Origin of the sequence: Hymenobacter nitidus (genome assembly GCF_020447315.1) — a bacterium.
Lineage (GTDB): Bacteria > Bacteroidota > Bacteroidia > Cytophagales > Hymenobacteraceae > Hymenobacter > Hymenobacter nitidus.
In genome coordinates, this window is record NZ_JAJADQ010000004.1 from 288,358 (window position 1) to 402,694 (window position 114,337).

Here is a 114,337-nt window from a genome sequence, read left to right on the forward strand (position 1 = left end):
GCTCGACATCAACCTGCAGGACGTGGCCGAAAATGCGCTGTACAAGTCGCTGGTCGACAACAGTGCCCAGTACGGCTGCGTGATTCTGATGGAAGTGCAGACCGGCGAAATCAAGGCCGTGGCCAACCTGGGCAAAGTAGCCGACGGCGTCTACCGCGAGGATTACAACTACGCCATTGCCGACCAGGGCCGCACCGAGCCGGGCTCGACCTTCAAGCTGGCCTCGATGATGGCCCTGCTGGAAGACAACAAGGACTTGTCGCTCGACGACACGGTAAACACCGGCCGCACCGGCTCGATGCGCATTGCCGGAGCCGTAAAGACCGATACCCACGCCTACGGGCGCCTGTCGGTGAAGCAGGTAATTGAGAATTCCTCCAACATCGGGGTAGCCAAGCTCATCAACGACCATTTCTCGGCCAACCCCAACAAGTACACCGACTACCTCAAGCAGTTTGGGCTTGACAAGCCGCTGGGTTTCCAGATGGCTGGGGAGGCCCGGCCCTATATCAAGGACCCCACGGACCGGTCGTGGAGCCGCACCTCGCTTAGCACCATGTGCATTGGCTACGAGCTGAAGCTGGCTCCGCTCCAGACCCTGGCCTTCTACAACGCCATTGCCAACAATGGCGTGAAGGTGCAGCCCATGATTGTAAAAGAAATCAAGCAGGCCGACAAGGTGCTGGAGCGCTTCGAAACCAAGGTGCTGATTCCCAAAATCTGCTCGGATGAAACACTTGTTAAGCTGCGTGCCATGCTGGAAGGCGTGGTGCTGAACGGTACGGCCCGCGCGATTAAGACCCCGGACTTCTCCATTGCGGGCAAAACTGGCACGGCCTGGAAGTTCAAGAACGGTCAGTATACCAAGCAGTACTCCACCAGCTTCTGCGGCTATTTCCCGGCCGATAACCCCAAGTACAGCTGCATCGTGGTGGTCGACTCCCCCAAGGGCGCCAACTGGTCGGGAGCCCAGGTAGCGGCCCCGATTTTCCGGGAAGTAGCCGACAAAGCCATGGCCCGCGACATGGCCAGCCAGCGCCCCTTACTGGCCCGGGCCCCGGCCAACAAGTCGAAAGTGCCCTACGTGCGGGCTGGCTTGCAGGACGAGCTGACGATGGTGTGCCAGAAGCTGGGCGTGAGCAACCATTCCCAGGCTTCGGGCGACGACTGGGTGCGGGCCAACCGTGCCGACTCCAACGTGAATGCCGTGGACTGGAAGCCGGTGGCCGTGCGCCCCGGCCGCGTGCCCGACGTAACCGGCCTGACGCTGCGCGACGCGCTGTTTCTGCTTGAAAACCGCGGCTTGCGGGTGAAGGCCCTGGGCACCGGCCGCGTGCGGCAGCAGTCCATAGCGCCGGGCAGCGGCATCCGGCGCGGCACCGTCGTGACGCTGGCCCTGGAGCCGATTGGCACCAAATCGTCGGATGCGCCCAAGGCCCTGCCAGCCCCGGCGCCCACCCAACTCACCGAAAACAAGCTGATTACGGCCGTTGACCTGGACGAAGCCAAGCGCATTAGGGTCCTTAAGGCCAAGCGCCTGGCCCAGCAGCGACTTACGCAGCAGGCCGCCAAACGAGCCGAGGCAGCCAAACCCAAAGCTTAGAATCCCGTACGGGTTGCCTTCTCAAGCAGCCGCGGTAAAAACCAGAGTTGAACACCCCGATAAAGACGGTTTTCCAGCCGTTCCCTGTCCTTGACTACTGCCGATAACCTTTCGCATCCGCTTTCTGCCCTGCTCACAAGCGTAGCCGTGCGCACCCAGACCGGCCCCGCCGACGTGGTCGTGCGCGGCCTTACCCTGGATTCGCGCCAGGCCCAGGCCGGCACCGTGTTCTTCGCCCTGCGCGGCGCCCTCACCGACGGCCACCAGTTTATTGCCAAAGCCGTGGAGCAAGGCGCCTCAGTAGTCGTGTGCGAAGATTTGCCCGCTGAAACTGCTGCTGCCACCACCTACGTGCAGGTGGCCGACAGTGCCGAGGCCATGGCCCACATGGCCGCCGCTTTCTACGGGCATCCGTCGCGGCAGCTGAAGCTGGTGGGCGTGACGGGCACCAACGGCAAAACCACCTGCGCCACGGCCCTGCACAACCTGTTCCGGGAGCTGGGCTACCACGTAGGGCTGCTGAGCACGGTGCAGAACCAGATTGACGAACAGGTTATTCCGGCCACGCACACCACGCCCGACGCCATTCGGCTGAACGAGCTACTGGCCCGCATGGTAGCGGCCAGCTGCACCCACGTATTCATGGAGGTCAGCTCCCACGCCGTGGTGCAGCACCGCACTACGGCCCTGGAGTTTGCCGGCGGCATCTTTACCAACCTGACTCACGACCACCTCGACTACCACGGCACCTTCGACCACTACCTGAAGGCCAAAAAGGGCTTTTTCGACGGCTTGGGCAAAAAGGCATTTGCCCTGACCAACGCCGATGACAAGCGCGGCGGCGTGATGCTGCAGAACACCGCGGCCCGGCGCGAAACCTACTCCCTGCGCGGCCCCGCCACCTTCCGGGCCCGCCTGATTGAAAACGCCGTGCACGGCCTGCACCTCGACATCGATGGGCGCGACGTGCAGTTTCGGCTGATTGGCGTTTTTAATGCCTACAACCTGCTGGCCGTGTATGGGGCGGCGGTGCTGCTGGGCGAGGAGCCGACGGAAGTGCTGACGGTACTCTCGGGCCTGACGCCGGCCGCCGGCCGCTTCGAAACCATCGTGGCCGAGAAAACGCGCATCACCGGCATCGTGGACTTTGCCCACTCGCCCGACGCGCTGGAAAACGTGCTGTCCACCATTGCCGATATTCGCCAGCCCAGCCAGCAGATTATTACGGTAGTGGGCTGCGGCGGTAACCGCGACGCGGGTAAGCGCCCGATTATGGCCAACCTGGCCTGCAAAGGCTCGACGCGGGTGGTGCTGACTTCCGACAACCCCCGCTTCGAGGACCCCAACGACATTCTGGCCCAGATGCAGGCCGGCGTGCAAGTAGCGGACCTGGGTAAAGTCCTGACCATTGCCGACCGGCGCGAAGCCATTAAAACGGCCGTGGCCCTGGCCCAGCCCGGCGACATTCTGCTGGTGGCCGGCAAGGGCCACGAAACCTACCAGGACGTGCAGGGCGTCAAGAGCGACTTCGATGACCGGAAAGTGCTGCGGGAAATGTTTGACCTGCTGGGAAAGTGAAAAAAGAAGCGCCCACCGCAAAGCCCTAATCGGCCGACTACTAGAAAATCTGCAAAAACGCAACAGTTGTCCAACCCCAAAAAAGCCAAACCTTTGCAGCTTGGAATAACTCCACCTAAGACCTGCTGACCCCCGCGCCAATGCTTTATTACCTGTTTGACTTTCTCGATAAGCACTACAACCTGCCAGGCGCGGGCGTTTTCCAGTTTATTTCGTTTCGGGCGGCCATGGCCGTCATTACCTCCCTCATCATTGCCCAGCTGTTTGGCGCCCGCCTGATTCGGGTGCTGCAGAAAAAGCAGGTCGGGGAGAGCATCCGGGATTTGGGTCTGGAAGGGCAGATGGCCAAAAAAGGCACGCCCACGATGGGTGGCCTCATCATTCTGCTGGCCATTCTGGTGCCGGTGCTGCTGTTTGCCAAGCTCGACAACATCTACATCGTGCTTATGCTGCTGAGCACCGTGTGGCTCGGGCTAATTGGCTTTCTGGACGACTATATTAAGGTGTTCCAGAAAAATAAGGAGGGCCTCAGCGGGCGTTTCAAGGTGCTGGGCCAGATTGGCCTGGGCATTACGGTGGGCTGGGTGCTGTTTTTCAGCCAGGACGTGACCGTGCGCCAGTACCTGCTGCCCAACGGCCAGCTTTCGGCCGTGGACGCCAGCACCGTGTACCAGGACGTGAAGCTGATGATTACGACCATTCCCTTCGCCAAAAACAACGAGTTGAACTACGGCAACCTGTTTGCCTACGCCGGCCCGTTCTTCAACGGCCTCTACAGCTTCCTCTACATCCCGATTGTGATTCTGATTATCACGGCGGTGAGCAATGGGGCCAACATCACCGACGGCCTCGACGGGCTGGCGGCCGGTACCTCGGCCATCATCGGTGTCACGCTGGCTATTCTGGCTTTCGTGAGCGGCAACGCCCTGCTGGCCGATTACCTGGACATTATGTTCATTCCCAACTCCGGGGAGCTGGTAATATTCTGTACCGCCTTCGTGGGGGCCTGCGTGGGTTTTCTGTGGTACAACAGCTATCCGGCCCAGGTTTTCATGGGCGACACCGGCTCGTTGGCCATTGGCGGCATCATTGCCGTGCTGGCCCTCATCATCCGCAAGGAGCTGCTGATTCCGGTGCTCTGCGGCGTGTTCCTGATTGAAAACCTGTCGGTAATGGTGCAGGTGGGCTGGTTTAAGTACACCAAGCGCAAGTACGGCGAGGGCCGCCGCCTGCTGCGCATGTCGCCCTTGCACCACCACTACCAGAAGCTGGGCTACCACGAGTCCAAAATCGTGTCGCGCTTCTGGATCATTGGCATTATGCTAGCCATTTTCACCCTGGTTACGCTCAAGCTGCGCTAATCATCCTGTTCAGAACTCAGTAGTTTTTCCTTCTACATGAAAATCGTCATTCTCGGAGCTGCGGAAAGTGGAGTAGGGGCCGCCCTGCTGGCCCAGGCCAAAGGCCACACCGTATTCGTGTCGGATAAAAGCCCCATTCAGCCTGTCTATAAGCAGAAGCTGACGGCGGCCGGCATCCGCTTTGAGGAAGGCATGCACACGCTGGAGGAGATTCTGACGGCCGATGAGGTAGTGAAAAGCCCCGGCATCCCGGAAAAAGCCCCGGTGATTCAGGCTCTGCGCGAGAAGAAGATTCCGGTTATTTCCGAAATCGAGCTGGCCGGGCGCTACACCCAGGCGAGGTGCATCTGCATCACGGGTACCAACGGCAAAACCACCACCACGCTGCTCACCTACCACCTGCTGAAGGAAGCGGGCCTCAGCGTGGGCCTGGCCGGTAACGTGGGCTACAGCCTCGCCGAACAGGTCATTGCCGACGAGCACGACTACTACGTGGTGGAGCTGAGCAGCTTTCAGCTCGACGATACCTACGACTTCCGGGCCTGGGTGGCCGTGCTGCTTAATATCACCCCCGACCACCTCGACCGCTACGACTACTCACTGGAAAAGTACGCCCATGCCAAGCTGCGCATCACCCGCAACATGGACAGCAGCGGCTTCTTCATCTATAATGCCGACGATGAAGTAATCCAGCAGGAGTTTGCCTCGGTTTTCAGTCAGACCAATCTGCTGCCCTTCAGCCTGCACCACCGCCCCGATTATCAGCTGGCGGGCTACTACACTAGCGAAACCCGGCTCTGCACGAATCTGGCGCCGGGCCTGAACGAGCAGCCCGAAGAAATCAGCACGGCCGGCTCGCCCCTTATCGGGCAGCACAACCGCCAGAACACGCTGGCTGCCGTGCTCTGCGCCCGGGTAGCCGGCCTGAACGAGCAGCAGATTGAAGCCGGCCTGGCCACATTCCGCAACGCCGACCACCGCCTGCAGCCCGTAGGCGAAATAGGCGGCGCCCGGTTTATCAACGACTCGAAAGCCACCAACGTGGAAGCCGCCTGGTTTGCCCTCGACGGCCTGCAGCAGCCCATCATCTGGATTGCGGGCGGCACCGACAAGGGCAACGACTACAGCAGCCTGTTGCCCCTGGCCCAGGCCAAGGTGAAAGCCCTGATTTGCCTGGGTGTGGATAATGAGAAGCTTAAAGCCAGCTTTGGCAGCATTGTGCCCCACCTGGAGGAAACCCAAAGTATGGCCGAGGCCGTGCGCCGCGGGGCCGAGCTGGCCGCCCCCGGCGACGTGGTGCTGCTCTCGCCCTGCTGCGCCTCGTTTGACCTGTTCAAAAACTACGAGGACCGCGGCCGGCAGTTTACGGCAGCAGTTGCCGATTTAGGTAATGGAGGAATGCGGGTGGGAGGGTAGGCGTTTGCCTTTCTCCTCACCCAATCATACCGCTATTTCCTGCCCTTGTACCCACCTACCCTCTCACCCTCAGAACCAATCTTATGGATCCGATAAAAATCTGGCTGCAGCGGAATCTGAAAGGTGACCCGATTTTGTGGGCCATTGTAATTCTGTTCTCGCTTATCAGCATTGCGGTAGTGTACTCGGCTACGGGCACGCTGGCCTACAAGAAGATGAGCGGCAACACCGAGTACTTCCTTTTCAAGCACACCAGCCTGATTGTAGTGGGCCTGGGCTTTATGTGGCTGGCTCACCGCATCGACTACCGCTACTACTCGCGCCTGTCGCTCTACGGGCTGCTGCTGTCGGTGCCGCTGATGCTATTTGCCTACCTGATGGGCGGCGAAGTAAACGGGGCTTCCCGCTGGATGACGATTCCGGTGATTAACCAGACGTTTCAGCCCTCCGACCTGGCCAAGCTGGCGCTGATTTCGCACGTGGCGTCCATGCTCAGCCGCCGCCAGCAAAACGTGCAGGACTTCAAAACCACGCTGTTGCCCGTAATGCTCTGGGTGGGTTTGATCTGCGGCATCATCATCAAAAGTAACGCCTCCACGGCCCTGCTACTGTTTGGCACCTGCCTGCTGCTGATGTTCATCGGCCGCGTGCCGCTCAAGCAGATGATTGTGATGGTAGCCATTGGCGTGGTGGTGGGCGGCATCGGCCTTTCCACCGGCCAGCGCTTCAAAACCGTGCAGTCGCGCCTGGAAAGCTTCTTTGATAAGACCAAGCCGGTGCCGTTTCAGCTCGAGCACAGCTACATAGCCATTGCCACGGGCGGCATCACGGGCAAGGGACCCGGGCAAAGCACTGAGCGCAACATTCTGCCTCACCCGTATTCCGACTTTATCTACGCCGTTATCATCGAAGAATACGGCTTCGCCGGCGGGGCCTTCGTGCTGTTTCTCTACCTGGCCTTCCTGTATCGAGGGCTGAAAACGGTGATGAACAGCTACGGGGCCTTCGGCGGCTTGCTTTCAGCCGGTTTGTCCTTCAGTCTGGTGCTGCAGGCCATGGTGAATATGGGCGTAGCCGTGGGGCTGGGCCCGATTACCGGTCTGCCGCTGCCGCTGCTGAGCATGGGCGGCACCTCCCTGATTTTTACCGGTATCAGCATCGGGATTATCCTGAGCGTGAGCCGCGGGGAGCGGGAAATCCGCCCCATGACCGGGGAGCCGGAAGACACCGTGCGTATTCCCAGCAAACGGGCCTCGTACGCCTAAAGGGCGCGAGAAGCAGTAAACAATCTAACCAACGGTCAAACGAGGGGCGCTTCCGGATATGGAGTGCCGTAAAGGGCCGCAAATACAAGCATTACACCCAGTGGCAGTTCACACTCATCCGCTTCGCATCATCATCTCCGGTGGAGGCACGGGCGGACATATATTTCCGGCGGTGGCCATTGCCAACGAGTTGCGGCAGCGTCATCCCGACGCCGAAATCCTGTTTGTGGGTGCCAATGGCCGTATGGAAATGACCCGGGTGCCCGAGGCTGGCTACCAGATTGTGGGCCTCGATATTGCCGGCCTGCAGCGCCGCCTCACGCCCCAGAATCTGCTGTTTCCGGTGAAGGTATTCCGCTCGGTGCGCAAGGCCGGCAAGCTGCTGCAGGACTTCAAGCCCGATGCCGTAGTGGGCGTGGGCGGCTACGCCTCAGCCCCGGTGCTGCTGGCGGCCACTTCCCGCAATATTCCCGCCCTGATTCAGGAGCAGAACTCCTACGCGGGCCTGGTCAACAAGCTGCTCAGCCGCCGCGTCGACCGGATTTGCGTGGCTTACGACGGAATGGAAAAGTTCTTCCCCGCCGACAAGCTCGTGCTGACCGGCAACCCCGTGCGCACCGAAATTTCCAGCGGCAGCCGCGCCGAAGCCCTGCAGTTCTTTGGCCTCTCGCCCGAGAAAAAGACCTTGCTGGTTATTGGCGGCAGCCTGGGTGCCCGCACCCTGAACGAAGCCACGGCCGCCGCCTTGGGCCGCCTGCAAGAAGCCGGAATTCAGCTGCTCTGGCAAACCGGTAAGCTGTATTACCCCACCGCCGCCGGGCAGGCCGCCCCCTTTGCCGCCGATAAGCTCCAGGCCCTGGAATTCGTGCAGCGCATGGACTTAGCCTACGCCGCGGCCGATGTGGTCGTCAGCCGGGCCGGCGCCTTGTCGGTGTCCGAACTGTGCCTGACCGGGAAGCCCAGCGTGCTGGTGCCCTCGCCCAACGTGGCCGAAGACCACCAGACCAAAAACGCTATGGCCTTGGTCAATAAGGATGCGGCCCTGCTGGTCGCCGATGCGGAGGCCGCCGCCAAGCTCTACGACACGGCCCTGAGCCTGCTCCACGACCCGGCCCGTCAGCTGCAGCTGAGCCGCAACGTGAGCCAGCTGGCTTATCCGCACGCCACCGAAACTATTGTGGATGAACTCTTAGCCCTTATTGCCCGCGCATGAATCCCGTAGCCGCATTTCCGAACGTCTATTTTCTGGGTATTGGGGGCATTGGCATGTCGGCCCTGGCGCGCTGGTTTCAGGCCAACGGCCACCGCGTGAGCGGCTACGACAAAACCGTGACGCCCCTGACCGAAGCCCTGGCCGCCGAAGGAATCCGGGTGCACTACGACGATGCCGTGGAAAGCATTCCGGCCGAAGTGCGCGAAAACCGCGCCCAGACGCTTGTTGTGCTCACGCCCGCCATTCCCAAAGACCACCGGGAATGGGCCTGGCTGCGCGAGCAGGGCTACGACATCCGTAAGCGCAGCCAGGTGCTGGGTTTGCTCACGGCGGGCCACTACACCATTGCCGTAGCCGGCACCCACGGCAAAACCACCACCAGCAGCATGGTGGCCCATCTGCTGCACCACGCCGACGTACCCTGCGCCGCCTTCCTGGGCGGTATCAGTGTGAACCTGGGCTCGAACCTACTCTTGCCGCCAACAACCAACAACCAACAACCAACAACAAGCAACCTACCAGTCGTGGTCGAGGCCGATGAGTACGACCGAAGCTTCCTGACCCTGCACCCCGATATTGCCATCGTTACCAGCACTGATGCCGACCACCTCGACATCTATGGCAATAAGGAGGCCCTGGTGGAGTCGTTCCGGCAGTTCGTGGCCCAGATCAAGCCCGGCGGCACGCTCATTCTCAATCACACCGCCGACCAGAGCATTACCGAATCGGTAGCCGAAGGCGTGCAGGTGATTCGCTACGGTCTCTCGCCCGAGCAGGGCCCTGAGCTGTACGCCGACCAGATTACGGCCCAGGGCCACCGCTTCCGCTTCGATTTGCACGGCCCGCTCGGCGACGTGCGAAACCTGGAGCTGGCCGTGCCCGGCTACCACAACGTGGAAAACATGCTGGCCGCCTGCGTGGTTGCTCAGCTACAACACGTGGGGGAGGAGCAGTTGAAAAGTGCAGTGGCAGCGTATCGGGGCGTAAAACGCCGGTTTGAGTTCATCGTCACTAAGGGTGAGAAAGTGTACGTGGACGACTACGCCCACCACCCGCGTGAAATAGATGCCTTCCTTCGTTCGTTACGGGCCCTGTACCCCGGCAAACGGCTCCGCGTGGTGTTTCAGCCCCACCTCTTTACCCGCACCCGCGACTTTGCCCCCGGCTTTGCCGAAAGCCTGAGCCTGGCCGATGAAGTAGTAATGCTCGACATTTACCCGGCCCGGGAGCTGCCACTGGCCGGCGTAACCTCCGAATTGATTTTGTCCCAAATAACGGCTCCGCAAAAGTCGTTGCAAACCAAGGAACAAGTGCTGGCTGCGGCCGAATCAGACGATACTTTCGACGTATTAGCCACCGTCGGCGCTGGAGATATTGACCAGCTTGTTCCTCGGCTAAGGAATATTTTAGATATTCGCTGGAATGGAGTTGAAGCGTAAAGCCAATAACCTGATTTTCGCCACCGGGTGCCTCGTGCTGCTCTCGGGGCTGGCCGTGTTTGCCGGAGTCCGGCAAGCCAGCCGCCCCGTGGGCGACGTCATCGTGACCATCGGCAATGAATTCAACAACTATTTCATCAGTGAGCGGGAAGTCACGGCGTTGCTGACCCGCAATGGCAACCAGCGCCTGGAAGGAGCCCACCCCGAGGATCTTGACCTTAAAGCTCTGGAAGCCCGCCTGAAAGCCCACAGCTTCGTGCGGGAAGCCCAGGTATACCGCGACCTGGCCGGCAACCTGCACGCCGACGTACGCCAAAACCGCCCGATTGCCCGCCTCGTACACGCCGATACCCGCCAGGACAGCTACCTCGACGCCGAGGGCAAGAAACTGCCCTTGTCGTCGTTGTTTACCGCCCGCGTGGTGCCCATTTCCCGACTGGGGGGCGGGGCGTTACAAGCTGGCTTTTTCCAAGATTCCACCGGGCGTCAATACCTCGAGTTTTTGCGCTATATTGATGAGCATCCCTTCTGGCGGGCGCAGGTAGCGGAGGTATTTATTGGCCCCAATGGCAAGGTTTCCTTCACGCAACAAGTAGGCGACCAACGAATAGAATTTGGCTTTCCGGAGAATATTTCGGAAAAATTTGCGAAACTGATGGTATTTTACCGTCAAATTCCTCCGGTCTTGGGCTGGGACACGTACCACCGCGTCAACGTTGAGTTCAAAGACCAAATCATTTGTGAGTAACGAAACCTTGCGTAAACGCCCAAAAACGGCGTTTTTTGCATCAGAAATTCATAGCACCAACCGCACCCCACTCGTCCTTCCTTCCTCATGCAAAACGATAAGATTGTAGTCGGCCTCGACATCGGTACCACCAAAATCTGCGCGCTGGTAGGGCGCAAAAACGAATTTGGCAAACTCGAAATCCTGGGCATGGGTAAAGCTGTGTCGGAGGGAGTCGTGCGCGGTATCGTGTCGAATATCGACAAGACGGTGGATGCTATCCGGAAAGCCATTCGGCAAGCCGAAGAACAGTCTGGAATCAATATTGGCGTCGTGAACGTGGGTATCGCCGGCCAGCACATCAAGAGCCTGCAGCACAACGGCAGCATCACCCGCAATTCCGCCGAAACTGAAATCACCGTGGACGACGTGAATCGTCTCACCAACGATATGTACCGCCTGGTGACCCCACCCGGCTCCGAAATCATCCACGTAATGCCCCAGGACTACAAGGTGGATTATGAGGAGGGCATCATGGACCCCGTGGGCATGTCGGGCGTGCGTCTGGAAGGCAACTTCCACATCATCACGGCCCAGAGCACGGCCATCAACAACATTAACAAGTGCGTCACCAAGGCCGGCCTGGAAATCGACAACCTGATTCTCGAGCCCCTGGCGTCGAGCATGTCGGTGCTGTCGGATGAGGAGAAAGAAGCCGGCGTCGCCCTGATTGACATCGGGGGCGGCACTACCGATTTGGCCATTTTCAAGGATGGTATTATTCGGCATGCCGCGGTGTTGCCCTTCGGCGGCAACATCGTGACCAGCGACATCAAGCAGGGCTGCGCTGTAATGCAGAACCAGGCCGAGCAGCTGAAGGTGAAGTTCGGCAAAGCCATTGCTGAGGAAGCTTCCGATTACGAAATCGTGAGCATCCCCGGCCTGCGCGACCGGGCCCCCAAGGAAATTTCCCTCAAGAACCTGGCTCACATCATCGAGGCCCGGATGGAGGAAATCATCGAGCTGGTGTATGCCGAGATTCAGCGCACGGGCCACGGCGACAAGCTGGCGGCCGGCATCGTGCTGACCGGCGGCGGCTCCCAGCTCCAGAACCTGGTGCAACTCACCGAGTACGTTACGGGCCTCGATACCCGCATTGGCTACCCCAACGAGCACCTGGGCAAAAGCAAGATTGAGGCGGTTAAGTCGCCGATGTATGCTACCACCGTGGGCCTGGTGCTGGCCGGCTACCGCTCAATTGACGAGCGGGTAAGCCGTCCGTATGAGGAAGAGGAGCAGACCTACCGTCCAGCGCCTGAGGTGCGCGCGGCCGCTCCGGTAGTGCCCCAACCAGCCGCTCCGGCCCAGCCGGCAGCTCCGAAAAAGACTTCCGGGGCTGGCAAATTCTTCCAGGACATTATCAGCCGCACGAAAGGACTGCTGATTGATGATTTCGACGACAAGCAGTACTAGCCGATTGATGTCTGAAAGGGCGGCGGAACTTTACAGGATACGTTCTTCCTTTTTCGAAGCCAACGCCCAAGACCCACCTACTCTGAACTCATGTATAAATTTGATATTCCAGCGCAATCCAACTCCATCATCAAGGTGATTGGTGTCGGTGGGGGCGGTTCCAACGCCGTGAACCACATGTTCAGCCAAGGCATCAAGGACGTGGAATTCGTGATTTGCAACACGGACAAGCAGGCGCTGCACAGCAGCACCGTGCCCAACAAGCTGCAGATTGGCGTGGACCTGACCGAGGGCCTCGGGGCCGGTGCCAACCCCGAGCGGGGCAAGCAGGCGGCCATCGAGAGCCGGGAGCAAATCCGGGAGTTGCTCAGCAACGGTACCAAGATGGTATTTATCACGGCCGGTATGGGCGGTGGTACGGGCACCGGCGCGGCCCCGGTTATTGCCAAAGTAGCCAAGGAGCTGGGCATTCTGACTGTGGGTATCGTAACGGCTCCATTCCTGTTTGAGGGCAAGAAAAAGCGTCAGCAAGCCGAACAGGGCATTAAGGAGCTCAGCGACAACTGCGACACGGTGCTGGTAATTCTTAACGATAAGCTGCGCGAAATCTTCGGCAACCTGCCGATTCGGGCCGCCTTCGCCAAAGCGGATAACGTGCTGAGCACGGCCGCCAAGTCTATTGCCGAAATCATCACGGTTACGAGCGAAGTCAACGTGGACTTTGAAGACGTGAAAACGGTGATGAAAGACTCGGGCGCGGCCGTAATGGGCTCGAGCATCACTGAAGGGGAAAACCGGGCCCGTCGTTCGGCGGAAGAGGCATTGTCGTCGCCGCTGCTGAACAACACCGACATTCACGGGGCGCAGAAAATTCTGCTTTCCATCATGTCGGGCGACCAGGCCGAGCTGGAAATGGACGAGCTGACCGAAATTACGGAGTACATCCAGAACAAAGCCGGTCAGGACGCTGAGGTTATCTTCGGTCACGGCATCGACTCGACGCTGGGTCAGAGCATCCGCGTGACGGTTATTGCCACTGGCTTTGCCCGCGACGCGCACAACATCAGCATGGCGTACGGCGTGGACAAGAACGAGCCCGAACCAGCGCCAGCGCCCGACCCGCAGATCAACATCTTTGATAAGGACCGGCAGGAAGCACCCGCTCCCTCTTTCGTGCCCACGTTTGCCACGCCGGCCCCGGTAGCGGCGGCTCCCGAGCCACCCAAGGTTACCTTCGATCTGGAAACGTCGCCCTACACGGGCTACGTGCCGCCGGTAGCTGCACCGTCGACGCCTGCCCCCGAGCCCGTCGTAATTCATCAGCCGGCCCCCGTACAGCAGCCGCCCCGCCCGTCGCTGGATGCCCGGGCCGAAGAGCGCCGTCGGCGGTTGGAAGGCCTCAGCAACGGGCTGACCACTGATGCCATCAAGGACCAGCTAGAAACGCCCGCCTATCTGCGGCGGCAGGTGAAGCTGGAGAATGTGGTGCCCTCCAATGAGCGCAACATCTCGCGCTTCAACCTATCGGATGACAACGAATTACTCGGCGACAACCGGTTCCTGCACGACAACGTGGATTAGTTGTAACAGAAGCACTTAATACAAAAACGCCGTTCAGATGCATCTGAACGGCGTTTTTGTTGGCGGTAGTTCAAGCCTGGGCAGTTACTCGGCTGTCGCGGTGGAGGTGGAGTCTGGAAGGGTAGCATTCAGTGGGTCGGCTGCTTCGCGGTCGGGCGACAAAGGCCGGTGAGAGGCTGTCGGCGAAGAGGTAGCAGTACAGGCCGAGCACAGGGCCAGCAAGGCAATAAGCAATTTGCTTTTCATGGGTTTAGGAGAGTGAACTGCCCGTGGGGCAGCAGATAGAGCACGGCTGCACGGTAGCGTGCGTGGTAGTGCCCGGCGGCTAATACGGCTTGAGCGTCAGGAAGTTTGTTAATCCGAAAGTTAATGTTGGCTACCCGTGGCCCATACAGGAACTGGCTGAAGCAGTAAAACCGCCGAAGCGTCCCGGGGGAAGCCAGCTAAGGCCTGCCTGCCCGGGCAAATACAGCGCTAGGGCTTGAAAGGGTCGGAGAAGCGCTTGTCCTGAATGAACGCGGAATCGGTCAGGGTGAGCAGGAAGGCGACGACCTGCTTTTGCTGACTGGCGGTCAGGCTGAGCTGGGGGCTGTTACGCTTGTTAGTGGTCGTCAGGAGGTTAATATCCAGGTTGGGGCTGTCCTTGGCGACATGGTCGCTGTAGTGGTCAAGCACTTCTTCCAGGGTCTGGAAACGGCCGTCGTGCATGTAGGGCGCCGTGAGAGCAATATTGCGCAGGGTGGGGGCCCGGAACTTGCCCCGGTCCGACTCCAAGCCGGTAACGCCGAAGCGCCCCTGGTCCTTAAGCTTAGCATCGAGGCCGTTGTTGAAGAAGCTGCTGGACGCTCCGCGGGTGTAGTCGGTGGACGTAAACAACAGGTTGCCCTCGTTGTGACAGTGCATGCAGTCGGCCCCGGTTACGGGAATTGTAGGGTCGGGGTGGGTGACGAAAAGCACTTTGCCGGCTAGTTCCTGGCTGCTGAGCTGGCCTTCCCCACGCACGTATTTGTCGTAGCGGGAGTTGGCGGAAATCAGCGTGCGCTCGAACTGCGCCAGGGCTTTCAGCACATTTTCCTCCGTTACGGCCGACGACCCAAACGCCTTACGGAACAGGGGCGGATACAGGTCGGTCTGCTGCAGCTTCGCGGCCCCGATGGCCAGGCTCTGGTGCAGCTCCGAGGGGTTTTCAATCGGCTTGCGGGCCTGGGTTTCGAGGCTAGTGGCCGCGCCGTCCCAGTTCAGAGCCGGCTCCCAGAGGATGTTGGCCAAGGACATCGTGCCGCGCGGATTAACGGCGCCATCCACCCCCAGCGCCAGCGCCCGGCCGTCGGTGAAAGCCTTGCTTTGCTGGTGGCAGCTGCCGCACGACAGGGTGTTATTGCGGGAAAGCCGGGGCTCATAAAAAAGCATGCGGCCCAGGGCCACACCTTCCTGGGTAAGCGGGTTGGAGGCCGGAATCTTGACATCCTGAGGAAAGCCCTTCGGCAGCACCAGCTGGTAGGGCGTCGCCGTAGCAGGCTCCTCCGTTGTTACGTCCGGAACCAACTTGTCAGTTGACTTACAGGATGTTAGACAGATCAGAAAGGCAACCGAGGTCAACAATCGGAAAAGCAGGCTTGTAGAAGTGTACACCCGGGGCAAGGTAGCGTTAGAGAGAAGTCCAATATATTGATTTATAGTCTAACAGCCGCGCTGCCGGTATTGGTTTCGGGGCGGAAAAATACCCCGTCCCGGCCCCCTCAAGCGTTAGGACCTGTCAGGTTTCAGTACTTTTGGCGGGTTCGTCTACCTCACCCGGCTCGTACATGCCCTTTCAGCTGTTTTCCCGCCTGTGGGCTGAATACCGAGTGCTGCTCTTCTTCACCGGCCGCTGGCTCTTGCTTAGTGGATTGGTCGGATTGTTAGCTGGCACCGCCTCGGCCGGGTTTCTGGTGGCCCTGGACTGGGTGACGGACTGGCGCGAAACGCACCGCTGGATTGTCATCGGCCTGCCCGTGGGCGGTTTGCTCATAGGCTTGCTCTACCATTACCTCGGCAAGTCGGTCGAGGCAGGTAATAACCTGTTGCTTGATGAGATTCACACGCCACGGGCGGTGCTGCCCCTGCGTATGGCCCCGCTGGTATTGCTGGGTACCCTGCTAACTCACTTCTTTGGGGGTTCGGCGGGGCGGGAAGGCACGGCAGTGCAGATGGGCGGTGCGCTGGCCGATCAGCTGACCCGCTGGTTGCGGCTGCACCGCCGCGAACGGAAGCTACTTCTCGTTGCCGGCATCAGCGCGGGCTTTGCCTCCGTTTTCGGAACGCCGCTGGCCGGAGCAGTATTCGGGCTGGAGGTGTTCCTGGTTGGGCGGCTGCGCTACGATGCCCTGTTGCCCAGCTTCCTGGCCGCTATTTGCGCCGACTGGGTGACGCAGCAGCTCTGGGGCGTAGGGCACACGGCGTACCCGGTGCTGGCCGTGCCGGTTCAGCTGTCGTGGCTGGGACTGGGCAGCGCGGCCTTGGCCGGCATTGCCTTCGGCCTGACCGGCCGTCTATTTGCTTGGGCCATCCACGTCGTCAGTGGCGAATGCAAACGGTGGGTGGCCTTCCCGCCGCTTCGGCCCGTGCTGGGCGGCGCAGTAGTAGCCTTGCTGGTGCTGCTACTGGGCACCACCGACTACATTGGTTTGGGCGTGCCGGTTATCGTGCGCTCTTTTGCGGAGCCGGTACCTACCTATGCCTTTGCCCTGAAGCTGCTGCTCACGGCCCTCACGCTGGGGGCGGGCTTCAAGGGAGGAGAGGTGACGCCGCTGTTTTTTGTGGGCGCTACTCTGGGAAATGCATTATTCCCTGCCTTAGCCCTGCCCATGCCTTTGTTGGCGGGCATGGGCTTTGTGGCCGTTTTTGCCGGCGCGGCCAATACGCCCCTGGCCTGTATTCTACTGGGTATGGAGCTGTTTGGCCACGCGTGTGGCCCGTATGTGGGGCTGGCCTGCGTGCTGAGCTATCTGTTTTCGGGCCACCGCGGAATATATGGTGCCCAGCGGATCGGGCAAAGCAAGCACGGCCTATGGGCGCGACAGCAGGGGCGGCGCCTGCGCGACTTAACGTAGGCCCACCAGCTGTTATTCTGCGCGGGAATGCGCTAAACCGACAGCCGGTAAGCTCAGGTCGGTGGTAGCTATAGCCGTGTTAGTACCCCGCAAGGCGAGCTTGGTACTGCGGGAAAGAAACATAAAGCGCGCTATCCGGCTAAGTTACTGCTTGGCCAGCTGGGGATTTTGCAGGAATGTCTCGTCGGTGAGTGTGGCCAGAAAGGCCAGCAGCTGCTGGCGCTCCTCGGCCGTTAGCGGAATGCCCAGCTTACCATCCGCCTGACGCAGCAGCCCGTCCACCGTCGCCGATTCTACCATGCCTTGGCCGTAGTGGTCGAGCACGGCCCCGAGCGTTGGAAAGCGGCCGTCGTGCATGTAGGGCGCCGTAACCGCCACGTTGCGCAGGCTGGGCACCTTGAAGCGGCCGACGTCGGTGCGGCGGCGGGAAATCTGGGCCCGGCCGGAGTCCAGCGGAAAGGAGCGGTCCAGCCCATTGTTGCGGAACGACTCATCCGTGAACAGCTCCCCGGCGTGGCAGCCCCCGCATTTCTGCCGAAATACCGCCAGGCCTCGTAGCTCGGGCGCGCTGAGCACGGCTCCGGCTTCGCGACGGGCATAGTGGTCGTAGCGCGAGTTAGCCGAGGTCAGGGAAGCGGTAAACTGCGCCAGTGCCCGTAGGAACTGGTAGGAGTCGATGGGGCTGGAGCCGCCAAAGACTTGAGCGAAGCGGCGCTGATAGTCGGCGTCGGCATTGAGCTTTAGCAGCACGTTGTCGAGCGTCTCGTCCATTTCCAGCGGATTGGTAAGCGGTGCCAGCGGCATGGTCTCAATGTTCTTGGGCCCGCCGTCCCAGAAAAAGTCGGGCTTCCAGCGCAGGTTCTGCAGCGCCGGGGCGTTGCGCATACCCACCCGGCCCGCCACGCCCTGGCTCAACCGGCGGCCAGCATCGGCAAACCCCGCAAACTGCTGGTGGCAGCTTCCACACGATACTTCACCCGTGCGCGACAGGCGCACATCGTAGAACAGGCTACGGCCCAGCTCAAAGGCCGCGCGGGTCGGCGGATTTTTGTCGGTACCGTACACGGGAGCCGGGAAGTTGCTGGGCACGGTGGCGCCGGGCACCTGCTCAGCGGGCTGTACATCCGCATCAGGCTGACAGCCAGTGGCTACCAATAGTGCTAGACTGAGCAGAACCGGTGCTGACCAGGCTTTCGGCGGGCAGTGCATCGGCTTGCGGCTAATTGCTCTGAATGTGAGCTACCGTGAACATGCCCGCCGCCTGGTTGTCGGCAATAAGCATGGCATCGGGGCCGCCCATCGTGGAACTCAGCGTGGCAAAGCGGACCGTGTTGGGCCCGGTAAACATCTTCAGTACATCTGCTTTCAGGTGTACCGTTGGGGTGCTGCCGTTCCGCACCCGGATGCTGCTACTGCCAAGAGCGGGCGACACGGTGCGAATCGTGTTATTGGGCTTCTTGAACCCGCCGATGTGGAACAGGATGCCGCCGCTCGGTGACTGGGCCGAGCGGCCTTCCAGCTTGGTGTAGATATAGCCTGAATCCCATTTCCAGAACATGTCGCTTGGTGCCAGCGCGCCGGTCTGGGCCCCGGCTACGTTGCGGGCACTGTCTACGCCGATGGTAAAAGTGAGCTTGGTATAGTCGCCAGCCGGAACGTTGGGGATGGTAAATATCTTTGAATCGGCCTTGGCTTCATCAATCAGGTAGTAGCTCTCGGGCTGCACGAACTCAGTGCCGTCAGCTTTGCCCAGCTTGATGTTTGAAATGTAGTAACGGAATGTGGTGACGGTAAAATCGTCGCCGGCCGCAGTTTTATACGGAGCCGTGCCGTTGAGCGTCAGCGGAGCGCTACCGGCGACATGCTCAAGTTGCAGGGTCATCTGCCCGGCTACCGGCGCAACGTCCTTGTCATCTGTGCAGGAAGTAAGGCTGGCAGCAGCACTCAGGATAAAGCCCAAAAAAACGGAGTGGAGAAATTTCATCAGTAAAATGGCTGGGTAAAGGAAACCAAACGCGGGCAGGGACGCCAGTGGATCTGGCAAGCGTGCCCAAGAAGGTCACGATTTTCTGAGTCGTAACCAAGCGATGATCAGGTGTTTACAGCCGGAGGATGAAATATGCCGGGGTCCGGCGCAAACCTATAGCGCACTGAAACCAGCCGCGCATAGCGCAGAGGCCGCAAGTAGTCATGCGCAGAAGCCGGTAGCCGATATGCAAGCGGCAACACTGCCTCGTACTTGATAGTAGCAAATTCACTAGCCGGTGCTTTTCTGTCGTTAGCAGAAGCGGCCCGCAGCGTTTTGGCCAAATGGCACTTGCCGTTGCACTGCAGGCGGGGCTTATCCTTGTTCACGCACAACAGCCGGGTGATACTCTCCTTCCGCAATTGATAATCGGCTACCACCAGCTCCCGACTGAACGTCTGGAGCAGGACCAAAATGGTGAGCAGATAAGCCAGAATACGATTCACAGCAGCGTAACGTCAAGGGCAGGCTGGTAAATATACATACCCCCAACCAGGAAGCGCCCCTACCGCTGGCCAAAGGCTGAATCAGGAAGCAATAAGGGCTGTGGCCTGCTCTTTCAGCAGCTGCAGGTACAGCGAATTATCCAGCTCGCCATTGCTGAGTAGGTATTGGTCGAGGCTGGGCAGGCGCACCCGGCCCGGCAGCACCGTAGTGCCCAGGTACATCAGGATATCGGTCAGGTGGGTCAGGGCCAGAATGCCACCCTGCGTACCGGCGCTCAGGCCCACCAAGGCTGCTTTCTTACCCCGGATGCCGCCCGGGTAGGGGAGGCCGTCGATAAATGCCTTGAGTACTCCGGGAATCGAACAGTTGTATTCCGGCACGATAAAGACCAGCTTATCACCGCCCTCAGCCAGCCGCACAAGCTTGTTGAAGCCCTCGTGCTTGCCCAGATTGCCATACAAGGCAGAAATAGTGAAATCGGCGGGTAAATCGGCCAGATCCAGGATTTGGTACTCTGCCTCCAACTCGTCCAGCAGAGAGGCATAAATATTGGCGACGCGGCGGGCCCGGGAAGCAGGGCGGTTGGTAGCAGCTATGATGGTAATCATGCAGAAGAGGAAAGCAAGGTAATGGCGCGGGCACAGCCGCCGGCAGCAAACTAGCAAGTAAGCCGGGAAGAGGAAAGAATGTTATGTGCTGCGGCGGAATAAGTGGAGTCGTAGAACGCAAAAAGAGCGAAACGACTCGTCGTTTCGCTCTTTTCAAGCTTCGAAACCAAGCGCTTAGGCCAGATTGTTCGACGTAGCTTTGGCCGAGAGGAATTCGCGGTTCAGGATGGCAATATTCTCCAGAGAAATGCCAACGGGGCATTCCGCGGCGCAGGAACCAATGTTGGAGCAGGCACCAAAGCCTTCCTTATCCATCTGGGCAACCATGTTCTCCACGCGGGTTTTGCGCTCTACTTTGCCCTGGGGCAGCAACGCCAGTTGCGACACCTTGGCCGAAACGAACAGCATAGCCGAAGCGTTTTTGCAGGCCGCCACGCAGGCGCCGCAACCGATGCAGGTAGCGGCTTCAAAGGCCCGGTCGGCAATGTCCTTGGGCACCGGTATTTCGTTGCCGTCGGGTACGCCACCGGTGTTTACGCTCACGTAGCCACCAGCCTGAATAATCCGGTCGAAAGCCGAGCGGTCCACGCTGAGGTCTTTGTTTACGGGGAAGGCACTGGCGCGCCAAGGCTCGATGGTGATAGTGTCGCCATCCGAGAACTTGCGCATGTGCAACTGGCAGGTAGTGGTTCCCGCCTCGGGGCCGTGGGCGCGGCCGTTGATGAACAGGTTGCACGAGCCGCAGATACCCTCGCGGCAGTCGTGGTCGAAAGCTACGGGCTCATCACCGCGGCGCAGCAGGTCTTCGTTCAGTACGTCCAGCATCTCCAGGAAAGACATTTCAGGGGAAATGTCTTTTACCTGGTAATCAACTATTTGACCTTGAGTGGTGCGGTTTTTCTGCCGCCACACCTTCAGGGTGAGATTCATTGGTTTGGCATTCGGGTTACTTCCAGCCATGGTATTTCAAGAGAATTGAGTAGTGAGGATTGGGTAGTGAGCAATGGAAAAACAATGTGCCGCGCGGCAGGATTCCCACCGCGCAGCACCCCGTCCTCACTATTTGTAGCTACGCTGGGTAAGCTTCACGTTTTCGAACTGCAGGTCCTCCTTGTTCAGGATTTCCGGCTGGTTGTCGCCCGTGTACTGCCAGGCTGCCACGTAGGCAAAGTTGTCGTCGTCGCGCTTGGCTTCGCCTTCTTCGGTGGCATACTCCTCGCGGAAGTGGCCGCCGCAGCTTTCATTGCGGGCCAGGGCGTCGTCTACCATTAATTCGCCCAGCTCCAGGAAGTCGGCCACGCGGCCGGCTTTTTCCAGGGCCTGGTTCAGTTCTTCGCTGGTACCAACGAGCTTCAGGTCGCTCCAGAACTCCTTGCGCAGCTTCTGGATTTCCTGCTTGGCGAAGGCTAGGCCTTTAGCGTTGCGAGCCATACCGCAGTATTCCCACATGATGTGCCCCAACTGCTTGTGGAAGTCATCGGGCGTACGAGTACCATTGATGCTCAGCAGCTTCTGAATCCGGGCCCGTACTTCGGCTTCGGCTTCGGCAAAAGCCGGGTGCTGAGTCGTAACGGGAGTAGGAGGCGTCTGGGCCAGGTAATCACCGATGGTGTAGGGAATTACGAAGTAGCCGTCGGCCAGGCCCTGCATCAGGGCCGAAGCTCCGAGACGGTTGGCGCCATGGTCCGAGAAGTTGCATTCACCCGTGGCATACAGGCCCGGAATCGTGGTTTGCAGGTTGTAGTCCACCCACAGGCCGCCCATCGTGTAGTGCACGGCGGGGTAGATGCGCATGGGCTGCTCGTAGGGGTTTTCGCCGGTAATCTTGGCGTACATGTCGAACAGGTTGCCATACTTCTGGGCAACGGCGTCGGCACCGGTCCGCTTGATGATGTCGGCGAAGTCCAGATACACGGCTAAGCCGCTGCTGCCGACGCCACGACCTTCGTCGCACATCTGCTTGGCGTTGCGCGAGGCTACGTCGCGGGGCACGAGGTTACCGAAAGCGGGGTATTTACGCTCCAGGAAATAGTCGCGCTCTTCCTCCGGAATGTCGCTCACGCGAATCTCGCCCTTGCGCAGGCGCTCCGCCGTGGCTACGTCCCTGGGCACCCACACGCGGCCGTCGTTGCGCAGCGACTCCGACATGAGCGTCAGCTTCGACTGGTAATCGCCCGAAACCGGGATACAGGTTGGGTGAATCTGGGTGAAGCAGGGGTTGGCGAAGTAGGCGCCCTTTTTGTGGGCCCGCCACGCGGCCGTGGCATTCGAATACTTGGCGTTAGTGCTCAAGTAGAATACGTTGCCGTAGCCACCCGTTGCCAGCACCACGGCGTGGGCCGAGTGCTGCTCAATCTTGCCGTCAATCAGGTTGCGGGTGATAATACCGCGGGCTTTGCCGTCGACCACCACCACGTCCAGCATTTCCGAGCGGGTGTAGAGCTTTACTTTGCCGTAGGCTACCTGCCGGCTCAGGGCCGAGTAGGCACCCAGCAGCAGCTGCTGCCCGGTCTGGCCGCGGGCGTAGAACGTGCGGCTTACCTGCGCGCCCCCGAAGGAGCGGTTGGCCAGCAGTCCGCCGTATTCGCGGGCAAATGGTACACCCTGGGCTACGCACTGGTCGATGATGTTGACCGATACCTGCGCCAGGCGGTACACGTTGGCTTCACGGGCCCGGTAGTCGCCACCTTTCACGGTGTCATAGAACAGACGGAACACGGAGTCGCCGTCGTTCTGGTAGTTTTTAGCGGCATTAATACCACCCTGCGCGGCAATAGAGTGGGCGCGGCGGGGGGAATCGTGGAACGTAAAGGCCTTCACGTTGTAGCCCAGCTCGGCCAGAGAGGCCGCCGCCGAAGCACCGGCCAGGCCGGTACCGACTACAATGATGTCGTACTTCCGCTTGTTGGCGGGGTTGACGAGCTTGACGTTGAACTTGTGCTTCTCCCACTTTTCGGCCAGGGGGCCTTCGGGAATTTTGGAATCCAGTATCATCGATTGAACGAGGTTAGGATTTATTTAAAAAAGTAGAAGTACAAGGGCATCGATGCGAAGCCGGCCGCCACGAGGACCGAGAAGGCATAGCCCACGAACTTAATAGCCGGCGTGTACTTGCGGTGGTTCAAGCCCAACGTCTGGAAGGCACTGCGGAAGCCGTGTACCAAGTGGTACCCCAGGGCCACCTGAGCGGCAACGTAGAGAATTACATACCAGAGCTGCTTGAAAGAAGTAGCTACCAGCGTGTAGAGGTCGTCGTTGTTGTTGATATCCGGATCCAGCTCGCCGAAACGGGCGCGGTAGAAGAAATTGTATAAATGCACCAACAGGAAGATCAGGATGATGGTGCCCAGCAGGCCCATGTTGCGCGACTGCCAGGGGCTGTTCTGCTCGGCGTGGTCCGTCACGTAGCCGTTGCCGCGGGCCGTCTTGTTGCGCCGGGTCAGCACAAACGACTCGTAGATGTGAAAGCCGAAGCCCAACACCAGCACCCATTCTACGGTGCGGATAATCGGGTTGGTACCCATGAAGTGGGAATACACGTTGAACGCCTGCCCACCATCATCTTTGAACAACTGCAGGTTGCCAATCAAATGGACAACCAAAAAGGAGCACAGAAACAGGCCCGTAATGGACATGATAATCTTGCGGCCAATGCTACTGGAAAACGTCTTACTGATCCAACTCATAGGAGCTACTGGTGGTTTTGAAACGGTCGGTTGTATCGGTCAAAGGTACATGCCGACCATGTACTAAACAATCCGAATTAGCGTTAACTGGGGTGGTGAATCAATCTTGGGTTAAACCCGTTAGAGTTTACCACCGGATGAACAACCCTGGAGCCCTGTTTTTTGTTAGGATTCCAAGAGGTTTTTCCCGACCTTCTTTTTTATCCCAGCTTACTAATCAACTTATAGTATGAACCTTTCTTTACCGCGGAGTGCCGGTAAGTGGGTATTGATGCTGATGGTCAACGTGCTAGCCCTGCTGGGAATGCACGATACGGCTGAGGCATCCCACATCCGAGCCGGTGATATTCAGGCCAAAAGCGACACGACCTATCCCTTTGGGGATAAGCGTAATAACCCGCGCCGGATCTTCTTTAAAATGGTGCTGTACACCGACTTTGGCTTGACGCCGGTGGATGAGCCCGACGTGACCATCTTCTACGGCGACGGCACCAGCAGCGGGCTGCGGGGAGTGCCGCGCGCCAGCCGCACCCAGGTGACAGATGATACCTACCGGAGTGTGTACTATTTCGAGCACACCTACGGCGCCGACCGCAGCTACACCGTGAGCTACATCGGGGAGTTTCGCAACACGGGGGTGCAGAATATGAGTGACTCACAGAACCAGTCGTTCTACATCTCCACCCTCATCACCATTGAGCCCGGAATCGGGGTTAACCGCTCGCCGGTTCTCAACGCGCCTGCCATCGACAAGGCGGCGCGCAATCAGGTGTTTCTGCACAACCCGGCCGCCTCCGATGCCGACGGCGACTCCCTGACCTATGAGCTGGTGGAAAGCAAACAGGCAGGCTCTATCGTGTCGGCCCTCAACAACAATAATACCCCGCTTTTCCGCATCACCAGCGGTTTTGTATACCCCCATCTGGTAACGCCCATCGGCACCAGGGTACCGTATCTGGGCGATTCGAGCCCAGGGCCCGCTACGTTTACCATCGACAAGTTTACGGGCCAGCTGGTGTGGAATGCGCCCAACCGGCTAGGCGATTTCAACGTTGCGCTCATTGTGCACGAGTGGCGCCGAACGCCCTTTGGTGTCAAGGAAATCGGGACTGTTATCCGGGATATGCAGATTGTAGTGCGCGGCACCAATAATCTGCGGCCCACGGTCAATATTCCGCAGGATATCTGCGTGGTGGCGGGCGTGCAGGTTCGTAAAAAGGTTACGGCCACCGACCCCGATCAGAACCAGGTTCTGCTCTCGGCTTTTGGCGGCATCTTCGGCCGCCCCGTGGCGCCGGCTACTTTCGTGCAAACCAGATTGGGCCCCAATCCCATTGCTGAGGGCATCTTCACCTGGCGCCCCGAGTGTTCCGATGTGGCTGACCAGCCTTATCTGGTGCTGTTCAAAGCGCAGGACCGTCCCAACACGGGCGAAACGGCATTGATTGACGAAAAGGTTTTCCGCATCAAGGTAGTCGGGCCCCGGCCTGACAATGTGCGGGCCATACAAAATCAGAACAACGTGCTGCTGACCTGGAGCCGCTACGCCTGTCAGAACGCCAGCCAGCTGCTGATTTACCGGAAGGAGGGGCCCAGCACTCCGTCCACCGACACCTGCCAGACGGGTATACCGGCTTCTTCGGGCTATACCCTGATCAAAACGCTGAACGACGTTTCCCTGCAGACCTTCCTGGACGATGGCGCTACCCTGCCGCTGCAGCGCGGCCGTACTTACTGCTACCGCATCTACGCCAAGTTCCCGTTGCCGGCCGGTGGCGAAAGCCTTGCCTCCATCGAAACCTGCGTCACGCTCGACGGCCGCCCAGCCGTGCTTACCAACGTGACGGTGGACCGCACGGACCGTACCAACGGCCAGGTGACGGTGCGCTGGACGCAGCCCCGGGCAACCGGCGGCTTCCTGGAGCCTTACAAGTACACCCTGTACCGGGGCAAGGGCCAGACGGCCACCAAGGCCCAGTCCAAAGTAGTGTTTACGAGCAGCAACCTGGCTAATACGGAGTTTGTTGATGCCGGGCGCAACACGACAGATAGCACTTTCACCTACTTCCTGGACTTCACTACTGCCGCCGCCCCTACTCCTGAAACGTCGGGGCCGGCCAGCACTATTCGCTTGACCGGCACGCCCAACACGGCGGGCACACAGGTAGCACTAAGCTGGAATTTCACCGTGCCGTGGAAAAACACGGAGCCTGGCTTCTACACGGCAATTTATCGGCGCAGCCCGGGCAATCCGGCTTACGTGTTGCTCGACTCGGTGCAAGGTGTAACCTCCTACGTGGATAACAGCAGTAAGCTGCCGCTGGTGCAGGGACAGACGTACTCCTACTACGTACGCGTGATTGGTACCTACAATGACCCGAACTTACCCAACCGGTTGAAAAACCTGAGCCAGGAAGTCACGGTGCTGCTCGTGCCCATTCCCTGTCCGCCCGTCGTTACCATCCGGACCGACTGCGAGGAGCTGAAAACCCGGGTGCTGGGCCGCCCCGGCTACTTCCCGGCGCCGGGCGAAACGTACACCAATGAGCTGAGCTGGACGCTGAATACCGGCGACCCGACGGGCTGTAGCACGGCCATTGCCTACTACCGCATCTTCTACCGCCGGCCTTCCGAGACGAGTTACACCCTGATCGACTCGACCAGCGGGCCGAGCCTGAACTACTCGCACACCAAGCTGACGGAGCAGGCAGCCTGTTATAAGGTGCAGGCCGTGGGAGCCGTCGGCAACCGCCGGAGCGCCCTGAGTGCGGAAGTCTGCGTTGATAACTGCGTGGTGTTTGAGCTGCCCAACATCTTTACGCCCAATGGTGACGGCATCAACGACACATTCCGGCCCCGGGTATCGTCGCCGCTGCGCAAGGTGCACTTCCAGGCCTTCAACCGCTGGGGCGTGAAGGTATTCGACGGGGATGCTGACCCGGCCATCAACTGGACCGGCAATGCCACCTCCGGTGAGCGGGGCAAGGGCATTCAGGTACCCGACGGCGTGTACTACTACCTGGCCGAAGTGGAATTCGCCGATTCCAAGTCCACCAAGATTACCTACAAAGGCTGGGTGGAAATAACCCACTAGCCGCTAAGGCAGTACTAAAAGCCCGCTTCCACGCCTGGAAGCGGGCTTTTTTTATTCCCGTATCTTGGCGCTCCAATCAGCCTAACCCTTTCTCACTCCTTCATTCCCGCCTTCACCTCTCTTCGCATGAAAGCAGTTATTTTTCCCGGCCAGGGCAGCCAATTTATGGGTATGGGCCGCGACCTGTACGAGCAGCAGCCCGCCGCCCGTCAGCTCATGGACCAAGCCAACGAAATCCTGGGCTTTAGCCTGACTGACGTCATGTTTACTGGTTCCGACGAGGACCTGCGCCAGACCAACGTGACGCAGCCGGCCATCTTCCTACACTCCGTAGCCCTGGCCGCCACCCTGCCCGACCTGCGCCCCGATATGGTAGCGGGCCATTCACTGGGTGAGTTTTCCGCCTTGGTAGCCGCCAAAGTGCTCAAGTTTGAAGATGCCCTGCAGCTGGTCGCCCAGCGCGCCCAGGCCATGCAGGCCGCCTGCCAGGAGCAGCCCGGCACCATGGCCGCCATCCTCGGCCTCGACGACGAGACGACGGTGCGCATCTGCCAGGAAATCACGCAGGCGGGCAACGTGGTGGTAGCCGCTAACTTCAACTGCCCCGGCCAGCTGGTCGTTTCGGGCTCTCAGCGCGGCATCGAGCTGGCCTGTGAGCAGCTGAAAGCCGCTGGGGCCAAGCGCGCCCTGCCGCTGCCCGTGGGTGGCGCGTTTCACTCGCCCCTGATGCAGTCAGCGGAAGCGGCGCTGGCCCAGGCCATCGAGCGGACACAGTTTTCGGCCGGACTGTGCGCCGTGTACCAGAACGTGGATGCCGCCCCCCACCGCGACCCGGACGAAATCCGCCAGAACCTAGTGCGCCAGCTCACAGCTCCCGTCCGCTGGACCCAGAGCGTGCAGCGCATGGTAGCTGACGGCGCCACGGAGTTTGTGGAGTGCGGCCCCGGTAAGGTATTGCTGGGCCTGGTGAAGAAGATTGCGCCGGAAGCTGCGGGTAGCTCGGCTACGGTGTAGCAGTATACTTGTAGAATTTAAAATAATGCAGCCCGCTAAACTAGTTTAGCGGGCTGCATTATTTTAAATAGTTTTCGGGCAACTCTTCTTAGAAACAGCAATAGTAAAGCTACTAGTAAGCCTACGGCGCCAATATCCAATGATAGATCTGCTATATTGAAGACGCCAATTCTAAAAAGGTCATAGGTGCCTTCTATATTGATAAAGTCTATTACCATAAAGGGTGAATAGAAGTGGCTACACAAATTACCTAAGCCAGCTGCTAATATAAGGAGGCAAAATATTCGTATCCATTTGTTCCTAGACAAATAAAAAAACAATCCATAGAGCGAAATGCCAGCCAATTTGCCTATTACAGAGGTTGTCCAATTTGATATAACTAACGACGGGAATAAAGGATGAATGAGGTTCGTAGCAAACGACAATAAGATTAATAAGATGATGCCTATTATATATTTATATGCTATTTTAATATTCTTGTTTCGGATGTACAGAATATAGATTGCAAGAAATACATAGTTGATGTATAATCTTAAGAGTATTAGGTTGTGGTTTGTTTGATCTTCAAGCAGATAGGCTGCCTGCCCGCCAGTTGACTGCATATTGTAAGTTAGGTATAGACTGATTTTATCCTTAATTATAAAGACAGGGTCTTCAAACGGTAAATAAAATTTTGCAAGAAGTTTAGTTAATAAGTCAATTAAAAATATGCTTGCCAAGATTTTTACTTCTGAATATCTTGGTTTAAGAATTGGCCTAGTGAGGTTATGCATGTCAAAGATTGATATGATTACGGTGTAGAAAAAGTATTTTAATGAGCGAGTCGTACCCCCAACTCATCTCCGCACTCCGCTAACAGTTCAGCTACCGTAACCCCCAACCCCGGATGCACCACCTGCGCCGCAATTTCGGCCAGCGGCACCAGCGCAAAGCGGCGCTCCGGCAGGCGCGGGTGAGGCACTTGCAGCTGCGCCGAATCCAGCACCAAGTCGTCGTAGAGCAGGATATCCACGTCCAGGGTGCGGGCGTCCCAGCGGATGTGCCTTTCGCGGCCGGCCAGTTGTTCGGCGTGCAGACAGGCAGTGAGCAAGTCGGTAGGGGAGAGATGGGTGTCCAGGTGCACGGCCTGGTTCAGAAAGGCGGGCTGCTCGGTAAGGCCCCAGGCCGCCGTTTCGTAGAGCCCCGATACGGCTTCTACTGTGCCGGCCGTAGCGGCCAACTGCTGCACGGCGGCTTGCAGAGTGGCCGCCCGGTCGCCGAGGTTGGAGCCAAGTAAAAGGTAGGCGGTTGGCATGAAGTTGAGAATGGAGGCGGATAGGTTTTGCAGCATATTTTCCAGATTCGGAATAATATGCTGCAAGATTCGATTGGCCTGCCAAAAATAGCCCAGCGGTGGGCTCAGGCAGCACCGTGCCACGCCAGGCTACTGGCTCAGTGACGCCACGCGCCCGAAAAACTCTATCGTCTTGTCGGCAATGTGCTGGGCCAGCTCCGGCAACTGATCCTCGTCCCAGGGGTGCTTGCCGCCGAACATGTGGCCCGCGCCCGGCACCACGACCAGCTCGGCATCGGGCTTCCAGCTTTTCAGGTCGTGGGCCATTTGCACGGGCAGGGTTTCGTCCTGGTCGCCGTGCAGAATCAGCAGAGGCTGGCGCAGCTTTTCGCGCACGTTGCCCGGAATATCCAGGCGCTGCTGGTTGGCTTCGAAATCCTCCACCAGCTGGTAATACAGTGGCATGCGTTGCCCGGTGCGCATATTGTCCACGTACTGTACGCCGTCCTGCTTCCACTGCTGCATCAGGGCTTCGGGCCACCTCGGGTTCACGCTGCTGATGGGCGCCCAGGCGGCCACAGCTTGCACGCGGGCATCTTCGGCGGCTTTGAGCAGCACGATGCCGCCCCCGCGGCTGTGGCCCACCAGCAACAGCTGGCGCACATCGACTTCGGCCGCTGGCAGCACCGAGGCCTCGGGGGAGAAAAGGTAGTCGAGCAGCGTGCCCACATCATCCAGCTCCAGACTGAAGTTGTTCTGCCCGAAAGCTTCCAGGTCCTCCAGGTCGCCGGTGCCGCCGGGCACGACGCCGTTGTGTGACAGGTTGAGCTTCACGAACACGAAGCCGTGGGCGGCAAAGTAGTCGGCCAGCACGTTGAAGTGGCCCCAGTCTTTGAAGCCCTTAAAGCCGTGCACGAATACTACCACCGGCTTGGGCCGGCCGCTGGGCACAAAGCGGGCATCGGCGGCGAAGGGCCGCGCGTGGCGGGGCGAAGTGAGCAGAAACTCGACGTGAATGGGAGCGGAGGTCGGCATGGGCGAAATGGTTTGGCGACAAGCGTGGAGCAAAGTAGCAGAAGGAAGCCGGCAAAGTACGCGGCTAAAACTGTTGAGCGGTCCTCTTGGTTAGGAAACCGCCGTGCGGCCCCGTATCATTGCAGCGCTTTGAGCCGCAGTGGCGGCTTGTGGCCGCTTTGAGTTGCTCAAGCCCTTGCATGAAAAGTACCCTGGACGTGATACAGGCCCCGATAGCGGCCGAAATGGAGGAATTTGAACGCAAATTCCGCGCGTCCATGCAAACCAAGGTCTTGTTGCTCGACAAGATTATGGGCTATATCGTGAAGCGCAAGGGCAAGCAGATCCGGCCTATGTTCGTCTTCTTCACGGCCAAAATCAGTGGCGGCGACCCGCTGCCCGAAGCTACTTTTCGCGGCGCGGCCCTGATTGAGCTGCTGCACACGGCCACACTGGTGCACGACGACGTGGTGGACGAATCCAACTACCGACGCGGCTTTTTTTCCATCAACGCCCTCTGGAAGAATAAGATAGCCGTGCTCGTGGGCGACTATCTGCTCTCGCGCGGCATGGCCCTGGCCCTGGAAAACGACGATTTCACGCTGCTCAAAATCGTGAACAACGCCGTGCGCGAGCTGAGCGAAGGCGAGCTGCTGCAGATCGAAAAAGCGCGCCGCCTCGACATCACCGAGGACATTTACTTCGACATCATCCGCCAGAAAACGGCTTCCCTCATTGCGTCCTGCTGCGCAGTGGGCGCCGCCTCCACCGGCGCCGACAAGGACACGATTGAGCGGGCCCGCCTGTTCGGCGAGAAAGTGGGCATGGCCTTCCAGATCAAAGACGACCTGTTCGACTTCGGCACCGACGAAATCGGCAAGCCGGTGGGCATCGACATCAAGGAGAAAAAGATGACGCTGCCCCTGATTTATGCCCTGCAGCAGGCCGACTGGCTGACTAAGCGCCGCGTGATTTTTAACGTGAAAAACAACGAGGGCCGCCGCGACCGGGTGCAGGCCGTTATCGACTTCGTGAAAACCTCCGGCGGCCTCGACTACGCCATTACCGTGATGAAGCGCTACCGCGACGAGGCCCTAAGCATCCTGCACACCTTCCCCGAGTCGCCATCCCGTACGTCATTGGAGCAGTTGATCAACTACACCATCGAGCGGGAAAAGTAATTTTCTAATGTGCTCAGGTGCTAATGTGAGGAATGCGCTAATGCATAATCCGTGTCCTTGCGAGGAATGAGTCGAAGCAATTCGTCCTCTGAAATGTGCCGAGCTTCCTTGACTGAAAAGCCCTTTACTCCGGTTGGAATAAAGGGCTTTCTGGTAACAGGTCAGTTGTCACTGCGCAGCGGACGGAGTGCTTCGTGCCTCGCAAGGACACGGGTTAGCTCATTCCCCACCTCAGCACTTGAGCACCTTACTTGGAGTTGGCGCGCAGGCGGAACTTGAAGGAGCCGGTGACGGGCTTGGCGGGGGCGGTGCTGTCGGCGCCGGTGCCTTTCATCAGCATGGCGTACTTGGCTTTGATGTCAAACAGCGCGTATTTGCCCTGATGACCGGCGTATTTCACAGCCAGGATTTCATTGTAGGCATTGTCGCTCATGCCGGGCAGGCTTTCCAGCCGGCTGTTGCTGCCTTCCGTAGGCGGGAGCTTGTGCGAAAATTCGAAAGCATTGCGGCCCATCCCGTACTTCGTGATAGGGTACTTGCGCAGGTTGGTCGAGGCTACCAGCGCCGAGCTATCGGCCGGATACGCAAAGTGAAACGTGGAATAGGTTGAGCCGGAAGTAGCCGAGGCAATAGCAATCTTAGGATTGTTGTAAAGCGGATTGAAACTCAGATTTAGGTGCGTGCAATCAATCTGCCGCTCCCAGTCGGGCGTTTTAAAGGCAAAGTGCAGACTCTCGCTCACGGCGTCGGGGGCGGGGTCTTCTTCTTTCGAGTCACTGCCGAAGCATGACACGAGGCTGAGGGAGCCGGCAGTGGCCAGGGCCAGGAGCGCCAAGCGGGAAGTGAGAAAAATTGATTTCATGTTGCAGCAGGTAAAAGCAGGTAGTTGAAAAGGTAGCGCGTTAGAAGGCAACATCCCGGGAGGTATTGCGTGCTACAAAGGTTCATTCATAACGGGGCTGTCGGCAATACCTACTTGTGGGTATTTTACTGGCTGAAACACAGAAAAAGCCCCACTGCTGGCGGCTGGGCCAGCGGTGGGGCTTTTTTATACAGGTAGCAGAACTCTGCTTCTTTACGGCATTTACTGGGCCGTCACCTGGTAGGCCACGCTCTCGGGCTTCACTTCCGACACGTCGAACATGACGCCGTCGAAGGTGCTTTTTACCGTTATTTCGTGGGTCATCTCGCAGCCGGGGCATTTAATCTCCTCGGTTTCGAACTGGCCGTCGTCTTCGGTGGAATTGGCCAGGTGGTCGGGCGCCGGCACCCCGATCAGGTCGGTGAAAACCTCGGTCTGGCAGTGGTTACACTCAAATTTGAGGCCGACGGTGCGGCCCTGCAGCTCATCAACGGGGGCAGGTGAGTTGGCTTTTTGCTGAATCCACATAAAGTGAGGGGTTTGGTTTGGAGGTTGGTCGGAACGGACGGGGCGCAGGAAAGCGCCCGAACCTGCTTACGAGGGCGTTCCGAAAAAAGATAGCCTCGACGGCGGAGCAGGCTGCGCCCAGGCAGGTTACTTTTGGCCCCTGGCTTGTGTTACGACCCTCCATGATGGCTGAACCCGTTTCCAACTTTGCGGCCCTGCCCCGGGTGCCCCGCTGGCAATCCTTGCTTCGCTCCGTGGCCCTGGCCAACGACCCGCTGCCCATTCTGGACCAGACCCTGGCGCGGTTTGGCGACACGGTGCACCTGTTCATCGGGGGCGTGCAGCCGTCTATCCTCACCCGCGACCCGGGGCTTATTCAGCATATTCTGCAGAAAAACCACCGCAACTACAGCAAGTCCAAATTCACCCAGGGCTTTGCCCGCTACATCGGCCACGGCCTGCTCACCAATGAAGGGGCCGACTGGCTGCGGCAGCGCCGCCTGATTCAGCCCGGCTTTCACCGCCAGCGCGTGGCCGTACTTACGGGCCTGATGCAGCAGATTATTGCCGAAACGCTGGCCCCACTGGTAACCCAGGCCCAGGCTGGGGGCGGGGCAGTAACCGTGGCGGTGCACGAGCTGATGACGCAGCTTACCTTCCGCATCATTGCCCGCTCGGTGTTCAGCGCCAACTTCGCCGCCGCTGAGTTGGACCGCGTGGCGGCGCTGATTACCAGGATTCAGGCCTTTTATGTGCGCACCATTCGCCAGCCCTACCTGAATCCGTGGTTCCGGCTGCGCGGCCAGTTCCGCTACCACGACCAGCTCACCCAGGAGCTGCGCGAGCTGCTGGGCGGCTACATTGCCCAGCGCCGCCGGGCCAACGAAGCCCCCAACGCCCCCACGCCGCCCGATGACCTGCTGCAAATGCTGCTCGACGTGCGCTACGAAGACACCGGCCTGCCCATGACCGACGAGCAGGTGCTCGACGAGGCCCTGATTCTGCTCATTGCCGGCCATGAAACCAGCGCCAACGCCCTGACCTGGCTGCTGTACCTGGTGGGGCAATACCCCGCCGAAGCCGAATCAATTCGCGCTGAAATGGCCGCCGTGCTGGCCGCCCGCCCTTCGGGGCAGTCGGGCGGCTTCACGTTCGAGGAGTTGCCGCGCCTAAGCCGCGCCCTCTACGCCGTGCAGGAAGCCATGCGCCTGTATCCGCCCGCCTGGATGGTAGACCGCGTAGCCTTGGCCGACGACGAATATCAAGGCCTGCGGATTCCGAAAGGCACGCTGTTTTCGCTCTACATCTACGGCCTGCACCACGCGCCCCGGCATTGGCAGCAGCCCACCGAGTTTAGGCCCCTGCGGTTTGCCCCGGGCCAGGAGCCGCTGGTGCCCGGCGCGTATCTGCCCTTCGGCGGCGGCCCGCGCCTGTGCATCGGCATGCAGTTCGCCCTCACCGAAATGCAGCTCGTGACCCTGGAGCTGCTGCGCCACTTCGCCGTCGAATTCCCTGGCGGCCGGCCGCCGGTGCTCACCCAGCCCCTGATTACCCTGCGTCCGAGAGGTGATTTCGAGGTAGGGCTGCGGCTGTTGTAATCAAAGCAAACGTGCCATGCTGAGCGAAGCACGTTCTGTCCTTGCGAGGAAGCCCGACATTTCGCGCCTTAAGCGGCGTCAATCCGTCCTCTGAAATGTAGAAAGCTTCCTTCGCTGAAAAGCCCTTTCCCACATGCGTAGGAAAGGGCTTTCTGGTAAAAGAGCAGGTCGTGCTACACAGCGGACGGAGTAGCGGCGCTGTCCCGCGGGTGCCACGGCTACGCCTCGCAAGGATGGGTTGGGCATCAGCACATTAACAATTATTCCTTCAGCAGCATGTCCACCGTTTTGTTGAAGTCGGCAATTTCCTCCTGGTAATACTTGCCGGTGCCGGGGCCAGAGAAGCCGGTGTGAATCTTGCGCACCTCGCCTTTCTTGTCCAGGAAAATAGTGGTGGGGAAGGCCAGTACGCTCTGCAGCTGCGGCAGCGACTTGGCGGCGGCATCCTTGTCGGCAATGCCGGCTACGGCTAGGTCGTAGCCCACGTTCATGCGCTCCTTCATCTTCAGCAGCTTCTTGGCGGCCAGCGTCTGGTCGGGAGTACGCTCGTAGCCCAGGCCGATGATTTCCACGCCGCGGCTCTTGTTCTTCTCGTACCAGGGGGCCAGGAAGTTGGTTTCGTCCATGCAGTTGGGGCACCACGAGCCCAGAATCTGGATGACGACCACCTTGCCCTTGTACTTGGGGTCGGAAGGGGAGATGGCACCGCCCTCGTAAATGCTGGGGAACTTGAAGTCGAGCTTTTTCTGGCCGGGTTTCATACCGGTCAGGGAATTGGCGTCGGGCAGCTTGGCGTTGGGGTCGGGCACGGCGGTCCAGGTTTCGTGGCCTTTCTTGCCCGAGTAAAAGTCGCCGCTGATGGCCGTGGCCTTGGTGTCGGTTTCGTTCGGGTTTTTGCCGGTGAACAGGAAACCGTGGCTGCCATCGAACGTCGAGAGCTTCATGACGTTGCCATCCACCTGGCCAGCCAGGTAGCGGTAGTCACCGGTGGTGGTCAGGAACGTGCCGGTGATGTTTTGGCCCTCCTGCTTGAAAACGCCCACGGCCGGGTAGGTTTCGCCGTCGTCACCCTTGAAGGTCACTTTCCAGGTGCCGTCGAACGACACGATTTTGCGGTCGGCCATGACCGGAAACAGCGGCTCCTCGCCTTTGGTGGCCCGAAACGGCATCCGGTAAGGCTCCTTGCCGTCGTACTTCACCCAGGCGCCTCTCAGCTGGCCTTCCCCATCGGCCCGCACCACCAGGGCCGCATCAAATACGCCCAGCCGGATGGTGGTCGAGTCGCCGGCCGTGCTTATTTCGTCGAGCTTGAGGCGCTCCTCCCCGTTGCGCAGCGTTACGGTGGGCTTGCCGCCGTCCTGGGCCACGTCGAACAGGAAGGGAATTTCCTGACCCTGGGCCGAGAGCACGCCGCGCCAGGTGCCGGCCGAAAGGGCATTGGCGCTGCCCACCTCCATCAAGTCGCCACCGCCGTCGGCAGCTTCGGGTTTGGAATTGGACTGGCACGAACCCAAGGCCAGCGCCAGGCCGAGGCCCGCGGCGAGGGGGCGGAAAGAAATAGGAAAGGACATAGAAGTAGAAAAGGTAATTCGGCCCAAAACTACTAATGGGCGTACTTGGTTTTAAAGATAGGCGGCTCAGATAAATTTTGGGTAGCGCAACGACTGCCGCCTATATTTGCGTACCTGCTCTTCGGAGCCTTACCTATTTCACTTTTTCCCTTCTGACTATGGCGTTTGACTTAGAAATGATTCAGGCCGTGTATGCCGGTATGGGCCAGCGGATTGAAGCTGCTCGTACCGCTGTTGGCCGCCCGCTCACGCTGACCGAGAAAATCCTGTACGCTCACTTGTATGGCGGTAACGTAACTCAGTCGTTCGAGCGGGGCGTTTCCTACGTCGATTTTGCCCCCGACCGTGTCGCAATGCAGGACGCCACCGCCCAGATGGCGCTGCTGCAGTTTATGCAAGCCGGCAAGCCCCAGGTGGCTGTTCCGAGCACCGTGCACTGCGACCACCTCATCCAGGCCCGCGACGGCGCCAATGAGGACTTGGCCGTGGCCAACGACGAAAACCGCGAAGTATATGACTTCCTGGCTTCGGTTTCCAATAAATACGGCATCGGCTTCTGGAAGCCCGGCGCCGGTATTATTCACCAGGTAGTGCTCGAAAACTACGCCTTCCCCGGCGGCATGATGATCGGCACCGACTCCCACACGCCCAACGCCGGCGGCCTGGGCATGATTGCCATCGGTGTCGGTGGCGCTGATGCCGTGGACGTAATGGCCGGCATGGCCTGGGAGCTGAAATTCCCGAAAGTAATCGGCGTTAAGCTGACCGGTAAGATGAATGGCTGGACCTCGGCCAAAGACGTAATCCTGCGCGTAGCCGGCATCCTGACCGTAAAAGGCGGTACTGGTGCCATCGTGGAATACTTCGGCGAGGGTGCCAACAGCCTCTCGGCCACCGGCAAAGGCACCATCTGCAACATGGGTGCGGAAATCGGGGCTACCACTTCGGTATTCAGCTACGATGAGAAGATGGGGGACTATCTGCGCGGCACCGAGCGCGCCGATATTGCCACGGCCGCCGCGGCCGTAGCGCACCACCTGCGCGCCGACGACGAGGTGTATGCCAACCCCGAAGCCTACTACGACCAGCTCATCGAAATTGACCTCTCCACGCTGGAGCCCTACGTGAACGGTCCGTTCACACCGGACGCCGCCTGGCCGATTTCGCAGTTCGCCGCCGCCGTGCGTGAGCATGGCTGGCCCGAGAAGCTGGAAGTAGGCCTGATCGGCTCGTGCACGAACTCGTCGTACGAGGACATCACCCGTGCCGCTTCCATTGCCAAGCAGGCCGTATCGAAAGGCCTGGCGGTAAACGCCGAATTCACCGTAACGCCCGGCTCGGAGCTGGTGCGCTACACCGTGGAGCGCGACGGTCTGCTCGACACCTTTGCCCAGATGGGCGGCGTGGTGCTGGCCAATGCCTGCGGCCCCTGCATCGGCCAGTGGGCCCGCCACACCGACGACCCCAAGCGTCGCAACTCGATTATCACCTCGTTCAACCGCAACTTTGCCAAGCGCAACGACGGCAACCCGAACACCCACGCTTTCGTGGCCTCGCCCGAAATCGTAACGGCTTTCGCCATTGCCGGTGACTTGACCTTCAACCCGCTCACCGACACGCTTACCAGCAAAGACGGCCACCAGGTGAAGCTCGACGAGCCTCAGGGTCTGGAAATGCCACCCCAGGGCTACGCCGTGGAAGATGCCGGCTACCAGGCGCCCGCCGAAGATGGCACGGGCGTGCAGGTGCTCGTTGACCCCACGTCGGATCGTCTGGAGCTGCTCGACCCCTTCAAGCCATGGGAAGGCACCGACCTGATGGGTCTGCGTCTGCTCATCAAGGCCCAGGGCAAGTGCACCACCGACCACATTTCGATGGCCGGCCCGTGGCTCAAATACCGCGGCCACCTCGACAACATCTCGAACAATATGCTCATCGGCGCTACCAACGCGTTTAACGGTGAAGCCAACAAGGTTCGGGATTTCGTGGCCCAGGGTGACACGTACAATACCGTTCCCCAGGTTGCCCGTAACTACAAGTCGATGGGTATCGGCACGGTGGTAATTGGCGACGAGAACTACGGCGAAGGCTCCTCGCGCGAGCATGCGGCCATGGAACCCCGCCACCTCGGCGTGCGGGCCGTCATTGTGAAGAGCTTCGCGCGTATTCACGAAACTAACCTGAAAAAGCAGGGGATGCTGGGTCTGACCTTTGCCAACAAGGCCGACTACGACCTGATTGAGGAAGGCGACACCATCGACATTCTCGGCCTGACCACGTTTGCCCCCGGTAAGCCGCTGCAGGCCCGCCTGCACCACACCGACGGCGACACGGACCTTATCTATCTGAACCATACCTACAACGAGGGGCAGATCGAGTGGTTCAAAGCCGGCTCGGCTCTGAACCTGATCCGCTTGAAAGAGTCGGGTTCGGCTCAGTTGTCGCAGAAGTAATTCTGGTTCTGGTACCGATAAAAAAGGCCGCCTCAGCTCCTGAGGCGGCCTTTTTGTTTGCTTCACATTATGGTTGCGACCTTTTAAGCCCCGGCAGAATCCAGCAAGAGGAAGGAGTATGTTCAATTAAGCCCTAACTAGTTTGCGGAGCCCAAGGCCTCTCCGGCAGCGGTGCCACCCGGTGCTTTCATCACTGAACCGGATAGGGAGAACCTAGCGCTTTGGAAATATACTTTGTATTACAAAGTTCTTTGATATAAGTTTGACCCATTGACGACAGGACTGAATCTGTCAGCCCAACCTGTATGCGCAATCTTCTGAATCCGAAGTGGCTTCTGCTGCTCAATACGCTACCCCTTGTGCTGCTGGCGGCGCTGTGCTACGGCGAGTTTACGGTGGTGCAGTCCCTGATACCGCCCCAGAGTTTGGAGCTGTGGCGCTGGTTTGGCCTTACGCTGGCGGTGTTGGGCGTAAGTACGCTGGGGTATGCCGTGGTCCAGATCCGGCGGGGCGAGTCCGTAGGGAAGGTCTATAGTATCGTAGCACTGCTGGCGTATTCGGCTTTCCTGCTGCTGTATCTGAAGTACGACAATCAGATCCTGCCCCGGGAAGTGCCGCGCTGGATGGTGCCCACCGAGTTACTTCTCTACGTGGCCACCTTTGTAATGCCTACGCTGGCCCACGCGCTGTTCACGCTGGTTGTCCAATTCACACCTCCCGGCCGTACCCACGGGGCCGGTATCAATTTTTTGCTGGCTTTTGTCGGGCCGCTGGCCTGGTATATTCTCCTGCTGGTGCCTTTCTCGGCCGTGCAGAGCGGGCATACTTCCTGGCTTTGGGATGCGGCCCTGACCGCTTCGTTCAGTCTGGGCGTGCTGGTGTTTCTGTTTTTCCTGGTCCGTGGAGCCTACATTCTGAGTTTGAAGCGGGCCGAAGACGCCGAGTTTAACTTCATCTGGAAGCTCCTGGTAGGGTTGCTGCTGCCGCTGATGGGCCTGCTGGTAAACAATGGTTTTTTCTGGGGCAGCTCCGGCGGTGGCGGCCAACACCGGGAGGAAGGCGTGTTTGGAAATTTTAACGACCCCTGGTTTTATATTCTGGCGGTGCTCAACGGCATGATGCTCTGCATCCCCGACCAGCCCAAGCGGTGGTGGCGCCTGACGGTATTTCTGGGGCGCAGCGTGCTGCTGAGCTACACTTTGTACTTCTTCATCGTTTTTCTGCCGTATCTGCCGCTGTCCATTTTGGGCATTATCCTCATTGGGCTTGGCTTTCTGATGCTTACTCCCCTGATCCTGCTGGTGATACATGTGCGCGAGTTGGGCGCCGACCTGGAGTATCTGGAGGGTTTTTTTTCCCGGCGCTGGCTCCGGGCCGGGCTGGTGGCCGGTGCCCTCACGCTGCCGCTCATCATTACGGGCCGCTACGTGCACAACCGCTGGGTGCTGCACGAGGCCTTGGCGTACCGCTACAACCCCGACTACGGCCGGACATATAGCCTCGACGCCCAGGCGCTGGCCAGCACCCTAAACATCATCAAGCAGCATAAAGAGCAGCAGTCTGGCTTCTCGCTGGGAAGCCACGTGCCCTTTCTATCCACGTATTTCAACTGGCTGGTGCTCGATAACCTGACCTTGTCCGACGACAAGATTGCCTCCCTGGAGCAGGTTTTTCTCGGTTCAGCACCTGTTCCAGCCGATTTCGAGCAGCGCAACTTTACGGCCAACACGGCCAGTGAGGCCCGCCCCGCACTAGCGGCCCTCACTAGCCGCAGCCACTACGACCCCCGCCAGCAAGCCTGGGTGAGCTGGCTCGACTTAAAAGTAGCTAATACCGATACCAGCCTTAGAGCCGGGGAATATACCACAACCCTGGAACTGCCGGCGGGCTGCTGGGTGGGCAGCTATTACCTCGACATCAACGGTCGGCGGGAACCGGGTATCCTGGCGGAGAAAAAGTCGGCGGCCTGGGTGTATGCTCAGATTGTGAACGAAACCCAGGTAAAAGACCCTGGCCTGCTGGCCTACGACGAGGCCGGCCGCGTTGGCCTGCGGGTGTACCCAGTCGTGCAGCAGGTGGCTCGTACCTCCGGTATCCAGCTGCTGCACAAGGAGCCCGTTGTACTCACCGTTGATGGCCGGCGCATCACGCTCGGCGACTCTACTGCCCGGCCGCTGCTAACCCCGGTAACCACGTCGGGCCAGGAAGAAGTAACGTACGTGAATGCAGCCGCCAAACAGCGGCTGCCATTGGTGCGCCGCACGCCGTATTACCATTTCCTGCTGGATGTATCCACGGCTGGGGGGAAACCAAAAGCCGCTTACGCCCGGCGTATTGACAGGGTGTTTGCGCAGGAAGCCGCCAACCCGCACGCCCGCTTTACCTTGGTTGATGCCTACGCTACGCCGGTCAAAACTCCCGCTGAGTGGCCGGGTGAGGCAGCCCGGCACCAAAGCCGGGGTGGGTTTTATCTGGATGGGGCCTTGCGCCAGTTGCTCTTTGAGGCCTGGCAGCACCCCGGGCCGGAGTATCCGATAATTGTGGTGGTAACAGACGATTTCAGCAAGGCCGAGCTTAGTAGCGCCTATCCAGAAAATGACCAGTTCTACGTGCTGGCTGCTGATGGTAGTCTGGCCGCGCATTCGCTGCGCCAGAACTCACGCGCCGCGATGCCGGTAGCCGCGTATCCGGCTCAGCCCCGGCAAGTGAGGGCCTGGCCGGGTACCGCCCGGCCCCGCGCCTACCTGCCCGACAATGGCAAGGCTGATATCGTGCTCAATCAGGCGCAGTTGGCCGTGCCGCAGCCGGGGGCAGGGGGCAGCCGGTGGCACACCGGCCTGCTGCTCCACGGCTACCAGCAGTGGCAGGCTTTTCATCCCGAAGCCACCGACGAGCAGCGCGTACCTTTCCTGCGGGCCAGCTTCCGGGCGGGCATCATGACGCCGCTCACCGCTTATCTGGCCCTGGAAAATGACGCGCAAAAAGCCGCCCTGAATCGTAAGCAGAATCAGGTGATGAATGCTAATGCTGCCCTGGATATTGATGAAAGCAGTGACGATGTGCCCACCAACGTGCCCATCGACGAGGAAGTGTGGCTACTGCTGGCCGCGGGGCTGCTACTGGCGCTCGGGCAGCTGCGGCGTACGATGCCGGGCTAAGTGGCCAGAAAAACGGGAGCCGCCGCAACTGCTTTCCTGGTCAGGGCAAGCAGTTGCGGCGGCTCCCGTTTTTCAACAGGGCTTAACGGTCTTTGCTACAGCGTAGCGGCTGCTCGCCACGAGTTTCGCGGGGCTTCTGCACGAGATAGTAATAGAGCAGAATGCCAAGGCCGGTGAGGAAGGGGATAAGGGCCAGGTGCTTGCCCGTCAGGCTGCCCCACACGCGCACGGTGTCGAAGCCCACAAACTCGCTGATCATCCAGTAGGAGTTGGCCGAAATCCAGAAAACGATGGCCAGGTTGTGGGCCAGCTCAGCCTTGATGTCGCGCGTGCGCCAGGTGATGAGTAAAGCAATAATAAGCGTGGGAAATACCATGGCGATGCCCAGCGGCTTCCAGATCATGCACCAGCCGATGTCTTTGAGTAGCCAGAACAGAATGTGCATGTTTTCCATGCGACGGTAAGGGGCCGGAATGCTGTAAAGCTGCTCGGCAGCGGTGGGCTGTGACATAAGGCAAGGCAGGAAAAGGCCCGTAAATGTAGCAGGAGTAGCCAACGTTGCCAGGCTGGCCGGCAACGGATACAGCGCGTGCATGGGGCCAGCGACGAAATATAGGGCAACAAAAAAGCCACCCCGGGGGGTGGCTGATGGAGGATATACCGCCACGTTTTAGTTGAGCCAGATATGGGCTACCGGCTCAAACCGCTGACAGTTGAAAGCGCCGTAGGGCCGCTCGGCATAAAAGCCCAGGACGTGAACCTGAAGCTGGCCGGTGCGGGCATTGGGCCGATACTGCACGGGATATACCGAACCCGTTTCGGGCCAGTCACCGATGTGGTCGGTGGGGCGGCTGGTGGCATCAATGCAGCGGGCATACTGCTGCATGGGGAGAGGAAAAGGAAGGCTGGTCTTCTTCGTTCTGCGCATATCCAAAAATACGAATATTATTTTTTAACTAAAAATATTAGGTAGAAAAAAATAAAGGAAATGTACGTGCATTGCTTCTGTTGATAGGATTAAAAACATATTAAAGTGTAGAAGAGCTTGTATTAAATTCATTTGAAAAGGAACTTTTATAGGCCGTACACTATCATGTGTACTAAATAAATTAGCAATCAGCGCTTTTTCAATACGAGTGGCTGATAGCCAAATGATTATCTATGGACTGCCAACGGGTTTTTATTTTGCTAGTGAAGGGGCAAACGAAAATATATGGCCAACTCCTACTGCCACCGTCCGGCTGCGCAGAACAACTGTTGAGTTACTGCGTAATTTTTACTTATTTCTCCGCAGATTCTCGTCATCTTACTGCATCCCTAACGGCCGCCATCCGTATCGGATACTGTCCTTCCCTCTGATAGTCTGCTCCGTTATGAACACCACCGCACCTTGCCTGTTCTCTTCCTTGCCCACGGCTTTGCAAAGCCGCTTTGTTCAGTTCCTGCGCCAGGAGCTCGGGGGTAGCCAGAATACGACCGTGGCTCCGGCCGATGAATGGCTGCAGGCTGCCCTTGTGGTTGACCCTACCGTGCAGCTACATCCGGCCCGGGGCACTTTTTGGATTCGGCGCGGGCGTAAAGCCTTGGAAAACATGGCCCGCCACTTTCTGGTGGTGCCACGCCCGGTAGCTGAACTGCTGGACCGCCACCAACTGCTACGCGCCAACCCCGCCGATTATGGCCTGACCGACGAAGAGTGGCTGGCTTTGGCTCTCTGATTCACCAATAAGCATGCGCACAAAAAACCGCTCGCCCGTAACAGGGCGAGCGGTTTTTTTGTGCGCATGCCAACAAGTAGCTATTGCTGGCTTATTCAGTGCCTATAACCACGCGGCGCGACCATACCCCCGCCGGCCCCGTAACCCGCAGCAAGTAGATGCCGGCGGGCAGGCCGCCTACATCGACCCGGCTGCGTGCGCCGGCCATGGCTTGCTGCGCAACCACCTGCCCCATAGCCGTAAGCAGCGTCAGCTGGGTAGCGTCTGGGTTCCCAGGTATCTCGACCCACACGTGAGTCCGGGCCGGGTTGGGATAAACTTGCCAGTTGGCCTGCGTCCGGGCCAGCCGGGTGGGCAGCACCAGGTTGTAGCGGGCCTGCGCGGCATCAGCAGCGGTTTGGAGAGCAGAGAGTGTCGGTGCGCCGAGCACGGCGAAGGCTACGACGGCGGAGTCGCCGGGGGCCAGGCGGCCCAGGGCCGCGCCCACTACCTGCGATACGTCGGTGCCCGTGGTGACGCCCACTGTGCTCTGGCGGGCTTTGTTGCTCAGGGTAAGAAATTTTTCGGCGCTACTGAACCCGTCACCCAACCGCACCGGCGTTCCGGCCGGGGCATTGTTGTTGATGGAATAGCAGGTAGCCGAGCCGCCCTGCAGCAGCTTCACGCCGGTATAGACCGTAGGGTTTTCCCGGTCGTACACGTAGCCCAAAGCGCGCACCGAGTCCCAGGCCGCGGCGTTGCGGCTGGCTTCGGGCAGCAGGTCCCAGTCCATGAACAGGCCCGCGTACAAAGGCTTCAGCGTGTCGGGAGTTATGTTTTTCAACTGGTATTCCACAATGGCGTAGTCCCGGTCGGCGGCCGATGACCAGGCGTAGCCGCGCTGCCGGATCTGCACGCCGACTGTGCCGGTGCGCCGGGCACTGGGCACCGAATCCTGAAACACGCCGTGGGCCTCCTGGGTGGCCCGCAGGGGCTGGCGGCTGAGCATAATCTGGTTCCGAGAATAAAAATCCTCACTGGCTGCGTTCCGCTCATTACGCACCCGGTCGGCCACGCGCGTGGGCGAGGTGGCCACCATCAGGCCTCCCTCGTAGAGCAGGGGCGCGCTGCCTTTGTAAGTCACGCTCTGGCCCAGGTCCGAGCCCAGCCCGTCGTAGCCCAGGCTGCCGCGGCTGGTCAGCGTCAGGTGCAGGTCGCCGGCGTTGAGCACCACGTAGTCGGGGTTGAGCGTGATGGTCAGAAACTGGTCGGTCTGGTAGCCATTGTCGGCCGTGAGGCGGTAGCGCAACACGGCGCGGGTATTGATGGGCACAGCGGCGGCTACCGACAAGCGAAAAGGCGCGGCCGTGTTGGTGGTGCGGGCCAGCGTAGCCAGGGTGCCGGCCGAAAAAATGCCCTGCCGCACGCTCAGGTAAGGCGACAGGGAGGTGAGCGTGACCTGCAGGCCCGCCACGGGCTGCAACAGATTCTGCACGGCCACTACCACTTGAAACGTGTCGTTGGGCTGGTAGGCCTGGCGGGCGGGCAGCAGCTGACTGCTCAGAATCCGGGCTTCGCGCTGGGTATTCTGGCTAACGGCCCGGTACACATTCAGGCGCCCGGTGCCCAGCTTGCCGCGCAGCGTCGTGTTGCCGGGCAGGCTATACACGTCGTCGGCCGTCTGGCGCAGCTGGGCCGCTACCTGATCGGCAGTGAACTGCGGAAAGCGGGTGCGCACCAGGGCGGCGGCTCCGGCTACCAGCGGGGCGGCAAACGAGGAGCCGTTCACGGGGAAATAGTCGCTGTCGTTGTTGCCCAGAATGGTCAAGACCTGCTCGCCGGGCGCCGACAGGGAAACGCGGCTGCTGTAGGTGGCCGGGCCCGATTTCTCGTCGTTGGGGGCCAGGGCGGCCACCGAAACGACGTGGTCGTAGCTGGCTGGGTAGAAATCAAGCTCAGCGTTGGTATTACCGGCGGCAGCTACCACCACGGCATTGCGGTTGACGGCGGCATAGGTAATAACGTCCTGCTCGAACTGCGACCGGCTGCCGGGGCTGCCCCACGATACGTTGATAACCTGGCAGCCATGGTCGGCGGCGTACACGATGGCCTCGAAGCCGGCAAAGCTGCCGGTAGCCGTATTGGGGTAAATCTTGAGCGGCAGGTACTTACACTTGAAGCCCACGCCGGCCAGCCCCACGCCATTGTCGGGCTGGGCCACGGCGCAGCCGGTCACCAGAATGCCGTGCACGGGCTGGAATACGGCCATGTTGATAGAGGCATCGTTGTCGTTGTCGGCCACGTCCCAGCCGCGGAAGTTGTCGACGTAGCCGTCGTTGTCGTTGTCGATGCCGTCGATGGGGTCGGCGTAGTTTTTCTTGAGCTGGTTGCGCAGGTCCTCGTGGCTGTAGCGCGTGCCCGTGTCGGTGATGCCGATGACGATGCTCGTGTCGCCCTTTGTCACGTCCCAGGCGCGGTAGGCCTGAATGTTCTTTAGGTAGAACTGTCCGGCCACGTTGGTCGAGTCGGACAGCGGGTCGTTGGGCTGATAGAGCGGGGCGCGGTAGTTCAGGGGCTCGGCGTATTCCAGCACGCCCGTTTGCAGCAGCGTCCGGTAGGCTTTGGCCAGGGCAATGTCCGATTTGAGCGTTATCTGATACACCAGCTGCAAATCGACGGAGCCGGGTACTTCGGAACTGGCAGGCAGGGTACGCGGAAATTTCTGCCGGATGCTGGAGGCTCCGATTTGCGCCAGGGCCTGCCGCAAGGCCGGGCTGGCCACGTCGTTTGCCGTGCCCAGGCCTTTGAATTCGGGCTTGAGCTTGAACACCAGCGTGCCGGGCAGCTGCGGGGCCCCCAACTGCGCCGCCCCGGGCAGGGAGCAGGTAAGTAGGCCAAAAAGCAATAGAAAACGTAGCAGTTGGGGCATAAGCAGTGAGCTGGGCAATTCCTGGTCTGGTACGTAAATTTAGCCCGGCTCAGATGTAGTTGTTGACCTGCTCCCGCCAGTTTTCGATTAACCTCGCCAATTTCCCCGCCAACTCCCGTTTTTGTCTCTTCTTTAAGTTGTTATGACGCTTCCCGCCCAACGCCATCAGGACACGATTGATACTGCCATCCGGGCCCTGCACGGCCGCACGTTTTTTGCCGCTTTCCCCGAAAACCCCTCGCCTGAAATCTACGGGGCTGATGCCGACCGGCTGGGGCGGGAAGCCTTTGAGCGCCAGCGCCACCAGCGCTTCAGTGAGCTGCTCCAGCCCGGCGCCGAGCATTGGGTGGGGCAGGAGGAGTCGCCCTACGAGCAGCAGCCGCTGGGCGTGCTCTACCCGTACTTCTCGCCCGAAACCCTGGTGCAGCGCGCCCAGGCCAGCTTTGACCAGTGGCGCAAGCTGAAGCCGGCCCAGCGCGCGGCCCTGCTCACCGAAGCGCTGGACGGCATCAAGGACCGGTTCTTTGAAATTGCCTACGCCACTATGCACACCACCGGGCAAGGGTTTATGATGGCGTTTCAGGCCAGCGGCCCCCACGCCGCTGACCGCGCCCTGGAGGCCATTGCCGCCGGCTACGAGGAGCAGACTCGCTTTCCGGAGGAAACCCGCTGGGAAAAGCCCATGGGCAAGTACAACCTGGCCCTGCTGAAAACCTGGCGGGCTGTGCCCAAGGGCGTTGGGCTGGTCATTGGCTGCTCTACTTTCCCGACCTGGAACTCGGTGCCGGGCCTGTTTGCCTCCCTCGTGACCGGCAACCCCGTGCTGGTGAAGCCCCACCCCAAAGCCGTGCTGCCCATTGCCATTGTGGTGGCCGAGGTGCAGAAAGTGCTGGCCGCCTACGACCTGGACCCCAACATCTGCCAGCTGGCCGTAGACGCTGCCGACCGGCTGATTGCCAAGGACCTGGCCGAAAGCCCCGCCGTAAAGCTGATCGACTACACCGGCGGGGCGCAGTTTGGCGAGTACCTGGAGAATCTGAAGGGCAAAACGGTGTTTACCGAGAAAACCGGCGTGAATTCCGTCATCCTCGATTCCTGCGACGACCTGGATAAGGTGGCGCAGAACCTCGCGTTTTCGGTGAGCCTGTATTCGGGCCAGATGTGCACCGCGCCCCAGAACTTCTTTATTCCGGCCCAGGGCGTGAAAGTCGGCGACGAGGTGGTGCCCTACGAGGAAGTGGTGCAAAAGCTGGCCGCCGCCGTGACGAGCCTGGCTTCCAACCCTAAGGCCGGGCCCCACGTGCTGGGCGCCATTCAGAGCCCCGATACCTACGCCCGCGTGCAGCAGCTGACCCTGGATGGGGGCCGCAGCATTCTGCCCTACGGCCCGGTGGCTCACCCCGTGTACGAGAATGCGCGCACCTGCTCGCCCAGCATTCATGAGGTGGAGGCTAGCCGCATCGAGCAGTTTAGCCAAGAGCTGTTCGGGCCCATCATGCTGGTTATCAAAACCCAGGATACGCAGGAAAGCATCCGGCTGGCGGCGCACCTGGCCCGCGAATACGGCGCCATCAGCTGCGGGGCTTATACTACCGATGAGCAGGTGAAAGAGCAGATTATGGACGAAATGAGCCTGGCGGGCACGCCCGTCAGCTTCAACCTGACCGGCGGCATCTACGTGAACCAGAATGCAGGCTTCTCGGACTTCCACGTAACCGGCGGCAACCCGGCCGGCAACGCCTCCTTCACCAATCCCGAGTTTGTCATCAAGCGCTTTACCTGGGTGGGCTTCCGGGAGCCGGCAGCTTTGTAAAGCTATTAAGTACCCACTAAAAAAGCCCCGCATGCGCTAAGCAGACGTGGCTTTTTCGGTTGAGGCCAGACAGAATTACTTGCCGGGCTTGTTGTCGAACTTGTAGTCTTTTGGGGCCGGTACCGTCCCCGATTTGTACGGGTTGCGGGCGTTCAGATCGACGCCGAAACCGGGGCTGCGCCGCTTCTTAAACCTCGACTTATCGTTGTTGCGACGGGAGGCTTCGCTGTAGGAGGTTTTGTATTTCTTCGGATTACCACCTTGTCTTACGGTGTCCTGGGAACAGGAAACGGTGGTAATGAGTAGGCCCAGGGCAAGTATGTTTAGTAGTTTTTTCATGGCAAAGGCAACTGAGAACAGCCCGTTCGGCGAAGCTGGATTATTGCCTTGTTGTATACTAATAATCAGAAAGAAAAGATGCAGCACACCCGGGTGAAGTTGGCCGCCGGCCCGAACTAACCGGCTGCCTGCCTGAACAGTAACCTCCTTCCTACAAGCTGAGTAGCTCGCGGAACAGCACCGACTGCTTGCGCGAAACTTCCACTTCCGGGCCTTCGCGCAGCTTTATTTTGAGCGTGTTGCTAAACCAGGGCTCGATGCTGTCAATCCATTTCAGGTTGATGATCTGCTGGCGGTTAGCCCGGAAAAAAACTTTGGGGTCGAGGCGGGCCTCCAGGTGCTGCAAGGTGCGCGGAATCAGGGGGCGGTGCTGCTCGAAGTAAATCTGGGTGTAGCTGCCGTTGATTTCAAACAGCTTGATGTCGGAGAGGCGCACAAACCAGCACCGCTCCCCGTCCTTGACGAACACCTGGTCCTGCATCGTGAGCGGGGCCGGGGCGGGTTCATCGGGCAGGGCGGCAGTGGCCAGAGCCGGCGCCAGGCGCTGGGCGCGGGCTTTTTCGAGAGAGGCCGCCAGCCGCGCTTCGCTGATGGGCTTGAGCAGATAGTCGAGGGCGTTGACTTCGAAAGCCCGCAGGGCATACTCGTCGTAGGCCGTGGTGAAAATGACGTGCGGGGCCGCCTCCAACGATTCGAGCAGCTCGAAGCCGGTTTCGCCGGGCATGTGAATGTCCAGAAACAACAGCTCGGGCCGCAGCTCGGCAATCCGGGTGCGGGCCTCGGCCGCGTGCCGGGCTTCGCCCACGATGGTTACTTCGGGAAACGCCTGCAGCAGGTGGCGCAGCTCGGTGCGGGCCAGGCGGGAATCGTCAACCAACAGGGCATTCATGGAAAGGGGTAGGATCAGGGGGATAAAAGAAAGAAAAACTCAGGCGGAAAGCGCAGCAGCAGTGGCTGGCACGGCCTGGGGCAGGCGCCCGGCGGGCAGGCGCAGCTCGGCTACCACTGTTTCGGCCGCATCGTCGGCGTTGGCCAGGCGGAGACTGGCAGCGGAGCCAAACAGCAGCTGCAGCCGCTCCCGGGCATTGCGCACGCCCACGCCCTCGTGCCCGGGCCGGGGCGCGTAGCGGCCGGTGTTGCGTACCGTCACGTGCAGCTGCGCCCCGTCGAGGCGGGCCAGCAGCTCGATCTGGCCGCCTTCGGGGCGGGGCGCAATGCCGTGCTTGATGGCGTTTTCGACCAGCAGCTGCAGCGTCATGGGCGGAATCAGCACGTTCAGGGTGTCGGGGGCTACTTCCAGGCGGTAGTGCAGGCGCTCTTCCAGCTGCATGGCTTCCAGGGCCAGGTAGTGCTCCACGATTTCCACCTCCCGGGCCAGGGCTACTTTCTCGGTGCTGTTGAGCTGGATGGAGTAGCGCAGCAAGTCGGAGAGATGGGTAATCATGTCGCGGGCCCGGGCCGGGTTTTCCGTCACCAGCGCCCGGATGTTGTTGAGCCCGTTGAACATAAAGTGCGGATTGATCTGGGCCTTGAGCATGCGCATCTCGGCTTCCTGCACGGCGGCGGCCAGCTTCCACTTGTCCACTTCGGCCTGCTTGTAGCTGTCGAGGTAGTGCAGGCCAAAGTAGAGCACCGACCAGAGCCAGAACACGAAGTTGCCGTAGAAAGTATAGAGCAGCAGCATGGTCCAGCTAAAATCCGCGGGCTTGAACATGTGCAGCCCAAACATCATAATACCCGAAATCACGAGCTGCGTGACCAGGGACAGCAGGAAGTTGACGACCAGCAGGCGGGGCACCACGGCCAGCACCGGCAGCCGTAGCCACCCGCCCCGCCGGATGATGGCCCGCAGCAGGTGAGAGGTGCCGATATTCAGAGCTACAATACAGACCTGCGCCAGCATATACTGCGGGGTCAGGTTGCCCATTACCTTGTAAATGGTGATACCCAGCAGGGCATATAAGCCCCAGCAGATAATCTGTAGGGTCCAGTACAGGCGCGGGCGGGAAGTAATAGTGGCCATAAGGCAAGCAATATAGCGCCGTTTGAGTGGGTGAGAACAAGAAAGCAGGGAGGAATCGAACGTCGTGCTGAGCTTGGCGAAGCCTCTCTCCCGCAGCGGTAATTCATTTACCGTGGCAGTAGAGATGCTTCGCCAAGCTCAGCATGACGATTTGCTTTGGGTTTTTACAGCGGGCAAATAGCCTACTTCTTCGCCACCGTATTCTGCTTCAAAAAGGCGTCGGTCTGGGCGAAGAACCACTGCGTATCGTCGTACATCAGGAAGTGGCGGCCGGCTTCCGACATTTCGATGCGGTGCTGGGGCAGCTTGGCAAACTGCTGGGCAAAGATGGCGCGGGTGCTTTCCTTGGTAGCGCCGTACTGCTGGTAAGCCGCCCAGGCCCCCAGCACCAGCGTGGGCTGCTGAATGCGGGCCAGATCCTGGCGCAGGTCGGTGGTCATCATATCGTACATGGCCTGGGCCACGGTGGCCGGGTCGGAAGCCTGGCCCCAGCGCGCCAGCTGCGTTACGCGGGCCGTATCGGTTACCAGGCTGCTTACCATCTGCCGCTGGGCGGGCATCGGCATTTTGCCCTGGCGCATTTGCTGGCGCATACCATCAGCCATGGGCTTGGCGGTTTCGGCCGTCAGGCTCGGGTTTTGAATGGCCGACATGAAGGGCAGCGAATCGACGATAACCAGCGGGCCCACGGCTTCGGGCTGGGTGGTGCTCAGCCAGAGGCCCATAAAGCCACCCAGGCTGTGGCCCACCACGACGGGCTTGTTGAGCTTCTGGGCTTTGATGTAGGTCAGCAGCTGGTCGCGCACGCCCAGCAGGAAGTCGTGGGTAGAAGCCGCGGCTGGCTGCCCGCCGAAGCCGGCCAACGACACGATGTGGCACTGGTACTGCTTCTGGTAGCGGGCCACGGTTTCGTCCCACACGGCGCCGGGGCAGGTCAGGCCCGGAATCAGCAGCATGGGCCGGCCTTTGCCCACGACCTTCACCGTGAAGCTGGGGTGGGCCGCGGCGTTATCGGCGGCGGAGGCGAGGCTGGCCGCGGGGCCGGCGGCGGCCTGCGTAGCGGCGAGGGGAGCAGCGGTTAGCAGCAGGGCGGCGAGGATGGGGCGGAGGGTAGCGGCGAAGTTCATTGGAGTAGCGGTTAGGTTGGTGGTGAATGATGGCTCAAACCTAGCGTCGCGCCGGCCCGCTGGAAACAACATTTGGGCGAACGGTAAATCGGGCTGCTGACCTGCTTTAAATCCGGCTGAATGGCACTGCCCAAAATGCACGCGGCCCCGACTCCAGTGCTGGAGTCGGGGCCGCGTGGCCGGGCCGGAAACCGGGCTAGTTGCCCGTGGGCCGCTCCGAGCCCGAGGCTTCGGGCGCGCAGGTAGCCGAGGTTACCTTGCCGCTGGCGTCGAACTGAATGCGGATGGGCTGGGTGTCAGTGGCGCTGCCAAAGAGGTAGGACCACGTCTTGCCGCTGCCTTCGGCGGCGTCTTCGCCCGTGGGGGCGCCCATGATGCCGCGCACCTGCTGCTCGCTCATCCCAATTTCCACCTTGACGCAGTTTTCGGCGTTCTGAAAGCTTTCCTGGGCGGTGCAGGCCGGCAGCAGCAGAGTAGCGGCCAGGGCCAGCAGCGGAACAAATAATTTCATGGGGTGGGGTTAAATGATGTTGCGCAGGTCTTCGCGCAGCGTGTCGATGCCGCGCCGAATTTCGTCCCAGGTGCTGGTGGGGCGGTCGGGGGCGGGGCGGCCGGCGGGGCCGACCAGCTCGGCCAGCTTGGCGCGCTTCACCTCCAGAGCCGCAATGTGCTCGTGGTAGGTGTTTTCGGAGTTGGCGGCCGTGGCGTGGGCGCGGTTGCGCAGGGTTTTAATCTTGGCATCGAGTTCATCCAGAGCCTGGTGCAGCTCGGCTTCGCTCAGGTGCTGGGGCACGCGCATTTTGTCGGGGTGAGGAGTACTGGACATGGTGGTGAAAGCTAGGTGGAAGCGCGAAAAAGACTCCGGGCGGTTGGTTGAAATAATGTACTGCTTTTTCGCGGCAAAGGATACTGCCAATGTTACCAACACAACGGCAACACAAGCATAACGGTAGCATTACGGCCCTGTTTAGGCCAGCGCATAGCTTTGTGCCACTGTTCGATACGCGCCCCGTCATGCCCCGACTGCTCCTCGCTCTTGCCTGTTTATTGTTGATTGCGGTACCCGCGGCTGCCCAAAGCCACCTAACGGCCGCCCTCACCGACAGCGGCTCCAGCGCCGGCACGGCCAGTTCGGCTAGCCCGGTGGTGCCGGTTATCTACCATACGGCCGAGGAAATGCCCACTTTCCCCGGGGGCGAAACGGCCTTTACCAAATTTCTGCGGGCCAAAATCAACTACCCGGCCGCCGCGCTCAGCCACGGCGCCTCCGGCAAGGTCCACGTCAGCTTCGTGGTCGATGAGCAGGGCCACATTCTCGACGCCAAAGTGGTGAAGGGCCTGGGCTACGGCCTCGACGAGGAAGCCCTGCGCCTGGTGCGCATCATGCCCTGGTGGAACCCCGGCAAGGTTGGTGGCCAGCCGGTGAAAGTGGCCTACACGCTGCCCATCGTGTTTCGGGCGCTGGAATAGGAGGTGAAATTGTGAAATGGTGTTATTGCCAAGCGCAGCCGAGGCAATCCGTCCTCTGAAATGTGCTGAGTGGCCTTTTACCAGAAAAATCCTCTTCCACAAGTCGCAGGAAAGGGCTTTACACATTGTTATAAACTGCGGTGGGATAGGTGAGCAATGTCCTTCGCAAAGTTCAGGATGACAGTGTAAACAACCAGTAGCTACACCCCAAACGACTTGGGCACGCCCAGCTCCCGGGCCAGCGGCGCCGCCCCCGACTGCCACAGCCGACTCAACACTTCCTCAATGGTGCTGCTCAGCTCCACATGGTAGTCAGCGTGGAGCTTTTCGGTTTGGCGCAGGGCGTCGTGGGTGCGCTTGGCCAGGTGCTGCAGCAAGGGCTGGGTGGGGCCGTGCAGCCGGTTTACCAACTGGGGCTGGTGCTCAAATACCCGATTCAGCAGCCGCAGGGTTAGCTCGACTTCTCCAAAGGCATCCTCCGTAATCTTGGCGTGGTAGCCGATGCGGGCCTGCAGCTGCCGCACAATGACCAGCAAATCGTTGGGCGTCTGGTGGTAGCCGCGCACCGGGTCGTCGATTTGGGTGCGAAGCTGGGCGCGACGGTCTTCCAGCGCATCGGGGCCTTCGAGCAGGCGGTAGGCCAGCTGCTCAGTTAGGACCGAATCCTGGGCCACGAGGCGGGCCAGGAGCTGGTCTTTTTCCTTTTGGGGTAAGCTGAAGAGGGCTTTGCGCAGGTCGGGGGAAAGGGCGGGCATGCAGTACGGCTATGTTAGACTAAGAAACACGCAAAAGCTACGCCGTGTGCCACCGCCGCGCCATTTTCCAGCTGCTTACGGCTATAATTCCCAGCAGGAACAGGATTGGAGGTTGCCAGGAGGAGGAAAAGGCTTCCTGCCAGGTTAGCTGCCAGCGGGTGAGCCAGTTTTGCATTTGAGCCTCGAAGGAAGCGGCTGGCTTTCTATCAATTACGTCATAATAATCAGTGCCGCACTCAAGCATTATACCGTTTGATGGCGGCTTGTACGCATCGGTGAAGGCATAAAATGTGGCCGGCTCATGATGAAGATCAAGCATCTGCCTCTCGATAGCACTTGCCAAATCCAGCACTCGAATCAGACCAGCATAAGTAGCTTGTTCGCCAAAGCGTATTCGTACGCCCTGGGCGTGTAAGGTATCAGCCTGCATGGCCCGAAGAGCCTGTTGTGCTTCTCGCGCAATAGCCGCATCCTGCTCGGATATACCGGTGAAGGCGAAGTCCTGCCAGGGGCGGTAATAAGCTAGCTGGGAGTATCGGTGCAGGTATTCGTTGGTAGTAGGAGTAAATCCATTAAGCTTTGCAAACTTCTCACCTTCCTCATATTGTGGAAGAATATAGTCGGATACCGGCTTGGGCGGCACAGTGAGCTGCAAAACATACCGCGGTTTTAACTGCCGGTACCAAGGCCGGAGTACTTGGCACCCCAGCAACAGCAGAAACCCCAGCGCCAGCAGGCCGGGCGGAAACAGTAGGGGCCGGCGGTGGCGGCGAGCAGGGTAGAGCAACATGGCTAGGCGGAGAGTTAGGCCAACAAGTAACGTCCAAAAGCGTGCTGATATTAGGTAAAAAGCACGTCATGTCGACCAACGGGAGACATCTCGCGTGCAGTAGTAACTGGATTACCATAGCACGCGAGATGTCTCCCGCTGGTCGACATGACGGTTCCCTAGCAGTTGATGCCAGCTTAGCCTTTCTTCGCTTTGGCCTTCTCCGCGGGCTTGCCGCCGGCATAGGCCACCCGGTAAATCACCCCGTTGGAGTCATCCGTAATCAGCAAAGAGCCGTCGGTGTGCTGGGCAATGCCGCAGACGCGCCCGAACTGCTCCTTGTTGTTGTTTACCAGCCAGCCGGTCACGAAGTCCTCGATGCCGGTAGCCTTGCCCTGGGCGTCGTACTTCACGCGCACGATGCGGTAGCCCGAGGGCTGGGCACGGTTCCAGGAGCCGTGCATGGTCACGAAGGCGTCGTTCTGGTACTCTTTCGGAAACTGCTGGCCCTCGTTGAACACCATGCCCAGCGGAGCGGCGTGGGCGGCGTAGAGCTGCACGGGCTTCACGCTTTTGGCCGCGTACTGCTCGGGCGTCATGTCGGCGGGCTGGGGGTGGGGCGGGATTTTGCCGTCGGCGTACACGTAGGGCCAGCCGTAGTCGGCGCCTTCCTTGATTTCGTTCAGCTCCTCGCGCTGGTCTTCGTCACCGAGCCAGTCGATGCCGTGGTCGAAGCCCCAGAGGGCCTTGGTGCTGGGGTGCCAGCCGAAGCCGATGGTGTTGCGCAGGCCCTTGGCAAACACGCGCCGGCCCGAGCCGTCGGTATTCACGACCAGTAGCGTGGCCTGTTCCTTGTTGCGCTCGTCGCAGGCGTTGCAGGTGCTGCCCACCGAGAGGTAGAGCTTGCCGTCGGGGGCGAAGTTCAGGGTGCGGTTGGGGTGCTGGCCGGCGTCGGGCAGGTCTTTATAGAGGGTTTTCAGCTCGCCCAGCGTGCCGTCGGCCTTGATGTCGGCCACGAACAGCTCCCGGATGGCGCTGATGTATAGCTTCCCATCTTTCAGAGCCAGGCCGTGCAGATCGGGGCGCTTGGCTACTTCCTTCATCACGTCCGACTTACCGTCCTTGTTCGTGTCGCGCAAGACCATTACGGTGCCTTTCGTGCGGTCCGAGACGTACACGTCGCCGTTGGGGGCCACGGCCAGCATGCGCGGGTTGCCGGTTTTCTCGGCGAATTTGGTGACCGTGAAACCGGCCGGGGCCTTGAGCTGGGCAATGTAGGCGTCGGTAGCCTCGACTTTGCCGGGCTTGAATACGTTGACCGCGAAGCCGTCTTTTACGGTCTTCTCATAATCGTTCTGGGCCTGGGCCGAGGCCACGGAAAGCAGAGCCGCTACCGTAAGGCAGCCGGGAAGCAGGATTTTCATACCAGGATAGTTGAAAGAATACAGCTCTGCTTTACCGCCGGCAGCGGGTTAGGGTTACAGAACGTCAGTAGCGCGGCAGTAGCGCGAACTGTGTAGTTCGCGTGGCCCACGCCATTAGGTCGTTCTGGCACGCGAACTACACAGTTCGCGCTACTGCTCTTCCTATTGCCGCGCTACTTGGCCAGCGTCAGGTCGTAGGAGATGCCCAGCCGGAAGCCGTGGTTGAACTCGAATACCGGCCGGCCCGAAACCGGCTCGTCTTCCGCGTGCTGGGTTATCTGATTAAGGTAGAGCAGCTCCAGGCGGAAGTTGTCCTGCACCTGGTAGCCCAAGCCGCCGGCAATACGGTTCTGATTGAAGACCTTGCTCACGTTGCGCCCAAAGCTCAGAAATACCTCGTCGAAGCCCGTCAGGTACCACTCGCGGGCATTCAGGCGCGGGCCTCGTAGCGGCAGCACGGCCGAGAGCTGGTAGCGGATGCGGTTCTGGTATTGCCAGCTTTGCACGGCCCGGCCCTGGCCCTCGGCCAGCTGCCCCTGCCAGCGCTGCTCCAGCCGCAGGCGGTGCGCCAGCGTCGTGCGGCCCAGCGTGTCGCTCAGCTGCACGTCCTGGTAGCTGCGGTGCTCGGGAAACGGCACGCCGGTGTCGGCGGTGGGGTAGTCGCCGTAGGGCCGGGTAATCAGATTGGTGTAGCCGGTCGCCACGCTCAGGCGGGGCAGCAGCTGGTAGGCCGCCCCCAGGCGAGCCAGCTGCTGCTGGGGCTTCGTCAGAAACTCGGTGCGCCGCCACTGGTATTCGGTGTGCAGCGTCCAGCGCTTGCCCAGCGTATGGTCGCCCTCATACACAAACCAGCCGATGCTGTTGCGGTCCGCAATGCGGTTGGCCTGCCCGCAAGCCGTGAATGAGCCGAGAAAAAGCAGAAATGCCGCGCCGCGCCGAAGTAAAACCATACCCGCTAGACGACGGGAGGGCGGCGCGGGTTGAGTTGATGCCAGCCGGCCTGCCGTTTTCAGGCCCGCCGCCACTGCCGGAACAGCCGCCCGCCGGAAACCAGACTCAGCAGGAGCAGCAAGTACAGGGAGTTGCGCCAAGAAGGGTGGAGCAGCGGCGCCCAGGTGCCGGGGGCAAACAGCGCCGACCAGAAGGCAAGAAACTGCTGCAGGAAAGTCGGAGCCGGAGTTACGGGAGGCATATAATCAATGAGAACTATCCCGGCACAGTCCATCATTCTTCCTGAATCCGGCAGCATGCCGCGCGGCTTCGAAGTGAAGGTGTAAAGTGTGGTGGGTTCCTGGCGCATATCCAGCCAGTACTTTTTTATGCCTACTACATTAAAGAAGTCAACAGACTGCACCAGTCTTGCATAGGTAGCCTGCTCCGTGAAACGGATTCGTAACCCACGGTCGTGTTCAGGGGTATCGTGCAGCTTTCGAGCAATAGCCTGGACTTGGGACAAGCTGAAATAGTCCAGCCAGGTATTGCCCGTGAAGGTGACGGTGTGCCAGGGGCGAAATGCCTCTAAGTCAACCGGAGCCATATATGGCTCGGGCATTAGTTCGGCATATTCTTCATCCGGCACGGGTGGGGGCACGGTAATCTGCAGAATATGGTAGGTCTTCAGCCGCCCCGCCTGCTGCCCCAGCACCCCGCAGCCAAGCAACAGCAGAAACGCCAGTGCCAACAGGCCCGGCGGAAACAGCAAGTGGCGACGGTGGCGGCGAAGCGCGTGCATAGCAAATCTGGAGGGTAGAATAACGGAACGGTAATCAGGCTGAGCTCAAGATAGGCAGCCCGGCTTAATCTTCGGCTCTAAGCATCCTTGCCCAGTCGCTCGGCTGGGCCGCGTGACGCCTATTGAGGGGCTGTGCCCCAAGTGTTCCGCGCCGTTAGGCCGTTCTGCTGGCGCGCCGGGATTCGCCGCGCAGCTGCTCAACCGTAGCCGTCACCCGGCATAGCCGAGCGACTGTTACGAAGTACCCGCCCGTAAACATCCCGCCCGCTTTGCCGTTTGCAAAGGCTCTGACCTGCCAAGCGCGTATGCCCGTTCGATATTCATTGCTGTTTCCCCTGAGCCTGCTGGTCCTGCCGGCCCGGGCCCAAACCCCCGCCACTCCCGATACCACCCGCGCCGTGAAGCTGCCCGAAGCCACCGTCATCGGCTACGGCACCAACCTGCCGCTGCGGCGCACGGCGGCCGGCGTGAGCGTGCTCGATGCCAGCGGCATCGAGCGGTTCAACCAATCGTCGTTGGCCGCGGCCGTCAACACCCTGCCGGGCGTGCGGCTGGAGGAGCGGGCCACGGCCAGCTACCGCATCAGCGTGCGGGGCAGCACGCTCCGCTCGCCGTTTGGGGTGCGCAACGTGAAGGTGTACTACCACGATATTCCCTTCACCGAAGCCAGCGGCAGCACGCCCTTCAACCTGCTCGACCCGGCCACCATCGGGCGCATCGAGGTGCTGAAGGGGCCCACGGCCAGCGTGTACGGGGCCGGCACCGGCGGGGCCCTTTTGCTGACCAACCGCCAGGCTGCCCCCGGCGAGTCGCGGGCCCAGGTGAGTGCCACGGCCGGCAGCTTCGGGCTACGCCGCTACTCGGCCGCCGCCGAAACCAGCACCGGCAACAGCAGCGTGCGGGCCCAGTACGTGCACCAGAGCGTGGACGGCTACCGCGAAAACAGCGCCGCCCTGCGCGACGTGCTGACCCTGGACGGCGAGTTCCGGCCTTCCGACAAGCGTACCGTGGCCGCCCACCTGCTCTACACCGACCTCAGCTACCAGCTGCCCGGCAGCCTCACCCGGGCCCAGTTCGAGCAGAACCCCCGGCAGGCCCGGCCAAACACGGTGAACAGTGCGGGCGTGGTCACCAGCGCCGGCACGGTGCAGCAGCAGGCCGCCTACGCCTCGCGCACCGCCTTGCTGGGACTTTCGCACGAGTACCGCTTCACGCCGGCTTTCAGCAACAAAACCACGCTGTACACCACCGGTACGACCATTCGCACGCCGTTTCTGGTCGACTATGAGCGCAACACGGCCGTCGGCTGGGGCGGCCGCTCGGTGTTTGGCTACCAGCGGGTGCTGGCCGGACGCCTGCTGCGCCTGAGCGGGGGCGGGGAGTGGCAAACCAGCTTCGAGAACTCGCGCAACTACGTGAACCGCGCCGGCAGCCCCGGCCCCCTGCGCTACGACGACGACATCCGGACGGCTACGGGCTTCGTGTTTGCCCAGGCCGAGCTGGAGTTGCCAGCCGGGCTGCTGGCCACGGTGGGCGCCAGCTACAACCGCCTCACCTACCGCATCACGCGTTTGCCAGGCGGCACCATCAACCCGGCTGGTTACGAGGCGCCGCGCCGCTTCGAGCCCGAAGTTTCTCCCCGCGTTGCGCTGCTTAAGGAAATTACACCCCTGATTTCGGCCTATGCCAGCGTAAGTCAGGGCTTTTCGCCCCCCACGGAAGAGGAAATTCGCCCCTCCGACGGCAGCCTCAACCAGAATTTGCAGGCCGAGCGGGGCACCAGCTACGAGGTGGGCTTCCGCGGCAAAGCCCTGGGCCAACGCCTGCAGTTCGACGTGGCCGCCTTCGACTTCCGCCTGCGCCAGACCATCGTGACGCGCACCAACGAGCAGGGCGCCCAGCTGTTTGCCAACTCCGGCTCCACGCGCCAGCGCGGGGTAGAGGCGGCCGTCAGTGGCTGGCTCTGGCAACCGGCGACAACGGCCGAAGTGGCGCCTACTTCGGGGCTGACGACCACCGGCCTCCGGGCCTGGACCAGCTACGCCTACAACCACTTCCGCTTCCAGGACTACCAGCAGAACGCCGACAACTTCAGCGGCAACCGCCTCACCGGCACCGCTCCGCACACGCTCAGCGCTGGCCTCGACTTTTCCGAGCCGCTGGGCTTCTACCTTAGCCCCACACTCAGCCACCAGGCGCGCCTGCCCCTCAACGACGCCAACACCGTCTACGCCCCCGGCTACTGGGCCTTTGCCGCCCGCGGCGGCTGGCGCCAGACGCTGCTCACCCACCTGGAATTAGACGTGTACGCCGGCCTCGAAAATGCCACCGACCGGCGCTACGGCCTCGGCAACGACCTGAATGCCTTCGGCAACCGCTACTACCAGCCCGCCCCCGGCCGCAATTTCTACGCGGGCACTACCGTGGGGTGGAAGTGGTGAGAGGTGATTTAGCGACTCAGTGACTTAGCGAGTTTCTCGTCCGTCACCCTTTCATCTGACATACGCCCCGCGAAGGACACCCTTACCTGAATGAAAACCGCTATTTAACGCGAAAAGCCCTTTACCACCAGCGTGGTAAAGGGCTTTCTATATGTGAGGAACTTCAGTGGGTCAGATAGAAGGTGACAGGCGTTATTGAACTGCCAGCCGAACGACAACTCACTAAGTCGCTAAATCACACCTTCACGGCTTTGCCCTTTTTGGCGGCTTCGTAGATGGCCATGATGTAGCGCACGTCCTTCAGGCCTTCCTCGCCGGGCGTTTTGGGCGTTTTGTTGTCGCGGGCGCACTCGGCCATGTGGTCCAGCTCAGCGGCAAACTGGTTACCCTCCTTGAGCTTGGGCTCTTCCTTACCCTTGTCGTCCCCGATTTTCATGTTGTGCTCGTAATAGTCCGACAGCGGGTCGAGGTCGAGCCAGGCTTTGTCGCCGAACACCCGGCCCCGCTTTACTTCCGAGTAGCTGTAGGAGCTGGTGCAGGAGGCCAGCACGCCGCTGGGGAAGCGCAGCGTGAAATGGATATTGTCTTCCACCTCTTTGAAGCGCGGGTCCGATTTGTCGCTGTATTCCTGGGCCGTTACTTCTACCGGCTCTTCGCCCGTGAGGTAGCGGCAGGCATTCAGGGCGTAGATGCCAATGTCCATCAGGGAGCCGCCGCCGGCCAGCTTTTTCACCACCCGCCACGAGTCGGCTTTTTCCTCGGTGGGCTTCACCGGGCGGCCGTGGTCGGAGGTGATGGCCCGCAGCTTGCCCAACTCGCCCTTGCGGATGCGCTCCATGGCGTCCAGGTTGAAGGGCTCGTAGTGGGCCCGGTAGGCAATCATGAGCTTTTTGCCGGCCTTATTGCAGGCCGCAATCATCTTCTCACAGTCTTCCACCGACGTGGCCATAGGCTTCTCGCAGAGTACGTGCTTGCCCGCCTGCGCCGCCCGGATGGTGTACTCGGCGTGCATGGAGTTGGGTAAAATGATGTAGACAATGTCGACCTCGGGGTTGTCCTTGATGGAGTTGAAGTTCTCGTAGCTGTACACGCTTTTCTCGGCCACGCCGTACTCCTGGGCCAGCTTCTTGGCCTTGTCGGGTGAGCCGCTGACCAAAGCCGTGATGCGGGCGTGCTTACAGTCTTTGAAGCTGGGCATAATCTGCTGGGTGGCAAACTTGCCCAGGCCCACGATGGCAAAGCCGAGCTTGCCGGAATCCGCTGGTTTCATAGGTTCAGGTTGGGGTTGGGAAAACGCCGGCACAGGCCCGGCCACGGCGGCGGCGGCCGCGCCCAGGCTGAGCTGCCGCAGAAAGCGGCGGCGCGAATCGGGAATAGAATTGCTGACGGACACGGCCCGGGATAGTTGGTATAGATAGGGTCAACGGCCGGGAGGGGTGTAGCGTTACGCGCCGCGGCCCAGGCAGCACCTGCTGACTCGTATTTGCCGGGGCGGACCAAGGTTGTTTGACCCCGTCCGCGGCCTGGTGCCGGCGCCGCGCCGGGCTAGTTGGCTGTGGGCAAAGCCAGCACGGGCAGGCGGGTGTGCCGAATAACCTGGGCCGTAACGCTACGGTGAAACAAGCGCCCCAACACGCTGTGGCGGCGGGCAATGACCACCACCAGTTCGGCGTTGGCCGCCCGGGCACCCTGGGCAATACCCTGGGCAACGTCCAGGCTGCGGACACCCCGGCTGCGCACCGTGTCTTCTATGCCGGCCAGCAGCCCGGCGGCCCGCACGCTTTCCACGGCAGCCGAGCAGGAGTCAGTATCCTCGGGCTCGGCTACGTGCACCACGGTAAGCTGGGCCTGCAAGGCCAGCAATACTTCCTGCACTGCTTTGGCCGGCGCAGCCAGCTGAAACGGGTTGTTGTCGGCGGCCAGCGTCAGGCAGCGTGGCGCCACCGGCTTGGTGCCCGCGGGCACTACCAGCAGCGGATACTGCGACTCGCGCAGCAGGTCCAGCGAGGTAGTCGTCACCAGCTCATCGGGCAGTTCGTCCACATCGGGCTTGCCCAGCACCAGCAGGGCCGGCCGATGCTGCTCCACCACTTCGAGAATAGCGGCCGTGGAGCGCCCCGACGCAACGGCCGGAACGACTGGTACCGTCAGGCCCCGCATCCGCTCATCCAGGGCCACTGCTATTTCGCCTTCGGTGCGCTGGGGCAGCTTGCCGGTAAAGGACTCGGGGTCAAAAATAGAGTTTCGGTTTACGTGCAGCAGCACCAGCGGCGTTTTCAACTGGGCCGCCAGCGCGGCGGCATACTGCAGGGCGGCATCGGCGGCGGGCGTAAAGTCGGTCAGCACGAGCAAAGGAGCAGGCATACGGGCGGAGGTGTTTAGTAAGGAATGACGTGCTAGTATACTACAATGGGCTTAGAAGGATGTAGCCCCAGCCCCAAACCGGGCGGCGCGGTGCGCGGCAAGCCCCCGGCCCCGGCCGCCGCTACACGTAAAAAGCCGCTTCACCCGGAGGCAAAGCGGCTTTTACACAAGTCAAAGTGGGCCGCTGGCGCGGACCAGCCGGGCCGTTAGCGGTTGTTGTCGTTATCGTAGTTGTTGTTCGACTCGATAATGATGTTGTCCCGCGCGTCGCCAGTGGCGGCCAGGTCGCCGGTAGCGCCGGGCACGGTCGTGTCGTCCGGAATGCCCGTGGTTTCCTGCTCCAGCCGGGCCGACGTATCCAAGGTGCCTTCCTCGTCGCGCTTGTAGTTGTACAGCTCGTCGTGGTGCTTTTGCTGCTCGGCGCTCATCTTGGCGCCGTCCGTTTGCGGCTCGTTCGAAGCGGCCGGTTTCTTGTTCTTATCCATAATGGGGGAAGTAAAGCAGTGAAAGCCGGCGGGCTAGTTTAGGGCGCTGTCGTTAGGGTCTTCGGGGCCGGTGCTGCGGTTGGCAGGCTCGTCCGTGGCCCAGTTGCGGGTGCCGCTGCCGTAGCGCGGGTCGTCGAGCTTGTTGGCTTCCCGGCGCACATCATCGTCGTCGTTCTGGCTGGCTACGGCCGTAGCGGTAGCCCGGTTCTGGGGGGCCGCGCCGCGCTGGTCGGGCTCCGTGATATTGGGAGCGGCTACGCCGCCGGGGTTGTTGCCGGCCGGGTGCGAATACACGTCATTAGCCGCCGCCGGAGCCGCATTCTGGCCGCCGCCAAACTCCCCGTAAGCCGGCGTGTTGGTGCCGAAGGTGTTGGGCTTGGGCTGGCTTTGAGCGTCGGTACCGTTTTCGGCGGTGTCGCCGGCGCGGGCCGCGCCCTCCCGGTGGTTTTCCGGCGTCTGGTTGTGCTGTTTGTCTTTGCGGAATTCGCTGAATTCGTCCGGATTATCGTTGCTGCCGTCGTTGGGGTGATTTTGCATGGCGAAAGAAGAGTAAGGGTGGAGTAGCCGGGTGGCCCGGCGCTGTCGGTATGTACGCAGCTCTGCCTGATTTGGCTACGCTCGTCCGTAAAATCCGGGTGCGCAGTCCTTACCCCCGGTGCCCGGCCTGCGTAAGAAGCCCAGCCCCGTGCTTTTTTCAATTTGTCCTACTTGCCTTATTACCCCTGATGAAACCCACAATCACGCACAACGAAGAAGAACAAACCTTTTATGCCTCCCTCGATGGCTACGAAGGCGAGCTGGCCTACAGCCGCCCCACCGACGACGTAGTGGATTTTACCCACACGTTTGTCGATGAAAATCTGCGCGGGAAGGGCGTGGGTGAGGCCCTGGCCACCACCGCCCTGGACTTTGCCCGCAGCCAGCAGTTGCGCATCCGCACTTCCTGTGCCTATATGCAGGCTTACGTGGAGCGCCACACCCAGTACCAGGACCTGCGAGAATAGGCGGGCGGCCCAACGCCCGTGGTTACCATAAAAAAAGCCCTGATTCCACGCGTAGAATCAGGGCTTTCTGGTTTTCAGGCGCCAGGGCCTGAGTACAGCAGTTACTAGGGCTGTACTACAGCGCGGCTCGTGTAGAAGGCCTCACCGGTAGCCACCCGAACTGTGTAGAGGCCGGCGGGCAGCGAGTGCACATCCAGCGTCGCCTCGGCCGCGGTGCCGCCCAGCGTGTGCTTCTGCGTCAGGACCTGCTGGCCCAGGGCATTGTAGAGGCTGATGGTAGCCTGGGTGCGCGTCGCCAGCTCGGGCAGGCGCACGTGCAGCAGGTGGGTGGTAGGCGTGGGGTACACTTCCAGCTTGTTGGTAATTACCGCCGCCTTGGTGCCCAGCGTCAGGCAGTTGGAGGTGTGGCTGCCGATGTTGGTGTACACATCAGTGCCCAGGGCCTGCCAGGTGGCCGCGCCGGTTGCCCAACGCGTCGAGCCCCCGGTAACGGCGGCGCGGCGCACCAGCGTATTGTCGGTGGTGGTGCCGCCGCCCGGAATTACCCAGCCGGTGGTAGCGGGCCGCTGCCCGATTACCCCGATGACGTCCAGCGTATCGGTGCCGTCGAAGAGGGCAATAGCGTCGTCGCCGTTAAAGAACGTGACGTTCGAGGTCAGGTCGGCCAGGGCCAGTACGGCGGGGGCCGAGCCGGCGTTGGCAATAACGTACACGTCGCCGGGAGCAATGCTGCCCGTCAGGTTCTGAATGGTGGGGTTAGCCGTGGCACCGTTGGCATACAGGGCCACGCGCTTACCGGTCAGGTCAACACCAAAGGGCGAGGGGTTGAAGATTTCCAGCACTTTAGTGTTGCCGGTAGCCGCCTCCACGTATTCCGAGAAATACAGGCGGGTGCAGGGGCCCGCCGTGGGCGCCTGGTCGTCGTTGGTGATGGTGAACGTGTGCGTGGCGGGAGTTCCGGCAACAGCACCGCCGGTGAGCGTACCCAGGCGCAGCACCACGGTTTCACTGGCCTCGGGCGTCAGGTCGCCAACCACGGTGATGGTGATGGGCTGGGTCTGGTTGGTCTGGCCCGCGGCAAACGTCACGGACGTGGTGTTCAGGGTGTAATCAGCGGCAACGGCCGTCGAAGCGGCATCCACCGTGATGGGAACCGTAACAGCCGACGTCGGGGCAGTGCCGGTCAGGGTCACGTTCAGCGTGTAGGTCTGCGAGCCGGTGTTGCCTTCCGTCAGCGCGCCGGTGGCGGCGCTGAAGGCTACCGTCGGGGCCTGGCCGTCGTCGTTGGTAATAACCAGAGAGTGGGAGAACGAGCTGCCGGTAGAGCTGCCGGTGCTGGGGTTGGTCAGCGTGAGCAGCAGGGTTTCGTTGGCTTCGGGCTTGGTGTCGCCGTTCACCGTTACCGTTACCGTCTTGGAGGTTTCGCCGGCGGCGAAAGTCAGGGTCTGGGTGGCGAAGGTGTAGTCTTCCGTGGCCGTGGCTGTGGATGCGGCGTCTACGGCTACCTGCACCGTTAGGGTAGAGGTCGGGGCCGGCGTTACGGTTACCGTCGTGGTGTAGGCGGTAGTGCCGCTGTTGCCTTCCAGAATGGTGCCCGAAGGCGTCGAGAAGCCAAAGATGGGCTGCACCGTGAGGTTGTAGGCCCGGGCTACCAGCTCGGGGTAGGCAATGAAGGGGTTGAAGTTGCCCTGGCTTTTGGCCGTGCGGCGGTTCCGCTCCCGCTCGCGGGCGTCTACCGGGTCGGCCAGGTGCCAGCGGTACAGGGTCTGCAGGTCGGCCAGGCCGGTAATAACGTCTTTACCCGCGTCGAAGGCCTGGCCCTCGTGCATGGTATAGAAGTAGAAAGCGCAGCGGGCCACGTTGCCCTTGTGGTCTTCGCGGGGCTCGAAGGCGGTGTTGGTGTCCTCGCTCCACTCGTCGATGTTGGTGGTCGGGATGGTCGATTGGCCTACCGTGCCGCGCATCCAGATCTGGGTCTGGTTGTCGGCAATGTCGGCAAACATGTCGCTGCCGCGGTTCGAGTTCCACTGGGTGTAGGTCGGGAACAGGTGGTGAATGTCGGACTTCATCCGGCTCACCTCGTTAAACCACGACTGCGGAATGGTATGCTCGCAGTTGATCAGCCCCACGTTGCTGGTGTTGGTTGCCGTCGAGTCGATGGTTTTGGGCACCGAGTAGCCCGAGTACACGCAGGTCAGCTGGCCGTTGAAGACGTCGATGTAGTTGTACATCTTGCCGCGGGCCACGTCGTAGCCCAGGTCCACGCGTTTGCCATCGTACCAGTTGGTGCGCAGCCAGTCTTTTAGTTGCTGGCCCTGCAAGTTAGCAGGCGGTGCCGCGGGCATCACCTGGGCCGTAGCGGCCATGCTCAAACTCATAGCAGCGGCCAAAGCCCATGCGAAGAGGTGTTTCATATGCTGGAAAAAGAACGGAATGAATGATGCCTCTAATATCCGAAAATCATTTGGTAGCTGCGGGCAGCGGGAACGGTTAAGAAGGGGTTTGGGCCATAAAAAATGCCCGCAGGACGACCTGCGGGCATTTTCCGGGAGTATTATTTTTCTGCTCATCCGGTGGCTTCTGCCCCGCGGCCCAGCAGGCTTAAATGCTAGGTGGCGGGGGGTTACTTGGCGGGCGCCAGCACCGCGTCGACAACGTGGGTTACGCCATTGCTGGACATAATATTCGGAATCAGGACGAGGGCCAGGCTGCCTTTGGCGTCGCGCAGCAGCACCGCGTCGTCTTTTCGCACCACGGTCAGCGTTTCGCCGGTCAGCGTTGTCAGCGCTTGTCCGTCCAGCAGGTCGGCGGCACTGAGGCGGCCCGGCACCACATGATACGTTAAGAGGGCGCGCAGCTTCTGCTTGTTTTCGGGTATCATCAGCGTCGTGACGGCCCCGGCGGGCAGCTTGTCGAAAGCGGCATTGGTGGGGGCAAACACGGTGTAGGGTCCGGCCCCCTTCAGCGTTTCCACTAGGCCCGCCGCCGCCAGGGCCGACACCAGGGTGGTGTGGTCGGTGGAGTTTACCGCGTTGTTCACGATGTCCTTGTCCGGGGTCATCAGGGTGCCGCCCACCAGCACGCCGGCGCCGGGCGGCGGGCCGGTGGGCGTAGGCTTGACTTTAACCTTTTGCTTGCCGACGTTGCGGACCTTGTCTTTCTGCTTCACCTTGCCGTCGTCGGCCACCTTGGACTTAGTGGTGCGGCCGGCTTGCCTGGTTTTTGTTTTCTGCGCGTCGGTCTTGGTTTTGGGAGCCTGCTGCGCCGTGGCGGGACCACTGCCCATAGCGCTGAGAAGCCCAATCAACATCAGTAAGAGAATAAATTGCTTGGTCATGCGGCAGCAACTGGTGAGGAGAATATGCCCGCTATACGAACGCCGATCAACAATAGATTGCGCCCCGAAAAGCCCGGATTACCGGGCGGCGCGGGCCTAGCCCCAACGGCCGCCCCCCGGCAGGCTATAGTGGCGTTACACCCGTGAAAATGGGCTAAAACTTCGGGTAGTATACCGGTAAATTAGCATTTATCAATGTCACAATTCGTAAGCTAAGAAAGAAAATTTCAGCGCATATTATGTGAAAAAGCAGTGTAATGGCTGCTTGCCAGGTAATTGCGGAGGTAGGTGGCGACGTCACAATTGCTGGGAAATTTTCCTTTCTATCCACCCAGAAGTCGGCAATCTTGGATGCGTTCAACAGCCCTCTCTCCCAGAAGTGCTTTAACTGACCTCGACCATGAAAGATACCTATCTGCACACGCTCGGCTTCGTTCCCCTGGTACCAAGCTACTCCTTATATCACTCCGCGCGCAGCGGGCAGGGCGCCTACATTCCCCCGACGGATGTGCGCTACCAGCACCTATACACCGCCCAGGACGGCGCCACGCTGTTCGTGTATTCCTGGCTGTACGAGGCCGGCTATATGCTCACGACGCGTGAAAACATTGCCTCCATGTCCGACATCGTAGCCGAGCTTGATTCGGACGACCCGGTTTTGCTGAACCAACATATCGAAGCGTTTTTCGTGCTTCACGGCGGCGTGGCTTCCCCCATGCTGCAAGCCGAAGCCGGGCAGCCCGATAACCGGCTGCACCTGCGCCCTGCCCGCGAGCAGGCCGCGTAGCCGGGCGGCCGCCTATTCTGAGCTATACCCCGCAAACAAACACCCTCCATCCTGTTCCTTTCGAAGAAAAGGGCCCACACTGCGAAGTGAGGGCCCTTTTTGATATTATATACTGCTGGCTTCAGCCGGTCAGGAGCAGGTGCGCAGCCATTCGTAGGCCGTAGCCACATCGTCGAAGGTGACGACCATGGGCCGCGTCACAAAGAGCATGGCTTTGTCCATCGACTTGCGGGCCCGCCAGTGGGGCGGATACACCCAGGCCACGAACCGCACGCCCCGGCAGGCCAGCTGCTCGTAGTAGTGGCCCCCTACCCAGGCTGCGCCCTTGTCCCAGTCGGAAGTAACCTGGCTGTTGTCGTTGAGCATCTTCGCGCAGGGGTGGTCCTGCAGGCAGCGCAGTACCAGGTCGCCCCCCGTTACCGCCGACACTTCGTTGTGCTGGCCTTTCCATTCCACGTACAGCCAGTGGTTTAGCGGGTCGTAGGCGATGGAAAGGGGAAGCGTATCATACAGGATTTCCATCCGGAGGCGAACTGAGGCGAGGCGTTAATATACGGAAACACCCTACGTAAAAAGAAGGGCTCCGGCCTCAGGAGGCTACGAAAAGAAAGCCGGCTTGTGAGGCCGGCTCTGCGCAAGGTACTGGGCCCGCCGGCTGCCGGGCAGCAGCGGGTGTTGAGCAAGCTGGTTTACTCCCGCACCACACGCCGGCTGATGGTACCGGCCGCGGTGGTGGCGCGCAAAATATAAACGCCGGGGGCCAGATGGCTCAGGTCGGCGTTGCAGGTGCCCGCCACCAAAGGCAGGGTGCTGGACTGAACTTTCTCGCCCAAAGTAGTAAATACGGCCAGCTCGGTCGGGGAAGAGCTGCCCGTAACGGCTACCGTGAAGCTGCCCGTGTTGGGGTTGGGAAATACGTTTAGCACCACGCCCGCCGCTGCCGGGCGAGCCGAGGAGGCTGGAGTGGTTTTTACCTGCTTGGTCAGCGCGGGGCCGTTGGCCGGGGCTACCGTTACGGCCACCGGGGCCGAAGCCGCCACGCAGCTACCCGGATTAATAACCAGCACGGTGTAGGAGCCGCTGGCGGTAGCTGTGTACTTGTTGGCCGTGGCGCCACTGATAGCCTGGCCGTTGTTGAAAAACTGATAGGTGGCGCCGGGTGTGCCGCCGCTGGCTATAAGCTGCACCGCGCCCCCGGGCGCAAAAGTCGTGGGGCCGCTGGCCGCAAGGGTGGGGGCGGGCAGGGCGTGCAGCTCAAGGCTAGTGCTGGCCGAAGTGGCATCGGCCAGCTGGTTGATAATGGTGTAGGTGCCGGGCTGGCTCTGGGCCAGATCAATAGCGCCCGTGAGGGGATTGAGGCGCAGGCCGGCGGGGCTGGCCGAGAAAGTACCGGCCGCGGCGCCCACCGCTACCGTGGGCACGAGCATACCCGCCGTGCCGGCGCAGCGGCTGCCGTCGTAGTACGTAAACCGGGCGCGGGCAGCCTGGCCGCGGCCCAGGTCGGCTACGGCCGGGAAGGAGCCGTTTTCCGAATCGGGGCTTTGGGCGCGGCTGGCGCGGGCCATCAGCAGCAGGCTCAGAAGCAGGAAAAAACGTCCCCACAATGACCAGATAACGGGAGTATCGGACTGCGGAGCCGAAGAAGAGTTGGGTGACAGGACGGACATGGCGCAGGTGTTAGGGTAGGCAGGATGGCAACTCAATGACAGTGTCGTCCTGCAACAGTACTGCGCCAACATGATGTGAATATGATAAGCCCCTACTTTTTGCTTACCCCGCGCACACGCCCTTTCTACCCTGTTTATTGCTTTACGGTGCCTGCAAACGGGCTTTTACTGCCCGCCCTCCACCGCCGGAAATGTGAGCAGAAAAGAGGTGCCCAGCCCTTCGATGGAGTTTACCTCGATGCTGATGCCGTGCAGATCGGCAATGGTGCGGACGATGGAGAGGCCCAGGCCGTAGCTGTCGGGGTCGGTGCTGGCGCCTTTGTCGAAACGGTGAAACAGGCGCGGCAGCTGCTCCTTGCTGATGCCCCGCCCCGTGTCCCGGATTTCGAGCACATAGCCACCGGCGGCGGTAGAAGCGGGGCGGCCCAGCAGGAAAATCTGGCCTCCTTCGCGGTTATACTTAATGGCATTGCTCACCAGGTTAAACAGCAGCGTAAACAGCAGGCCCCGGTTGCTGTTGGGTACCACAAAATCCGGCTCTACTTCCTGGGTCAGCGTCAGGCCTAGCACCGACAGTCGGTCCTGCACTTCCTCGCTCACCTCGGCTACGAGCTGATATAACGACACCGATTCGGTGCGGCTGAACTGGTCGTTTTCAATCTTGGAAATCATCAGCAGCGACTTGATGATGGTGCGCAGCCGGTGCACCGTGCGCTGCGACTCCACCACGCGCAGCAGGTTTTCGTCCGAGAGGCTCTCGTCGCTGAGCATGTTGTCGAAGCGGTACTGCAGGGCCGCCAGGGGCGTGAGCAGCTCGTGGGAGGCGTCGGCAATAAACTTACGCTCCTTGGAGAAAGAGGCCTGAATGGTGGTCATCATTTCCCGCAGACTTTCGTCGAGGTAGCGGAAGTCGTCGGTGTCGGTGGCAATGGGCGCGAAGTTGAAAGCGGCCGGGTGGTGGGCATTTTTCAGGCGCTGCCGGATGATGGTGTAGAACGGCTCGAGCAGGTAGCGGAAAAAAACCAGGTCGGCGGCCGTCGTCAGGGCCACAGCTACCAGCAGCATGTAGAGGGCGTAGGTGCGAAAGTTGCGCTCCGTCTCGTCGATGCTGCCCGTGCTGCGCCCGATTTCGAGCAGGTAGTATTTCGGGCCCTGGGCAAAGGAGTAGCTCAGCACCCGGTATTCCACAATCTCATCTTCCACGGCCCGCTTCGAGTCCTCAATCACGTCGATGCGCGGGCCGGGCGGAATTTCCTCCAGCGAAATAAACTCCTCCTTGAGCAAGTTGTAGCTGCCGTACGACGACTGGTCGCCCTCGATAAAGGTGGAAATGCCATTGCGACGAATCAAGCGCAGCACCTTCTCCTTTTTCTGGGCCAGCCGGCTGTCGGTCGATACCAGGGCCAGCCGGCTCATTACCGGCGGCAGCACGCCCACGAGCAGCAGCAGAATGGCCACCCGCGACAGGGCATTGAACAGGGAGAATTTAGTGCTGAGCTTCAAGTGTGTTGGTTTGAACCGTCATGTCGAGCACCGCGCGGCATCCCGTGTGCTGACGTTGGGTGTGAAAGGCAACAAGAAAAGAGCGTCATGCTGAGCGCAGTCGAAGCATCTCTCCCGCGGTAGTAGAATCATTTACTTTGGCGGGAGAGATGCTTCGACAAGTTCAGCAGGATGCCTTTATTAATAGTATAATCATATTTTACAGCCGCGCCCGGTAGCCTACGCCGCGCACGGTTTCCAGCCACTCTACGTCGGCCAGCGCGCCCAGCTTCTTGCGCAGGTTCTTGATGTGGGCGTCGATGTAGTTGGAGTCGAAGCCGGCTTCGGGTAGGTTGCCCCAGATGTGCTCGGTGAGCTGCAGGCGCGTCATTACCCGGTTTTTGTGCAGCACCAAGTAGCTCAGCACGTCGAATTCCTTGACCGACAGGCTTACTTCCTGGCCCTGGTGCAGCAGGCGGCGGGCCTGCAGGTCCAGCTCAAAGCCGGCGCAGCCAATCAGGGGCTTGTTCAGCCCGAAGCGGCGGCGCGTAATGGCGTGCATGCGGGCCAGCAGCTCGGGCAGGGAGAAAGGCTTGGCCAGGTAGTCGTCGGCGCCCAGTTCCAGGCCACCAATCCGGTCTTCGACCGCGCCGCGGGCCGTGAGGATAATGACGGCGGCCGTCAGCTCATTCTGCTTGGCCTCGGCCAGCACGTCCAGCCCGTCGCCGTCGGGCAGGCCCAGGTCCAGCAGCACGAAGTCGAAGGGCGTATCGGCCAGCTGGGCGCGGGCCTCGCGGGCGGTGCGGGCCACCGTGCAGGTGAAGTTTTGCTGGTGCAGAAAGATGCCTAGCTCACGGGCCAGGGTGCGCTCATCTTCCACGATAAGAACGGTCATGGGGCGGGGCGGAAAGCGGGGTTAGAGGTACAGGGCAAGGCTGGTGGTGAAGTAGGAGCGGGCGTGCGACACGTCGTCGGGCAGCAGATTGACCGGCACGGAGTAGCGCCAGGCCGCCTGCACCGACACCATACCCAGCGAGTAGGTCACGGGCACGCGCAGCTCGTAGTTGAGCACCCGAAAGCGCGTCACCGGCGTTTCAATAACCGTGGTAATGGTCGTCGGCTGCCCCGGACCCTGACCTGGCCCTTTACCCTTGCCTTTTCCGTTGTTGCCATTGCCGTTGTTGCCGCGCAGAATCTGCTGCTCGATGCTGGTTTCGACGAAATGCTGCGTGCCGGCCATCACGCTCACCCGGGGTTCGATAGACACGTAGCCCTTGGGCGTGAATACCTCGTTGATTTCGAAGTAGCGGGAGTTGTCGAGCACCAGGAAAAAGTCGTTGCTTTCCCCAAACAGGTAGGCCGCGTTCAGGCGCGAGTACAGGTAGCCCCAGTCCCAGCCCACGTAGGTGTCGAGGGAGTTATTGACGCTGGATTTTACCAGCGGGCTGTTTTCCGCAAAAAAGAAGTGGGAGTAGCTCAGCGAGGCATCCACGGTCTTCGACAAGTCGCCGTCCCAGCCTACCGACAGGTCGGTTTCATCCAGAAAGCTGGGCGTGTCGAACAGATTATAGGTGACGACCGAGCCCCACACGCCATACTTGCTGGTGTAGGTGGCTTCGCCGGCCGCGTAGGGAAAGCGCGTGGTTTGGGTGCGCCCGAAAAAGGAGGAGTTCGTGCCGTAGATTAGCTCGGCCCGGAAACTACCGTGGCGCGTGTCTTTGGGCGGCGGCGGGGGAGCTTTCTTTTGGGCTACTTTACCCTTCACCGGAGCCTTGCCTTTCACGGGTGCCGCGGTGGGGCGGGGCTTGGGTTTGCTGCTGCCCACATCCTGGGCGGCGGCCGTGCCGCCACCCAGCAGGCCGGCCAGCAGCAGCAGGCTCAGTACGCCGCGAAACCCAAGTGGAAAAGCCATATGCTGCTAGTCAGTAATCAATGCCCGCGCCCGTGGCCCCGGCTGGAGCCCGCACCCGCACGGCTGCTACTGCCGCCACCCCGGATGCTCCGGCTGCCTTCGGACCCCCTGCTACTACGGGCGCTGCGGGCTGTGCGTTCGGTTCGCTCGCCCCGGGCCGAGCGGGCTTCGAGAAACGAAGATCGGGCGCCGGCTTCTACCCGCAGCGGCTTGCTTTGCCGGTGGGTCTGGGGCACCGATTTCACCGGCGGCTTGGTCGCGGTGCTGCGGCCCCGGGCACTGCCGGGCCGGCTGCCCTGGGCGGGTTCCACTGCCACCGCCTTTTTCGGGCGCACGACTTTGGCCGCCGAACTATACCCTGGCGTGGGCGCTGCTGCCAGCGCCAGCAGCAGAAAAAGCAGAAAGTGGAATGCAGGTTTCATAGAAGAAAAAGACAAAACAGCCCGGGCGCCGAAGCAACCTACTGTATTTTATGCATTGAAACACGCCAACCCCGACAAACAGTGCCGGCCGCGCCTCTGAATAACTCAGAAACGCGGCCGACTGCCAGCGGCTGGGCCGAAAAACTACTTGCCCGCGCGGCGCCCATACTTGCCCGCGTGGCCTTCTTGGCGGTGGCAGCTGGCCGCCCGGGCACTGCCGTGGCTGCGCGGGCCGCGGGCCGGCCGGATACCTTGGTGGGCGCGGCCACCACTGGCCACGGCGCTAACGGCGGCCCCCCGGCGGGAGCCCGCCAGAAAGGGGCTATGCGCTACGCCCCGCACCGCTTGGCCATGCGTTGCCGGAGCCAGCCTGCTTTCCCGGTGGTCGGGCGCGTCGGGTTTCGGCTTGTATTTCGCTCGTGGCTGCCCGGCTTCCAGTGGTATGTCGAGGATCTGAGTTGTAGCGGCGGGCGTCTGGGCCAGGGTGGCGACGGAGTACAGCAGCACGGCAGCGGAGAAAAGCAGCTTTTTCATGAGGCGAAGGCTGAACCAGGTGAATACGGATCAAACCTAGCCGGTCAACATGATGCGAAAATGATAAGGCTCAGCTTACCGTCCCGGCCTCCATTGGGCTCCGCGCCAAGCGTCGGAACGGGGTCGGCAGGCCCGGCCGGGAGTGAAATTATGCAAGTTTCAGCAAGGATTCCGTACCAACTCTGACCATGCCTGGCCGTTCCTTTGCAAAAGAGTTTTCGTTCGTTTTCTCCGAGCCGAAAAGCTTCATTCTTCTCTTTGCTGCTCACCTGTTATGGAACCTGATATTAAAACCGAAACACTCGACATCGAAGGCATGACCTGTGCCTCCTGTGCCTCGTTCGTGGAAAAATCCCTGGCCCGCACGCCGGGAGTCACGCGGGCGGTGGTCAACTTTGCCACCGAAAAGGCCACCGTTGAGTACGTGCCCACGGAAGCTACCCGGGCCACGCTCCGGGAGGCGGTGGTGAAGGCCGGCTACGGCGTCAGTGAACGGGCACCGGACACCAGCGCGGCCGAGCGCAGCGCGGAAATCGACGAGCAGAAGGCCCTGGCTTACCAAAAGCTGAAACGCCGCTTCTGGGTGGCTATGGTGCTGGCCATCATCATTATGCCCCTGAGCATGCTCATGCTGTGGCCGGCCCTGATGGCGCGCGTCAACATGCAGGAACTGAACTACGGCCTGCTGCTGCTGACGCTGCCGGTGCTGCTCTACAGCGGCCGCGAGTTCTATACCTCGGCCTGGAACAGCTTCCGGCACGGCACCGCTACCATGGATACGCTCATTGCTGTGGGCACCGGGGCGGCCTTTCTCTATAGCCTGGCCGCCACCGTGGTGCCCCGGTTTTTCACGAGCCGGGGGCTAATGCCCGAAGTATACTACGACACCACCGCTACCATCATTGCCCTGATTCTGCTGGGCAAAGTGCTGGAGATGCGCGCCAAAACCCAGACCTCGGCGGCCATCAAGGCCCTGATGGGGCTGCAGGCCAAAACGGCCCGCGTCGTGCGCCCCGACGGGCAGGAGGTCGATGTGCCCATCGAGCAGGTGCAGCCCGGCGACCTGGTGCTGGTGCGCCCCGGCGAGAAAGTAGCCACCGACGGTATCGTGGAGGAAGGCCACTCGGCCGTGGACGAGGCCATGCTCACGGGGGAAAGCCTGCCGGTCGAGAAAAAGACCGGCGACCCGGTCTTCGGTGCCACGCTCAACAAAACCGGTTCTTTCCGCTTCCGCGTCACGAAAGTGGGCACCGAGACCATGCTGGCCCAGATTGTGAAGCTGGTGGAAGACGCCCAGGGCAGCCGGGCGCCCATTCAGCGCCTAGCCGACCAGGTCAGCGCGGTTTTCGTGCCGGCCGTGGTCGGTATTGCTATTCTCACGTTCGTGCTGTGGTTTGCCCTGGCACCGGTCGAGACGCGCCTGCCGCTGGCTTTGGTCAACTTTGTGGCCGTCCTCATCATTGCCTGCCCCTGCGCCCTGGGGCTGGCTACGCCCACGGCCATCATGGTCGGCACAGGCAAGGGCGCCGAGTACGGCGTGCTGATTCGCAATGCGGAAGCCCTGGAAAAAGCCGGCCGGGTGAATACCGTGCTGCTCGACAAAACCGGCACCATTACCCGGGGTGAGCCCGCCGTGACGGATTTTGTGGCGGCTGAAGGCCAAGACGCGGCCCGGCTGCTGCAGGTGGTAGCGGCCGTGGAGCGGCAGAGTGAGCACCCGCTAGCCGAGGCCGTGGTGCGCTACGCCGAGGCCCGGCAGACGCCCGTAGTGCCCGTGGCCGATTTTCGGGCGGTAGAGGGCAAAGGTGCCTCCGCCGTAGTCGATGGCCAGGCTGTACTTATCGGGAATTTCCGCTTGCTGGAGGAAGCCGGCGTGGTCCTGCCAGCAGCCGTGCGCCAGCAGGCCGGCGAACTATTGGTCCAGGCTAAAACCGTGCTCTACGTGGCCGTAGCGGGCCAGGTCGTGGGCCTTATCGGGGTAGCCGATACCGTGCGGGACACGTCGGCGGCGGCCATTCAGCGGCTCCAGGCCATGGGCATCGAGGTGGTGATGATGACCGGCGACAACCCCCAGACGGCCGCCCAGGTGGCCGGGCAGGTGGGCATCAAACGTTATTTCGCCGAGGTGCTGCCCCAGGAGAAAGCCAGCAAGGTGAAGGAGCTGCAGGCCGAAGGCCGCACGGTAGCCATGGTCGGCGACGGTATCAACGACGCGCCGGCGCTGGCTCAGGCCGACATTGGGCTAGCCATGGGTGGCGGCACCGATGTGGCCATGGAAGCGGCCGGCATCACACTCATGCGCTCCGACCTGCAGGGCGTAGTCACGGCCATCGACCTGTCGCGCCAGACCATCCGCACCATCCGGCAGAACCTGTTTTTCGCCTTTATCTACAACGTGCTGGGCATTCCCGTGGCGGCTGGCCTGCTGTACCCCGTCTTTGGGCTGCTGCTTTCGCCCATGCTGGCAGCCGGAGCCATGGCCCTCAGCTCGGTATCGGTGCTGACCAACTCCCTGCGCCTGCGCGGCTTCTCGCCGCGCAACGGCTAAGGCCGGGGAAGCTGGCAGAAATGCCCGCGCCATAGCAGCGTATTTGCACGCCCGCACGAGCTTATCGAACGGTCCGGATCAGGAGCACTCGTGCTCATCGAGCAGGGCCTTGAAATCGTGGAGGCGGCGCTCTACCTGCGCCAGTAATTCGGCCGGCACCGGAATCTGGACGCCGTGGCGGGTGAAGAGGTAGCGCACCAGGGCCGTCAGCTCGCGCAGCTCCTCCTGCAGCTGGGCCCGCAGCTGTTCCCACTGGTCGGAGCCGGCCCCCGACTGGTGCAGGCAGGAGTGGCGCACAGCAATTGCCTGGCTGATTAAGGCCGCCAGCTGATCGAGCACCTGTTGCTCGGCCGCGCTGAAGGAGCGGGGCTGCCGGTCGATGATGCAGAGAGTACCCAGTGGGGTCTGGTCGGGTAGGCGCAGCAGCGCGCCGGCGTAGAAGCGCAGCTCGTTCTGCTGGGCTGCCTGCGCCGCCTCGGGCGTAATGGTAGCCGTGGTTTCGAGTAGCAGATCGTGGTAGACCACGGCCCGCGACTTCTGGATGGCCGTGGAGCACAGGGCTGCAATGCGCGGCTGCCGGTCGTTGCCGGGCATGCCGTGGTTGGCCGGGTACAGCACTTCCTCTTCCTCGACTACGGCAATCAGGGAAATAGGTAAGCTGAACACCTGGGCCGTGAGGGCGACAAACTCATCGAAGATGGGCTCAATCAGGGTCGGCAATACGTCGTAGGTGCGGAGGCTGCGCAGCCGTTCACGCTCATCGTCGGGCAACAGAGAAGCAGGATTCACAGACATGGACAGATGGTAAGTTCTGGCGTTACGAACTTGCCAGCTCAACAGTTTACCCGGAATACGTGCGTCACTTCTCCGGCAGTAGCCAGCGCACCCGGCGCTACCCGGCGGCCACGACCGGCACAACCGACGGATTTGGCTGCTGCTGGCAAAGAACCAGGGCTTCGTTCCCGGAAAGCAGCCCGCTCCCGAGCGGGGGCAGGCGATGGTAAAAAGCCAAATAAGTGCGGGCCGGCCTAAAACTTCCGGGCATGGCAGGCTGAGCAGTCGGCCGCGGTGGGCAGCATATAAGCATGCTGATCAATAGCGGCATCCATGGCTTGGCGGAAGGCAACCAGGAGCTTTTCGCGCTCAACGGTGGGCATGTTTTGCAGCACCTGCTCAATGGCCGCCCGGTACACGTGCGCCATAAAATTTGGCCCGTAGGCGGCAAAAAAGCCATTGTGCAACGCATCAAACGTGGCTTTTTCCGAGGTAGAAATAGACTGGGACAGGGCCAGCCATTCTTTGGCGTTGTTGGCCAGGCTGAGTTGTAAAGAGTCGTTCATGAGCTGGTGAGCAGGCTGAATAGCGAAGAGAAAACCGAAAGCGCAGCAGATGGCGGGCCGCTTGCAGCCGGCAAATCTAGGAGCAAGCCCGGCCGCTGGTCTTGACGAAACGCAGGCCCAGGGATGAGTTTCGTCAAGCGGCGACGGCTGCCCGGCGGCCGTACCGGGTTTCTCAGCACACGTCGGGCAGCCACTCCGCTTGAGGGCGCCCCGCGGCGGGCAGCAGCACCGGCACCCGGCTGCCCCGCAACACCTGGGTTGTCACGCTGTGATGAAAAAGCTGGCTCCAGAAGCTATGCGCGCGCACCGGCAGCACGAGCAAATCGGCCGGAATGGCATCGAGGGCCCGCAGAACGCCATCAGCGGCCGGCCCGTGCTGCTCTTCGTACAGCTCCAGCGGCTGGTCGGCCAGAAGCTTGCTGCCCCGGATGCTGGCCAGGGCCCGTTGCCCGGGAAAGGCCTGCTGTTCTCCCTCGGCCACCACGTGCACAACGGTATAGGTTGCCGGCCACAGGTAGAACAGCGGCGTAAGGGCCCGGCTGCCGGCATCGAGGAGAAAAGCCCGCGAATCGACGGCCACGGCCACGCGCCGGGGAATAGCTGGAGTAGCCGTGGGCGGTATAAGCAGCAGGGGTAGGCCCGTGGCCCGCAGCACGGGCAGGGCCTGGTCGCGCAGCAACTCGTCCAGCAGGGTAGGCTTCGCACTCAGGCTCATCACCAGCAGCAGCGGCTGGTAGCGCCGCACGGCCTCGGCCACAGCCTCCGCAAGTGGCTTTTCCGACACCACTAGTTCGGTCTCCGGCGCATCGGGCAGGTCCGGAACGGCATCGGCCTGGGTGGTTGGTAAGCGGACCCCGGGCACGCTCAGCACTTCGGGCTCGGGCGTGAGGCAAAGGCGCAGCAGCACCAGGCGGGCCCGCAGGGGCGCGCTAACCGCCGCCGCCACCTGGGCTACGTGCGAGGCGGTAGCCAACAGGTCGGAAAAAACAAGAACGCAGGTAGCCATGGCAGCAGGAGAAAGAGAAGTACGAACCGCTCAGGCCCGGTGGGCTAAGCTGGATAAAGCTGGCTCTTTACCCGGCCCGCTGTCTTGATGCAGGTCAAGCCCGGGCATGATTCTGCTCATTCTTTTCCCGCTGGCAGTACCTCACCTTTGCTTTCTACCATACTGCCGCCCATGAAAACCACGGTCTTCAGCACCAAGCCTTTTGAGCAAGCCTACCTGAGTGCAGCCCTTGGCCCCGAGCATCCACTCCGCTTCATTGAGGCCAACCTGAGCGTGGACACGGCGCCGCTGGCCCAGGGCTCGAAGGCAGTGGCCATTTTTAGTACCGACGACGCCTCGGCCCCGGTGCTGGAGGCCCTGCACGCGCAGGGCGTGCGGTTTATGACCATCCGGGCCACCGGCCACGACCAGGTAGACCTGGTCCGTGCCCAGGAGCTGGGCCTGCGGGTAGCCAATGTGCCGGAGTATTCGCCCTACGCCATTGCCGAGCACACCCTGGCCCTGATGCTGGCTTTGAACCGCCGCCTGATTCGGGCCGACCGGCAGCTGCGCTCCTACGATTTTCGCCTCGACGAGCTGATTGGCTTTGATCTGCACGGCAAAACCGTCGGTATTATCGGCCTGGGGCACATAGGCGGTATCGTGGCCGGCATTCTGAAAGGGTTTGGCTGCCGGCTGCTGGGCTATGACCCCATGCCCAACCCGGCCCTGACCGCCCACGAGGGCGTGACCTACACCAGCCTGGACCAGCTTTGTGCCGAGGCCGACATCATTACCCTGCACGCGCCCATGACGCCGCACGCGCCCTACCTGATTGATGCCCAGCGGCTGGCGCTCATGAAAAAGGGCGTGATGCTGATCAATACTAGCCGGGGTGCGGAGCTGGATACCGAAGCCGCCCTGGCCGCGCTGGACTCGGGGCAGCTGGGCTACCTGGGCCTGGATGTATATGAGCACGAGCAGGCGCTGTTTTTTCAGGACCATTCCCGGCAGCCCCCCGCCGACCCGCTGTTTGCCCGCCTGCTGACTTACCCCAACGTGCTCATCACCGGGCACCAGGCGTTTCTGACCCAGGAGGCCCTGGGCAACATTGCCGCCACTACCCGTCAGAACCTGGATGGTTGGGCGGCCGGCGAGGTGCTGGCAACCGAGCTGACCCACGCCGCGCCGGGCCACCCGGTGCAGGTCGAAGCCAAGCCGGTACTGCCGGCCTGACTGGCCCCGAAACGCTCACCTACGTACTTCCCACCCGGTTTTCCCCGCTTTATGGAACCTGTCTCACCTGCTACCGAGCGCGACACCTCCACCCGCGACACGCTCATCATCTCGGCCTTTATGGCTACGCTGGTGCTGCTGGCCGCCGTGGTGCTGGGGCTGCGCTAAGCCGCGCCTTGCTTTTCTCACTTCGTTTTCTCTTTTGTATGAAATCCTCCCAGCAAGTTCTTACCGCCCAGCTCACCACTGCCGTAGCGCCCCATATCGGCCCGGCCGGCGCGGTGCCGGCTTCCAAAGCCGTGGCCAAAACCCTGCGGCAGCTATCCGGGCAGCTACTCAAACAGCAGGCCCGGCAGGTGAAAGCCGATGCGCGGGCGGCGCGGCCCACCAAAAAGATGGTGCGCCAGCAGCTGGCCGGCGAGCTGACCAACCTGCTGCAGCCATTACTAGGTGGGCCCGAAGAAGCGGCCAAAGCCGTGCGAAAATCGGTTCTGCAACTCGCCGGCCTGGTGCTCAAGCAGCGCCGCCGTCAGCAAGACAAACCGGCGGCCAAAGCCGCGCGCAAACCCGCTACGCGCGTAGCGGTACCGACAGCCGCGGCTACGCCCAAAGCCGAAGCCAAAGCAACCAGTGCCCGGCCAGCCCCGCGCCAGGCGCTGGCACCCAAGCGGCCAGCCGTGAAGCCAAGGCCCGCGCCAGTAGCTACCATCGGCTCAATGGCAGTGGCTGCCCCGGAGTAGGTCCCAGGTCGTTCTGGCTCTGGCACCAGGCGGCCGCCTGGCAGCATCGGAGGGAGTAGAGCTTGGTCAGTAGCGGGGCGGCCGGTTAGGGTTGCTCCGATTCCCGCGCGTCGGCCTGCATCTTGAGCAACAGGCTGATAGCGTAGGTTTCCTCCGTGGGCAGGCCTTCCTGTCGCCCCAGCTCAATACCGTGGTGCAGCAGTACGCAGGCCGGTAGTGAGGCCACTCCAAAGCTGAGGACCACGGCCGGGTGCTGGGCAGCCTCAATCTTGAGTACCCGGATGCTGGCACCCAGCCGCCGCTGCAGCGCCTGAATCCAGGTATCGGTCAGGCTCACCATTTGGGAAACCTGGCCATAGTCCGCTGGCAGCAGCACCAGGAGCACGGCCGTATCCGGGGACAGCGGCGGAAAAAGGGAGGAAAAGGGCATAGCGTGTGGGGTAGGCCGGTAAAAGTACTTGTGGCGCAGGCCGCGCAACATGAGCCGCCTCACCAGCTTGCTTGATCTTCGTCACCGGCCCGCTCCGTTCAAATTTGCCGACCTTAGCGACGGCGCTACGCTGGCTATTCTGCCGGGCGGTTTTCCTGCTTCGAATTATGGCTACCGACCACTTTGCGCACTCCCTGACCGATGTGCTCATCAATCAGGCCCCCGAGTTTCTGGGCGTTTATGACCCCGGCCAGGGCTGGTTTACGCGGGTCAATCCGGCCGGGGTTCAGCTGCTGGGCTATGCTTCCGAGCAGGCGTTTCTGAGCGAGCCGGCCCGCGCCCTGCGCACGCCCGCGTTGTCGGCCCACGACTGGGCCCTGCTGCGCGAGCTTTGCCGGCGCCACGGCCGCCAGCAGGCTGAAACCGAAATCAACTGCCCCAATGGTAGTGCCTTTGTGGCCTGCATCGAGCTGACGTACTTCCAGGCCGAGAGCATGCCGTCTATTCTGGTGCGCATCACGGCCCAGACCCGCCTGCACCAGGTGGAGCACGAGCTGGCCCAGAGCGTGCGGCGCTACGAGGCCGTCTTTGCCAATGCCACCATTGGCATCCTGGTCTGCAACCGGGCGGGCACGATTGTGTCGGCCAACCAGATGGCCCACCAGCAATTTGCGTATCCCGAAGGGGCTCTGCCCGGGCTGAGAGTTGAGGAGCTGATACCCAATGCCGGCAGCCGGCGGCACGAGCAGTTGCGCCAATCCTTTAACGCCCACCCTCAGGTGCGGGCCATGAGTGCCCACCGCAGCGACCTGGAAGGCCTGCGCGCCGATGCCTCGGTGTTTCCGGTGGAAGTCAGCCTGAGCTATTTCAATCTGGATGCCGAGCTGTATGCCGTGGCCTACATCCTGGACATCACCCTGAAACGGCAGGCCGACCAGGAGCTGCTGGCCGAGCGGCGGCGCGTAGAGCGGCTCAATGCCGAGTTGGAGCAGAAAGTAGCCAACCGCACCTACGCCCTGACCAGCACCCTGGCCCAGCTGGAACTGCACAAGAACGAGCTGGCCAAGGCCCTGACCGCCGAGCAGGAGCTGGGCGAGCTAAAGTCGCGCTTCGTGAGCATGGCCTCGCACGAGTTTCGCACCCCGCTCACGGCGGTCCTCACCTCGGCCGAGCTTATCGAGCAGTACACCGCTGACGCCCAGCAGGACAAACGCCTCAAACACCTAGACCGCATCCGGCAGTCGGTGCTCCACCTGAATAACATCCTCGAGGAGTTTCTGGCCGTGGGACGCATCGAGGAAGGCCGGGTGCTAACCTGCGCCGCGCGGGTGCTGCTCCCGGATCTGCTGCAGGAAACCATTACCGACGTGCAGGGCCTGCTGAAGGCGGGCCAGACCATTGGGCAGGAGGTGAGCTGCGCCGCGCCCATCTGGCTGGACCCGTCGCTGCTGCGCAAAATCATGGTCAACCTGCTCTCCAACGCTCTGAAATATTCCGGCGAAAACGCGCGGGTAGTGGTACGGGCCCAATGCCGCGGGCAGCAGCTCACGCTCAGCGTGCAGGACGAAGGCGTGGGCATTGCCCCGGAAGACCAGACCCACCTGTTCGAACGGTTTTTTCGGGCCCGCAACGTGGCCTACGTGCCCGGTACGGGCCTGGGCCTCTACATTATTGCCAAGTACCTGGAGCTGATGCAGGGCACCATCGTGCTGCACAGTACCCTGGGCGTAGGCACCACCGTTACCTTAACCATTCCGTATGAAAACCATTCTGCTGATTGAAGACGATGCGTTCATTCGGGAAAATACCGCCGAGCTGCTGGAACTGGCCGGCTACGCGGTGCTTACGGCCGAAAACGGCCAGCTGGGCGTGCAGCAGGCCCTGGCCACCAAGCCCGACCTGGTGGTGTGCGACATTATGATGCCCGTGCTCGACGGCTACGGCGTGCTGCAGATCTTCAACCAGAACCCCCAGCTTTCGGGCGTGCCGTTCATCTTTCTGACGGCCAAAACTGAGCGGGCCGACCAGCGCCGGGGCATGGAGCTGGGCGCCGATGACTACCTGACCAAGCCCTTCGACCGGGCCGAGCTGCTCAGCGCTATTGCCGGCCGGATCAGCCGGTTTCAGCACCTGCGGCCCGACTACGACCTGCACGCCGACGGGCTGCACGAGTTTCTGGACGATGCCCGCAACGTCATGACCCTGCAGAGCCTCTCCGACGACCGTCGGCCACACGCCGTGGCACGCAAGCAGATGATTTATGGCGAAGGCGACGAGGCCGCGCGGCTTTACTTTGTGCGGGCGGGCCAGGTAAAGACCAGCAAGAGCACCGCCGCAGGCAAAGAGCTGATTACGGGCCTCTACCAGGCCGGCGAGTTTTTTGGCTACAAAGCCCTGCTCGACGGCTCCGCTCATTCCGATTCGGCCGTGGCCGTGGAGGATTCTGTGCTGCTCTACATCCCGGCCGACGACTTCACCCAGCTGCTTCTGCGCAACCCGGAAGTCAGCCGGCAGTTTGTGCGCCTGCTCGCGGGCCAGGTGCGGGAGCAGGAAGTGCTGCTGCTCGACATGGCCTACAACTCCCTGCGCAAGCGCGTGGCCGACATGCTGCTGCGCCTGCACCAGAAGGAAAGTGAGCTGATGCCTTCCGCTCCGCACATCCATATCTCCCGCGACGACATGGCCGCCCTGGTCGGCACCGCGCCCGAGTCGCTGAGCCGCACGCTCAGCGAGTTTCGGCAGGCCGGAATCGTGGAGCTGACCAGCAAGTTCATCCGGGTGATTCAGCCCGAAAAGCTGCGGGGCGCTAATTGGTAACTCCCCGGGCCAGCGCGGCTGTGCGCCGGGCCGGCCGGACGATGACGCATGGGCTGATACTGCCGCTCAAGAGGCCCGGGGGCGCTACAGGTGCTTCACGACCCGGGCCGGCACGCCGGCTACAATGGTGTTGGCGGCTACGTCTTTGGTCACCACGGCGCCGGCCCCTACAATGGCGTTTTCCCCGACGGTAACACCCGGCATGATGGTCACGTTGGCGCCAATCCAGGCCCCGCGTTTGAGCACGATGGGGGAGGAAATGGTGCTGCGCCGCTGGGTGGGGTCGGTGGGGTGGTTGGTGGTAATCAGGTTCACCTTGGGCCCGACCAGCACGTTGTCTTCCAGCGTGATGCCGCCCCGGTCCATGAAGGTGCAGGCGTGGTTCACGAAGACGTTTTTACCAATCCGGATGTTGTGGCCGAAGTCGGTGTAGAAGGGCGGAATCAGGAAGAACGTGGCATCCACGGGCTGGTTGATCAGCTGGCTGAACACGCGGTTCACCTGCTCGTTGTCGTCGACCACCATGGCGTTCAGCTCCGAGGTGGTGCGGATGGCCTTGCGAATAATGGCGTAGATCTGCGGGTAGTCCGGGTCGTCGAGGGAAATAACCTCGCCGGCTAGTTCCCGCGCAAAGATGGTTCGGGGCTGGGTTTCCATGGAGTTAGGCAGTGGTGGAGTAGTTGATTGGTGCGTTCGGGACCTGCAGCGGCACGTTGCGGCCCTGGCAGCGGCGCCGTCAACTGCAAAGCCAAGCCCCGCTCTTGCAGCACCGGGGTGCAAGCAGGAGCGGGGCCGGTATCCGACTTAGCAAAGGCTACAGCGTGGCGATGTCCAGCACGAAGCGGTAGCGCACGTCGCCCTTGAGCATCCGCTCATAGGCCGTGTTAATGTCCTTAAAGTCAATCAGCTCGATGTCCGACACAATGTTGTGCTCGGCGGCGAAGTCGAGCATTTTCTGCGTCTCGGCAATGCCGCCGATGCTGGAGCCCGCCACGCTTTTACGGCCGATGATCAGCGAAAAGGCGGCCAGGTCGAGCGGCTTGGGCGGAGCGCCCACGATGATGTGCGTGCCGTTGGTTTTCAGCAACGACAGATACATGCCCAGATCGTGCTGAGCCGACACGGTGTCGAGGATGAAGTCGAACGAGCCTCTCACGGCTTTCACCTGAGCCTCGTCCTTGGTCACCACGAAATTGTGGGCGCCCAGGGCTTTGGCGGCCTCTTCCTTGTCGGGAGAGGTGCTGAGCACGGTTACTTCCGCGCCGAAGGCTACGCCCCACTTCACGGCCATGTGGCCCAGCCCGCCCAGGCCCAGCACGGCCAGCTTGTGGCCCTTGCCCACGTTCCAGTAGCGCAACGGCGAGTAGGTGGTGATGCCGGCGCACAGCAGTGGGGCCACGGCGGCCAGGTCGAGCTTATCCGACACGCGCAACACGAATTCCTCCCGCACCACGATGTTGTTGGCGTAGCCGCCGTAAGTGGGCTGCCCGTCGCGGCCGAGGCTGTTGTAGGTCTGGGTGTTGCCTTCCAGGCAGTACTGCTCCAGGTCGTCCTGGCAGTTGCTGCACACTTGGCAGGAGTCGACCATGCAGCCCACGCCGGCCAGGTCGCCTACTTTGAAGTTCTTGACGTGAGCCCCAACCTGGGTAACGCGGCCCACGATTTCGTGGCCCGGCACCATGGGAAAGATGCCCGGGAACCAGTCGTTTTTGATCTGGTGGTAGTCGCTGTGGCACACGCCGCAGAACAGGATATCAATCTGCACGTCGTGGGCGCCCACGTCGCGGCGCTCAAAGGTCCAGGGAGCAAGGTCCGTGGTCGGGCTTTGCGCCGCGTAGCCTTTCGATTCAATCATTGGTTTTGGAAGTTAGGGTAAGTGAAATAGTAGGGTTGCACCAGCAGCCCCGCATAGCAGGGGCTACACATAGCGCGTAAGGAGTTGCTTACGTTTACCAGCCGGTTCGGTCGACTTCCGCCAGCGGCCGCCGCTTAGTTGTGGCCGGATATTCCGGTTGAATACCGGTGTGCGGCGTATGCCAAAAGTATGAAAGCCACCTATAAAGCCTTGCCCGACGAGCTTGCTCAGGGAATCACGGCGGCAACAGAATTGTATTACCGGCAGCTGGACCGCCTTCCCCCAAGGCGCTTGAGCTGGTAGAATGGCTGGGGCAGATGCATCCCAAAGTGCAGGGCCATATGTGGGTGCTGGGCCTGCGGCATTGCCTCGCGCTGCCCTCCTTCCTGCGCTACATATCAATCAAACGTGGCTATTTCCTGTACGCATTTATGGAAGCGCGTTTACTGGCGGACGACTTTCCGGATTGGGTGCGCCTGGAGGGCGCACCTGTTCAGCTTCCTGCTAAATAAGGACCGCAAACGGCTCCTGAGATAAGTAGCTTAACCAAGGCGGAACCCTATTGTTTGGACAGCTACAGTTGGCGCATCAATTCTTTTCTGAACACTTTTTGCACCCCGCCAAAAGGCCCCGAAAATGCTGTTTTTCGGGGCCTTTTTTCCTATAGTAATTCGAACACCTCTCTGTGCTCAGAATAGCGTTCATATTCCAAAGCCTAGGACAAGAAGACAGAGTACTTTTGCTTGACATGGATTGACTTACCATACCTCTCTGAGATGCCAATGAGAAATACACTATTTTCAGGTATTATTATACTGCTATCCATCCTGTTTGCTAGCTGCTCTTCCGAGCCAGATGTTCATAATGCTGCAAGAAATGGAGATTTAAAACGCATCAAGGTATACGTCCAAGAAGGAGGCAAAGTAGACTCGCTTACTGATAACGAAGATTCTATATTAAGCTATGCTGCTCTAGGCGGCCAGGTTGAAGTCATGCGGTACCTGATAGTTAAAGGTGCTGATGAAAGAAGGTGGAATAACGGCGAGGCTCTAATTCATACTGCGACGAGAAGCAAAAATGTTAACGCTGTAAAAATTTTGCTTAATAGAGGGGCTAACGTGAATTCTCGGATAATGAGCGACAGCCTACGAGGGGAAGCAGATGCTGGTCAAACCCCCTTGCTGATTGCTGCCAAAGAACTCGATTACCCCATGGCTGCCTACTTAATTAGTAGGGGTGCACATGTGAATGTGAAGGACGAGTATGGTCATACCCCGTTGATAACGGCAAATTTTTACTCTAATGGTTCTTTCCCCTCTAATCGAGAACAAATTTTTAGCTTGGTGAAGCTACTTGTTGAGAATGGAGCCGATGTAAATCTAGCGGATAAAACTGGCTCAACCCCAATTGCGCTGGCAGCACTAACCGGACACAAAGTAGTAGTAGAGTATTTGATTCAGAAAGGAGCTGATATCAATAAGAGGGGAGAGAATGGAAATACCGCATTCTCGTACGCCGCTCTTGATGCTAATAAGGCTCTGTGTGAATACTTGATAACTTTAGGTGCCCGCCCGAATGATCGTCTTGACGATGGCAGCACAGTTCTAATGCAATCCATTGATAGTAATAATGTCGATTTTTTACGCTGGCTCATTCTTACGTTCAAATACAACATTCAAGACAGGGACACAAGTGGGCATACCTTGTTGATGTATACGGTCGGTAGTAGAGAGATGGAAACCACCGCATTCGTGGTAAACGAGTTAAAGATGGATGTTAATGCCAGCGACTCCAAAGGCGTTACGCCCCTTATGCTTGCTGCAGCCGGGGTAGATCTTGATAAAATCAAGTTTTTAGTAGAGAAAGGAAGTCGGGTGAATGTACAGGACCAGAAAGGCCTCACTCCCATCATGTATATAGCTCAGCATGCGCAGGTTGGCGACTCCGGTCCCGGTAATGATGTTGCTTGTTATAATGCCATAAAATACCTGATGGAGCATGGTGGTCGTACGGACACCAAAAATAAGGCAGGACTACGAGCAGTTGATTATGTAAGTGACAAGCCATTTCCTGAGCTTATCACCTTATTAAGGTAAAAAGAAAATAGAATCTGCATACTAACTAATCTGTATTAGCTGTGCGAGTAGCCCTCTATGCCCGGGTGTCGACCCAGGACAAGGATCCGGAAAACCAGCTGATGGTGCTGCGCCGGGAAGCCGAGCGCGCTGGCGACGTGGTAGTGAAGGAGTACGTCGACGAGGATTCGGGCCGTAAGTCGAGCCGCCGGGCCTTCCAGCAGTTGCTGACCGACGCTGGCAAGCGCAAGTTCGACCTGGTGCGCGTCTGGGACCTGAGCCGCTTCAGCCGCGAGGGTATCGAGAAGGTGTTCGAGCACACCTCGCTACTGGAGCAGTGCGGGGTGAGTTTCTGGAGCTACTCCGAGCCAATGCTGAACACGGCCGGCCCGATGAAGGACTTCATGAAGGCGGTGCTCAGCTGGGCCACCGGCTACTACAGTGAGCGGCTCAGCGAAAACGTGAAGCAGGGCCTGGCCCGGAAGAAGCAGAAGGCGGCCGAGAAAGGGGAGGCCTACGTGCACGGCCGTCGGGCTCTGGCTCCGGAATTAGTGGCCCGCATCCGGGAACTGCAGGGCGAAGGCTTCAGCGTCAGAAAGATCTGCGCCGCGGTCGATGTGCCGGTAGGCACAGTGCACCTGGTCGTAGCGCAACACGGGCTCGTTGTCGGTACCCGGTTCCTCGTAGGCAAATTTCGGGCCGTGGACTTTGCGCTAGTACTCGTCCCAGTGCTCGTAGGCCAGGTTTGGATTCGCTTCTAGGGCAATTTCAGCCGGCTCGGCGTCGGGGTTGTCGATGCCCTCGCCGTGCAGGACCTTGGTCGAGCCTGGGTCCATAGTGCGCTCGACGCATGGGGTGTTATCGGCGCGCGTCAGGAAGGAAACGAAAAAGCGGGCAGCCGGATGGCCACCCGCTACCTTACGGCGATAACCAGAAAACGGCCCTACATGAGAAACCGGTCTGGGCGCATTTCGGAAGTAGGGCTGATTAGCCTGCTAGGCGCTACTTACCATTTTGCTTTACCTGTTTTCATTTATCTCCTGCACAATGTCTGCAAATAGCCGGGTGGATTTGAGCCGGTCTTCCAGGGCGTACATGCTGGAAGCGGTGATAAGCTCATCGGCCTGCGTTTCGACCAGAAATGCTTGCAACTGCTGCTTGACGTTTTGCTTGCTGCCAACAAAGGAGTACTTGAGCATCTGGTAGACGGATGGATGCTGCCACATCTCTTGCAGTTCTTCGGTCATGTCAGTTGGCGGCTGCATGGGCTCTTTTGTTCTCCCCGTTAACATCCCGACGAACATCCGGATGACGCTCGTGAACTGGCGTTGGGCTTCTTCGTCGGTATCGGCCACGTAGGCGTTGATGGCCACGATGGTATACGGCTGACTTAGCGCCGCCGAAGGCTGAAATTCGTCACGATAAATTCGCAGCGCCTCGTGCAAGTGCGTGGAGGCAAAGTGGCTGGCAAACGCATAGGGCAGGCCCAGCTTGGCCGCTAAGTGGGCGCTATCGGTGCTGGAACCTAAGATGTACAGAGGCACTTCGGTGCCTTCGGCTATAGGGGCCCGCACGGCGGCCTGTTTGTTGGCAGGGGAGAAGTACGTCTGAATCTTGCTGATTTCTTGCGGAAAGGCCTGGGCCGCCTGCATGAAATCCGACCGAATGGCCTTCGCGGTCGGCGAGTCGGTACCCGCCGCCCGGCCCACCCCCAAATCAATGCGGCCTGGATAGAGCTGCGCCAACGTGCCAAATTGCTCGGCCACAATCAGAGGCGAATGGTTGGGCAGCATGATGCCGCCGGAGCCCACCCGGATGGTCGTCGTATTTTCAGCCACGTACCCAATGAGCAGGGGGGGCGCGTTGCTGCCGATATTATCGGAGTTATGATGTTCGGCCAGCCAGTAGCGGGTGTAGTGGGCTGCCTCGGCAGCTTGAGCCAGCGCCAACGAATTGTTCAGGGTCTGCTTCACCGTATCGCCTTGCGAGACGATGGCTAGGTCTAAGATGGAATAAGCGACTGATTGCTTTTCCGGGCGGTTGGACTCGTTCACAGGAGTAGGCATAACTTCTTTCGGTAAGTGGCCGCTGGTAGCAGCAGGCCAGATGCTTTAGTAGCAGGAACAGCAGGAGACGCTGCTTAAATGGTTCGGAACGCTGGGGTTGGTAAGCCCAGATTTCCCCGCAGGGTTTGCGCTTCGTACTCCGTATGGAAGAGGCCGCGTTCCTGCAAAATGGGTACTACCAACTCGATAAAGTCTTGTATCCCATACGGATGGTCTTGCTGAACCATAAGCATATCGATTGCTCCGGCTTCATACCACTTCTGTACCTCGTTGGCAATGCGTTCGGCCGAGCCCATGAATAAGGGAACGGGTCGGTGCGAATACGGACCTAGGGCGCGGATTGCCTGGTACTTCGCGTAGGCCTCGGCATCGGTGCGGCCCACGATGGGGTTTTGCGCTACCGACCGCACGAAGTCTGCCGGCTGCCGGCCTTTTTCCAGCAGCTTCGCGGTCAGCGCATTGGACAGGGACAAGGTTTCCTCGAAGGAGCTGCCCGCCATGAAGACGCCGTCGGTGTAGGAAGTGGCTAGGTCCACGAAGGTGGGGGAGCTACCGGCCATGTACAAAACCGGCCGGCCCTGCACCGAGCGGCTGAGGTTCAGCGGCCCATCCACCGAGAAGTACTTGCCCCGGTAGTTGATGGGGTGCATCTTGCGCGGATTCAGAAACACGCCGCTTTCCTTATCGCGGGGAAAGGCGTCGTCCTCGTACGTGTCCCATAGGCCCAGCAGAATCTCCAGAAACTCTTGGTGCATGGGGTACTGGTCGGCTTTGCCGAGGTGGCCCCGGCTGAAGTTCACCATCCCGCCGGGGTTGGACGTGATGGCGTTGAGCGAGGCCCGGCCCTTACTGATTTTGTCCAGCGACAAGACCTTCCGGGCCAGGTTGTAGGGGTCAGTGTAGGAAGTCGAAGCCGTCAGCGAGAGGCCTATGCGCTCCGTTTTCATGGCCAGGGCCGACATGAGCGTCCCCCCCTCGAACATGCTCAGGTAGTAGGGAATGTTGCCGGGGCCAACGTGGCTGACATCGTACAGGAACAGGGTTTCAAATTTGGCCTGCTCCGCCAGCTGCGCCTGTTGAATGAAGAAATCGATGTTTTCGCCGGCGTCGGCGGGCATGTCGGGGTGGCGCCAAGAGGAAAAATTCCACCCCGGCCCATCAATGACCGCGGCTAGCTTTAGTGTTTTTCTGTTGTTCATCACTTGGAGTATGAATGCGTGCTTTTGCCCCGGCAGAACCTTCTCGGCAGGCATAGACCAGTACCTGCCTGTCCTTTATATCGACCCAGCTGACGCCACAATTGCAGCCTTATGCTCCTCCAGAAATTCCCGCAGGGTTTTGGCGGGCCGGCCCAGCACGTAGGGAATATCGTTCTGCACCATCGACATATAGGACATCCGGCCGTCGAGCATCTGCGTCACAAACTCAATGTTGGCATTCGCGTACCAGCTCTCCGCCCCATTCGCCAGCAGCGTTTCAATCAGCTCTTTAAAGCCTTCGAGGCCTTTGTTCTCATACTTGATTTTCAGGCCGGTCACCTCGCTCAACAGCGCCGCAATTTCCTGCCCGTTAAAGGTTTCCACGCTCAGCCAATAGTGCTGACCGCCGTGGCGCTCGGGGCCGTCGACGAGGGCTTTGGTGGCCACCGCCGCAATATCACTAGAGGCAATGTAGCCGACTCGCCGGTCATCCCAGTAGCCGGTGTAGGTTAGATTCTTGGGTATGTACAGCCCCGTAAACACCTCCATAAACATGTTCGGGTGGAGGTGGGTCCAGGCGATGCCGCTGGCCTCGATGTACTTTTCAATCAGCTGGTGCCAGGCAAAGTGGGCATCGGTCGTGTCCCACTCCGCAAACACGCCCACGTGCACGATATGGCGGACGCCGGCCTTTTTTGCCGCATCCACCAGGGTTTTGCTTTGCGTGAGCATGGCCACTGTGTAGCCGGTTAGCAGAAATACCCGGTCCACCCCGGCCAGCGCCAGCGCGAAGGTTCTGGGGTCATCCAGGTCCAGGTAATGGCAGTCTTTTCCGTTACGGCGAAGCTGTTCTACCGTCTCCTGGTTGCGCGAGGTGATGCGTACGTTGACGGCTTGACCTTCCAGGTCTTTGACCACTTGGCGGCCAATTGTTCCGCTGGCGCCTAACACCAGAACGGTCGGTTTTTGCTGGTTTTCTATTTGATTTTGCATTGTAATTAAATTCGGTAGGTAGGGCCGGGCGCGGCTACTAAAGTGCGGCGACCGGGAAGCTGGTGGCAGCAGCCACGGTCTGCCACTGTTGCAAATCGTGCTGCACGGCGGCTATTTTGAGGTCGGCCACTTGGTGGGCGTCCTCGCCCAGAAATAAGTGCAGAGGTGCGTTTTCGGCTTCACTGATCTGGATAAGGACCGCCGCCGCTTTGGACGGGTCGCCGGGCTGCTGGCCGTTGTAGTGCTGGTCTTGAAGTACCTGCGACGCGTGGATAGCGTGGTAGGCCGCCAAGGGCTGCTGGGGGAGGGCCAGCGAATCTGCCGTGAGGAAGTCGGTGCGGAAGGAGCCGGGGTACACCACCGTGGCTTGGATGCCAAAGTTCTTGACTTCCGCCGCGTACGATTCCGTGAGGCCCGCCACCGCAAACTTGGTGGCGCAGTAAATGCCCCAGCCCGGAAAATGGCCCAGGAACCCACCCGAAGAGGAGATATTGAATACCCTACCTCCGCCCTGCTGTCGCAGGTAAGGAGTAGCCCCGCGCAGCACGTTGAGCAAGCCAAACACGTTAACCTCGAAGTTTTGGCGGGCTTCCTGGTCGCTGATTTCTTCTAGGCCGCCGAGCTGGCCATAGCCCGCATTGTTCACCACCACGTCGAGTCCGCCGAGCGTGCCGATAGTAGCTTCAACAGCCTGGCGCACGCTTTCCTCGCTGCTTAGGTCCATTTGTAGGGGTAGGAAACGGTCATTAGCTCCCGGCACGGCTTGCCGCAGCGCTTCTAGGTTGCGGGAGGTAGCGGACACGGCGTAACCGGCGGCCAGCAGCTCCCGCACCAGCGTTAAACCGAGACCCTTCGAGGCCCCGGTTACAAACCATACTTTCTTGTTCGTCATCGTTTTTACTGCTGTTGGTCGGCAGGCAAGTTGTTGGGGTGATGGGCACCTAGCCTACGCGCCCATGCCCAGCGAGCGGTTCAGGGCCAGCAGGTCTTCGCGCGTGAGGGGCGTGCCGTGCTGCGTGAGCTGGGCTATAATCTCATCGCGCACCTGCGGGCCCTTGCCGGGCACGGCGTTGGCCAGGGCCTGGGTCAGCTCCGGGGCCGTGAGGTCGGTGCAGTAGGCTGGTGTGCCCGGCTGCTGCCGCCACGACTCGGCCAAGGAGCCCGCGTCTACCACGTCAAAGCCTGTAGCGCTGATGAGCTCAGCCACGCGCTGTTTGGCCTGCGCATTGTCGCCGGCTACCGAAATGGCGATGCGACCGGGCGTGCCGGGGGCGGTGCCGCCCACCACCAGCGTCTGGGACAGGATGTTGTTGTAGGCTTTGATGATGGGGCGACCCAACTGCTCGGCCACCCACACGCTTTCGACTTGCCCGTTTTCCAAAGCGTCGATTTTTCCGTCCCGCTGCGGGTAGTAGTTGCTGGTATCCGCCACCACCACCGCCGGGGGCAGGTCGCGTAGCAGGCCGGTGGGCAGCTTTGGAATGGCGTGCAGGGGGATGCTGACGAACACCACGTCCACGTCCTGCACTACTTCTGGCAGGGTAGCGGGGCTGCCGCCCAGCTCCTTCGCTTTTTGGGCCAGCTCGTCGGGCTGGCGGGTGTTGGTGACTTTCACCTGGTGACCGGCAGCCGCCAGCTTTTGCGCGAGGGTAGCCCCGATGGAACCGGTGCCAATAATGCCAATCTTCATAAGGAGAATGCGTGAATGTGAAAAGAGGGGGGTACATCAGCTCGCCCGACAGGCGGGCCGAGCTGCACGGCGAACCTTACGCCAGCCCTAGCATTGCGCTTGAGCCGGGCGTAAGGTTCACTCTGCCCACCGTGGCGGTCTAGGCAGCTACGGCGGCGTCGGTGGTGACAGTGAGCTTCACGTCGATGTTGCCGCGCGTGGCGCGCGAGTAAGGGCAGGTGTGGTGGGCCTTGTCCACGATTTCCTCGGCCTGGGCCTGGTCTACGCCGGGCAGGTTGGCGTGCAGGGCCACGCTGAGGGTGGGCAGGTTTTCTTCGTTCATGAACAGCTCCACTTGGGCATCAATGGAGATGTCGCCCACGTTCACCTTGGCCTGGCGCGCAATGTGAATGACGGCATTGCCGAAGCAGGCGGCGTAGCCGGCGGCAAAGAGCTGCTCGGGGTTGGTAGCGCCTTCGCGGGCCCAGCCGCCTAGGCTGCGGGGCATGGTCAGCTCCAGGTTAAGCACGTGGTCGGTTGATTCGATACGGCCGTCACGGCCGCCGATTGATTTGGCTTGCGCCGCGTGCAGGATGGTAGTTGCCATGATAGTAGCTGGAAGTTTTGTTTAAAAAAGAACCTAGGGAAAAGCGTGGTCCGGCTACGCCTTGCCTAGCTGCCGGGCACGATTGCCGGCCACCACTTCTTCGCGCGTAGGCCAGGCTTCGCGTTGCAGCAGCGCCGAGATAATCTGGTCGCGTATTTGCGGGGCTTTGCCGGGCACGGCATTGGCTAGGGCCTGGGTCAGCTCGGGGGCCGTGAGTTCGGTGCAGTAGGCCGGGGTGCCGGGCTGTTGCCGCCACGAGTCGGCCAGGCTACCCCCATCCACCACGTCGAAGCCGAAGTCGTTGCAGAGGTCGGATAGAATTTGCTTGGCGCGCTTGTCGTCGCCCGCAATGGAAAGGGCTATGCGGCCGGGCGTGCCGGGAGCGGTGCCGCCGTCGGCAATCGTCTCAGCCAGCAGGTTGTTGAAGGCTTTCAGCAAGGGGCGGCCCAGCTGCTCGGCCGCCAGCACGCTCTCCGGCTGGCCTTGCTCCAGGGCCTCGATTTTCTCGTCCCGAAAGGGGTAGTAGTTGCCGGTATCCACCACGATAACCTCGGGGGGCAACGACCGGAACAGGTCCTTGGGAAACTCGTCAAGTACCTTGAAAGGCACGGCGATAAAGATTAGGTCCACGTTCTGCACCACTTCTTGTAGAGTGGCAGGGCTAGCCCCCAATTCCTGGGCTTTGCGGGCCAGCTCGGCCGGCTGGCGGGTGTTGGTCACTTTCACTTGGTGGCCGAGGGCGACCAGGTTTTTGGCGAGGGAGCCGCCGACAGGGCCGGTGCCAATGATTCCGATTTTCATGGGATGGGGTTGAGTAGTTTATCGATTCCAGGCGATGCCTTGCTTCGGAACGTCCAGTGACTTGTAGGAGAGCTAGGGCATCTTCAGCAATTGCAGAAAGCTTTCCAGTTCCTGCAGCTTTTCTGTGTTGATAGTCAAGTACATGTTGCGGCCTTCCTTACACGAATGGACCAAGCCCGCATCTACCAGCGCCTTCACGTGCTGCGACATGGAGGGCTGGCTGATGTGCACAAACTCATACAGATTGGCGCATCCCAGCCGCTGCGCCCGCGCAATCTCCTGCAGCATGCGCAGGCGGTTCGGGTCGCTCAGCGACTTGGCTAGCTTGACGAGGGACTTGGTATCCATAGCAGTAGGGTGGGATAGGAGAATTTTGCTTGGCGAAGCAGGGAGTGCGAGTAGAGTAGATTGGGGCTTGTTACTGCCAGCCGCCGCCCACGGCCCGGTACAGCTCCACATTCGCCTCCAACTGGTCGCGTTTCAGCGAAGCCAGCTCCAGCTCGCTTTGCAGCGCGTTGCTCTGGGCCGTGATGACTTCCAGGTAGCTGGCCAGACCGCTGCGGAATAGTAGATTGGCATTGGTCGTCGCCTGGCGTAGCGTGCTGACGCGCTCCGTGGCAATGGCCTGCTGGGTCTGCGTGCGCTGGACCTGTCCGAGGGCATCTGATACTTCGCCCACCGCTACCAGCACCTGCTGGCGGAACTGAATCACCGTCCGCTCGCGGTCAATCTGGGCCTGCTGGTACTGCGTGCGCAACGCCCCGCGCTGAAACAGCGGCTGCGTAATGCCCCCCGTCGCCAAGCCAAACAGCGAGGCCGGCACGCTAAACCAGTTGCTGGCCTGAAAGGAATTGAGGCCGCCCTGCGCCGTGATGGCCAGCGTGGGGTAGAGCTGCGCTTTGGTGTAGCCCACCGTGGCGTTAGCTCGGTCCAGGGCCAGCTCGGCACTGCGCACGTCGGGCCGCCGGGCCAGCAGCGCCGCCGGCACGCCACCTGCGGACACCACCGGCACTTGTAGACGCAGCAGGTTGCCGGTGCGGCTGATGCCGCCCGGCATCCGCCCGGCCAGGATGCTCAGGGCATCTTCCTGCACCGTGATGGCCTGCTCGAACTCAGGGATGAGGCCGGCCGCCGTCAGGCGCTGCGCCTCGACCTGCTGCACGGCCAGGGCCGTCACCTGCCCGGCCGTGAACTGCAGCCGGGTGAAGCGCAGGGTGCTGTCGGTGAGGGCGAAGTTGCGCCGGGCCACGGCTAGTTGGGTGTCCAGCATCAGCAGATTATAATAGCCCTCGGCCACTTGTGCCACCACTTGCGTTTGCACGGCCTTGCGCGCTTCCTGGCTTTGCAGGTAGACGGCCAGCGCCTCCTGCTTGCGGCTGCGGATTTTGCCCCAGATGTCGGCTTCCCAGCTGATGGTCGGTGCTAGATTATAGTCTTCGATGTGCTTGGTGCCCAGAAACTGGCTGAGGGAAATGCCGTTCAGGCTGTTGCTGGAGGGCCGGTTGGTCGTTACGCCCGCTTGCAGGGTCGCGGCCGGGAAGTAGCCCAGCCGGGCCTGCTTGAGCGTGGCCTGCGCCGAGGCGATATTCTGGATAGCCAGCTGCAAGTCGTTGTTGTGCCGAGTGGCGCTGTCGAGCAGTTGCTGCAAGGCCGGCTCGGTGAAGAAGCTGCGCCACGGCAGGTTGACGACCGAGGCCGTATCGGTGTTGGTGGCGGTGCGGTACGTGGCCGGCAGCGGCAGCGTGGGCAGGGGTAGGTCTTTCGACACTTTGCAGGATGCCACAAGGAGCAAGCCTGCCAGCACCAGCGGAAGCCGGTGCCAGGGTTTATTCTTAAGAGTAGTCATGGAGATTAGCTAACCGTGGCGTGGACCCGCTCCCGTTCCCGCTCGGCCGGAACCGCAGGGGCTTGGGGGCCGGACGTCCCGCTGAGGCGCTCGTTCAGGCGTTGAAAAATCACGAACAGCAAGGGAATCAGGAACAGGCCGAGCACGACGCCCGTGAACATGCCCCCGGCCGCGCCGATGCTGATAGAATGGTTGCCTTGCGCCGACGGGCCTTGCACGTTCATCATCGGCAGCATCCCGGCCACGAAGGCCAGCGACGTCATGAGGATGGGGCGCAGGCGGGAGGCTGAGGCATTGAGCGCGGCCTGCACCAGCCGCTCGCCCGCGTGGCGGCGCTGCAAAGCAAATTCCACGATGAGGATGGCATTCTTAGCCAGCAGGCCGATGAGCATAATCAAGGCCACCTGCACGTAGATGTTGTTGGTGATGCCCGCAAAACCGATGGCCGCGAACACCCCCAAAATGCCCGTCGGCAGCGACAGCAGCACGGCAAAGGGCAGAATGTAGCTCTCGTACTGGGCCGCCAGCAGGAAGTACACGAACACAATACACATCAGGAAGACGATGGTCGATTGGTTGCCCGCGGAGATTTCCTCGCGGGTCAAGCCCGAAAACTCGTAGGTGTAGCCCGCGGGCAAGTACTTCTCGGCCGTCAGCTCGACCGCCTTAATGGCATCGCCGGAGCTGTAGCCCGGCTTCGGCGTTGCGTTGATGGTCAGCGCGTTGAAGAGGTTGTAGCGCGAGGCCGTTTCCGGGCCGAACACCCGCTTGAGGTGCACCAGCGTGGCCAGGGGGACCATCTCGCCCCGGTTGTTTTTCACAAACGCGCCGTTGAGGGCCGTCAGGTCGGCGCGGCTGGCCTGGTCGGCCTGCACCACCACCCGGTAGTATTTGCCGAAGCGGTTGAAGTCGGTGGCCTGGGCGCTGCCGAAAAAGGCCTGCATGGTTTGCAGCGCGTCTTTCACGCCCACGCCCAGTTGGGCGGCTTTTACCTCATCTACTTCCGCTTCCAGCTGCGGGTAGTCAGCCCGGAACGAGGTGAAGGCCACGCCGATTGCTGGCTGCTTCATCAGCTCGCCGATAAAGTTCTGCCCGACCTGGCCGAGCTTGGGCAGCTCGCCGCCGGTGCGGTCCTGCAACACTACTTCCAGGCCTTCCACGTTGCCGAAGCCCGGCACGGTGGGCGTGGTAAACACGAAGAAATCCGCCCCCTTAATGGGGGTCAGTTTTTCGCGTATTATGGCCATAATGCCCTCAATGTCCTTCTCCGCCCCGCGGTCTTTGATGGGCCGCAGGCGCGCAAATAGTGTGATGGACGAGGGGCTGGTGGCCTGCGACAGGATGTTGAATCCAACCATCATGTTGATGACCTCAATAGACGGCAGGGGGATTAACTGCTTTTCGATTTGCTGGGCAACCTGCTCGGTGCGGTACATCGACGCGGCGGCCGGCAGGGTCACGGACACGGCCACAAAGCTCTGGTCTTCATTTGGAATGAAGCCGGAGGGCGTACGCTTAGCCAGCCAGCCGGTGAGGGCCACCACCAGCACCAGGCTGCCGATACCTACCCACTTGTGGCGCACCAGAAACTTGATGCTGCCCACGTAGCGACCAGTCAGCCGCTCGAAGCTGCGGTTGAAGCCCGCAAAAAAGCGGGTTTTAAATGACTTAAGGGCGGCGTGCTCCCCGTCGTGCGGGGTGTGCTTGAGAAAGAGCGCCGCCAGGGCGGGGCTCAGCGTCAGGGCGTTGACGGCCGAAATAACAATGGCAATGGCCATCGTGAAGGCAAACTGGCGGTAGAACACCCCCGTCGGGCCCTCCAGCAAGCCCACCGGCAGAAACACAGCCGCCATGACCAGGGTAATGGAAATAATAGCCCCAGTAATCTCGCTCATGGCGCTGGTGGTGGCTGATTTCACCGAGTGCGTGCCCTCCTCCAGCTTGCTGTGCACGGCCTCCACCACCACAATGGCGTCATCGACCACAATGCCGATGGCCAACACCAGGGCAAAGAGCGTGAGCAGGTTGATGGTAAAGCCCATCAGCTGCATAAAGAAGAACGTGCCTACGATGGCCACCGGCACGGCGATGGCCGGAATGAGGGTCGAGCGGAAATCCTGCAGGAAGATGAACACCACGATAAACACCAGTACAAAGGCCTCGAGGAGCGTGTGCTTGACCTGCTCGATGGACAAGTCCAGCGCCTCCTTGGTACTGAGCAGGGTGAGTTGCTTGACGCCTTTGGGTAGGTTTTTTTCCAGCTTCTTCATGGCTTTGCTCACGGCAATCTGCACCTCGTTGGCGTTGGAGCCCGCCGCCTGGAAGATGGCCACGTTCATGCCCTGCTTGCCCGAAACCCGTACGCTGCTGTTGTACGTCGTCGAGCCAAATTCCACCCGCGCCACGTCCTTGAGGCGCAGCATCGAGCCGTCGGCATTGGCCCGGAGTATCATGTTTTCGTAGTCCGTAGGCTTGTTGCGCTTGCCCTTGTACTTGATGACGTACTCAAACGACTCCTGGCTGCTCTCGCCCAGGCGACCGGGGGCGGCCTCCAGGTTTTTGTCCTGGATGGCGGCCATCACCTCGGCTGGCGTGAGGTTGTAGCTGGCCAGTTGCGCCGGGTTCAGCCAAACGCGCATGGCGTAGGCCTTGTTGCCCCCAAACACAATGGCCGAGCCCACGCCTGGAATCCGTTTCAGCTCCGGTATCAGGTTGATTTGCGCGTAGTTGTCCAGAAACATCTGGTCATACTTCTCGGGGTCTTCCGAGTAGAGCTCCACAATCATGGCTAGGCTATTCTGCTGCTTGGCCACGGTCACGCCCTGCTGCACCACCTCGGCCGGCAGCTGGCTGGTGGCCTGCGCCACCCGATTCTGCACGTTGACGGCCGCCTGGTCGGGGTCGGTACCCAGGGTGAAACTGACCTGAATGACGAGCGTGCCATCGTTACTGGCCGTCGACTTCAGGTACATCATGTTCTCGACGCCGTTGATTGATTCTTCCAGCGAGGGCGCCACCGAGCGCAGTAGCGTTTCGGCGTTGGCGCCGGGGTAGAGCGCCGTGACCTGCACCGTGGGGGGCGCAATGTCGGGGAACTGCTGAATCGGCAGCTTCCACAAGGCCAGTGCCCCCAAAATCACCAACAAGATGGAGATGACGGTGGCCAGCACGGGTCGTTCAATAAAGACTTTAAACATAACCGGAAACGATTAATTCTGAACGGATTGAGCGGCTTCCTGGTCCACCACCACGGCGCTGGCCTTTGGAGCCTCCGGGGTGGGCTGGATGATTTGGCCTTCCTGCAAGTGGTCGATGCCTTGCAGCACAATCCGGTCGCCGTCTTTCAGGCCCTGGCTCACTAGGTAGTTGGCGCCGCTCTTGCCCTGAATGGTGATGGCCTGGCGGCTGACGCGGTTGCTGTCGCCCACCGCGTACACGAACACGCGGTCCTGCAACTCCACGGTGGCGGCGGTGGGCACCAGCAACACATCGGGGTGCGCCAGGGCCAACCGAATGGTGCCCGTGTTGCCCGAGCGCAGCAGGCCGTTGGCGTTGGGGAAGGTGGCGCGCAGCGTCACGGCCCCCGTCGTCTTGTTGAACTGCCCGTCCACCATATCCACCTTGCCCTTGGTGGGGTAGGTGCTTTGGTCGGATAGTACCAGGGCCACTGGTGGCAGGTGCGCGAGCTTGTCTTGCAGTGTGCTCCCCGCGTACTGCTTGCGGAAGGTGACAAAATCGTCCTCGCCCAGCGAGAAGTAGGTGTGCACCTCGTGCACGTCGGAAAGTTGCGTCAGAGCTTGCGCATCAGTGGGCCCCACTAAGCTGCCCTGCTTGGTTTGCAGCCGTCCGAGGTAGCCACTTACCGGCGCCGTAATGGTGGTGTAGCCCATATTGATACGGGCGCTGCTGACCGCTGCCTTGGCGCGCTGCAGGTTGGCCTTGGCCACGATCAGGGCCGCCTGCGCCGTTTGCAACTGCACCTCCGAGACGACCTTGTTCTGCACCAGCGGCGCAAACCGGTCGACTTCTATTTGGGCACTGACCACAGCCCCGGCCGCCGCCTGCTGGGCCGCCAGGGCGTTGTTCAACTGCTCGCGGAACGGCGCGTCGTTAATTTTAAACAGCGGTTGGCCTTTGCGCACGGCCGCGCCCTCATCCACCAGGATGCGCTCCAGCACCCCCGTTACCTGCGGCCGAATCTCCACGTTGACGACGCCCTCAATAGAAGCCGGGTAATCCTGGTAGGTGGTTTCGGTGCCGGTATGCAGTACTTGCACCGGTAGGGCCGGCGGGGTCAGGGCCTGTTGCGGGGCTTGCTGCTCCGCGCAGCTCGCCAGCAGCAAGCTGCCAGCTAAAAGAGAGGAAAGTTTCATGGTAAAAAGCGGCCCAGACAAGGGTCTTGAGTGAAGTCGTATGTGCGTTGGAATGCTACTAATTAGTGTTGATATATTATTGAATAAGCATGTGCTAATGTAAATGGTTAAAAAAAACCCAGACATAGATGTTTACTAGCAGCGGGTACCCTTCGCTCACTTCAGCAAAGGTACCAACCATAAATACATAAGCAAGAGATAATGTTTTAAAAAAGTAAAAACCGCTGACGATACCGCCAGCGGGCTACGGGATTAGTTAAGCTTTAACAGTAGCCGGTTTAAGCAGCTGCAGGAAGTCTTCCAACTCCTGCAGCTTTTCGGCATTGATGGACATGTGCATATTCCGGCCTTCTTTGTGCGACTCAATCAAGCCCGCCTCGGAGAGGGATTTGAGGTGCTGTGACATCGAGGGCTGGCTAATAGGCACGTATTGAAACAAGTCGGCACAGACCGTAATTTCCCCTTTTGCAATTTCCTGCAACAAGCGAAGACGGGTAGGGTCGCTGAGGGATTTGGCTAACTTGACGAGGGACTTGGTATCCATAGAAGGCGAAGGTAAGCAATGTTCTTAACTCATGCGCATGGGTTAATGTTTTGTAACTGGTAGCGTTTCAAAATGGTTCTGGCTAGTGGGTGCAGTTGAGAAATAGCCCTCCTTAAACTGAATTGCCGCGTTTACCTTCGGACTGTTTTGCTGTACAAGAACTGGTCCTGCCGCGCCGGCATCGTTGCCGGTAACGATTGCACAAATAAGGAGGCAAGGGCTGGCATCGGGCGGGGCAAGTGGGAGGTATTATTAACGAATAATTCCTGTGTCCCACCTATTTACCCTCGTATGCAAAATACCCTTACTCGGCAGGTTCTCCCCACCCAATTCTGGGTGTTGGTTGGCTTTTTTCTGTTTGCTTTTCCCCTCTCGTCCTTCGCGCAGGCGTTCGACCTGACCGTGGCCCAGGACGGCACCGGCAATTACACCACGGTGCAAGCCGCTATCAACGCCGCGCCCGCGGGCCGCACCACCCCGTTTACCATCTTCATCAAGAACGGTACGTACCGGGAGCGGGTGACGATTCCGGTCAACAAGCCGTTTCTGCAGTTGACCGGGGAGAGTGTGGCCAATACCCGCATTACCTATAACCAGGCCAACGTGCCGTCGTTCCCCGGCAACACGTCCACGGTCATCATCAACGCCTCGGACATAACGGCGGTGAATATCACCTTTGAGAACTTCTGGGGAGAGTCGCCGCAGGCCCTGGCCATGTACACCACCGGCGACCGGATAGCCTTTAAGAACTGCCGCTTCCTGGGCGGGCAGGATACCGTGCAACTCAACTCGCAGGTAGGCAACCGCAACTATTTCAAGGACTGCTACATCGATGGTGTAGTCGACTTTATCTTCGGCGCGGGCCGGGGCGTGTTCGAGAACTGCATCATCTACGCCCGCACCCGGCGCGACGGCGGCAATGGTGGCTACATCACGGCGGCTAACACCCAGCCCGGGCAGCCCTACGGCTTTGTGTTCCGCAACTGCCTGATTCCGGAAAACCGGGGCACGACGACGTACACGCTGGGGCGCCCCTGGCAGAATGACTTGGGCTCGACGCCCACGGACCGCTCCCACACCAAAGTTGTGTGGCTGAACACCACCATGGGCAGCTCCATCAAGCCCGCCGGCTGGCAGGTGTGGGACGCCGGCACGGTGACCAGCGTCATCCAGTACGCCGAGTACAAGAGCCGGGATTTCAGCGGCAACCTGGTCAACATCAGCCAGCGCGTGCCCTGGTCCATCCAGCTCGCCGACGCGGACACCATGAACTACACCCGCGCCGCCGTGCTCGGCAACTGGAACCCGTGCAGCGTGTTGCCTAATTTCTGCACCAGTACGCCCGCACCCATCGCCGTATCGAACTTCCTGGCCCTGAAAGGCACGGCAACGGCGCCTTCCACCCTGCAGTGGAACATCAGCTGGCCCATAGGCGGGGTGCAATATCAATTGTTTCGCAGCAGCGTGCGCCGCGGCACGTACGCCCCGGTTTACACCACGACCTCGACCGTTGCCACCAATATCAACTTCGGTACGACGGACCCCATTCCCGCGCCGGGCACCACTTATTACTATTACGTGCGCGCTTCCAAGGCCGGCTTGGCCACGCACGTGACCGACACACTGCAGGTGTCGAGTATGCCCACCATCCTTACTACGGGTAGCTTCCAGGCGTTCCTGCAGGGGGGAAGCCAGCCCTCGGCGGCGCAGAACATTCTCGTCAGCGGCGAAAACCTGATGGCCGGGCTGGTCATCACGCCTTCCGCCAACTTCCAGGTATCGGTTAACGGCGGCAGCACCTGGGCATCAAGTGCCATCCTCACGCCCAGCGCCAATGGTATCGTGGCTAGCACCACCCTGAGTGTGCGCCTGAACGCCGCTAGCGTGGGCACCTACACAGGCAGCCTCGGCCTGACCAGCACGGGCGCGGCCACCGTCAGCTTGTCCCTGAATGGCACGGCGCAGGCCGCCGCCTTGCCGCAGTCGTTTCCGCTGCTGTGGTGGCCCATGGCCCGCACCAACCAGGACAGCGCCGCCGTGCGCAGCAGTGCCGTGACGGGCAGCATACCTACGTTTCGCAAGTTTGTCATATCCTCGGGCTCCGCCGCGGCCACTATTCCGCCTTATTCTACCCGCTACGGCCAGGCATTTGCGCCAACAGCCGACGGGGGCTGGACCACGGCCCTGGGCGGCCCCGGTGGCAACCTGAACCGTACGTACTACGAGCAGTTCACCGTAACGCCCAACGGCACAACGCCCGTGCGGGTGGATTCGGTGTCGTTCACCGCCTACGTCACGGGCTCTACCAGCAACACGAAAATGGCGGTCGTATGGTCGCGCAGTGGCTTTGCCGCCGACTCGGCCGACGTGAGCGGCGGCACTGGTCCCGGAGGGATGCTGCCCGGCACAGCGAATGCCGGCTTTACCACACCGGTTTTCCTGGGCACGCAGGCTGCCTACCGCCTGGCCTTTGCCGGAGCCAGCGGCATGACGTTGCAGGCCGGGCAGCGCCTCACGTTCCGGGTGTATTTCAGCTGCGGCTCCACCACGACCACGACCCGCTTTGCCACACTCAAGAATGTGCTGGTGAAAGGGGAGGCGCAGGTGATAACCGGTACGCGCCGCGCGGCCAGCACCCGCTTGCAACTGTACCCCAATCCAGCGACGGCAGAGGCGTTGCTGGTGCATCCGGTGGCCACGCAGGAAACCACCATCACCATCTATTCCCCGATGGGGCAGCGGGTCGCCACCATTTTTTGCCCGGTCGGCAGCCAACAGACCCTGCTCGACCTGCAGCACTTGGCCAGTGGCCAGTACCTGGTGCGCTATAGCAACGGCACCACGCAATTCACGGCCAAGCTGATTAAGCAGTAGCTACGGCATTGGCAATATTGCAGGCCTTGAAGCGCACCCGCTCCTCCATCAATTTCGAAGTGAAGTAGAAGCTGCACGCCAACCGCGGTGCCCGTCATTATTGACAGGCAGACGAAATAGAGCGGGAAAGTAGAGCCCGCAGCCTCATAAGGCACGTGTAATCCAAAAACTAAAGGTATGTAACACTACTACGGCTGAAGTTGTGAAAGACTGCGGTTGTACCCCAAGCTGTACCCTAGTAATGAAAAAAGGCCCTCACGCTATCGTGAGGGCCTTTTCAGTGGTCGCGCTAGGAATCGAACCTAGATCAAGAGCTTCGGAAACTCTTATACTATCCGTTGTACGACGCGACCAGTTGACGTTTGGTATGCGGCAAAAGTAGAGAGAAAAATGTGCCCTGCCAAACCAAAACCGCATTTGCTTGGGCCAGATGCTGATATAAGTCACCTGCAACAAGGATAACCAAATTCGGGTGAAGTCAGTTAAGACAGATACACAACCGATTACTTCTCTAACCTGACACCTGCTCATGAAAAAGAATCTGTATACGGCCGATGCTACGGCCACTGGCGGCCGTAGCGGCCACGTGCGCTCCTCCGACAGCGTTATCGATATGCCCATGTCGGTGCCCGAAGGTCTGGGAGGCGAAAAGGGGGCAACAAACCCCGAGCAGTTGTTTGCTGCCGGCTATGCGGCCTGTTTCCAGCAGGCACTGATTGTAATTGCCGGCCGCGAAAACTTGAAGATGGACCCTGCTAGTACGGTGCAATGCTCCGTAACCTTATTTCAGGAGGGTGAAGGCTACGGCCTGAGCGCAGTGCTGGATGTGGACCTGAAAGGAGTAGAGCCGCAAAAGGCCATCGACATGGTGAACAAAGCCCACCAGATCTGTCCGTACTCCGTTGGGACGCGCGGCAACATGGAAGTGGAACTCAAAGTAGCCGGTCAGCCCGCGGCCGTGTCTGCCGACAACGCCTAAATACATTTTACCACTGCGAATAAAGAAGGCCCCGTTGCTAAGCAACGGGGCCTTCTTTATGTTCTACGCTGATGTGCTGCTCAATTAGTAGGCACTGCCATTTTCCGGTAGCACGGGCTTGTTGGCCTCGCCGCCCATAAACTCCAGGGGGCGGGAGTAGAACGTGGCCACCGAGTTGGTGTAGCGCATGCGGCGAATTGGCGTGTCACGCTGAAATACGGTGGGGCATTTAGCGCCATTCGGGACCAGCATCACGCCGCTCGGCTGGGTCTTGATGCCAAAACGGTTATCGAGCACCGTATCGAAGTAGTAGAGGTAGGGGCTGATCCAGTTGAAATAGGTTTTGGCGCGGGTATTGGACGCCGTTTCGATGCGCAGGGCTGGATTGTTGGTAGACAGGGCCTTCTGCAACTCAATGGCGTTGATAGGCTCGTTGTCGAGCAAGGGCACAGCATCCCACTGCCCGTCCAGCATAGCCCATTTCTGCTGGTCCCGCAGCCACACTTCCGTTACGGCGTGGCCGGCACCCTGGCGCCGGGTTTCCGAGTCGGCCGTTTTCAGATACACGGCCCTGGCGGGGATGCCTACGGCCGTGAGCACGCCGCTGAGCACGATGCTGTACTCAATACACTGGAAGTTGCTGCCCATATCCGCCTCTTTCAGAATGGACAGCGGGTCCGGCTTTTTGGCCCGTACGTGTCCGTCGTGTACCCAGCGGTTATGCACCCAGGTGCAGAGTGTGCGGGCTTTGTCGAAATCGGTGGTTTTACCCGCTATGATGTCGTTCAGGGCGTAGTTCTCGCGCAGGGTTACCAGGTAGGCTTCATCCGACGAGCTGAACTGGAACGGACAGGGCGTCGCGTCGGGAGTGAGGGCAAATTCCAGTGGTTTCTCGGGAGCTGCCACGCGTTGAGCCGATGCCAAATCAGGGCCGCTCAGCGCTGCTATCAGCGCAAATCCTGCAATTGCCTTATGAATCATGGGTAGATGTGTCTGCAAGTAGGATGGACAGGAGGTAGGAGAGAGCTGAGTTCTAACGTGAAATACGGGGTTAGGTTGTTGGTATACTATGTTGCATAAGTAATAATAATTTGTTATTAACCTTGTTGATGGCCAGTCGGAACCACATGATTATGTGGCGCAAAAAAGCCCGCCCGGATAGTCCGGACGGGCTTTTCTAGTCGTTTCCGAACCCGGAAACGACTAGCGCTAGGCGACTTGCGAAGCCAGGACTTCTTTTACTTTCTGAGCGGCGTCTTTCAGCAATACGGCCGAGTACACCTTCAGGCCGCTTTCGTCGATGATGCGGGCGCCTTCTTCGGCGTTGGTACCCTGCAGACGCACGATAATCGGCACCTTGATGTCACCAATGTTCTTGTAGGCTTCTACCACACCGTTGGCTACCCGGTCGCAACGCACGATGCCGCCGAAGATGTTGATCAGGATGGCCTTCACGTTCGGATCCTTCAGGATGATGCGGAAACCAGCTTCTACAGTCTGGGCATTGGCTCCACCCCCTACGTCGAGGAAGTTGGCCGGCTCACCGCCCGAGAGCTTGATGATGTCCATGGTAGCCATGGCTAGGCCGGCGCCGTTTACCATGCAGCCCACGTTGCCGTCGAGCTTCACATAGTTCAGGTTCGAGGCCGAGGCTTCTACTTCCAGCGGGTCTTCCTCGTTGGTGTCGCGCAGGGCTACGAAGTCCTTGTGGCGGTACAGCGCGTTTTCGTCGAGGCTCACCTTGGCGTCTACGGCTAGGATCTTGTTGTCCGAGGTCTTCAACACGGGGTTGATTTCGAACATCGACGAGTCGGTTTCGTCGTAGGCCTTGTATAGGGCCGTTACGAACTTCACCATCTCCTTGAACGCCTCACCTTCCACACCGAGGTTGAAGGCAATTTTGCGGGCCTGGAAGCCCTGCAGACCCACGCGGGGGTCAATGATTTCCTTGTGGATCTTCTCGGGATGCGCCTCGGCTACTTCCTCGATGTCCATACCACCCTCGGTGGTATAGATGATGACGTTTTTGCCGGAAGTACGGTCGAGCAGCACGCTCATGTAGTATTCCTTGGGCTCGGAAGCACCGGGGTAGTACACGTCCTGGGCCACCAGCACCTTGTTGACCTTGCGGCCTTCGGCACCGGTTTGCTTGGTGACGAGCTGCATGCCGATGATCTGGCCGGCAATGTCTTTTACCTGCTCCAGGTTTTTGGCGAGTTTCACCCCGCCCCCTTTGCCGCGGCCACCCGCGTGGATCTGGGCCTTAATCACATGCCAGCTGGTGCCGGTGTCGGCGGTCAGCTTTTTGGCGGCTTCTACAGCTTCATCAGCGGTGTCGGCCACAATGCCTTCCTGGATACGGACGCCGTAGCTTTTGAGGATTTCTTTACCCTGATACTCGTGAATGTTCATAGAGGGTCAGTTCAATGGGGGTTGACGGGGTGGTGTTCTACTAGGCCACGAAAGTAGGCATTATTCGCTGTCATTGCGAGGGGCGCCCAGTATTCGGGATATATAGGAGGTGAAAATTGGCTTCTAACCCTCAGCGGCCTGTATTTGTTGCCATGGCCCGGCCGGAATAATCCGGTTAGTGCCGGCCTGCCGGTGGGTAGCTCCTAGTTCATTGCCCGTACCACTGGGCCATAATCTGCTCGGCGGGTTTGTGCTGGGGCGTGAAGTCGGCGTGGCGGCGGGCCGGACCATCGGGAGCCAGGCCGGGGTACCATTTCCAAATAAACAGGCCCTTAAACCAGGGCTGGGGCCAGAACGTCTCGAACAGGGCGGCGTAGCAGGCGGCCTGGGTTTGCTCATCGGGGGTAAGCAGCACGGCTGTGCGGTCGGGCCAGATCCAGGGCTCAATGGCGGCGTCGGCGGTGTTGCGGTAGCCGGCCTCGGTGAAGATCACCGGCTTGTTGTAGTGGCGCTGCACCCGCTCGATGGCCGCCCGGTGGGCCTGCCAGGCTGCCAGCAGCTCGGCTTTGGGCGGCCCTGCGTTCTTGCTCAGCGGGAAGTAGGCCTGAATGCCGATAAAGTCCAGGGCATCCCAGAATTTCACCTGCTCAAACTCCCCGCTCCAGTTGGCGGCGTAGGTCAGGGGGCCGTGGTAGATCTTGCGCACCTCCTTAATAAGTCGGCGCCATTCCTTTTCGTGGCCCACGGTTTTTTCCAGCTCGGTGCCAATGCAGAGGCCGCCAAAGTGGTGGGCTTCGGCCAGCCGGGCATAGTGGAGCAAAAATGTGGAGTAGGACGCAAACCAGGCCTGCCAGTCGGCTTTGGTCTGCATGCTGATGCTGCCGGGCCAAGCGCCTTTGCCCCGCACCCACAAGTGCGGCTTGAGCAGGGTTTGAATATTGCGTTTCCGGGCCAATTGATCCGTGAATACAATACCAAAGTCGGTTTCGCCCCAGTAGCCGCCCCGGCTGCGGCGGCGCTGCCCGGCCCCGGTGTGCAGCTGCACGGTGGGCTGCTGGGCGTCGGGCTGCCAGCCGAAGGGTATCTGCGCTATCCAGGTGACGTGGGCGCGGGTCAGGGGCGCCAGGTCGGCATCGGTTACCGAGTCGCCGGCTACCCAGCTCACGCCCCGGTAGCGGCCATCGGCCAGCAGTTCCGAGAGGGGCCGGGCCGGGGCCTGGATAGGCGGCAGCGGCGTGGGGGAGTGGGGCCACTGCCACCACGCCGCTGCAACGGCCAACAGCAACCCCAGCGCAGCTGCGGGCCACATCCAGAGCCAGGAGCGCGAGGCAAACAGAGCAGGCATAGCGGGCAAAGCGGGCAAAGCGGAAAGTAGATGAAAAAGAAATTGGGCGCAGAAGCAGCACTGCCAGCGTTTTATGCGTAGCAGGGCCGGGAGCTGGTCGGCAAACGAAGGCTAATCTGCATTCGAAACCCGACAACTCCCTACATTCCGTAGATTTGTTTTTAATACGCGCTCATTCAATTCTGCTTTCCCTTGCTGCAGGCCATCAACGTTCGAAAGAAATACAACACGCTGGAAGTGCTCCGGGGCATCGATCTGACGATTGAGAAATCGGAAATCGTGTCGATTGTGGGCTCTTCAGGAGCCGGCAAAAGCACGCTGCTGCACATTCTGGGCACGCTCGACAACCCTGATTCAGGCGAGGTGCTCTTCGATGGTACCTCGGTAAGCTCCCTGGGCCGCTCCAACCTGGCCAAGTTCCGCAACCGTCACATTGGGTTCATTTTCCAGTTTCACAACCTGCTGCCCGAGTTTACGGCCCTCGAAAACGTGTGCTTGCCGGCTTACCTGGCGGGCCGCTCCGAGAAGGAAACCCGGGTGCGGGCCCGCGAATTGCTCGGCATGCTGAACCTGGAGCGCCGCGCCGACCACAAGCCCTCGGAAATGAGCGGCGGGGAGCAGCAGCGCACGGCCGTGGCCCGGGCCCTGATCAACTCGCCCGAAATTATCTTTGCCGATGAGCCCAGCGGCAACCTCGACTCGCAGAACGCCCAGGAGCTGCACCAGATATTCTTTCTGCTGCGCAAAGAGCTGGGCCAGACCTTCGTGATTGTAACTCACAACGACCAGCTGGCCGAAATGGCCGACCGCAAAATCACCATGAAGGACGGCAACATCTGGGAAGGCTAGCGTTCAGCTTCCGATAACCCCCTCATAGCAAATACGTTGTAAGCTCTGTTGGACTCCGGTCCGGCAGAGCTTTTTTGTTGGGGTAGTTGCGAAAGCCGGAGTAAAGTCGCCTTGGCTAAATATTTTAGCATATAGTGCGGAAGCCAGGAACACATAGTATATGGCTTACGTTTGCTATTGTACTAACCTGGTTAGAAACAAGGTATTTCAAAATACTTTGTAAGTAATTGATAATCAATGATAAAATTTACTAAAAAAGTGCTGGTTTTTTGCACCAAAAACCCCGTACTTTAGTTTAGTAATAGAACAACAGAACGTACTACAGGACACTTATGGAAACCGCCATGAACGAAGCCACGAAAGCACCCAAAACCCAGGTCAACAAGACCAAAATCGAGAGCTACGATATTTCGCGCTCCGATGAGACGTTGCACTTGGCCACGGATCTGGCCAAGTTCATCAAGGACAACAAGCTCACCACGAATGTGCAGGGCAAGGAGTTCGTGAACGTGGAAGGCTGGCAGTATGCCGGCTCGCGCCTGGGCATTGTGCCCATCGTCGACCATGTCATCAACGTTTCGACCGAATCTGAAATAAAGTATCAGGCCAAAGTGACGCTGTTCGATCTGCGCAGCGGCCACACGGTAGGGGCGGGCTTCGCCATTTGCTCGAGCAAAGAGCAGGGCAAGAAGTTCTACCAGGAGTTTGCCATCATGAGCATGGCCCAGACCCGGGCTATCGGCAAAGCCTACCGTAACATCCTGGCCTGGATTATCCGGGCTGCGGGCTACGAGCCTACCCCGGCTGAGGAAATGGATTACGGCGGAAACACGACCGATGCGAAGGTGGTTGCTGCTGCTCCGGCTCCTCAGAAAGCTCCCGCTGCCCAGGTAGCCGCCGCCATGAAGGCCGTGCCGGCTGAGCCTGTAGCAGTTGAAGCTGCCGCTCCCGCAGTAGCCTACGCTACGGCCGCTCAGAAAGAGGAAATCATCCGTCTGCTCAACCATCCGGTGATTACCCGTCAGGAGAAGACCAAGATGCTCTTGAACATCAACCGTCTGGACGAAGAGCGCGCCACCCAGGCTATTGCCAAGCTCAAGAAGGCCATCGACGACCGTGAGAACGGCGAGTCGGCTGCCGCCTAAGGATTTATTGTTAGCTTATTTTATTCGAAAGCCCGGTTCCGTCATGGAGCCGGGTTTTTTTGTGTTGTGCTCAACGCCAGGTCTGTCACCCTAGATGGAGCAAAGCGAAGTGAAGGGCCTTATCAAGCTAGCACAAGTCGTTCATATAAGTGACTTTCTAAGCTGATAAGGTTCTTCGCTGGCGTACGCCAGATCAAGGATGACAGACGAGCAAAACAGGCAGCAAAAGCAGTGCTTCCGTTTCCCGCCCGGCTGCTGTACCTTCGCTAGTCTATTCTACCTCTATCCTTACGCGCTTTGTCACAGCTACCCACCGACGACATTCTGCTGGTTTTGCGCCAGACCTGGGGCCACTCGGCGTTCCGGCCTCTGCAGGAGGATATAATCCGCTCGGTGCTGGCTGGGCAGGATACCCTGGCGCTGCTGCCTACCGGAGGAGGGAAGAGCATCTGCTTTCAGGTGCCGGCCCTGGCCCGGCCGGGGTTGTGCGTAGTCGTGTCGCCGCTGATTGCCCTGATGAAGGACCAGGTGGAAAACCTGCGCAAGCGTGGCATCAAAGCCGAGGCCGTGTATGCGGGCATGAGCCATACCGAAATTGACCAGACCCTGGACAACTGCGTGTACGGGCCGGTGAAGTTTCTCTACGTGAGTCCGGAGCGGCTGCTGACCGACATGTTTCAGGCCCGGGTGAAGAAGATGAAGGTGAGCTTGCTGGCCGTGGACGAGGCGCACTGCCTTTCGCAGTGGGGCTACGATTTCCGCCCGCCCTACCTGCGCATTGCTGAGCTGCGGGAGCTGCTGCCCGGTGTGCCCTGCATTGCTCTCACAGCTACGGCCACCGAGCAGGTGCGCCAGGATATTGTCGAAAAGCTGCATTTCGGAGCCACCCATCGGGTGTTTCAGCAAAGCTTTGCCCGGCCCAACCTCTCGTACTCGGTGCTGAGTACCGAAGACAAGCTGCGGCGCCTGGAGGAAGTAGTGCGAGGCGTGGGAGCCGACAAAACCAGCATTGTGTACGCCCGCACCCGCCGTCAAACCGAGGATACGGCTGCTTTTCTGCAGCAGGCCGGGGTGAAGGCCGCACCCTATCACGCTGGCCTACCTTCCGAGCAGCGCACCCGCACCCAGCAGGACTGGATGCAGAACCGCATCCGTTGCATCGTGGCGACCAACGCCTTTGGGATGGGCATCGACAAGCCCGACGTGCGCCTGGTGGTGCACCTCGACGCGCCCGACAACCTGGAAGCTTACTACCAGGAGGCTGGACGAGCCGGGCGCGACGAGAAGTACGCCTTTGCCGTGCTTCTGCAGGGTCCCAACGACGCCGACGAGCTGCGCCGCCGCACCCAGCAAGCCTTTCCGCCCCTCGATACCGTGCGGCGCGTGTACCAGGCGCTAGCCAACTTCTCGCGCACGGCAGTGGGTGGTGGTGAGCTGGTGGCTTTCGACTTCGACCTGCAGCAATTTGCCGAAACCTACCGCATCAAGGCCCTGGACGCGCACAACAGCCTCCGGACCCTGGAGCGGGAAGGTTTCGTGCAGGTAAACGAGGCCGTGAACAACCCGGCCCGGGTCCACATTCCCATCGACCATACCGATTTGTACCGGTTTCAGGTGGCCAACGCCCAGCACGACCAGCTTATTAAAAGCCTGCTGCGCTTCAACGGCGGGGAGCTATTCGTAGGCTTCCAGCGTATTTCGGAAAACAGCTTGGCCCAGCACCTGAAGAAAAGCGTGCTGGATGTGCGCAAGATGCTCGTGTTTCTGCACCGCTCCGGTATTATTCAGTACCAGCCCAAGCACGAGTCGCCCCAGGCCTTGTTTACCACCGGCCGCCACGATGCCGACAAGCTACCGCTCGACCAGAAGCGCCTGAACCAGGCCCGGGAGCTGGCCGTGCACAAAACCGAATCGGTGATACGCTACGCCGACGGGGGGCGCTGCCGCCAGCAACTGCTGCTGGAATACTTCGGCGAGTTGGACGCGGCGCCCTGCAAGGTGTGCGACTATTGCCTGGCCCAAAAGAAAGCCCGGCAGCCTGCGGCCCCCGTAACCGGGTTGCGCGAGCAGCTGGTGCAGCTCCTGAAAACGACGCCCCAAACCCCGCGCGAAGTACTAGCCTACTTTGCCCCCGGCCAAGCCACTGCCGTTACCGAGCAGCTGCGGGAGCTGGTGGAACTGGGCGAGTTGCGCTACGCCCCGGATGGGCGGCTGGGGTAGCTTTTAATTCGCCGACACCCGGAAGGCGGCCGGCGTCAGGCCGGTTTTGCTCTTGAAGAGACGGGTAAAGTACTGTGGGTATTCGAAGCCGAGCTGAAAGGCGGTTTCGTTGATAGATAAGGACGTGCTGAGCAGCAGATGTTTGGCCTTTTCAATCAGCGCGTGGTGCAGATGCTGCTGGGTGGTTTGTCCGGTCAGGGTACGCAGCATGTCGCTCAGGTAAGCCGGCGACACGTGCAGGGCATCGGCAAAATATTGCACGGTGGGCAGGGGCTGCTCGCCATCCTGGGTAAAATAGGCCGTCAGCAGGGTTTCAAACCGGCTCAGCAAGTCGTGCTCGGTCGTGCGCCGGGTCAGGAACTGGCGGTGGTAAAAGCGGTTGGCGTAGCTCAGCAGTACGTCGAGCTGCGAAACCAGCAGCTCCTGGCTGAAGGCGTCAATGGCTTGGTCGTATTCGGCCCGGATACCGCGCAGCAGGCCTTCCAGTAAGGTTTCTTCCTTGGCCGAGACGTGCAAGGCTTCATGGGCCTGGTAGGAAAAGAAAGAATAGCCGGCCATTTTCTTGGCCAATGGGTGCTTCAACAGCAGATCGGGGTGGAAAATCAGCATCCAGCCGCTCAGTTCCGATGCATCCAG

101 protein-coding genes and 1 tRNA gene (2 of these 102 running past the window's edge) are annotated in these 114,337 nt (G+C 60.5%); 36 read left to right on the forward strand and 66 right to left on the reverse strand.

The window, feature by feature from the left end:
- The 10 genes from LGH70_RS09610 to ftsZ all read left to right on the forward strand — a co-directional run.
- A protein-coding gene (locus LGH70_RS09610; RefSeq protein WP_226185017.1) for a penicillin-binding protein crosses the window boundary here: on the forward strand, positions 1-1,603 show its 3' portion. Its footprint begins 710 nt before the window's first position; 1,603 of the gene's 2,313 nt are visible here — the last part of the coding sequence; its start codon lies off the left edge, out of view; the stop codon is at positions 1,601-1,603.
- Positions 1,604-1,693: 90 nt separating this feature from the next.
- On the forward strand, positions 1,694-3,181 hold the full coding sequence (locus tag LGH70_RS09615) for a UDP-N-acetylmuramoyl-L-alanyl-D-glutamate--2,6-diaminopimelate ligase (RefSeq protein WP_431357421.1): 1,488 nt from the start codon (positions 1,694-1,696) through the stop codon (positions 3,179-3,181).
- A 140-nt stretch (positions 3,182-3,321) separates the two neighbouring features.
- Positions 3,322-4,542, forward strand: coding sequence for a phospho-N-acetylmuramoyl-pentapeptide-transferase (mraY, locus tag LGH70_RS09620; protein WP_226185018.1), 1,221 nt, complete (start codon positions 3,322-3,324; stop codon positions 4,540-4,542).
- A 36-nt stretch (positions 4,543-4,578) separates the two neighbouring features.
- Entirely contained in the window at positions 4,579-5,958 is a 1,380-nt protein-coding gene (murD, locus tag LGH70_RS09625) for a UDP-N-acetylmuramoyl-L-alanine--D-glutamate ligase (RefSeq protein WP_226185019.1), read from the forward strand.
- A gap of 83 nt (positions 5,959-6,041) precedes the next feature.
- Positions 6,042-7,223, forward strand: coding sequence for an FtsW/RodA/SpoVE family cell cycle protein (locus LGH70_RS09630; RefSeq protein WP_226185020.1), 1,182 nt, complete (start codon positions 6,042-6,044; stop codon positions 7,221-7,223).
- Between the two features lie 100 nt (positions 7,224-7,323).
- Entirely contained in the window at positions 7,324-8,436 is a 1,113-nt protein-coding gene (gene murG, locus LGH70_RS09635) for an undecaprenyldiphospho-muramoylpentapeptide beta-N-acetylglucosaminyltransferase (RefSeq protein WP_226185021.1), read from the forward strand.
- A complete protein-coding gene (gene murC, locus LGH70_RS09640) occupies positions 8,433-9,875 on the forward strand; it encodes a UDP-N-acetylmuramate--L-alanine ligase (protein ID WP_226185022.1) in 1,443 nt (480 codons plus the stop codon). The genes murG and murC overlap by 4 nt, the downstream gene beginning before the upstream one ends.
- On the forward strand, positions 9,859-10,623 hold the full coding sequence (locus LGH70_RS09645; RefSeq protein ID WP_226185023.1) for a cell division protein FtsQ/DivIB: 765 nt from the start codon (positions 9,859-9,861) through the stop codon (positions 10,621-10,623). Before murC ends, LGH70_RS09645 begins: the two co-directional genes overlap by 17 nt.
- An 87-nt stretch (positions 10,624-10,710) precedes the next feature.
- Positions 10,711-12,075: a cell division protein FtsA gene (ftsA, locus tag LGH70_RS09650; RefSeq protein WP_226185024.1), complete on the forward strand. Its 1,365-nt coding sequence runs from the start codon at positions 10,711-10,713 to the stop codon at positions 12,073-12,075.
- A gap of 90 nt (positions 12,076-12,165) precedes the next feature.
- Positions 12,166-13,656 (forward strand): cell division protein FtsZ, encoded by a 1,491-nt coding sequence (gene ftsZ, locus LGH70_RS09655; protein ID WP_226185025.1) that lies wholly within the window; start codon positions 12,166-12,168, stop codon positions 13,654-13,656.
- A gap of 84 nt (positions 13,657-13,740) precedes the next feature.
- Here the strand turns inward: ftsZ and LGH70_RS09660 are convergent, their stop codons facing one another.
- Both LGH70_RS09660 and LGH70_RS09665 read right to left on the reverse strand, forming a co-directional pair.
- Positions 13,741-13,902, reverse strand: a complete 162-nt coding sequence (locus LGH70_RS09660) for a hypothetical protein (protein WP_226185026.1) — start codon at positions 13,900-13,902, stop codon at positions 13,741-13,743.
- A 228-nt stretch (positions 13,903-14,130) separates the two neighbouring features.
- Positions 14,131-15,201 (reverse strand): cytochrome-c peroxidase, encoded by a 1,071-nt coding sequence (locus tag LGH70_RS09665; RefSeq protein ID WP_226185027.1) that lies wholly within the window; start codon positions 15,199-15,201, stop codon positions 14,131-14,133.
- Between the two features lie 260 nt (positions 15,202-15,461).
- Here LGH70_RS09665 and LGH70_RS09670 point away from each other — a divergent pair, with 260 nt between their 5' ends.
- Positions 15,462-16,748 carry a chloride channel protein gene (locus LGH70_RS09670; protein ID WP_226185028.1) on the forward strand — a complete coding sequence of 429 codons (1,287 nt, stop codon included), beginning with the start codon at positions 15,462-15,464 and terminating at the stop codon, positions 16,746-16,748.
- Positions 16,749-16,892: 144 nt separating this feature from the next.
- Here the strand turns inward: LGH70_RS09670 and LGH70_RS09675 are convergent, their stop codons facing one another.
- The 7 genes from LGH70_RS09675 to LGH70_RS09705 all read right to left on the reverse strand — a co-directional run bounded on the left by LGH70_RS09675 (position 16,893) and on the right by LGH70_RS09705 (position 23,515).
- On the reverse strand, positions 16,893-17,903 hold the full coding sequence (locus LGH70_RS09675) for a cytochrome-c peroxidase (RefSeq protein WP_226185029.1): 1,011 nt from the start codon (positions 17,901-17,903) through the stop codon (positions 16,893-16,895).
- Positions 17,904-17,967: 64 nt separating this feature from the next.
- Positions 17,968-18,732, reverse strand: a complete 765-nt coding sequence (locus tag LGH70_RS09680; RefSeq protein ID WP_226185030.1) for an MbnP family protein — start codon at positions 18,730-18,732, stop codon at positions 17,968-17,970.
- Between the two features lie 107 nt (positions 18,733-18,839).
- Complete coding sequence (locus LGH70_RS09685; protein WP_226185031.1) at positions 18,840-19,220, reverse strand: hypothetical protein; 381 nt, start codon at positions 19,218-19,220, stop codon at positions 18,840-18,842.
- A gap of 81 nt (positions 19,221-19,301) precedes the next feature.
- Complete coding sequence (locus LGH70_RS09690) at positions 19,302-19,829, reverse strand: NADPH-dependent FMN reductase (protein ID WP_226185032.1); 528 nt, start codon at positions 19,827-19,829, stop codon at positions 19,302-19,304.
- A 174-nt stretch (positions 19,830-20,003) separates the two neighbouring features.
- Positions 20,004-20,759, reverse strand: coding sequence for a succinate dehydrogenase/fumarate reductase iron-sulfur subunit (locus LGH70_RS09695; RefSeq protein WP_226185033.1), 756 nt, complete (start codon positions 20,757-20,759; stop codon positions 20,004-20,006).
- A gap of 129 nt (positions 20,760-20,888) precedes the next feature.
- Positions 20,889-22,823 carry a fumarate reductase/succinate dehydrogenase flavoprotein subunit gene (locus LGH70_RS09700; protein WP_226185034.1) on the reverse strand — a complete coding sequence of 645 codons (1,935 nt, stop codon included), beginning with the start codon at positions 22,821-22,823 and terminating at the stop codon, positions 20,889-20,891.
- A 20-nt stretch (positions 22,824-22,843) separates the two neighbouring features.
- Complete coding sequence (locus LGH70_RS09705) at positions 22,844-23,515, reverse strand: succinate dehydrogenase cytochrome b subunit (RefSeq protein WP_226185035.1); 672 nt, start codon at positions 23,513-23,515, stop codon at positions 22,844-22,846.
- A gap of 229 nt (positions 23,516-23,744) precedes the next feature.
- On the opposite strand from LGH70_RS09705, the gene LGH70_RS09710 reads away from it, so the two are divergent.
- Positions 23,745-26,609 (forward strand): T9SS type B sorting domain-containing protein, encoded by a 2,865-nt coding sequence (locus tag LGH70_RS09710; RefSeq protein ID WP_226185036.1) that lies wholly within the window; start codon positions 23,745-23,747, stop codon positions 26,607-26,609.
- Between the two features lie 126 nt (positions 26,610-26,735).
- A complete protein-coding gene (gene fabD, locus LGH70_RS09715; protein ID WP_226185037.1) occupies positions 26,736-27,623 on the forward strand; it encodes an ACP S-malonyltransferase in 888 nt (295 codons plus the stop codon).
- A gap of 35 nt (positions 27,624-27,658) precedes the next feature.
- Here fabD and LGH70_RS23925 read toward each other — a convergent pair whose 3' ends face one another.
- From LGH70_RS23925 to LGH70_RS09730, 3 genes are all read right to left on the reverse strand, one after another.
- Positions 27,659-28,396 (reverse strand): signal peptidase II, encoded by a 738-nt coding sequence (locus tag LGH70_RS23925; RefSeq protein ID WP_431357422.1) that lies wholly within the window; start codon positions 28,394-28,396, stop codon positions 27,659-27,661.
- Positions 28,397-28,434: 38 nt separating this feature from the next.
- On the reverse strand, positions 28,435-28,953 hold the full coding sequence (folK, locus tag LGH70_RS09725) for a 2-amino-4-hydroxy-6-hydroxymethyldihydropteridine diphosphokinase (protein ID WP_226185038.1): 519 nt from the start codon (positions 28,951-28,953) through the stop codon (positions 28,435-28,437).
- Positions 28,954-29,046: 93 nt separating this feature from the next.
- On the reverse strand, positions 29,047-29,931 hold the full coding sequence (locus LGH70_RS09730) for an alpha/beta hydrolase family protein (RefSeq protein ID WP_226185039.1): 885 nt from the start codon (positions 29,929-29,931) through the stop codon (positions 29,047-29,049).
- Between the two features lie 179 nt (positions 29,932-30,110).
- Here LGH70_RS09730 and LGH70_RS09735 point away from each other — a divergent pair, with 179 nt between their 5' ends.
- Positions 30,111-31,091: a polyprenyl synthetase family protein gene (locus tag LGH70_RS09735; protein WP_226185040.1), complete on the forward strand. Its 981-nt coding sequence runs from the start codon at positions 30,111-30,113 to the stop codon at positions 31,089-31,091.
- 247 nt (positions 31,092-31,338) lie between these two features.
- Here the strand turns inward: LGH70_RS09735 and LGH70_RS09740 are convergent, their stop codons facing one another.
- Both LGH70_RS09740 and LGH70_RS09745 read right to left on the reverse strand, forming a co-directional pair.
- Entirely contained in the window at positions 31,339-31,953 is a 615-nt protein-coding gene (locus LGH70_RS09740) for a hypothetical protein (protein ID WP_226185041.1), read from the reverse strand.
- A gap of 222 nt (positions 31,954-32,175) precedes the next feature.
- Entirely contained in the window at positions 32,176-32,481 is a 306-nt protein-coding gene (locus LGH70_RS09745; protein ID WP_226185042.1) for a hypothetical protein, read from the reverse strand.
- A 161-nt stretch (positions 32,482-32,642) separates the two neighbouring features.
- Between LGH70_RS09745 and LGH70_RS09750 the strand changes: the two genes are divergently transcribed.
- The gene (locus tag LGH70_RS09750) at positions 32,643-34,058 is read left to right on the forward strand and encodes a cytochrome P450 (protein ID WP_226185043.1); all 1,416 of its coding nucleotides are present in this window, start codon (positions 32,643-32,645) and stop codon (positions 34,056-34,058) included.
- Between the two features lie 260 nt (positions 34,059-34,318).
- Here the strand turns inward: LGH70_RS09750 and LGH70_RS09755 are convergent, their stop codons facing one another.
- Positions 34,319-35,629 (reverse strand): peroxiredoxin family protein, encoded by a 1,311-nt coding sequence (locus LGH70_RS09755; RefSeq protein ID WP_226185044.1) that lies wholly within the window; start codon positions 35,627-35,629, stop codon positions 34,319-34,321.
- A gap of 158 nt (positions 35,630-35,787) precedes the next feature.
- Here LGH70_RS09755 and LGH70_RS09760 point away from each other — a divergent pair, with 158 nt between their 5' ends.
- On the forward strand, positions 35,788-38,082 hold the full coding sequence (locus LGH70_RS09760; protein ID WP_226185045.1) for an aconitate hydratase: 2,295 nt from the start codon (positions 35,788-35,790) through the stop codon (positions 38,080-38,082).
- Positions 38,083-38,387: 305 nt separating this feature from the next.
- Complete coding sequence (locus tag LGH70_RS09765; protein ID WP_226185046.1) at positions 38,388-41,240, forward strand: MSEP-CTERM sorting domain-containing protein; 2,853 nt, start codon at positions 38,388-38,390, stop codon at positions 41,238-41,240.
- Positions 41,241-41,322: 82 nt separating this feature from the next.
- On the opposite strand, the gene LGH70_RS09770 is transcribed toward LGH70_RS09765, so the two are convergent.
- Together LGH70_RS09770 and LGH70_RS09775 are read right to left on the reverse strand one after the other, a co-directional pair.
- On the reverse strand, positions 41,323-41,751 hold the full coding sequence (locus tag LGH70_RS09770; protein WP_226185047.1) for a hypothetical protein: 429 nt from the start codon (positions 41,749-41,751) through the stop codon (positions 41,323-41,325).
- Positions 41,752-41,910: 159 nt separating this feature from the next.
- Positions 41,911-42,126 (reverse strand): hypothetical protein, encoded by a 216-nt coding sequence (locus LGH70_RS09775; RefSeq protein WP_226185048.1) that lies wholly within the window; start codon positions 42,124-42,126, stop codon positions 41,911-41,913.
- Between the two features lie 487 nt (positions 42,127-42,613).
- Here LGH70_RS09775 and LGH70_RS09780 point away from each other — a divergent pair, with 487 nt between their 5' ends.
- Positions 42,614-42,958, forward strand: a complete 345-nt coding sequence (locus LGH70_RS09780) for a hypothetical protein (RefSeq protein ID WP_226185049.1) — start codon at positions 42,614-42,616, stop codon at positions 42,956-42,958.
- A gap of 91 nt (positions 42,959-43,049) precedes the next feature.
- On the opposite strand, the gene LGH70_RS09785 is transcribed toward LGH70_RS09780, so the two are convergent.
- Positions 43,050-45,866, reverse strand: coding sequence for a S8 family peptidase (locus LGH70_RS09785; protein ID WP_226185050.1), 2,817 nt, complete (start codon positions 45,864-45,866; stop codon positions 43,050-43,052).
- A 142-nt stretch (positions 45,867-46,008) separates the two neighbouring features.
- On the opposite strand from LGH70_RS09785, the gene paaN reads away from it, so the two are divergent.
- Positions 46,009-47,679 carry a phenylacetic acid degradation protein PaaN gene (gene paaN / locus LGH70_RS09790; RefSeq protein ID WP_226185051.1) on the forward strand — a complete coding sequence of 557 codons (1,671 nt, stop codon included), beginning with the start codon at positions 46,009-46,011 and terminating at the stop codon, positions 47,677-47,679.
- 75 nt (positions 47,680-47,754) lie between these two features.
- Here the strand turns inward: paaN and LGH70_RS09795 are convergent, their stop codons facing one another.
- The 6 genes from LGH70_RS09795 to LGH70_RS09820 form a co-directional block, all read right to left on the reverse strand.
- The gene (locus tag LGH70_RS09795) at positions 47,755-48,018 is read right to left on the reverse strand and encodes a hypothetical protein (protein ID WP_226185052.1); all 264 of its coding nucleotides are present in this window, start codon (positions 48,016-48,018) and stop codon (positions 47,755-47,757) included.
- Positions 48,019-48,169: 151 nt separating this feature from the next.
- Positions 48,170-48,907, reverse strand: a complete 738-nt coding sequence (locus LGH70_RS09800; protein ID WP_226185053.1) for a LytR/AlgR family response regulator transcription factor — start codon at positions 48,905-48,907, stop codon at positions 48,170-48,172.
- A gap of 39 nt (positions 48,908-48,946) precedes the next feature.
- On the reverse strand, positions 48,947-50,041 hold the full coding sequence (locus tag LGH70_RS09805; RefSeq protein ID WP_226185054.1) for a sensor histidine kinase: 1,095 nt from the start codon (positions 50,039-50,041) through the stop codon (positions 48,947-48,949).
- A 182-nt stretch (positions 50,042-50,223) separates the two neighbouring features.
- Positions 50,224-51,240 (reverse strand): alpha/beta fold hydrolase, encoded by a 1,017-nt coding sequence (locus LGH70_RS09810; RefSeq protein WP_226185055.1) that lies wholly within the window; start codon positions 51,238-51,240, stop codon positions 50,224-50,226.
- 124 nt (positions 51,241-51,364) lie between these two features.
- The gene (gene bamE, locus LGH70_RS09815; RefSeq protein ID WP_226185056.1) at positions 51,365-51,679 is read right to left on the reverse strand and encodes an outer membrane protein assembly factor BamE domain-containing protein; all 315 of its coding nucleotides are present in this window, start codon (positions 51,677-51,679) and stop codon (positions 51,365-51,367) included.
- A gap of 9 nt (positions 51,680-51,688) precedes the next feature.
- Complete coding sequence (locus LGH70_RS09820) at positions 51,689-51,994, reverse strand: hypothetical protein (protein WP_226185057.1); 306 nt, start codon at positions 51,992-51,994, stop codon at positions 51,689-51,691.
- Positions 51,995-52,218: 224 nt separating this feature from the next.
- On the opposite strand from LGH70_RS09820, the gene LGH70_RS09825 reads away from it, so the two are divergent.
- Positions 52,219-52,638 carry an energy transducer TonB gene (locus tag LGH70_RS09825; protein ID WP_226185058.1) on the forward strand — a complete coding sequence of 140 codons (420 nt, stop codon included), beginning with the start codon at positions 52,219-52,221 and terminating at the stop codon, positions 52,636-52,638.
- 200 nt (positions 52,639-52,838) lie between these two features.
- Here LGH70_RS09825 and LGH70_RS09830 read toward each other — a convergent pair whose 3' ends face one another.
- From LGH70_RS09830 to LGH70_RS09850, 5 genes are all read right to left on the reverse strand, one after another.
- A complete protein-coding gene (locus LGH70_RS09830) occupies positions 52,839-53,393 on the reverse strand; it encodes a hypothetical protein (protein ID WP_226185059.1) in 555 nt (184 codons plus the stop codon).
- 37 nt (positions 53,394-53,430) lie between these two features.
- Positions 53,431-54,183, reverse strand: a complete 753-nt coding sequence (locus tag LGH70_RS09835) for a hypothetical protein (protein WP_226185060.1) — start codon at positions 54,181-54,183, stop codon at positions 53,431-53,433.
- 176 nt (positions 54,184-54,359) lie between these two features.
- Entirely contained in the window at positions 54,360-55,586 is a 1,227-nt protein-coding gene (locus LGH70_RS09840; protein WP_226185061.1) for a PQQ-dependent sugar dehydrogenase, read from the reverse strand.
- Between the two features lie 173 nt (positions 55,587-55,759).
- Positions 55,760-56,536, reverse strand: a complete 777-nt coding sequence (locus LGH70_RS09845) for a DUF2490 domain-containing protein (protein ID WP_226185062.1) — start codon at positions 56,534-56,536, stop codon at positions 55,760-55,762.
- A 59-nt stretch (positions 56,537-56,595) separates the two neighbouring features.
- Complete coding sequence (locus LGH70_RS09850) at positions 56,596-57,267, reverse strand: hypothetical protein (RefSeq protein ID WP_226185063.1); 672 nt, start codon at positions 57,265-57,267, stop codon at positions 56,596-56,598.
- A gap of 356 nt (positions 57,268-57,623) precedes the next feature.
- Here LGH70_RS09850 and LGH70_RS09855 point away from each other — a divergent pair, with 356 nt between their 5' ends.
- A complete protein-coding gene (locus tag LGH70_RS09855; protein ID WP_226185064.1) occupies positions 57,624-59,759 on the forward strand; it encodes a TonB-dependent receptor in 2,136 nt (711 codons plus the stop codon).
- Positions 59,760-59,994: 235 nt separating this feature from the next.
- On the opposite strand, the gene LGH70_RS09860 is transcribed toward LGH70_RS09855, so the two are convergent.
- The 4 genes from LGH70_RS09860 to LGH70_RS09875 form a co-directional block, all read right to left on the reverse strand.
- Positions 59,995-61,152, reverse strand: coding sequence for a Gfo/Idh/MocA family protein (locus tag LGH70_RS09860; protein ID WP_226185065.1), 1,158 nt, complete (start codon positions 61,150-61,152; stop codon positions 59,995-59,997).
- Between the two features lie 152 nt (positions 61,153-61,304).
- Positions 61,305-62,123 (reverse strand): universal stress protein, encoded by an 819-nt coding sequence (locus LGH70_RS09865; RefSeq protein WP_226185066.1) that lies wholly within the window; start codon positions 62,121-62,123, stop codon positions 61,305-61,307.
- Between the two features lie 206 nt (positions 62,124-62,329).
- The gene (locus tag LGH70_RS09870) at positions 62,330-62,608 is read right to left on the reverse strand and encodes a hypothetical protein (protein ID WP_226185067.1); all 279 of its coding nucleotides are present in this window, start codon (positions 62,606-62,608) and stop codon (positions 62,330-62,332) included.
- 33 nt (positions 62,609-62,641) lie between these two features.
- Positions 62,642-63,145, reverse strand: a complete 504-nt coding sequence (locus LGH70_RS09875) for a hypothetical protein (protein ID WP_226185068.1) — start codon at positions 63,143-63,145, stop codon at positions 62,642-62,644.
- Between the two features lie 188 nt (positions 63,146-63,333).
- Between LGH70_RS09875 and LGH70_RS09880 the strand changes: the two genes are divergently transcribed.
- The gene (locus LGH70_RS09880) at positions 63,334-63,612 is read left to right on the forward strand and encodes a GNAT family N-acetyltransferase (protein ID WP_226185069.1); all 279 of its coding nucleotides are present in this window, start codon (positions 63,334-63,336) and stop codon (positions 63,610-63,612) included.
- A gap of 104 nt (positions 63,613-63,716) precedes the next feature.
- Here LGH70_RS09880 and LGH70_RS09885 read toward each other — a convergent pair whose 3' ends face one another.
- Entirely contained in the window at positions 63,717-66,026 is a 2,310-nt protein-coding gene (locus LGH70_RS09885; protein ID WP_226185070.1) for an endonuclease, read from the reverse strand.
- Between the two features lie 209 nt (positions 66,027-66,235).
- Entirely contained in the window at positions 66,236-66,922 is a 687-nt protein-coding gene (locus LGH70_RS09890) for a fasciclin domain-containing protein (RefSeq protein ID WP_262905295.1), read from the reverse strand.
- A 427-nt stretch (positions 66,923-67,349) separates the two neighbouring features.
- Between LGH70_RS09890 and LGH70_RS09895 the strand changes: the two genes are divergently transcribed.
- Positions 67,350-67,736, forward strand: coding sequence for a hypothetical protein (locus LGH70_RS09895; RefSeq protein WP_226185071.1), 387 nt, complete (start codon positions 67,350-67,352; stop codon positions 67,734-67,736).
- Positions 67,737-67,865: 129 nt separating this feature from the next.
- Here the strand turns inward: LGH70_RS09895 and LGH70_RS09900 are convergent, their stop codons facing one another.
- The 7 genes from LGH70_RS09900 to LGH70_RS09930 all read right to left on the reverse strand — a co-directional run bounded on the left by LGH70_RS09900 (position 67,866) and on the right by LGH70_RS09930 (position 73,753).
- Positions 67,866-68,258: an STAS/SEC14 domain-containing protein gene (locus LGH70_RS09900; protein ID WP_226185072.1), complete on the reverse strand. Its 393-nt coding sequence runs from the start codon at positions 68,256-68,258 to the stop codon at positions 67,866-67,868.
- Between the two features lie 167 nt (positions 68,259-68,425).
- Positions 68,426-69,403 carry a T9SS type A sorting domain-containing protein gene (locus tag LGH70_RS09905; RefSeq protein WP_226185073.1) on the reverse strand — a complete coding sequence of 326 codons (978 nt, stop codon included), beginning with the start codon at positions 69,401-69,403 and terminating at the stop codon, positions 68,426-68,428.
- Between the two features lie 165 nt (positions 69,404-69,568).
- Complete coding sequence (locus tag LGH70_RS09910) at positions 69,569-70,906, reverse strand: sensor histidine kinase (RefSeq protein ID WP_226185074.1); 1,338 nt, start codon at positions 70,904-70,906, stop codon at positions 69,569-69,571.
- Positions 70,907-71,105: 199 nt separating this feature from the next.
- On the reverse strand, positions 71,106-71,780 hold the full coding sequence (locus LGH70_RS09915) for a response regulator transcription factor (RefSeq protein WP_226185075.1): 675 nt from the start codon (positions 71,778-71,780) through the stop codon (positions 71,106-71,108).
- A gap of 21 nt (positions 71,781-71,801) precedes the next feature.
- On the reverse strand, positions 71,802-72,797 hold the full coding sequence (locus tag LGH70_RS09920; RefSeq protein WP_226185076.1) for a hypothetical protein: 996 nt from the start codon (positions 72,795-72,797) through the stop codon (positions 71,802-71,804).
- Between the two features lie 17 nt (positions 72,798-72,814).
- Complete coding sequence (locus LGH70_RS09925; RefSeq protein ID WP_226185077.1) at positions 72,815-73,219, reverse strand: hypothetical protein; 405 nt, start codon at positions 73,217-73,219, stop codon at positions 72,815-72,817.
- Positions 73,220-73,363: 144 nt separating this feature from the next.
- Positions 73,364-73,753, reverse strand: coding sequence for a hypothetical protein (locus LGH70_RS09930; RefSeq protein WP_226185078.1), 390 nt, complete (start codon positions 73,751-73,753; stop codon positions 73,364-73,366).
- Positions 73,754-74,027: 274 nt separating this feature from the next.
- Here LGH70_RS09930 and LGH70_RS09935 point away from each other — a divergent pair, with 274 nt between their 5' ends.
- Positions 74,028-76,301 carry a heavy metal translocating P-type ATPase gene (locus tag LGH70_RS09935; RefSeq protein WP_226185079.1) on the forward strand — a complete coding sequence of 758 codons (2,274 nt, stop codon included), beginning with the start codon at positions 74,028-74,030 and terminating at the stop codon, positions 76,299-76,301.
- Between the two features lie 78 nt (positions 76,302-76,379).
- Here LGH70_RS09935 and LGH70_RS09940 read toward each other — a convergent pair whose 3' ends face one another.
- The 3 genes from LGH70_RS09940 to LGH70_RS09950 form a co-directional block, all read right to left on the reverse strand.
- Positions 76,380-77,090, reverse strand: a complete 711-nt coding sequence (locus LGH70_RS09940) for a GAF domain-containing protein (RefSeq protein ID WP_226185080.1) — start codon at positions 77,088-77,090, stop codon at positions 76,380-76,382.
- 239 nt (positions 77,091-77,329) lie between these two features.
- A complete protein-coding gene (locus LGH70_RS09945; RefSeq protein WP_226185081.1) occupies positions 77,330-77,641 on the reverse strand; it encodes a hypothetical protein in 312 nt (103 codons plus the stop codon).
- Positions 77,642-77,813: 172 nt separating this feature from the next.
- Positions 77,814-78,647 (reverse strand): universal stress protein, encoded by an 834-nt coding sequence (locus LGH70_RS09950; protein ID WP_226185082.1) that lies wholly within the window; start codon positions 78,645-78,647, stop codon positions 77,814-77,816.
- A 171-nt stretch (positions 78,648-78,818) separates the two neighbouring features.
- On the opposite strand from LGH70_RS09950, the gene LGH70_RS09955 reads away from it, so the two are divergent.
- Both LGH70_RS09955 and LGH70_RS09960 read left to right on the forward strand, forming a co-directional pair.
- Positions 78,819-79,862, forward strand: coding sequence for a 2-hydroxyacid dehydrogenase (locus LGH70_RS09955; protein ID WP_226185083.1), 1,044 nt, complete (start codon positions 78,819-78,821; stop codon positions 79,860-79,862).
- 206 nt (positions 79,863-80,068) lie between these two features.
- On the forward strand, positions 80,069-80,602 hold the full coding sequence (locus tag LGH70_RS09960) for a hypothetical protein (RefSeq protein ID WP_226185084.1): 534 nt from the start codon (positions 80,069-80,071) through the stop codon (positions 80,600-80,602).
- Between the two features lie 85 nt (positions 80,603-80,687).
- Here LGH70_RS09960 and LGH70_RS09965 read toward each other — a convergent pair whose 3' ends face one another.
- Positions 80,688-81,032: a YbbN family protein gene (locus LGH70_RS09965; protein WP_226185085.1), complete on the reverse strand. Its 345-nt coding sequence runs from the start codon at positions 81,030-81,032 to the stop codon at positions 80,688-80,690.
- A gap of 167 nt (positions 81,033-81,199) precedes the next feature.
- Between LGH70_RS09965 and LGH70_RS09970 the strand changes: the two genes are divergently transcribed.
- Together LGH70_RS09970 and LGH70_RS09975 are read left to right on the forward strand one after the other, a co-directional pair.
- Positions 81,200-82,813: a sensor histidine kinase gene (locus tag LGH70_RS09970; RefSeq protein ID WP_226185086.1), complete on the forward strand. Its 1,614-nt coding sequence runs from the start codon at positions 81,200-81,202 to the stop codon at positions 82,811-82,813.
- On the forward strand, positions 82,791-83,849 hold the full coding sequence (locus LGH70_RS09975) for a response regulator (RefSeq protein WP_226185087.1): 1,059 nt from the start codon (positions 82,791-82,793) through the stop codon (positions 83,847-83,849). The genes LGH70_RS09970 and LGH70_RS09975 overlap by 23 nt, the downstream gene beginning before the upstream one ends.
- Before the next feature lie 84 nt (positions 83,850-83,933).
- On the opposite strand, the gene LGH70_RS09980 is transcribed toward LGH70_RS09975, so the two are convergent.
- Positions 83,934-84,506, reverse strand: coding sequence for a sugar O-acetyltransferase (locus LGH70_RS09980; protein ID WP_226185088.1), 573 nt, complete (start codon positions 84,504-84,506; stop codon positions 83,934-83,936).
- A gap of 157 nt (positions 84,507-84,663) precedes the next feature.
- On the reverse strand, positions 84,664-85,704 hold the full coding sequence (locus LGH70_RS09985; RefSeq protein ID WP_226185089.1) for an NAD(P)-dependent alcohol dehydrogenase: 1,041 nt from the start codon (positions 85,702-85,704) through the stop codon (positions 84,664-84,666).
- Between the two features lie 317 nt (positions 85,705-86,021).
- On the opposite strand from LGH70_RS09985, the gene LGH70_RS09990 reads away from it, so the two are divergent.
- The 3 genes from LGH70_RS09990 (at position 86,022) to LGH70_RS10000 (ending at position 88,540) form a co-directional block, all read left to right on the forward strand.
- Positions 86,022-86,216 (forward strand): hypothetical protein, encoded by a 195-nt coding sequence (locus LGH70_RS09990; RefSeq protein ID WP_226185090.1) that lies wholly within the window; start codon positions 86,022-86,024, stop codon positions 86,214-86,216.
- Positions 86,217-86,486: 270 nt separating this feature from the next.
- Positions 86,487-87,800, forward strand: coding sequence for an ankyrin repeat domain-containing protein (locus LGH70_RS09995; protein WP_226185091.1), 1,314 nt, complete (start codon positions 86,487-86,489; stop codon positions 87,798-87,800).
- A 41-nt stretch (positions 87,801-87,841) separates the two neighbouring features.
- On the forward strand, positions 87,842-88,540 hold the full coding sequence (locus LGH70_RS10000) for a recombinase family protein (RefSeq protein ID WP_226185092.1): 699 nt from the start codon (positions 87,842-87,844) through the stop codon (positions 88,538-88,540).
- Here LGH70_RS10000 and LGH70_RS23610 read toward each other — a convergent pair.
- The 13 genes from LGH70_RS23610 to LGH70_RS10060 all read right to left on the reverse strand — a co-directional run bounded on the left by LGH70_RS23610 (position 88,493) and on the right by LGH70_RS10060 (position 101,877).
- Entirely contained in the window at positions 88,493-88,615 is a 123-nt protein-coding gene (locus LGH70_RS23610; protein WP_262905297.1) for a hypothetical protein, read from the reverse strand. The two genes, LGH70_RS10000 and LGH70_RS23610, sit on opposite strands and share 48 nt — an antisense overlap.
- Before the next feature lie 183 nt (positions 88,616-88,798).
- A complete protein-coding gene (locus LGH70_RS10005) occupies positions 88,799-89,833 on the reverse strand; it encodes an LLM class flavin-dependent oxidoreductase (RefSeq protein WP_226185093.1) in 1,035 nt (344 codons plus the stop codon).
- 86 nt (positions 89,834-89,919) lie between these two features.
- Positions 89,920-91,098, reverse strand: a complete 1,179-nt coding sequence (locus LGH70_RS10010; protein ID WP_348533744.1) for an LLM class flavin-dependent oxidoreductase — start codon at positions 91,096-91,098, stop codon at positions 89,920-89,922.
- Between the two features lie 21 nt (positions 91,099-91,119).
- Positions 91,120-92,037, reverse strand: coding sequence for an NmrA family NAD(P)-binding protein (locus LGH70_RS10015; RefSeq protein ID WP_226185095.1), 918 nt, complete (start codon positions 92,035-92,037; stop codon positions 91,120-91,122).
- A gap of 37 nt (positions 92,038-92,074) precedes the next feature.
- Positions 92,075-92,929: an SDR family oxidoreductase gene (locus LGH70_RS10020; protein WP_226185096.1), complete on the reverse strand. Its 855-nt coding sequence runs from the start codon at positions 92,927-92,929 to the stop codon at positions 92,075-92,077.
- Between the two features lie 54 nt (positions 92,930-92,983).
- Positions 92,984-93,727: an NADPH-dependent F420 reductase gene (locus LGH70_RS10025; protein WP_226185097.1), complete on the reverse strand. Its 744-nt coding sequence runs from the start codon at positions 93,725-93,727 to the stop codon at positions 92,984-92,986.
- A gap of 139 nt (positions 93,728-93,866) precedes the next feature.
- The gene (locus LGH70_RS10030; protein WP_226185098.1) at positions 93,867-94,313 is read right to left on the reverse strand and encodes an organic hydroperoxide resistance protein; all 447 of its coding nucleotides are present in this window, start codon (positions 94,311-94,313) and stop codon (positions 93,867-93,869) included.
- Positions 94,314-94,367: 54 nt separating this feature from the next.
- Complete coding sequence (locus tag LGH70_RS10035) at positions 94,368-95,114, reverse strand: NADPH-dependent F420 reductase (protein WP_226185099.1); 747 nt, start codon at positions 95,112-95,114, stop codon at positions 94,368-94,370.
- A 72-nt stretch (positions 95,115-95,186) separates the two neighbouring features.
- Positions 95,187-95,462, reverse strand: a complete 276-nt coding sequence (locus LGH70_RS10040) for an ArsR/SmtB family transcription factor (protein ID WP_226185100.1) — start codon at positions 95,460-95,462, stop codon at positions 95,187-95,189.
- Positions 95,463-95,532: 70 nt separating this feature from the next.
- The gene (locus LGH70_RS10045) at positions 95,533-96,960 is read right to left on the reverse strand and encodes a TolC family protein (protein ID WP_226185101.1); all 1,428 of its coding nucleotides are present in this window, start codon (positions 96,958-96,960) and stop codon (positions 95,533-95,535) included.
- 5 nt (positions 96,961-96,965) lie between these two features.
- Positions 96,966-100,157: an efflux RND transporter permease subunit gene (locus LGH70_RS10050; RefSeq protein ID WP_226185102.1), complete on the reverse strand. Its 3,192-nt coding sequence runs from the start codon at positions 100,155-100,157 to the stop codon at positions 96,966-96,968.
- Between the two features lie 12 nt (positions 100,158-100,169).
- Positions 100,170-101,333 (reverse strand): efflux RND transporter periplasmic adaptor subunit, encoded by a 1,164-nt coding sequence (locus LGH70_RS10055; protein ID WP_226185103.1) that lies wholly within the window; start codon positions 101,331-101,333, stop codon positions 100,170-100,172.
- Between the two features lie 256 nt (positions 101,334-101,589).
- Positions 101,590-101,877: an ArsR/SmtB family transcription factor gene (locus LGH70_RS10060; RefSeq protein ID WP_226185104.1), complete on the reverse strand. Its 288-nt coding sequence runs from the start codon at positions 101,875-101,877 to the stop codon at positions 101,590-101,592.
- Between the two features lie 291 nt (positions 101,878-102,168).
- On the opposite strand from LGH70_RS10060, the gene LGH70_RS10065 reads away from it, so the two are divergent.
- Entirely contained in the window at positions 102,169-104,751 is a 2,583-nt protein-coding gene (locus LGH70_RS10065) for a pectinesterase family protein (protein ID WP_226185105.1), read from the forward strand.
- 281 nt (positions 104,752-105,032) lie between these two features.
- Here the strand turns inward: LGH70_RS10065 and LGH70_RS10070 are convergent.
- Positions 105,033-105,104: transfer RNA gene (locus LGH70_RS10070), tRNA-Arg, on the reverse strand.
- Between the two features lie 176 nt (positions 105,105-105,280).
- On the opposite strand from LGH70_RS10070, the gene LGH70_RS10075 reads away from it, so the two are divergent.
- Positions 105,281-105,730, forward strand: a complete 450-nt coding sequence (locus tag LGH70_RS10075; RefSeq protein WP_226185106.1) for an organic hydroperoxide resistance protein — start codon at positions 105,281-105,283, stop codon at positions 105,728-105,730.
- Between the two features lie 84 nt (positions 105,731-105,814).
- Here LGH70_RS10075 and LGH70_RS10080 read toward each other — a convergent pair whose 3' ends face one another.
- The 3 genes from LGH70_RS10080 to LGH70_RS10090 all read right to left on the reverse strand — a co-directional run bounded on the left by LGH70_RS10080 (position 105,815) and on the right by LGH70_RS10090 (position 109,487).
- Positions 105,815-106,711 carry a transglutaminase-like domain-containing protein gene (locus tag LGH70_RS10080; RefSeq protein ID WP_226185107.1) on the reverse strand — a complete coding sequence of 299 codons (897 nt, stop codon included), beginning with the start codon at positions 106,709-106,711 and terminating at the stop codon, positions 105,815-105,817.
- A 228-nt stretch (positions 106,712-106,939) separates the two neighbouring features.
- Positions 106,940-108,142, reverse strand: coding sequence for an ADP-forming succinate--CoA ligase subunit beta (sucC, locus tag LGH70_RS10085; RefSeq protein WP_226185108.1), 1,203 nt, complete (start codon positions 108,140-108,142; stop codon positions 106,940-106,942).
- Between the two features lie 208 nt (positions 108,143-108,350).
- Positions 108,351-109,487 carry a glycoside hydrolase family 113 gene (locus LGH70_RS10090; RefSeq protein WP_226185109.1) on the reverse strand — a complete coding sequence of 379 codons (1,137 nt, stop codon included), beginning with the start codon at positions 109,485-109,487 and terminating at the stop codon, positions 108,351-108,353.
- 192 nt (positions 109,488-109,679) lie between these two features.
- Here LGH70_RS10090 and LGH70_RS10095 point away from each other — a divergent pair, with 192 nt between their 5' ends.
- The 3 genes from LGH70_RS10095 to LGH70_RS10105 all read left to right on the forward strand — a co-directional run bounded on the left by LGH70_RS10095 (position 109,680) and on the right by LGH70_RS10105 (position 113,701).
- Positions 109,680-110,336 carry an ABC transporter ATP-binding protein gene (locus LGH70_RS10095; RefSeq protein WP_226185110.1) on the forward strand — a complete coding sequence of 219 codons (657 nt, stop codon included), beginning with the start codon at positions 109,680-109,682 and terminating at the stop codon, positions 110,334-110,336.
- 332 nt (positions 110,337-110,668) lie between these two features.
- A complete protein-coding gene (locus tag LGH70_RS10100) occupies positions 110,669-111,481 on the forward strand; it encodes a hypothetical protein (protein WP_226185111.1) in 813 nt (270 codons plus the stop codon).
- 297 nt (positions 111,482-111,778) lie between these two features.
- Complete coding sequence (locus LGH70_RS10105) at positions 111,779-113,701, forward strand: RecQ family ATP-dependent DNA helicase (protein ID WP_226185112.1); 1,923 nt, start codon at positions 111,779-111,781, stop codon at positions 113,699-113,701.
- Between the two features lie 3 nt (positions 113,702-113,704).
- Here LGH70_RS10105 and LGH70_RS10110 read toward each other — a convergent pair whose 3' ends face one another.
- Positions 113,705-114,337: the 3' portion of a helix-turn-helix domain-containing protein gene (locus tag LGH70_RS10110; protein ID WP_226185113.1), read on the reverse strand. The gene runs 282 nt beyond the window's last position; only the last 633 of its 915 coding nucleotides appear in the window; the start codon falls outside the window, past its right edge; it ends in the stop codon at positions 113,705-113,707.

Excerpts from the sequence above, each read along its gene's own strand:
- LGH70_RS09660 (WP_226185026.1), bottom strand. The coding sequence starts at position 13,902 with ATGAAAAGCAAATTGCTTATTGCCTTGCTGGCCCTGTGCTCGGCCTGT.
- LGH70_RS09680 (WP_226185030.1), bottom strand. The coding sequence starts at position 18,732 with ATGAAATTTCTCCACTCCGTTTTTTTGGGCTTTATCCTGAGTGCTGCT.
- LGH70_RS09925 (WP_226185077.1), bottom strand. The coding sequence starts at position 73,219 with ATGAAACCTGCATTCCACTTTCTGCTTTTTCTGCTGCTGGCGCTGGCA.
- LGH70_RS09915 (WP_226185075.1), bottom strand. The coding sequence starts at position 71,780 with ATGACCGTTCTTATCGTGGAAGATGAGCGCACCCTGGCCCGTGAGCTA.
- ftsA (WP_226185024.1), top strand. The coding sequence starts at position 10,711 with ATGCAAAACGATAAGATTGTAGTCGGCCTCGACATCGGTACCACCAAA.
- LGH70_RS09990 (WP_226185090.1), top strand. The coding sequence starts at position 86,022 with ATGCATCCCAAAGTGCAGGGCCATATGTGGGTGCTGGGCCTGCGGCAT.
- LGH70_RS09765 (WP_226185046.1), top strand. The coding sequence starts at position 38,388 with ATGCGCAATCTTCTGAATCCGAAGTGGCTTCTGCTGCTCAATACGCTA.
- ftsZ (WP_226185025.1), top strand. The coding sequence starts at position 12,166 with ATGTATAAATTTGATATTCCAGCGCAATCCAACTCCATCATCAAGGTG.
- LGH70_RS09970 (WP_226185086.1), top strand. The coding sequence starts at position 81,200 with ATGGCTACCGACCACTTTGCGCACTCCCTGACCGATGTGCTCATCAAT.
- LGH70_RS09885 (WP_226185070.1), bottom strand. The coding sequence starts at position 66,026 with ATGAAACACCTCTTCGCATGGGCTTTGGCCGCTGCTATGAGTTTGAGC.
- LGH70_RS09750 (WP_226185043.1), top strand. The coding sequence starts at position 32,643 with ATGATGGCTGAACCCGTTTCCAACTTTGCGGCCCTGCCCCGGGTGCCC.
- LGH70_RS10075 (WP_226185106.1), top strand. The coding sequence starts at position 105,281 with ATGAAAAAGAATCTGTATACGGCCGATGCTACGGCCACTGGCGGCCGT.
- LGH70_RS10015 (WP_226185095.1), bottom strand. The coding sequence starts at position 92,037 with ATGCAAAATCAAATAGAAAACCAGCAAAAACCGACCGTTCTGGTGTTA.
- fabD (WP_226185037.1), top strand. The coding sequence starts at position 26,736 with ATGAAAGCAGTTATTTTTCCCGGCCAGGGCAGCCAATTTATGGGTATG.
- LGH70_RS09780 (WP_226185049.1), top strand. The coding sequence starts at position 42,614 with ATGAACACCACCGCACCTTGCCTGTTCTCTTCCTTGCCCACGGCTTTG.
- LGH70_RS09700 (WP_226185034.1), bottom strand. The coding sequence starts at position 22,823 with ATGATACTGGATTCCAAAATTCCCGAAGGCCCCCTGGCCGAAAAGTGG.
- LGH70_RS09755 (WP_226185044.1), bottom strand. The coding sequence starts at position 35,629 with ATGTCCTTTCCTATTTCTTTCCGCCCCCTCGCCGCGGGCCTCGGCCTG.
- LGH70_RS09775 (WP_226185048.1), bottom strand. The coding sequence starts at position 42,126 with ATGCAGCAGTATGCCCGCTGCATTGATGCCACCAGCCGCCCCACCGAC.
- LGH70_RS09975 (WP_226185087.1), top strand. The coding sequence starts at position 82,791 with ATGAAAACCATTCTGCTGATTGAAGACGATGCGTTCATTCGGGAAAAT.
- LGH70_RS10060 (WP_226185104.1), bottom strand. The coding sequence starts at position 101,877 with ATGGATACCAAGTCCCTCGTCAAGTTAGCCAAATCCCTCAGCGACCCT.
- LGH70_RS09950 (WP_226185082.1), bottom strand. The coding sequence starts at position 78,647 with ATGGCTACCTGCGTTCTTGTTTTTTCCGACCTGTTGGCTACCGCCTCG.
- LGH70_RS09945 (WP_226185081.1), bottom strand. The coding sequence starts at position 77,641 with ATGAACGACTCTTTACAACTCAGCCTGGCCAACAACGCCAAAGAATGG.
- mraY (WP_226185018.1), top strand. The coding sequence starts at position 3,322 with ATGCTTTATTACCTGTTTGACTTTCTCGATAAGCACTACAACCTGCCA.
- LGH70_RS09890 (WP_262905295.1), bottom strand. The coding sequence starts at position 66,922 with ATGTTGATTGGGCTTCTCAGCGCTATGGGCAGTGGTCCCGCCACGGCG.
- LGH70_RS10050 (WP_226185102.1), bottom strand. The coding sequence starts at position 100,157 with ATGTTTAAAGTCTTTATTGAACGACCCGTGCTGGCCACCGTCATCTCC.
- LGH70_RS09855 (WP_226185064.1), top strand. The coding sequence starts at position 57,624 with ATGCCCGTTCGATATTCATTGCTGTTTCCCCTGAGCCTGCTGGTCCTG.
- LGH70_RS09735 (WP_226185040.1), top strand. The coding sequence starts at position 30,111 with ATGAAAAGTACCCTGGACGTGATACAGGCCCCGATAGCGGCCGAAATG.
- LGH70_RS09705 (WP_226185035.1), bottom strand. The coding sequence starts at position 23,515 with ATGAGTTGGATCAGTAAGACGTTTTCCAGTAGCATTGGCCGCAAGATT.
- LGH70_RS09800 (WP_226185053.1), bottom strand. The coding sequence starts at position 48,907 with ATGAATGCCCTGTTGGTTGACGATTCCCGCCTGGCCCGCACCGAGCTG.
- LGH70_RS09730 (WP_226185039.1), bottom strand. The coding sequence starts at position 29,931 with ATGCCGACCTCCGCTCCCATTCACGTCGAGTTTCTGCTCACTTCGCCC.
- LGH70_RS09710 (WP_226185036.1), top strand. The coding sequence starts at position 23,745 with ATGAACCTTTCTTTACCGCGGAGTGCCGGTAAGTGGGTATTGATGCTG.
- LGH70_RS09845 (WP_226185062.1), bottom strand. The coding sequence starts at position 56,536 with ATGGTTTTACTTCGGCGCGGCGCGGCATTTCTGCTTTTTCTCGGCTCA.
- LGH70_RS09895 (WP_226185071.1), top strand. The coding sequence starts at position 67,350 with ATGAAAGATACCTATCTGCACACGCTCGGCTTCGTTCCCCTGGTACCA.
- LGH70_RS09960 (WP_226185084.1), top strand. The coding sequence starts at position 80,069 with ATGAAATCCTCCCAGCAAGTTCTTACCGCCCAGCTCACCACTGCCGTA.
- LGH70_RS23925 (WP_431357422.1), bottom strand. The coding sequence starts at position 28,396 with ATGCATAACCTCACTAGGCCAATTCTTAAACCAAGATATTCAGAAGTA.
- LGH70_RS09760 (WP_226185045.1), top strand. The coding sequence starts at position 35,788 with ATGGCGTTTGACTTAGAAATGATTCAGGCCGTGTATGCCGGTATGGGC.
- LGH70_RS09955 (WP_226185083.1), top strand. The coding sequence starts at position 78,819 with ATGAAAACCACGGTCTTCAGCACCAAGCCTTTTGAGCAAGCCTACCTG.
- LGH70_RS09690 (WP_226185032.1), bottom strand. The coding sequence starts at position 19,829 with ATGATTACCATCATAGCTGCTACCAACCGCCCTGCTTCCCGGGCCCGC.
- LGH70_RS09935 (WP_226185079.1), top strand. The coding sequence starts at position 74,028 with ATGGAACCTGATATTAAAACCGAAACACTCGACATCGAAGGCATGACC.
- LGH70_RS09670 (WP_226185028.1), top strand. The coding sequence starts at position 15,462 with ATGCCCTTTCAGCTGTTTTCCCGCCTGTGGGCTGAATACCGAGTGCTG.
- LGH70_RS09920 (WP_226185076.1), bottom strand. The coding sequence starts at position 72,797 with ATGGCTTTTCCACTTGGGTTTCGCGGCGTACTGAGCCTGCTGCTGCTG.
- sucC (WP_226185108.1), bottom strand. The coding sequence starts at position 108,142 with ATGAACATTCACGAGTATCAGGGTAAAGAAATCCTCAAAAGCTACGGC.
- paaN (WP_226185051.1), top strand. The coding sequence starts at position 46,009 with ATGACGCTTCCCGCCCAACGCCATCAGGACACGATTGATACTGCCATC.
- LGH70_RS09905 (WP_226185073.1), bottom strand. The coding sequence starts at position 69,403 with ATGTCCGTCCTGTCACCCAACTCTTCTTCGGCTCCGCAGTCCGATACT.
- folK (WP_226185038.1), bottom strand. The coding sequence starts at position 28,953 with ATGCTGCAAAACCTATCCGCCTCCATTCTCAACTTCATGCCAACCGCC.
- murC (WP_226185022.1), top strand. The coding sequence starts at position 8,433 with ATGAATCCCGTAGCCGCATTTCCGAACGTCTATTTTCTGGGTATTGGG.
- LGH70_RS09630 (WP_226185020.1), top strand. The coding sequence starts at position 6,042 with ATGGATCCGATAAAAATCTGGCTGCAGCGGAATCTGAAAGGTGACCCG.
- LGH70_RS09900 (WP_226185072.1), bottom strand. The coding sequence starts at position 68,258 with ATGGAAATCCTGTATGATACGCTTCCCCTTTCCATCGCCTACGACCCG.
- LGH70_RS10035 (WP_226185099.1), bottom strand. The coding sequence starts at position 95,114 with ATGAAAATCGGAATCATTGGCACCGGCCCTGTCGGCGGCTCCCTCGCC.
- LGH70_RS09830 (WP_226185059.1), bottom strand. The coding sequence starts at position 53,393 with ATGCCCGCCCTTTCCCCCGACCTGCGCAAAGCCCTCTTCAGCTTACCC.
- LGH70_RS09805 (WP_226185054.1), bottom strand. The coding sequence starts at position 50,041 with ATGGCCACTATTACTTCCCGCCCGCGCCTGTACTGGACCCTACAGATT.
- bamE (WP_226185056.1), bottom strand. The coding sequence starts at position 51,679 with ATGAAATTATTTGTTCCGCTGCTGGCCCTGGCCGCTACTCTGCTGCTG.
- LGH70_RS09930 (WP_226185078.1), bottom strand. The coding sequence starts at position 73,753 with ATGAAAAAGCTGCTTTTCTCCGCTGCCGTGCTGCTGTACTCCGTCGCC.
- LGH70_RS09835 (WP_226185060.1), bottom strand. The coding sequence starts at position 54,183 with ATGTTGCTCTACCCTGCTCGCCGCCACCGCCGGCCCCTACTGTTTCCG.
- LGH70_RS09865 (WP_226185066.1), bottom strand. The coding sequence starts at position 62,123 with ATGCCTGCTCCTTTGCTCGTGCTGACCGACTTTACGCCCGCCGCCGAT.
- LGH70_RS10020 (WP_226185096.1), bottom strand. The coding sequence starts at position 92,929 with ATGACGAACAAGAAAGTATGGTTTGTAACCGGGGCCTCGAAGGGTCTC.
- LGH70_RS09745 (WP_226185042.1), bottom strand. The coding sequence starts at position 32,481 with ATGTGGATTCAGCAAAAAGCCAACTCACCTGCCCCCGTTGATGAGCTG.
- LGH70_RS09840 (WP_226185061.1), bottom strand. The coding sequence starts at position 55,586 with ATGAAAATCCTGCTTCCCGGCTGCCTTACGGTAGCGGCTCTGCTTTCC.
- LGH70_RS10100 (WP_226185111.1), top strand. The coding sequence starts at position 110,669 with ATGGAAACCGCCATGAACGAAGCCACGAAAGCACCCAAAACCCAGGTC.
- LGH70_RS09795 (WP_226185052.1), bottom strand. The coding sequence starts at position 48,018 with ATGAAAAAACTACTAAACATACTTGCCCTGGGCCTACTCATTACCACC.
- LGH70_RS10045 (WP_226185101.1), bottom strand. The coding sequence starts at position 96,960 with ATGACTACTCTTAAGAATAAACCCTGGCACCGGCTTCCGCTGGTGCTG.
- LGH70_RS09980 (WP_226185088.1), bottom strand. The coding sequence starts at position 84,506 with ATGGAAACCCAGCCCCGAACCATCTTTGCGCGGGAACTAGCCGGCGAG.
- murD (WP_226185019.1), top strand. The coding sequence starts at position 4,579 with ATGAAAATCGTCATTCTCGGAGCTGCGGAAAGTGGAGTAGGGGCCGCC.
- LGH70_RS09870 (WP_226185067.1), bottom strand. The coding sequence starts at position 62,608 with ATGGATAAGAACAAGAAACCGGCCGCTTCGAACGAGCCGCAAACGGAC.
- LGH70_RS10055 (WP_226185103.1), bottom strand. The coding sequence starts at position 101,333 with ATGAAACTTTCCTCTCTTTTAGCTGGCAGCTTGCTGCTGGCGAGCTGC.
- LGH70_RS10025 (WP_226185097.1), bottom strand. The coding sequence starts at position 93,727 with ATGAAGATTGGCATTATTGGCACCGGTTCCATCGGGGCTACCCTCGCG.
- LGH70_RS09645 (WP_226185023.1), top strand. The coding sequence starts at position 9,859 with ATGGAGTTGAAGCGTAAAGCCAATAACCTGATTTTCGCCACCGGGTGC.
- LGH70_RS23610 (WP_262905297.1), bottom strand. The coding sequence starts at position 88,615 with ATGGACCCAGGCTCGACCAAGGTCCTGCACGGCGAGGGCATCGACAAC.
- LGH70_RS10090 (WP_226185109.1), bottom strand. The coding sequence starts at position 109,487 with ATGCCTGCTCTGTTTGCCTCGCGCTCCTGGCTCTGGATGTGGCCCGCA.
- LGH70_RS09770 (WP_226185047.1), bottom strand. The coding sequence starts at position 41,751 with ATGTCACAGCCCACCGCTGCCGAGCAGCTTTACAGCATTCCGGCCCCT.
- LGH70_RS10010 (WP_348533744.1), bottom strand. The coding sequence starts at position 91,098 with ATGCCTGCCGAGAAGGTTCTGCCGGGGCAAAAGCACGCATTCATACTC.
- LGH70_RS10030 (WP_226185098.1), bottom strand. The coding sequence starts at position 94,313 with ATGGCAACTACCATCCTGCACGCGGCGCAAGCCAAATCAATCGGCGGC.
- LGH70_RS09785 (WP_226185050.1), bottom strand. The coding sequence starts at position 45,866 with ATGCCCCAACTGCTACGTTTTCTATTGCTTTTTGGCCTACTTACCTGC.
- LGH70_RS09965 (WP_226185085.1), bottom strand. The coding sequence starts at position 81,032 with ATGCCCTTTTCCTCCCTTTTTCCGCCGCTGTCCCCGGATACGGCCGTG.
- LGH70_RS09985 (WP_226185089.1), bottom strand. The coding sequence starts at position 85,704 with ATGATTGAATCGAAAGGCTACGCGGCGCAAAGCCCGACCACGGACCTT.
- LGH70_RS09810 (WP_226185055.1), bottom strand. The coding sequence starts at position 51,240 with ATGTTGTTTCCAGCGGGCCGGCGCGACGCTAGGTTTGAGCCATCATTC.
- LGH70_RS09695 (WP_226185033.1), bottom strand. The coding sequence starts at position 20,759 with ATGAATCTCACCCTGAAGGTGTGGCGGCAGAAAAACCGCACCACTCAA.
- LGH70_RS09875 (WP_226185068.1), bottom strand. The coding sequence starts at position 63,145 with ATGCAAAATCACCCCAACGACGGCAGCAACGATAATCCGGACGAATTC.
- LGH70_RS10080 (WP_226185107.1), bottom strand. The coding sequence starts at position 106,711 with ATGATTCATAAGGCAATTGCAGGATTTGCGCTGATAGCAGCGCTGAGC.
- LGH70_RS09995 (WP_226185091.1), top strand. The coding sequence starts at position 86,487 with ATGAGAAATACACTATTTTCAGGTATTATTATACTGCTATCCATCCTG.
- LGH70_RS10040 (WP_226185100.1), bottom strand. The coding sequence starts at position 95,462 with ATGGATACCAAGTCCCTCGTCAAGCTAGCCAAGTCGCTGAGCGACCCG.
- LGH70_RS10065 (WP_226185105.1), top strand. The coding sequence starts at position 102,169 with ATGCAAAATACCCTTACTCGGCAGGTTCTCCCCACCCAATTCTGGGTG.
- LGH70_RS09740 (WP_226185041.1), bottom strand. The coding sequence starts at position 31,953 with ATGAAATCAATTTTTCTCACTTCCCGCTTGGCGCTCCTGGCCCTGGCC.
- LGH70_RS09880 (WP_226185069.1), top strand. The coding sequence starts at position 63,334 with ATGAAACCCACAATCACGCACAACGAAGAAGAACAAACCTTTTATGCC.
- LGH70_RS09820 (WP_226185057.1), bottom strand. The coding sequence starts at position 51,994 with ATGTCCAGTACTCCTCACCCCGACAAAATGCGCGTGCCCCAGCACCTG.